We start from the raw sequence: 93,744 nt of genomic DNA, 5'->3' as shown, positions 1-93,744 counted from the left end.
TGTCTACTTCTCAATTCTTATCTAAAAACCCAATCTTCAAGTTCGCTCTTAAAGGTATTGGTAAATCTGGTGATGCTATTGAAATGGTCGCTGTTGATAGAAAAGGTAATACTCTTAAAGGCAAAGGGAAAATTAAATAATCCCTTCTTTATTTAGTACTTTATACCTGTAACACTTCTTACTTTTTCGATGGTTTCTAAAGCAACTTCTCTTGCTTTAGAAGCACCATCTTCTAAAATTTTTCTCACTTCATCTTGATGATTTTCAAAGTACTCACGTTTTTCTCTGTAAGGTTTAAAATATTCCCAGATTACATCATGCAGATAAAGTTTAAAGTGACCATGCCCTTCACCACCTCTTTTATAACGCTCTTGTAATTCTACACATTCATTTTTATTTAAAAAGAGTTTTGCCATATTGTAAACATTGCACTCTTCATACTCTTTTGGTGCTTCTAGTGGTACATTTTCAGTAACTATTTTTTTAATAGTTTTAAGTTGTTGTTTCTCTTCACCAAAGATATTGATCGTATTGCCATAACTCTTAGACATTTTTTGTCCATCAATTCCTGGAACTGTTGCTACATTTTCATCCACTTTATACTCTGGAAGTTTGAAAATATCACCGTATTCATTGTTGAACTTAATCGCAATATCACGAGCGATCTCAACATGTTGAATCTGATCTTTACCAACAGGGATAACATCTGGTGAAAAAAGTAAAATATCAGCTGCCATAAGTACAGGGTATGAAAAAAGCGAATGGTTCGCTGCTATCCCTTTAGCAGTTTTATCTTTATAACTATGAGCACGTTCTAGTAAACCCATAGGGGTAAAAGATGAGAGAGCCCAGTACAGTTCAAGAACTTCTTTAACATCTGATTGAACCCAAAATGTTGAACGCTTTGGATCAATGCCAAGTGCTAAAAAGTCTGTAGCAGCTTGCATTGTCAGTTCTTTTAGACGTTCTCCATCACTGAGTGATGTCATTGCATGATAGTTTGCTATAAAGGCAAATGTATCATTTTGCTCTTGTGCTTCAACCATCTGTTTGATAGAACCAAAGTAATTACCAAGGTGTAAATCTCCAGATGGTTGAATTCCTGTAAAAACTCTCATATATTTTCCTAAATTTTTTCGTATTATACTCGTATAAACTTTATTTTGTTATTATAGTAGTAAATAAAAGGGGCGAAAACCTCTATATAAAGGATAAATTATGAGTTTACAAATTCGTGCAAAAGGTATCACATTAACTGATGGTACAAAAGCTCACATTGAAGGTGCTGTTGAAGCATTTAGAAAATATTCATTAGAGATGACAAATATAGACTGTGTGGTTGCAGCTGAGAAAAAAGGTGTAATGGTTGAATTTAATATCAAAATTGCTCATGCACAACCTGTAGTGATTACACAACATGATGATGATTTAGATACAGCGATTGATTTGGCAATAGATCGTGCTACAAAAGCACTTCGTCGTTTACACGATAAAGTAGTTTCTCATAGAAATGATTCGCTTAAAGAGATAGATGTTGTAGATGCGTAAAATTTTTACCGCATTTATTGTTTTAACTGGTTTATTTTCCAGTTTATTCGCTGTAGAAAATCAATACTCCCTCCGTGCACTTTACGGTTGGTCTACGATCAAAGACCTTGGAGGGATTTTGTTATACGGTGATCTTAATCCCGATCATAAAGAGTTTAAAGTTTATTCTATTGATGCGGGTAAGTTATTGTATAGTAATGTCAACGACTGGCCATTGGATGTTTATGCTAAAGGTGGGTTGTCTTATTATGAAGAGGGTAGTTTTAAAGATGCTTATGGAGCAGATGCGTATATCAAATTGGTTTGGAACTTTGACTTTTTAGATAATCGTGTCCGTTTTGGTTTTGGTGAAGGGATTTCATATACAACAAGAATATTAAAAATTGAAGAACTTGATGCTGAGCAAAAAGATTCTCCAACTGCGAAGTTTTTGAATTATCTCGATATCAGTTTGGATTTTGATGTAGGAAAACTTATTCAATCAAAAGCGTTAGACGAGCTCTATTTTGGTTTTCTCATAAAACATCGTTCTGGTGTGTTTGGGCTTTATGATGGAGTGCATGGTGGGTCAAACTACAATACGATCTATTTAGAGAAAAATTTTTAAAGGATTATATTTTGTACGATTGGGTTTTATGGTTTCATGTACTCTCATTTATCTCTTGGTTCTCCGCAATTTTTTATATGCCAAGGTTACTTGTGTATCATGCAGAAAATATTCAAAATGAAGGGTTTGTTGAAGTTGTAAAGATACAAGAGAAAAAGCTTATGAATGTGATTGGATTTCCAGCAATGTGGGCAACATTTATAAGCGGTTTAACACTTGCTTATTTATATGGCTTTTCTGGGAATGGTTGGATACATGTAAAACTTACATTGGTAATTTTATTAATGGTGTATTTTATCTCTTTAAATAAGTTTAGAAAAGATTTTGAAGCTGGAACGTGTACAAAAAGTGGAAAATTTTTTAGAATGTATAACGAGATACCAACACTCTTGATGTTTGTTATCGTTGCAATGGTGGTGTTTAAACCAATTTAGCGTTCACCCTTTTTCTTGGCTTTAAACAGAAGCGGAGTTCCCTCAAAGTTAAAAGCTTCACGAAATTTATTTGCCAAATATCTTCTATATGTAAAATGCAGACCTTTTGGTCTATTCATAATAAGTGCTATTTTCGGCGGGCGTGTTTCATACTGCGTTGCGTAATAGATACGAATAACTTGTCCGCTAACACTTGGAAGTGTGTGGCGGCGAAGTGCACGTTGAAGTACTTCATTGAGTTGTGAAGTAGGGATTCTTTGTGAATAGTTTTCGTTGATCGAGAGGATCATGTCGTGAAGTTTTTCAACACGTTGACCAGATTTTGCTGAAAGTGTTATGATCGGCGCATATCCTAAAAATTTGAAACGATCACGCACCTCTTTAATTATCTCATCATGTTGTTGTTTATCTGAGATGTCCCATTTATTTAAAACGATTATTGCAGATAAACGGTTAGAATCAATGAGCCCTGCAATCTTCTCATCTAAATCACGAAACGGCTCACTTGCATCTAAAACGATGAGTGCCATATTTGCATTTTCAAGCATTTCTTTTGTACGAAGCAGGGCGTATTTTTCGATCCCTACAATTTTTCCGCGTTTACGAAGACCTGCTGTATCTACAAAAGTGATCTGTTTGTCTTTGTATGTGATCGTCTCATCAATTGGATCGATTGTAGTTCCTGAAACTGAACTCACAACAGAACGCTCTTCATGTAAAAGTGCATTTAAAAGTGAACTTTTCCCAACATTCGTACGTCCTATGATTGCAACTTTTATATGGTTGTCATCTTCTGGATCGTACTCTTTGATGTTGTCATTATTAGCAAAGATCGAGTCATCTTCAAAAACTTCCTCTTCATCTTCCTCATCCCAATAATAATATCCATCATCTTCCTCATCGTTTTCATATTGTGCGAAGAACTCTTCATCACTTAACTCTTCTTCGTCATCTTCCTCTGCAACTACTTCATTTACATCTTCTTCAGAGATTTTATCAGTATCAGGAATTTTGTCATAAAGCCATTCTAGAAGTTCGATGGTATTTCTATTGTGAGCTACTGAGATTCCAAAAATGGCATCAGTCCCAAACTCATAGAACTCCCACAGTTTCTCTTTCATTTTATCGTTGTCGATTTTGTTTACAACAAGGGCTACATCTTTTCCCAAAGTTTGGAGTTCATAAAAAAGTTTTTTATCTTCCTCTTCTGGCAGACCTTTGCCATCAACCATATAAAGGATGATATCCGCAGCATAAGCAGCTTTTAAACTCATCTCTTTGATCTTATCAAAGAGCTCACACCCTTTATCAAGCCCACCAGTATCTAAAAGTTCAGCTTGTTTGTCATTTATAATCGCTACTTTTCTTTTTATATCACGTGTAGTTCCAGCCATATCTGATGTGATAGCATCTCTTTTTTTTACAAGTCTGTTAAACAAAGAGCTTTTTCCAACATTCGGACGACCGATAATAGCGATTTTTTTCATGCAACGAGCCTATTAAATAAAGTATAGTGTTTGTGGAATTATATCGAAATTATGAGAGGTTTCCCCGTAAAGGGGAATTTTAAAAAAGGTTATTCTGTAGGGAACTCTGCATCGAGTTGTTCAAGGGCTTGTTTTGCTTGGAATTGTTGCCAAAGTGCTTCATCATTTTTGAAGCTTGTTTTTACTGCATTTTTAACTTCTTTGTTTACTTCTGATGCTGGTACAGTTACTAGCATATAAAGTGCACCAGAAGGAGCTTGCCACATATTTACTGCTTTTGATCCTTGTAAGTCAACTTTTGCAACTTGTTTTGTTACTGCAGTTGAAACTTTATCTACTGTTTCAGCAGAACCATTTCCAGTTGCACGGGTAAAACCTTCTATTTTATCTTTTACTTGTGTTTGAATTTGTTGTGCTAAATCACTCCTACCGTTCATCATAGCAACTCTTCTCATATGTGCAATTCCAGCAGCAGATTTCTCAGCAACACCAACACCAGCGTAATAACCTGGAACATCAGGGATACAAGTCCAATTTGGCGCTAGAACATTTTCTTGTTTACATTGAAAATCAGCTGAAAGTTGATCTTGAGGTTGTGGCTCCTCTTTTGAACTACATCCAGCTACTAATGCTACTAGTGACAAAGACACAACTACTTTAGAGATATTTTTTATCATGGTGTTACCTTTTTAATTTATGTTATGTTGTAGTATACTAGCAAAATTCTTTAGCAAAAATAATTTTGCATGATTAGATCTCAATCACTAGGAATATTTTGAAACATTATTATACATATGAAGAGTTTAAAACAGATACAAAAGAGCTGATAAAACAGATAAAAAATGAAAAGTTTGATGGCATAATTGCTATCTCACGCGGTGGACTTACACTTGGGCATTGTATAGCTGAAGGATTAGGTTTACGAGATGTGCAAACAATTCGTACTGAGTTGTATGATGACACCACAAAACGTGATGTGATTAAACTTTTTGGTGAGTGTAAATTTGAACAACATAAAAAAGTTTTAGTACTTGATGATATAGCTGATAGTGGTGAAACTTTAAAATTTATTATGAACTATCTTCAAGAAAATTTTGAGTGTATAGAGTTTATTTCAGCGACACTTTTTTATAAAAAAACATCTTGTTATGAACCAATTTTTTGGATTAAAGAAGCTTCAATGTGGATAGATTTTTTCTGGGAAGCAGATTATAGAGAGGAGTAAAAATTACTCCCCTCTAGCTTTTTTGATCATTTCGTAAGCTTGATTGATCTCTTGAGTTTTTCGTGTAGCCTCTTCCAAATACGCCTCTGAATCTGTTTGCGATTTTATGATATCTGGATGATATTGCTTTACTAAATTTCTATACGCTTTTTTTATTGTTTTCATATCATCACTCTCTTGAACACCTAAAACTTCATATGCGTTTTGAGTGCTTTCTTGTGGATGGGCATTATAAACAATCTTTTCAAATTCATCAAATATTTTGTGATAGATTTGAGGATTGATCTGAAGTGCTTCGGCTATGAGTTTTAGAAGATCTTCTTCTGCTTGAGTTACTTGACCATCAGCAAAAGCGAGTTGAATTAAAAAAGCTATAAATTTTTCTTGCTGAACTCTATTTCTTTGTGTAGCGTGACCTAAACGCTGTGCTAACTCTTGGATATTGTCTATTCTGTCTTTTTCTTGTGAAAAAATATCTTTGAGAATTTGACGAGTTTTTTCTGCTTCTGGGAAAACTGATGAAACATCGTTTAACATAAGTCCAACAAGTTCAGCTTCTAAGTTATCAACTTTTCCATCAGCTTTGGCAACTTTTGCAACAAGAGCGACAAACAAACCAAGATCACTGTGTCGTATAGCCTCAGGTGTTACTGAAAAGTTTTTAAATGCCTCTTGTGAGTAGGTTTCATATTGTGCGTAACCTTTAAATATATAATATACAAAAGCTCCAATTAAAATAAAGATTATTATCGATGTCATAAATTACCTCATAAATATAAAAGAATTTTCAAAATTATAATAAAAAAAAGAGCTATATGTAAGTACAATTGCGATTATGAAAAAAATTTTAGATATAAATAAGGGTGTGCTTTATATGCTCATCGCATCGTTTACATTTGCGATTATGGGAGCTTTTGCAAAGTTGGCATCTGAGTCAATGAGTTCACTTGAAGTTGTATTTTTTAGAAATATTGCAGGTGTTATTTTAGTTGGTTTTGCTATATGGAAAAAACCGCTCACAAGCAAAGGTGGCAAACCATTACTCCTTTTCTTTCGTGGTTTTATGGGTTTTGTAGCACTACTAGCTTTTTTTTACAATATTGCACATATTCCACTTGGTGATGCGATGACATATTCAAAAACTTCTCCAATTTTTACAGCCATCTTTGCGTGGATGTTTTTACAAGAGAAGCTAAGCCTTAAAGCTTGGGGTGCGATTGGGCTTGGGTTTGTTGGGATCATTTTTATAACACAGCCCTCAGAGATCGGCTTTACAAAATATGACTTGCTTGGGATTTTTTCAGGTGTAGGTGCCGCACTTGCATACACATCAATTAGAGAGTTAAAAAATTATTACGATACAAGAGCAATTGTGCTTTCATTTATGGGTGTAGGCACTCTTGGACCAATAGTATTATTTTTAGTATCGCCATACTTAAATATACCAGAATTAGATTTTATGTTAGGTTCATTTGTAATGCCGCAAGGTGTAGTATGGGTCTATGTAATAGCGATGGGGATACTTGCTACGATCTCTCAACTACTTATGACAAAAGCGTACGGATACACAAAAGCTGGAATTGTTGGAACGGTAAGTTATAGCAATATTATTTTTTCTATTTGTGTTGGGATGTTACTCGGGGATGCTTTTCCAAGTATGAGCACAACGATTGGCATTTGTTTGATCATTGTTGCTGGGGTTATGGTTGCTCGTTCAAAATAGGGTATAATTATAAAAATTTTTTTACAAAGAAGATAGATGAAACTACTTGCAGGACCTTGTGTTATTGAGAGTGAAGAAAATATCATGAGAATTGCCGAAGGGCTGAAAAAATACCATGAAGATAAGAGTGTAGATTTTTATTTCAAGTCTAGTTTTGACAAAGCAAATCGTACATCACTCAGTTCGTTTCGTGGACTTGGGATCGATGAAGGACTTCGTATTTTGCAAAAGGTAAAAGATGAGTTTGGCTATAAACTTGTAACAGACGTACATGAAACATATCAAGTAGCTCAAGTTGCAGAGGTTGTAGATATGCTTCAAATTCCTGCTTTTTTATGTCGTCAAACAGATTTGCTTGTTGCATGTGCGCAGACAGACAAAGAAGTAAACATTAAAAAAGGGCAGTTTCTCTCAGCTGATGCAATGAAGTACCCGCTTTTAAAAGTTTTAGAGACACGTGGATGTAATGAAGCAACCTATGAAAATTCACAAAAACATGGTGTGTATCTGTGTGAGCGTGGGAACTCATTTGGGTATGGAAATCTTGTAGTAGATATGAGAAATTTAGTGATTATGAGAAATTATGCACCAGTTATTTTTGATGCTACTCACTCTGTTCAGATGCCAACAGCGCAAGATGGAAAAACTGGTGGGGATAGTTCTATGGTTCCGTATTTGGCAAGTGCGGCTGCTGCTGTTGGAGTGGATGGTTTCTTCTTTGAAACGCACTTTGACCCAAGTTGTGCTTTGAGTGACGGGCCAAATATGGTAAAATTAGAGCAATTAAATACGATTCTGGAAAGAATTAGAAAAATTCAAGCGATATAACGTTCTCACAAAACTCTTTTATGACGACAAATCCTCCCTTCGGTCTGAGCGTCATAAAAAAGCTTTGTGAGAACTTCTAAAAGGAAAAATATGCAAATTATTGAAGGAAAACTGAGAGCGGTTGAGGGTAAAAAAATCGCAATCGTAAGTACAAGATGGAACCATTTTGTGGTAGATAGATTGGTTGAGGGTGCAAAAGATGCATTTTTAAGACATGGTGGAGATGATGCAAACTTGACTCATGTTTTAGCGCCTGGTGCGTTTGAACTTCCTATGGTTATTCAAAAACTTTTAGAGAGTGGAAAGTATGATGGTGTGTGTGCATTAGGCGCTGTAATCCGTGGTTCAACTCCACACTTTGACTATGTATCTGCTGAGGCTACAAAAGGGATCGCTTCTATGAGTTTAAAATACCAAAAACCTGTATCTTTTGGTCTTTTAACAACAGATACGATCGAACAAGCGATCGAGCGTTCAGGTACAAAAGCTGGAAACAAAGGTTTTGAAGCGATGACTGTAGTGCTTGAAATGCTTGACCTTTACGAGGTACTTTAATGGCGACTCGTCATCATGCTCGTATGGCGGTTGTAAGTCTTTTATATGCTTATGACTTAGGAAATGGAAATATCGCTGAACACACAGATGAGATCCTAGAAGAGAAAAAGATCCGCAATAAACAAAAAGATTTTGCTCTTACACTGTATGAAGGTGTTATGGGTGAGATAGAAGCATGTGATAAAGCGATCGAAGAGCACTTAAAAGAGTGGGATTTTGAACGTTTAGGTGCGATCGAGAGAGCTACGCTTCGTCTTGCAGCGTACGAGATATTATTTAGTGAGTTAGACAGTGCAGTTGTTATCAATGAAGCTGTTGAGATCACAAAAGCATTTGGAACTGAACAATCTCCAAAATTTATTAACGGTGTATTAGACGCAATTAGTAAAGACAAAAAGTAGTGTCATGAGATTTTTTGCACTCATTATAACTTTTAGCATAGCACTAATGGCTTCTAATGAGTGTAGTTCATGTCACGAACAGCAAACGCAAACTATGACAACCAAATGTACAAGTTGTCATACTGCAACATACAAACATAAAAAAGACCCTAAGAAAAAAACTTCTCCAGTTACTCTCAAAAACTACAAACATTTTTACAATGACGATAAACCAATCATCCGAAGTTATCAAGGTTTAATGCAAAAAGATTATGGCTCTATTGAGGTTTTTCATCTTCAAAGTGATGTCCATTTTCAAAAGGGGATGATCTGTCAAGATTGCCATACTACACATGAACTCCATAATGATGAGTTTTGGAGTTCACAAACTCCAAGTGAGATACAATGTCAAGATTGTCATGGAACGATAGAGTCATATCCGTGGGAGTTGTCATTGAAAGATGAAGATAAACTTCGAGCTACATTTGATGAGAACAATGTAAGTTATCTTGTCAACGATTTAGAAATTCCATTTAGAAACTTGGTTAAACGTGAAGAACTTGTTGTAGTAAAACTTGCATCAAATGAGACCTTAAAATTAAAACCTCTTAAGTTAATGAAAAAAGCAGGTTTGTTGTCAAAAAGCAGTCTTATCGCAATGGAAAATATTTCAGAACATTTAGAAAAACTTGAGTGTTCTAGTTGTCATAGTTTATGGGCACCACAGTTTTATGGCTCGAAAGTTATAAAAGAGAAAAAAGTTGTAAAAAGTGCAGTGTTTTCAAGATGGGAAGAGCCTTTTTTAAGCCAAAACCAAAGTGGAAAAATAGCTCCAGCTATTCCAAAAACTCCTTTAAATGTTGTGCAAGAAAATATTTTACAACCTTATGAGCCACATACAATTCAACAAAAATCAAGAACATGTGAATCGTGTCATAGCTCTTCAAAAGTTTTAGAAGGAAGTGTTGACCAAGGCTCGTTTACAGATGAGAACATAACACACTTTAATCTTTCTAAAACTTTGAGTGATTCTCAAAGAGATAAGCTAGATCGCAGAGGTGTTTGTTTATCATGTCATGACACAATTCCAAATGGAAGTTTATCGATCTCAATGGTTTCACATATCTCAAAAATGACAGATAATGTGGCAAATCCAAAAGAGCATAAAGCAATACTGAGTAAGATACTTTACATGAGTGCATGGTTTGAGATAATTTTAGTTGTGTTTGGTGTTGGAGTATTAATCTATATTCTTTATACTATCGTTATTAAGAAAAAGTCTATAAACCCTATAAATAAAGGTTGGAAATAATGAAGTTTATACCATTGATTATGACAAAAGCTGGACAATGCACAAGAGATTAACAAAACAAGAAGCACTAGAGCTTATCAAAAATGCTGATCTAAAAGAGCTTGGACGACTTGCAACGCAGCGAAAAAAAGAGTTACATCCAGATGGTGTGACATCATTTGTGATTGATCGAAACATCAACTACACAAATATCTGTTGGGTAGACTGTAAGTTCTGTGCATTTTATCGCCATGAAAAAGATGAAGATGCGTATGTACTGACATTTGATGAGATCGATGCAAAGATCGATGAGCTTTTGGAGATCGGTGGAACGCAGATACTTTTTCAAGGTGGAGTTCATCCAAAACTAAAGATCGAGTGGTATGAGGATTTGGTTGAGCATATCCATACAAAATATCCGCAAATTACTATTCATGGATTTAGCTCGATCGAGATTGATTTTATAGCAAAAGTCTCACGAATAAGTGTTGAAGAGGTACTTACTCGTTTAAAAGCAAAAGGTCTAGCTTCGATTCCAGGTGCTGGTGCTGAGATACTCTCAGATAAAGTTCGTGATATCATTGCACCTAAAAAGATAGATAGTGATGTATGGATCGATATACATAGAAAGGCTCATAAACTAGGGATAAAATCAACAGCAACGATGATGTATGGTACAGTTGAGAGTGATGAAGATATAATCGATCATCTCGATATGGTAAGAAAATTGCAAGATGAAACAGGGGGCTTTCGAGCGTTCATTATGTGGAGTTTCCAGGGCAAAAACACGGAGCTTTTACGTTTGATCCCAGATATGCCAAAACCATCATCAAATCGTTATTTAAGACTTTTGGCAGTTGCACGTTTGTATCTTGATAATGTGCCAAATATTCAAAGTTCATGGGTAACACAAGGTCCATACATCGGGCAAATGGCTTTACATTTTGGAGCAAATGATCTAGGAAGTACTATGATGGAAGAAAACGTAGTAAGCTCGGCAGGGGCTAGTTTCAAAATGGCAAAAGATGAACTGATCCATCTCATTGAAGATATTGGTGAAACACCAGCAATCAGAAATACAGCATATGAGATGTTAGAGGTTTTTTAGTGAAATTTTTTTTAGCACTTTTTTTATTAGGACAGATTTTAATGGCAGCAAAAATTGACAATATTGAAGTAGATGGTATAAAAGTACCGATCATTTACGAGGAAGATTCAAGACTTCCAATAGTGACAACACAGTTAGTGTTTACAAACTCAGGGAGTATTCGTGATACAAAGATTGCAGGACTTGCAAAATTTTCCTCAAGAATGTTAAACGAGGGGACAAAAAAATTAGGCTCAGCAGGTTTTGCAGATGAGTTAGAGTCAAAGGCTATATCGATCTCTGCAAACTGTGGAAAAGAAACTTTTGTGATCGAAGTGAGTTCACTCAAAGAAGAGTATACTCAGTCGTTGAAGTACCTAAAAGAGTTACTTGCTGATCCAAACTATAGTGAAGCTGCATTAGAAAAGGTAAAAACTACGATGATTGGTGGGCTCTCACGTAAAGAGAACGATTTTGACTATGTTGCAGCAGTTGAATTGAACAAACTACTTTTTGCTGGAACTGTTTTAGCACAACCAAGTAGTGGCGAGATCGACACACTTAAAACTATCAAACTAAAAGATGTGAAAAACTTTGTAAATGAGCATATCTGTTTATCTCGTGCTATAGTTGTAGTTGGTGGAGATGTTACACTTGATGAGGTGAAAAAACAGATCAAAAAAGTTCTCAAAATACTTCCAAAAGGAACTGCACAAGAGTTACCACACTTTGAAGCAAGTGCACAATCCAATGAAAAAACTTTAGATAAAGAGACACAACAAGCCTATATCTATTTTGGATCACCTTACAACATGGCTGTAGATGATGAAGATAACTATAAAGCTAGAGTAGCTACTTTTATACTCGGAACAGGTGGTTTTGGAAGCCGTTTAATGGAAGAGATTCGTGTGAAACGAGGCTTGGCATATAGTGCATATGCAAAAGTTGATGTGACAAAATCTCGCTCATATCTTAATGGCTATCTACAAACAAAATTAGAATCAAGTGACGAGGCAAAAAAAGTTGTCAAAGAGGTGTTTGAAAACTTTGTAAAAAATGGTGTAAGCGAAGATGAACTCGATCAGACAAAAAAATTCTTGCTTGGGAGTGAGCCTTTAAGAGTTGAGACAATGAGTCAAAAACTCAATCGTACATTTCAAGAGTACTATAAAGGTTTTCCACTAGATCATGCAGCGACAGAACTGAAAAAAATTGAAGAGTTACAACTTGACGAGCTTAACGCTTTTATAAAAACACATACAGAGATCTTACAACTCAGTTTTGCAATTGTGACAAAACATTAAGTAGCGTATGACACAAACTCTCATAGGGCAGATCGATAAAATTCTTTTTGAAGATGAAGGTTTTATAATTGCTGTACTTAAGAGTGGTGAAAAGGTAAGCGGGACATATTTTGAAAGCTCTATAGAGAGTATAAAAGATTCTGCCGTAACACTTAAAGGTATTTGGGAGGAGCATAAAAAATATGGGCGTACTTTTAAATTTGAATCTTTAAAAGTCAACCAAAACGAACTTTTTTTCTTTCTCAATAAAATCATTAAAGGCTTTACTAAAAAACTCTCAGCAGATCTGATCGAGCATTTTGGGCGTGATGAACTTGTAAATATTTTAGATAATGACATAGAGAGACTTTTAGAGTTTAAAGGGATCAAAGAAAAACGTTTAAAAAAGATCCAAGATTCTTGGAAAAAGTTTCGATCTATGCGCGAACTCGGTGAGTTTTTAAGCCCTTTTGATGTTTCACCTGCATTACTAACGACAATTGCTACAGCGATGAAAGATGTGCAGGAGCCTTGTACTAAGATCAAAGAAAATCCCTATATACTGACAAATATTTCAGGAATCGGTTTTAAACGTGCTGATGAGTTGGCTCTGAAAATGGGAGTCAATACTGAAGACGAGAATCGTCTCAGCTCTGCTATGGATTATGTGCTGCTAGAGTATTGTGAAGCTAATGGAAACAGTTGTATTGCCAAAAGTATTTTATTTGGTGCTTTAGATGAACTGTTGGGGTTTTATGAGCGTGATAATCTTTATGAAGCTATTTTAGTTGAGCGTGTGGCAGAGCAGAGTATAGTTTTAATGAAACACGATCGTGTTTCCCCTGCAAGACTCTATGATGCAGAGAAATTTTTGTACGATACTTTCACAAAACGTGCAAAGCTGGATAACGGCGGTTTTGTAAAAGATTTGGATGCTTTTTTGGCAGATCAAGAGTTAAAGTTAGGAGAACAGCAAAGAAAAGCAGTTGAAGCTATCAATCAGGGTGCAAGTATCTTGTTTCTTGTTGGATATGCTGGAACTGGTAAATCAACAACTTCTAAAACAATTCTCAATCTTTTAAATACCCGCTTTGACAAAAAAGAGATTATCACATGTGCACTTAGTGGAATCGCATCACAACGTATAAGTGATACAACAGGGTATGAGAGTGCTACGATCCAGTCTTTGCTTGTAAAACATGAGGAATCTGATAAGTTTCCATACTCAGTTGTGCTAATCGATGAAGCAAGTATGATTAACTCTTCACTTTTTGCACGACTTATGGGGAAAGTCTCCAACGGTGCGATCGTTATTATCGTTGGTGATGATGCACAACTTCCACCAATTGGAGCTGGAAATGTTTTGAGTGATGTGTTAGAGTTAGAACTTGCCCCTATTGTAAAACTAACACAGATTTACCGTCAAAGTGAAGATCAGGCGATAACACTTATAGCTAATGATATTCGTCAAGCACAGGTGCCAAACTACAGAGAAAAGTATGAAGATTTTGAGTTTATTGATGTGAGCATAGCTAATTATTATGCTGCCAAAAATCAACTCTCACAAAATGAGTTAAAAGATTTGCGTGAACAGAACTCGCAAAATATTATTGCAGAGATTTTGCATAGGGTAGTTGAGTCGATCGAAAAAGCTCGTTATAGGTTGAACAACAAACAGGTAAAAGAGTATCTTAACTATTTTCAAGTGATTACTCCGATGAAAGGTGGTTCACTTGGCACTGAAAATCTTAATAAAATTCTCCAAGAGTATTTTAATCCCAATCCAAAAAAGTGTTTTAAAAAAGGAAATACAGAGTTTCGTTTGATGGATAAAGTGGTACACACAAAAAATGAAAATATGACTTCATGGAGCAGTGATGGTTTTAAAATGGGAGAGGATTCAGCTCAGAGACGTGTATTTAACGGGATGAGCGGACTACTTTTTAAGATCGAAGAGGAAGATGAACAGTTGTTCGTATTTTATCCAAATGAAGATATCGTAGTGCAGTATGAGTATGAAGAAGCAAAGAGTTATTTGATGCTTTCATACGCTCTTACTATCCATAAAGTGCAAGGGATGGAGTACGACATTGTGGTTATTCCTATGAGTTTTTCTCACTATATAATGCATAATACTAAGCTGATTTATACAGCAATTACAAGAGCAAAACATAGGTGTGTAATCATTGGTGAGAGCGGAGCATTTGAAAATGCATGTCGTCGTGTTGAGAGTACAAAAAGAGATACGGTACTTTTAGAGCTACATTAAATATTGAAAGGGTAAATGAAGTATAATGACACAAAGGTGGGTAGATATGAAAAACGATAAAAGAGTAAAGTTTCCATGGCAAGATCCAAAATCTTCAAAAGAGGATCCAAATGCATTAGAGCTTATAAACAAACTGATTCAAAGTCCAACATATAAACTTGCTTTTAAAGATGATGACTTTTTAAGTTCAGAAGATACACGTGGTATACGTTTAGAGCTCGATTATTTAAAGGCAGAATTACAGATAGAAAAGTTAGGAATTGAGCATACTATTGTTGTATTTGGAAGTGCTAGGATTGTGGAGCAACAAACTGCTATTGCAAGGTTTAATGAATTAGAAGCCCAATTAGAAAAAAATCCAGAAGATAGAGCGTTATTACGTGAACTATATGTAGCTGAGAGAATGATAGGCAAAAGTATTTATTATGAAGATGCTCGTCGTTTTGGTCGTCTTGTTGGAGAGAGTGGAAAAAATCCAGATGATTGTAAAGTAACCATTATGACTGGCGGTGGTCCAGGGATTATGGAAGCAGCAAATAGAGGCTCTTATGATGTTGGTGCAAAAACTATAGGGCTTAATATTTTACTTCCACATGAGCAGTTTCCAAACCCTTACATTACACCTGAACTTTGTTTTCAGTTTCACTATTTTGCTGTTAGAAAGATGCACTTTTTAAATCGTGCAAAAGCCTTGGTAGTTTACCCAGGTGGATTTGGTACTTTTGATGAGTTGTTTGAAACATTAACATTGATTCAAACACAAAAAACAGAGCCTTTACCAGTAGTACTTGTTGGAAAAAGTTTTTGGGATCGTGCAATAAACTTTAACTTTTTGCAAGAAGAGGGTGTTATCTCTAATGATGATCTTGAAATTTTCCAGTTTGTAGATAATGCTAATGAAGCGTGGGATTATATAGTAGATTGGTATAAAGAAAAAGGGAAACCTTTATTTTAATGGAGAAAATGATGGTTAAAGTTGCGGCTATTCAGATGCAAATGAGTGAAGATAAAAAAGCAAATGTTTTTAAGGCAAAAGAGATGGTAAAAGAGTCTGCAAAAAATGGAGCAAATATCATCCTTTTACCAGAACTTTTTGAGGGATACTATTTTTGTAAAGATATAGATGAGAAATATTTTTCATGGGCAAAACCTTTGCAAAATAATCCTGTGATTGCAGAGTTTATCCCACTTGCACGTGAGTATCATGTAGTGATTTTAGTGAGTTATTTTGAAAAAGCAGAAGATACTTATTATAACTCATTGGTTGCAATCAATACCGATGGAAGTGTGATGGATAACTACCGTAAAACACATATCCCAGATGGTCCTGGATATGAGGAGAAGTTTTACTTTGCACCAGGTGATACAGGTTTTAAAGTGTATAAAACTGAGTTTGGAAATGTTGGCATTGGGATCTGTTGGGATCAATGGTTTTGTGAAACAGCACGCGCACTTACACTCATGGGCGCTGATATCATCTTTTACCCAACTGCGATCGGAAGTGAGCCTGAAATTCACTTAGACTCAAAAGATCACTGGCAACGTGTACAGATGGGTCATGCAGCAACAAATACAATTCCAGTAGTAGCGGCAAATAGAATAGGGCTTGAAAAAGGGGAATCATGTGAGCTTACATTTTATGGTTCTTCATTTATAACAGACTACACAGGGCAAAAGATAGCCGAAGCTTCTCGAGATAAAGAGGAGATCATCTACGGAGATTTTGATTTTGAGGAAAATGCAAAACAAAGAGAATACTGGGGACTTATCCGTGATCGTAGACCTTCTATGTATGCAAAACTTTGTGAAGAATAATCCCCTCTAAATCTTCTAGTTTCGCACTCGTTATATTTTCAAACTGAGTGCGGTTAAATGTTTGCTGTCTTTTTGCAAGTTGGGCAGTATGTGTGGCAATAAGCTCTATCATTTCATCTTTTGAGATTTTTCCATCTAAATAGTCAAGCACTTCAACTATCCCTATAGCTCCCATAGCGTTTGGCTCACGAGTATATTTTTGTTCTAAAAAAGCGACTTCATCAACAAGCCCCATATCTGCCATTTTTTTGGTACGGACATTTATACGCTCTCGTAAAACTTCACGCTCAACTTCGATGTTGAAAATTTGAAGATTTTCTATAATTGGCTTTGGTGGATTTTTTGCAAACCACTCACTAGGAGTTACGTTGGAAGCTTCATAAATAAGCAGTGCTTTTTCAATGCGGTAGCGATCATTTTTATTGATATTTTGCATATATTTTGGATCAAGATCATATAAGCAGGTGTAACAACTTTGTAAATCTTGTAGCTTTTTATCTACAATATCTTTTGCATTTTGTGTAATATCTGGAAGTGTTGAAAGTCCATCAATCAAAGACTTCAAATAAAATGAAGTTCCACCAACTATGACTAAATTTTTAGAATTTTTTTCACACTCTTTTTTTGCATTTTTGTAGATTTGTATCAATATTTCAACGCTAAAATACTCATCTGCATAAAGCTCATTAATACCAAAATGTTTTATTTGTGAGAGTTCTTCATGTGAGGGTTTTGCTGAAACTATGTCAATCTCTTTATAAATACTAAGCGAATCAATTGAAAGGATATAAGCATCTATTTTTTGCGCGATTTTCAGAGCAAGATCACTTTTTCCTGATGCTGTTGGTCCAATAAGAGCAAGTTCAATCATGGTGGAATTATATCATTTTAAACCAAGTTTGGATAAAATGGTTTAAATTCAAAAGGAGTGTTGTTTGCAAGAGCTAAAACAAAAACTAAAAGACTTTAATGAACTTGTAATGTTTGAACACTCTATTTTTTCATTGCCGTTTATCTTTATAGCTATGGTTGTGGCTGCTGATGGTTGGTTTGGTTTTGGATTGCTTATTTTAGGGGCATTGGCGGCTGTAAGTGCGAGAAATTTTGCTATGGGTGTGAACCGTTACGCTGATCGTGATATCGATGCACACAATCCTCGAACAGCAAACCGTCCAAATGTTGATGGCAGACTTGATGCGACCTCTATACTCATCTTTATAGTTGTCAATGCTCTTGCTTTTATTGTTGTGGCTTATTTTATAAACTCTTTAGCATTTCAACTCTCGCTTCCTATCTTAGCGGTGCTTGGATCATACTCATATTTCAAACGTTTTTCATCAATGGCACATATCATTTTAGGTATCTCTCTTGGACTTGCACCTATCGCTGGAGTAATAGCCGTAAGTGCTACCATTCCTCTTTGGTCTGTTTTACTTTCACTTGGCGTTATTTTCTGGGTTGCTGGATTTGACCTTTTATACTCTTTACAAGATATGGAGTACGATGTTTCAAAAGGGTTGCACTCAATTCCTTCAAAATATGGAGCAGAGTCAACACTGTTTATCTCTGCACTTTTTCATGGACTTGCAGTTGTATTTTGGCTACTTTTTGTTTGGGCGGCTGATCTTGGTTTTCTTGTTTTAGTAGCGGCTGTAGGAAGCGGTTTTGTTTTAGCATATGAGCAAAAACTTGTTCGTCGTGATTTTACACAGATAGATCGTGCTTTTTTTACAGTAAATGGGTATCTTGGAATTGCATTTTTTATTTTTATAGTACTTGATAGGATGTTTGCATGAATGAGTTACCTCGTTTAGTACCAGCACCAATTAGTATAGTTTTTAGTGAAGCTGAGCTGGATTTAGAGAGTTTTGAGCGTGAGTATCAAAGCCTCAGTGAGAGTGATGATGATCCAATAAGTCAATGGTTAAAGTTAGCAAAAGCTAGAGGTGAGACTGCGGAGAGTGATCCTGTACTGCTTAACCTTATGGTAGAGCTACACAGAAAGATAGATGCACTTGAAGCGTTTATAAAAAATGAAACACCAAAACGACTCTCTTTAACAAATGAAGCAGAGATTGAATCGATCGGTTTTGAGCATTTTCAACTAAAAAGTTCACTTTTACAAACTGGTAAAACTTATTATGGGCGTATCGAGATGCCAGTACATCCTAAACGTGATGTGGGTGTGTTTTTTGAAGCGCAAAGTGAGGCATTAGCAAAATTTACTCGTATCCATGAGCGAGATGAAAAAGAGTGGGCTTCGTATATGACCGCTCGTGAACGTGTACAAATTAGAGAAGCAAGAGAGAAAAAAGATTGAATTTAATACAACAAATAGACTTTCAACTAGAATATGTAGTAATCATTATGGCTTTGATCATTTTATATCTTTTATACTATGTGTATACAAAAGATAGTACATATTCGAGAAATATTCGTTCAGTCGCTTCAGTTGTAGAGGACCTTAATCGTGAGCTTTATTATCTCAAAAAAGAACTCTCTCAAACAGAGTCAGAGTTTCAAGCGAATGCACAAAGAATGAGTGATGATGAGATATACCAAGAGATTGAACGAAGTGTGTATGATTTAGTACAACCTCTTTCAGTTACACTTAGACAACTTCAGTCAAATATTGAGTTAATTGAGGGGCAGATAGAACATAGAATCGCTCAGTTAGAAAGTGGTGTGAAACAGATATCTATCCCTACCTCTATCCATGCAAATGATGATGAGAAAATTATTTCGTTGTATAAACAAGGTGTGACAATTGAGACGATTGCCAAAGAGTTACATCTCTCAAAACCTGAAGTTGAATTTGTCCTAAAAATCAATAAAATCAAGTAGAACAATGGCAGATAGAAAGCTTTTTACTTTAGTTTCTATATTGATTGCATTTAGTATAGTTGTTTCTTACTCTTTAACTGAATATACAGTACTGCTTTTTAATACAAATGAGTTTCATTTTGCAATAAGACAGAGTGCTTTTGGAATTTTATCTATAGTAATTATCTATGTGCTCTCTTTAGGAGACCCTGATAAACATCTAAAACTGCTTGGATTTACTCTTTTTTTTGGCTCACTTATTTTAATGATTGCGATGCCTTTTTTGCCTGAGAGTATAGTTTCAGAAGTTGGCGGTGCAAAACGATGGATGAAAATAGCAGGATTTTCACTCGCTCCTGTAGAGTTTTTTAAAGTGGGGTTTGTATACTTTTTAGCATGGAGTTTCTCTCGTAAACTTGGGCATCATAACGATATGGGACTTAAAAGTGAGTTTCGCAGATTTATGCCTTATGCAGTTGTTTTTGTCGCTGCAATGTTTATAATTGCATTTTTACAAAAAGATATAGGTCAAGTTGTAGTACTTGGGGGGACACTTTTATTTATGCTTATTTTTGCAGGAAGTAGTTTCCGATTTTTCTTAACTATTTTAGGTGGAATTTTTGTAGCAATTTTACTGTTTATTTTAACAGCTGAGCATCGTATAGCACGTATAAAATCTTGGTGGGCATTGGCACAAAACTCTGTCTTAGAGCTTCTTCCAGCATTTGTAGCAGATAAACTGCGTGTGCCTGTTGAGGTTGAACCATATCAGATAGGACATTCACTCAATGCTATCCATAATGGTGGTATTTTTGGTGTGGGTCTTGGAAATGGAACTTTTAAACTTGGATTTTTATCTGAGGTGCATACAGACTTTGTTTTAGCTGGAATTGCGGAAGAGTTTGGATTTGTTGGTATCTTTTTTGTTGTCTTTATCTTTATGTGGATATTGCAACGCATCTTTAAAGTAGCTAATCGTGCTACAGATACAAGCATCTATCTTTTTAGCATTGGTATTGGGTTAGTGTTAGCTTTTGAGTTTTTAGTAAATGCGTATGGGATTAGTGGGATTACTCCTATTAAAGGTATTTCAGTTCCATTTCTCTCTTATGGTGGTTCAGCTATGCTTGGCTCAGCAGTGGCAGTTGGGATGATACTGATGGCTTCAAAAAAAGCAAATATGGATTAGAGGTCTAGTATGAAACTTTGTATAACTGGTGGTGGAACTGGCGGACATTTGATGATAGCGGAGGCTTTGGTAGAAGCTGCTGTAAATGATGGACATGAGGTTATTTTTATAGGTTCAACTAAAGGACAAGACCAAAAATATTTTGGTGAGCATAGTGAATTTTCTCATGTCTATTTTTTAGAAACTACAGGTGTTGTCAATCAAAGAGGTCTTGGAAAAATCAAAGCTCTTTACAAAGTTTTTAAAGCTTTTTTACAAGCACGAAAAATTTTAAAATCCCACCATATTCAAGCAACATATAGTGTAGGTGGGTTCTCAGCAGCTCCTGCTTCTTTTGCAACACTTTCACTCTTTTTACCACTTTTTATCCATGAGCAAAATGCAAGAGTTGGAAGATTGAATGCTTTACTTCGACCATTTGCAAAAAACTTTATATCTGCATATGAGAGTCATTCCTCTATACAAGGTTACCCAGTCAAAGAGATATACACAAAAACTGCACGTGTGCGAACAGAGTTACAAACAGTTGTATTTTTGGGTGGAAGTCAAGGAGCACGTGCTATTAATGACTTGGCACTAGATGTAGCATGGAAACTTAAAAAGCAAGGTATAAAGATTATTCATCAAGCAGGTGAGTCAGATTTTGAGCGTGTGAAAGAGGAGTATGAAAAGTTAGGTATTGATGATGTAGAGTTGTATGGATTTACAAAAGAGTTACCTGAGCTTATTCAAAAAGCTGATCTTGCCATTAGCCGTGCTGGAGCATCAACACTTTGGGAACTCAGCTCAAATGGATGTCCCGCTTTTTATATCCCTTATCCATATGCAGCAGGGGACCATCAATATTATAATGCAAAGTTTATAGTAGATAATGATTTAGGGTGGTGTGAGCGAGAAAGTAAAGAGCTCAAATCACAACTGTTACACATCTTAAAAGGTATAGACTTACAAACAAAAAGTGAAAAATTACTTCAATACAATAAAAAAGATGTCGCTGCCTCAATGATACAAGAGCTAGAAAAGAGTCTCAATGCTTAAAGAATTAGCACAGTTTTTAGTTGAGCAGATATTTCAGTTCGGTTATCCTGGGATTTTTGCGCTCATGGCGATTGAGTCTAGTTTTATCCCATTTCCTAGTGAAGTAGTTTTAGTTCCAGCTGGGTATTTAGCTTCACAAGAAAAAATGAGTTTGGGGATGATATTTTTGAGTGCTATAAGTGGATCGATGCTAGGAGCATTTATAAACTACTATCTTGCGTACTTTGTTGGAAGAAAATTTTTACAAAAATTTGGAAAGTATTTTTTTATCTCAAATAGTACATTAGATAAAATGGAGACTTTTTTTCAAAAACATGGAGCGATTTCAACATTTACTGGAAGATTGCTTCCTGGAATTAGACAACTGATCTCTATCCCAGCTGGACTTGCACGTATGAATGTTTTTACATTCGCAATTTTTACAGCACTTGGTGCTGGAATATGGTCACTGATTTTGATATTGCTTGGATATTTCATCGGTGAGAATCAAGAACTTATAAATCAGTACTTAAAACAAATAACTTTCTTGATTCTTATTTTAGTTATAATGTTTTTATTTATATACTACAAAATCAAAACAAAAAAGGTTTAGCCATGGATTATATGTTTTCAAGTGGTTTCTTAGGTACAAGAGCTCCACTTTTTATGGATGTTGTTACATTGATTGTAGCGTTTTTACCATTATTGATATACACGGGAATAATGTTTGCAAAGAAAGGTGCATATAAACTGCATGCTTTTGCTCAAAATTTGATCTATGTTGTTTCAGTAATTGTAGTCCTATATTTTGAATACGGTGTGAGAGTTGGTGGTGGGTTTGATACGTTTGTATCTGATGCAGAAGTGAGTTATACATATGCTCTTTTTGTCCTTGTATTTCATATAGCTATTGCACTTTCTACATTTGTTTACTGGACTTTGACACTTTTTAAAGCAAATATATGGTTTAAACATGATGCAATACCAGGAAAAATGTCAGATAATCATAAATTGATGGCAATTAAAAGTTTTGTAGGGATTATCTTTACGTCTGCAACAGGTATTTGGGTTTATATATCACTATTTATGTAAAAAATTAAAGGAGAAAAAATGGTTGAAGTTGGAACAAAAGCTCCAGAGTTTTGTTTACCAAATCAAGATGATGTTGAGATTTGTTTACGTGATCTCAAAGGGAAATGGATAGTACTTTATTTTTATCCAAAAGATAGCACTCCAGGGTGTACGACAGAAGCATGTGAATTTACAGAAGCGATGCCAGAATTTGGCAATATGGATGCAATCATCTTAGGTGTAAGTGCAGATAGTACAAAACGTCATCGCAATTTTATAGAAAAACAAAATCTTTCAATCACATTACTCAGTGATGAATCTACACAAATGATGCAAGAGTATGGTGTGTGGCAGTTAAAGAAAAACTATGGAAAAGAGTATATGGGCATTGTTCGCTCAACTTTCATTATTGATCCAAAAGGTGGTGTTGTAGCATCTTGGGATAAAGTTCGTGTAAAGGGTCATGTTGAAGCAGTAAAAGAGAAACTTACTGCATTACAAGCAAACTAGTTTTAAAGAGGGAAGATTGAAACGATCTCTATTATTGTGCAGTCTACTTGTATTTGTTGGTTGTGGAGGAGGGAGTTCTAGTTCAAATGAGCAGAATGTTACTTCATGGTACAAACCTGATCTTAATACCTCAGGACAAATACAATTACAAGGAGAGATCACTACATATTCTGGCGTTGAATTGTACGATATAGACTTGTTTGATACAAATATAACTTTCATTCAATCGTTACACAGTGATGGGAAAAAAGTGATCTGTTATTTTAGTGCGGGTAGCTATGAAAATTGGCGAAGTGATAAGGATGATTTTCCCTCTGAAGTCTTAGGAAATAACTTAGATGGTTGGCCAGGAGAAAAATGGCTTGATATCTCAAATGATGCTCTAGAACCTATTATACAAGCAAGGCTTGATTTAGCAGTTGCTAAAGGTTGTGATGGAGTCGATCCTGATAATGTAGATGGATATACAAACAATACAGGGTTTGCTCTAAGTGCACAAGATCAACTCAACTACAATATGTTTTTAGCTACTGAGGCACATAAAAGAGGTTTAAGCATTGGGCTAAAAAATGACTTAAACCAAATAGAAAATCTTGAAGAGTATTTCGATTTTAGTGTGAATGAACAATGTCATGAATATGATGAGTGTGCTATGTTAAGTCCATTTATAGATGCGAATAAACCTGTTTTCAATATAGAGTATGATGATAAGTATGTAAACAATACTAATAGTGCTAGAGATACTTTATGTACAGATGCTCAAAGTTTAGGACTGCAAACATTGATATTACCATTAGATTTAGATGGGAGTTTTAGATATAGTTGTGATGAGTAGAAGAGTATAACTGGCACGTAAGCCAGTTATTAGTTTTAGTATCTATATCTGATATAGAAACGGATGTCTTGAGCTTTGTCTACAATAGCTGCAGCATAAGCTTGTGCCATTGCATCTCCCGCATTTGCAGCAGCTTGAATATCTGAAATTTTCATAGAGTTTCCAGTTACACTTCCAAAGAAACCATTACTTCCAGAATAAGCATAATCGATATATGTATAGCGAAGTTGTATAGATAAAATATCTTCTACTAAGTATTCTGTAAAATAAGCTTCATACGCATCACCACGAGCAGCAACTTTTGAACCTATATTTGTATCTTCAGCATATGTAATACTTCTCCAGTATTTTGTACCGTGATTGTACTCAATACCCCATTTTCCATCACTAGTAAAGAGTGAAGGCATTTGTACACCAGTCCAAATAGAGTAACCTTTTCTAGAGCTATCACGCCCTAACATACTTTTGCCATTGTCAGGGTCTGTGATACTCATTGCACCACTGATAAAGAAAGTAGTATCATCTAGATAATCACCTAAGCCCTCGCCAATACCATTACTCATAAAACTTGCAGTAACACTTTGTAAATTTCCAACAGTTTCAAAAACAGGATTTGTTGTTCCATTGATGTCAATTAAATTATTTGCAAAGTAGTATTGTGTATCTATAGTATATTGACCATTACTATATGCTCTCAAAATAAAACCTGCTAAGTCAATATTAGCTAATCTCGTTTCACCATCTGCGTATGGTGCACCACCAAAGTCCATTTTTGCTGAAGCGTTACTCATACCACGACCAGCACAAAACTTGATGTACATACCATTAATACCAATAAGATTTTCTAGTCCAAATTTTGCACTTAATCCATCAAACTCAACATTAATAGAGTGACCTTGAGGTGATGCCGCATGGTCATCATCTCTTAAGTTAATGAGATGTCCATTGGTTGATGGGCGACGACCAATACTAAATGTCCAAGGGATATCAGCACCAGCTAATTTATCATCTACATATAAAAAGTAAGCGTTTTTGATACGTAGTTTATCATCATAAGCATTTTCATTTGTAATCCAATCAAATGATTCAAAAGGGTATTCTGATGGAGTGTTTCCAGCTCTTTCTCCAAATGCTTTATTGTATGCTATTTGACCATGAAAACTTAGGTTTTTAGTAGCAGCCCAGTCCATATTTAGCCAAAATCTATTTGTCATAAAAGCATCATTTGTATGCTCATCATCGTTTGCCATTTTATAATTTAGGTTTTCAAGAGCAAATCTATAATCTACTCCAAATTTTAAATGACTTCCATTTGTAGCTTTGTTGAGTTCAGTTAGATTTTCTTGAATCTCATCAAGTTGATCTTGTACACTATCCTCTTCATCATCTTCCTCTTCTGAATCTCCATCCCCAGAGTCTTTTTTTGCTACAACTTTTTCTTCAACTTCTTCGTCATCTGAAGTTGCATCTTTGTCTTCTGCTTCTTCATCTGAGACAGATTGTTTTGCTTTGAGTTCCGCTAATTCTTTTTGTATCTTTTGCATTTTAGCTTCCATGGTTTCAAAACGATCATACATAGTGTCTGCTGATAAACTAGTTCCAATTAAAATACTTGAAGTAACTAGTGATAATAATAAAGACTTATTCATCTCTTCCCTTTTTGTATTACATTTTTTAATACTATGTGCATTAATTCTGACACTATACAAGAAAGTATATAAAATAAGTTTTAAACTATGTGATAAAAATATAATATTTAGAAAACATTGATAAGAAAGCTAGTCTTAAACTTAATTTTAGTATAATTCGCGGATTTTTCTTCCCTAATTAGGCTAGAAAATATTAACAGGTTTTGTCAAAAAACTAGTGCGATCCCTTCATTTATAAGGGTAATCGTCCGACATTTTCCGAAGAAAACTAGTAAAATTCTGGCTCATTATGAAGCCCTTAAAGGACCTAATTCATGGTAACTATGAAAGACCTATTAGAATGTGGTGTACACTTCGGTCACCAAACTCGTCGTTGGAATCCAAAAATGAAAAAATTCATTTTCGGTGTTCGTAAAAATATCTATATCCTAGATTTACAAAAAACACTTCGTTACTTCCGTAACACTTACCAAATCGTAGTAGATGCTGCTGCTGAAGGTAAAGTTGTACTTTTCGTTGGTACAAAAAAACAAGCTCGTGCTACTGTAAAAGAAGCTGCAATCGCTTGTGGTATGCCATATGTTGACACAAGATGGTTAGGTGGTATGCTTACTAACTTCCCAACTATTCAAAAATCTATCCGTAAACTTGACGTAATCTCTGAGATGCAAGAAAACGGTCAAATTGAACTTTTAACTAAAAAAGAAGCTTTAATGCTCTCACGTACAAAAGAGAAACTTGAAATGTATTTTGGTGGTATCCGTGATATGAAAAAACTTCCAGATATGCTTTTCATTATCGATGCTGCTAAAGAGCACACTGCAGTATTGGAAGCAAAAAGACTTGGAATTCCAGTTGTAGCACCACTAGATACTAACTGTGATCCAGACCTTATCACTTATCCAATCCCTGGAAATGATGATGCTATTCGTTCTATTCAACTTTTCTGTCGCGAAATGACAGCAGCTATCAATGAAGGGAAAGCTCTTAGAGATGGTGGAGCTGACAATTCTGTTGAAGAAGAGATGGGTCAAGAGGAAGTAGCAACTGATGAAGTTGTAGCTGAAGAAGAAACAGTAGAAACTACAGAGGAAGCATAATCATGGCAGAAATTACAGCAGCAATGGTTAAGGAGCTTCGTCAAGCGACAGATGCTCCAATGATGGATTGTAAAAAAGTTTTAGTTGAAGCTGATGGTGATATCGAAAAAGCAAAAGAGCTTTTAAAAGAAAGAGGTATCGCTAAAGCTGCGAAAAAAGCAGATAGAGTTGCAGCAGAAGGTCTAGTTGGTCTTAAAATTGCTGATGATTTCTCTAAAGCTACAGTTGTTGAGATTAACTCTGAAACTGACTTCGTTGCACAAAATGACGGTTTTAAAGATTTAGTTCTTAAAACTACTGAAGAAGTATTCAATACTAATCCAAGTGACGTAGCAGGTGTAATGGGAACTGAGTTCGGTTCTTACTTTACTGAAACAGTTGCAAAAATTGGTGAGAAAATTGAACTTCGTCGTTTTGGAACTCTTGAAGCTGAAGATGATACTGTTGCAATGAACGCTTACGTTCACTCTAACAACAGAATTGCTGTTATTATTAAAGCTAAATGTGATTCTGCAAAAACTGCTGAAGGTATGAAAGACGTGTTGAAGCAAGTTGCAATGCACGCTTCAGCTATGAAACCACAAGTTTTAAGCTACAAAGATTTCTCTAGCGAGTTTGTTGAGTCTGAAACTAAAGGTCGTATTGAAGCTATTAAAAAAGAGAACGAAGAGTTAGCACGTTTAGGAAAAACTCTTAAAAACGTTCCTTCTTTCGTATCTATGGTTCAATTAACTGACGAGATCATGAAAAAAGCTGAAGAGGATATCAAAGCTGATCTTGCAGCTCAAGGTAAACCTGAAAAAATCTGGGACAAAATTATCCCTGGTTCACTAGCACGTTTTGTTGATGATAACACTACTTTAGATAAAGAACAAGCTTTACTTGATCAAACTTACGTACTTGACGATAAAAAAACAGTAGCAGAGGCTGTTGAAGCGGCTGCTAAAGGTCTTGGTGGAACGGCTGAGATCGTTGACTTCATTCGTCTTGAAGTTGGTGAAGGTATCGAGAAAGCTGCAGATGACTTCGCAGCTGAAGTTGCTGCACAAATGGCTTAAGCCCCTAGCTTAAGCGTATGCCTCTATCTTCAACGTAGGGAGCAAATTTCTTGGAAATATGCTCACCGAAGTTGAGAAAAAGATAGAGGTACTCACTTCACGGGAGCTTAAAGTAGAGCTAGGGGTTCTTTTACCTCAAGCTCAAATAAGCTCAAAAGTAGGCTCAAGGGTTCTCCCTGAGTCTAGCCAACTCTTAACACTCTTATATATAAACCCTCAAATACACTTTTTCAAAAAAATATAATATAATCTTCTTTATGGAAACTTCTCAAAAAAATAAAATTATCATTATCGGTGGTGGATACGGTGGTCTAAAAGCACTAGAAGCTTTAGCAAAAGATCCAAATAATGAGATCACATTGATCGATAAAAACGCATACCATTTTATGCAAACAGATGTGTATGATCTGATCGCTAATGAGTGTGATTTTTCAGAGATGACACTTGATCTTTTTACATACTGTATGGGATTTGAGGATAATGTTACTTTTTTAAAACAAGAGGTAAAAAACATTGACTTTAAAAATAAAAAGATCATAAGTGATGTGCAAAGAATCTCTTATGACTATCTTATCATTGCAGTGGGTGCAAGAACAAAATTTGTTGACTCTATCCCAGGACTCAAAGAGTATGCACATGGTATAAAAACACTTCATCGAGCAATGTATTTTAAACAAAAATTTGAGATGAGTTTATTTAAAAAGATAGAGAGTGAAGGGAAAAGTTGTACACCTCTTAGCATTGTGGTTGCTGGAGCAGGACTCAGTGGTGTTGAGATAGCTGCACAGATGGCTTCTTTTGCCAAAGAGTTTTACGAAAAGCACCATTTTTTATGTAGAAAACTTAATATTGTACTGGTAAATTCAGCAGAATATATACTCAAAGGTCTTGATAAACCTCTAATGCAAGCTTCTCAAAAACGTTTAGAAGTTTTAGATGTAACTATCAAAAACAATGTAAAAGTTGTCAGTCTAACGCAAAATAGTACAACACTAAGTAATGGTGAAGTTTTAGAGATGGACTTTATGATTTTTGCTGGGGGAATTGAGCCAAATGGTTTAATTTATGAGCTTGAACTTCAAAAAAATGAGTTTGGCTTTTTAAAAGTGAATGAATATTTACAAAGCTTAGATTATAAAAATGTTTTTGTTGTTGGTGATTGTGCAACAACATATGATAAAAATAACAAACGTTTAGCACCCACAGCAGATATAGCTGAGCAAATGGGTATACATGCTGCTAAAAATATAATGAATTTAATCAATGACAAAGAGTTGCAAAAACATAGTCTTGCTTCACGAGGTATATTGATAGCACTTGGTAGAAGATATGCAAGTGCAAAAGTTTCCAAGATTTATTTTCATGGTTTTTTTGCGTATGTTATGAAAAAACTTATCGAAAAAAGCTACTATTACCTTTTAGATAGACAGTCAGTAAAAGGGTGTCAAAAAATATTTTGTACCTCACAAGATTAATTTAGTAACACTTTAGTATAATCTTTTTTATGGAAATTTTAGAAGCAAACAACCTTTCACATTCATTTGATTATAAACTTTTTGATGCAGTTACTTTTTCACTGAACAAAAAAGAATCTATGGCTATTATAGGTATAAGTGGCAGTGGAAAATCTACACTTTTACATATAATATCTTCACTCTTAAAACCTCAAAGTGGTGATGTGAAACTTTTTGGTAAAAGTCTTTATGATTTAAATAAAAGTGAACTTTCAACAATTAAAAGAGATAAAATTGGACTTGTATTTCAGTCACATTATCTTTTTCGCGGATTTTCTGCTTATGAAAATTTGGAAGTTTCTCAAATTCTATCTCAACAACCAATTGATGATACATTGCTTCAAAGATTAGATATACAACATTGTATAGGGCAAAAAGTTACAGAGCTTTCAGGTGGTCAACAACAGCGTGTATCAATTGCAAGGGTACTTACAAAAAAACCAGAGATTATTTTTGCAGATGAACCAACAGGTAATTTAGACTCTCAAACTGCAGATGAAGTGATGGAGCTTTTTTTTGAATATTGTGAAAAAAATGATGCAGGGATGGTTTTAGTAACACACGATACAAGGTTAGCACATATGTGCGATAAAGTGTATAGACTTGAAGATAAAGAGTTAAAAAGGGAAAAATAGTTATGCAATATGCAGCGATTTTTAATGAGTATAATGTAGTTGGATTTTTATTACTCTTTTTTCGATTTGCAGCGTTATTTATAGCAGTTCCAATATTTTCACATCAAAATATTCCTATCACAATTAAAGCTGCAATAGCATTTATATTTACAGTTGTTTTTTACTCCTCTATGCCACCACTAGCAATCTCTATAGATGCACCAACAATTATATTGGCAATTTTGAGTGAATTTATCTTTGGTTTAGCGATTGGAGTGGTGCTTCTTTTAGCATATCATGTTATCACATTTGCAGGTGGACAAATATCATTTATGATGGGTTTTTCACTTGCAAGTGCGATCGATCCTCAAAGTGGTGTATCAATGCCAATTATTTCGCAGTTTTTATCTTTGATAGCATTGATGGTACTTTTTGCTTTAAATCTACACCATTGGGTTTTGTTATTTGTAGATCATTCACTTCAAACCATTCCTCTTGGTGGATTTTTAATGAGTGAAGATTTTTTTAACTATACTATTCATGCTGTATCAAATATGTTTTTAGTTGGTTTTATGATTGCTTTTCCAATAATTGCGTTATCTTGGTTGGCTGATATTATTTTTGGAATGTTGATGAAAACAATGCCACAGTTTAACTTACTTGTTATTGGTTTTCCTATAAAAATTGCAGTTGCATTTGCTGTCATTATAGCTACTATTACTGCTACGATGCTTATTGTTAAAGGGCAGGTGCAAGAGGCGTTTAATACCTTAGAGATGTTTTTTTAGTTTTTTTTGATACAATACATAATCATAGATATTCGTCAAAGGAAAAACAAGTGAAAATCTTACTTTTAAACGATAATCCAGTTGTTACAAAATTAGTTACATTAAGTGCACAGAAAACTTCAGATGATTTAGATGTAGTTGGAAGTGTAGATGAGATTGAAGCATCTGGAAGTTACGATTTACTTGTTGTTGATGATACAAAATATAGCGATACACTTTTCGATGAGATTGGTGCTAAAATCAGTTTTACAAAATCACTTTATATAGTTTCAAGAGATGCACAGAGTGTTGAAGCATTCAATACAACACTCAAAAAGCCATTTTTACCTACGGATTTAGTCGAGTTATTTGCTGTACTTGGAAGAGAGCTAGATGGTCCTATAGAAGAAGATGTTGAGGAACCTACTGTAGATGAGCTAGAAAAAGAACTAGATTTAAATAGTGAAGTATCAGAGTTAGATGATGAAGTAGTTTTAGATGGTGAATTGGATGGACTAGATGACGAGGTAGTGTTAGATGAAGAACTATCTGACTTAGACGATGAGATTAGCTTAGATGATGAACTTGAAGGTTTAGATGATACAACTGAGTTAGATAATGAGTTATTGATTAGTGAAGATGATGAAATCCAAGGTGAGAGTGTTTTAGATTCTGAAGAGGCACAAAAAGTAAAAGATCTTTTAGATGAAGCAGAGGCTGATGAAGACTTGGGATTAGAAGACGAGATAGCAGAAGATGAAAGTGATGAAAATGTTGTAGATTTAGATGCAGATTTTGATGAAAAAGTAGATGAAGTTGTTTTGGATGATGAAATCCAAGAAACTATAGAGAAGAGTGCAGAATTACCAGACAATTTAGATGAGCTTACAGATGATCTTGAAGATTTTGAATTTCCAGAGGGGCATGAAGAAGAGAAAGAAGACTCTTTAGAAGAAGTTGTGGAAGAAGAGGCTGTTGTAGAGGAAGAAGAATCTTTAGAAGAGCTACCAACTGAAGAAGACCAACAAGAAGAAGTTCCTGATGATGGAACAGAGTTTGATTTGGATGAGCTTGTAGAAGGTTTTGATGAAGATAATGTATCTACTGAAGATGAAGTTACAGAAGAAACTGTAGAAGAGCTGGAAGAGTTAACTGATAATGAGGAACAAAAAGAAGTCCTTGATGAGGGTACAGAGTTTGATTTAGATGCACTTGTAGATGGTTTTAAAGAGGAAAATCAAGAAGAGGAAGTTGTAGAAGATAAAGCCTCAGAAGAAACACCACAAGAGGAATTAGAAGATTTATCAGACGAGTTACCACTGGAAGAAACAGAAGAACAAGAAGAGACTCTTGAAGATGAAGCTGATTTTGATTTAGATGCTTTAGTGGAAGATTTTGAAGGGGAGGATACTCCATCAGAAGATGAACTTTTAGAAGAAGAGTCTTTAGAAGAGCTACCAGCTGAAGAAGATAAACTTGAAGATATCGCAGATTTGACAGAAGAGATAAAAGAAGAACTTCCTGAGGAACTTGAGGAGATAGATGAAGAATCTGCTGACGAGGAAGTTGAAGAAGATATTTCAGCACAAATAGAAAATGCCGTAAGTCAATTAACACAAGAAGATTTAGATAGTGAGATAGATTTTGATATTGATGCACTTTCAAGTAATGAACTGAAACTTGCTCTTGGCGAAGAGGTTAGTGAAGATGAGCTTATAGAAGATGAATCTGTAGAAGTTGTACAAGAAGAACCTGAACAAGAACCTAGTGAAGATGAAGCCCAGATGGAAGAAGTGTTAGAGGATGTTGAGGAGGATTCTATTCAAGAAGAGATTCAAGATGAAGAAGTAGAAGAAGAGATCGTTCAAGAAGATTCCAATGATGGGGTGGAAACACTTAAAAAACTGCTTGAAGCATTAAGCGATAAAGATATAGCAGCATCATTAAAAGGACAAAAAATTAGTATTAATATTACGATAGGTAACGATAAATGAGTTATATAAATGGTGCAGTAATAGTGCTTTCAGGACCAAGTGGTGCTGGGAAAAGCTCTTTAATCAATGAGATATTTGATGAGCTTGGGAACTGTTATTTTTCAATTTCAACTACGACTCGTGCTATAAGACAAGGTGAAGAAAATGGTGTTCATTACCATTTTGTCAGTGAAGAAGAGTTCAAAAAAGATATTGAAGAGGATAATTTTTTAGAGTATGCTACTGTACATGGGAATTATTATGGAACTTCGCTTAAACCTGTAAAAAAAGCACTTTCAGAGGGAAAACTTGTTATCTTTGATATTGATGTTCAAGGTAATACTGCTGTGCAAAATAGACTTGGTGATATTACAACTTCTGTATTTATCACTCCACCAACATTAAGTGAGTTGGAAAAAAGATTGCGTAAGCGTTCAACTGATGATGAAGAGGTGATAGAACGTCGTATAAAGATGGCAAAAAAAGAGATTCAGCGTGTCAGTGAATATGAGTATCTTCTTATAAATGATGATTTAAAAACTGTGGCACAAAAGCTTCTTTTGATCGCAAAAACTGCACGATTTAAAATGGCAAATGAAGAGATAAATAACTTTGTGCAACAGTGGGAAGATATTTAGCCAATATTATTATTAATTTAAATAATAGAAAAATTTGCTATAATCTCACACTTAAAATAGATAAAGGAAATTATTATGGGTTTACCAGGTGGATACGAATGGTTAATTATACTTGCTGTAGTTGTAATATTATTTGGTGGTAAAAAAATTCCTGAACTAGCAAAAGGTTTAGGAAAAGGGATCAAAAACTTTAAAGATGAGATGAAAGATGCAAAAGAAGAGGTTGCATCTGATGAGCCTAAAAAAGTTGAAGCAGATACAGAAGCATCTGAAACTGAGGCTCCAAAAACTACTACACAAGCGTAACAACATTGAAACAACGTGTATCACAGATACTTCGCGACAAACTTGGTCGTGAGGTTGTTTTAGAAAAACCGCGTGATCGCTCTTTTGGTCACTTTGCTACACCTATAGCTTTTTCACTTGCAAAAGAACTTAAAAAATCACCAATGGTGATTGCAGAAGAATTGGCGAACTCTTTTGATGAGAGTGATGAGTTTACATCAGTTGAATCTGTAAAAGGGTATTTAAACTTCCGTTTGAGTGAAAACTTTTTGGCAGAATATGCATCTTGGGCACTCAATAATCCAAGCGAATTTGGTAAGCAAGAAAAAAATCAAAAAGTACTTTTAGAGTTTGTTTCAGCAAATCCAACAGGACCACTACATATTGGTCATGCTCGTGGTGCTGTTTATGGAGATACTCTTTATAGACTGGCAAAACATTTGGGTTATAACATTACTGCTGAGTATTATGTAAACGATGCTGGGAATCAGATCGACTTACTAGGTCTTTCTATCCAGCTATATGCAAGAGAAAACATTTTAAAAGAGGATGTTGAGTATCCTGAAGCATATTACCGTGGAGATTATTTAGAAGATTTATCAAGCGGTGCTGAGGCAAAATTTGGTCGTGAAATATTTAGCGATGAGTCACGTCAAAAAGAACTTGCTATGTGGGCTAAAGATGAAGTGATGAAGATCATTGTAAAAGACCTTGGTGATACGAATATCTTCTTTGATACTTTTGTTTACGAGTCAACACTTTATGACGATTGGGATCGTGTAATGGCTAAGATGGGGGAGGGTGTTTATGTCAAAGAAGACAAAACATGGATCGCTTCAGAAGCCAAAGGCGATGAGAAAGATAGAGTTGTAGTACGTGAAGATGGACGCCCAACATATCTTGCTGGTGACATTGTGTATCATAACCAAAAGTTTGAGCGAGGATATGAGCACTACATCAACATCTGGGGTGCTGACCACCACGGATATATTTCGCGTGTGAAAGCTGCTATTGAGTATCTTGGATATAGCAGTGAAAAGCTTGAAGTTTTACTCTCTCAAATGGTAAGTCTATTAAAAGATGGCGAACCATATAAAATGAGTAAACGTGCTGGAAATGTAATTTTAATGAGTGATATTGTGGAAGAGATAGGCTCAGATGCACTTCGTTATATCTTTGCAAGTAAAAAAAGTGATACTGCACTAGAGTTTGATCTTAGCGAATTTAAAAAACAAGATAGTTCAAACCCTATTTTTTACATCCAATACGCTCATGCTAGAATTAAAACACTTTTAGAAAAAGCGGAAGTCTCAAGTGAGGATATTGCCAATGCAAGTTTGAAAAATCTTGATGAAAATGCAGATACTTTACTTTTTGATGCTTTATTACTCCCAGAAGTGATAGAAGATGCGTTTAGTTCTCGTCAGATTCAAAAGCTTCCAGATTACCTAAAAGCACTTGCAGCTTCACTTCATAAGTTCTACTACGATGTTCGCATCATTGGAACTGAAGATGAAGCAAAACTTCTTAAACTTCTATGCGTTGTTGCACTTAGCATCAAAACTGGGCTTGGGCTAATGGGAATTGAAGCAAAAGATAAAATGAGTAAAGAAGACGAATAGTCTAATTCTTCTTTAACTCAGGATAGAGTTTATACACCTCTGGCAGATAGATTTTCGGTACTTGAATAAGTATCGGATTTTTCTCTTTATCTAACCACTTTAAAATTTTCAGTAAATCTTTTTCTTTCATAGAGGTACATCCAACCGTTGGATGATTTTTTTCCTTTTCGATATGTAAAAATATACATGAACCTCTTTTTTTCTCTTGTTGCTGATTATGTACAACAACAAGTCCATATTTGTATTGTTGATCTTTACGTTTCATATGTTCAAAGCTTTTTATACCACTATCAAAATTAACAAATCGATTATAAAACCTTGAATTTATATCATCAACGCACAATAGATTATCATTAGCATGGATGTATGGGATGTTTAGATCAAGTTTATCTTGGTAGCCAAAAGCAAAACCGATATCAAAAATACCAGCTGGTGCTTTTTTATCTCCTTCCATTTTTAGGGGTTCATTGGTATTATGTGTTATTTTTTTGACACCAAGACCCCACCCAAGACCATTTTTCCCAATGTTGACATCTATATCTTTAAGTACCTGTTTATCCCCATCATAAGCAGATAACGTAGCTTTTGAAGTGTCAAAATTATCTGCAACAACAAGTACTATTTGCTGGGCACTTAAAAGACAATAGGAAAAACTTATAAGGATTAAGAAAACTTTTATCATAAAGTATGTTACTATTAGAAAGATTTGATTTAAATAAAAGTTGGAAAGTATAATGAGTGTGACAATTAAACAAGCTGTTGCTACAGATGCACCTTTTCTTGCTCAGATGATTTTAAAAAGTTCTCGTGCTGGTAAAAAGGCAGGATTATTTGATTTTTTATTTGATATGGGATCAGAAGATGATATATTAAAAAAACTAGAACAACTCACACAAACAGAGTCTAAAAGTCATTGTCATTATAAAAACTTTCTAATTGCCCAAATAGATGGGCAAAATGTTGGAACATTATGTAGTTATGAACCGAGAATTTCTAATCAAGAAACTTTCGAAAAAGCACTCAAAGAGATAGGATGCTGTGAAGATTCAGAGGGTATCTTAGAAGCGTTTTATGATTGTACATTTAATATCCGAAAAAGTATACTTATGTTTGACTTTATGGAAGAGCTAGATAATTTTGTAGATGTAGGTGTTTTAAAATCTCTTATGCAAAAATCATTACTCACTGCTAGACTTCGTGGTTATAGGAAAGCACAATCTATTATAGAGATAGGCTCACTTGAAACTGAGATGTTTTACAAAAAACTAGGGTTTACATTTGTTGAACAAAAAGAGTGCGTAGATTATAAAGAAACTTTTGGAAGAAGTGGAATTATGCTCTTTGAGATAGAATTTTAAGGCGTTATACATAGAACCAACCATCTTATCTATCATCCCTCCTATACTTGCTATATTTTTAGCACTTTATACGCGTAATGTTTTACTTTCACTTTTTGGTGCTATTTTTTTAGGGGTTCTAATACTACAGGATTTCTCTTTTTTTAGTGCAGTTAATGGTACCTTTTCCCTTTTTATAACGTTACTCTCTAAAGGGTGGATACTTAAAACTTTAGGGTTTGCTATTCTTGTTGGAAGTATCATGGAAGTGTTAGAGAGTTCAGGTGCTATCAACTCTTTTGTAGCATATATGACACAAAAACGCTCCATCGTAAACTCAGCTCGCTCAGCACTTATGATTAGTTATATTATAGGAGTTGTGATCTTTATAGAGTCCTCGATTACTTCGCTCATCGCTGGAGCAGTTGGGAAGCCTTTATGTGATCGAGAAGGGGTAAATCGCGCGAAACTTGCGTATGTATGTGATTCAACCTCTGCACCTATAAGTTCTCTTATCCTTTTTAATGGTTGGGGAGCATTACTTTTAGGTTTGATTGTTACACAAATCGATTCTGGGATTATTCAGGGAGATAGTGTCTCTTTACTTATAAATGCAGTGGTGTTTAATTTTTACTCTATAAGTGCGTTAATAGTAACTTTTGCAGTTATTTGGTTTGGACTATATACTCCAAGTATGCAAAACGCAACACTTTACCCATCTAAAGCGATCAATCTTAGCAGAAAAGAGAGCTCTTTAATGCAGATGTTTTTACCAATCCTTTTTTTGGTAATTTCAGTATTTGTATTTTTGGCTATCACTGGAGATGGAAATATACTAAAAGGGAGTGGTTCAAGCTCAATTTTTTATACAACACTTACAACGATGTTATTTATGTATGTTTTGTATGTACTAGGTAAAAAGATGAGTGCAAAAAACTACTTTAAAGCTTCTGTTGCTGGTGGAAAAAAACTCTTTCCAATCGCTATGATACTTCTGTTTGCTTTTGCAATAGGGGAAGTTACAAGTGAGTTAAAAACAGGATTATATCTTGCTTCATTTGCAAGTGAAAATATTAACATCCATCTCTTAGCAGCGGTGATCTTTGTTTTAAGTGGGATTATCGCATTCTCAACAGGGACTAGTTGGGGGACTTTTTCTATTATGATTCCTATAGCAGTACCAATGGCAGTAGCACTTGATGGAGATGTCGCTTTAGTTATAGGGGCTGTAATTAGTGGTGGCGTTTTTGGCGATCACTGTTCTCCGATTTCAGACACTACGATTATCTCATCACTAGCTTCGGGATGTGAAGTAGTTGAGCATGTAAAAACACAACTCCCTTATGCACTTATAAGTGCTTTAATAGCACTTGTATTGTTTTTAGTGTTTTCTTTATAAGTATTTACTTTTATACTCTTGATCTATCAATTTTTGGAGATTTTTAGCTTCTGTTGTATTTGGATATAGACGTATAAATTCTCTATAAAAATTGATATTTTTTGAGCGTTTAGCTTCGTCATATTCTTCCATTTTTTTGACTCTATTTGTTTTTAATGTGAGATATTTATAGTGAAGTTCTCCATTTTTCATCTCTATTCTTACCACTGGAACTACTCTGTTGTCTAGTATCTTTTCTTTAAGTTCTGCATAGTTCTTTGGCTCTGTTTTTACAGAAAATTTTGTATGAAAATTATTTGTTGTAGAGTAAAGTATCCCACGTAATCTTTTTGCTTTTTTGTCGTAGTAAATTTTAGAGAGTTTTGGATCGCCTAAGAGAGTTTTTATTGTTTTTTGAGATGAGTGAAAAATCTCTTGAAGAGCATAAAACTTTTCACTTATATTAAGCTCTTCATCATAGACAATCGCATCAATCTCAGAATTTTTTTCTTTTACGGGTGTGACAACTGCTACATTGTTTGAATAGTTAAGATTTTGGATATAGCTACTTTTAGCTCCATTATAGAGATTGTTCTTTTTTTTATAACCTAAAGCGGAAGTGTAAGTTTTAGAACTTTTTGATTTATAAGTATAGATAACAGGGACATTCATCTTTACAAGATTTCCTTTATTCCAAATCAGTTGAAAGTACTGCTGGTATGGTTGAAATGGGTTGTTTGTATAGATGTCTTTTTTATTAGGAAGCCTCCAATTATCTTGGGTACCGTTAATTTTTAGTTTATTTAAAGAAGCAAAATACTTTTTATACGAGTCTCTTTTTGACCGATAATAACAACTTAGATTTTCATTGCCTATATAGATGATTGTATTGAGTTTTGTTCTAGATATCTGTGGAAATTTTTTTGATGAAGCACCTATAGTTTTAGGAAGAAACTCTTTAGGTGTATACTGTTTGACATAGTCAACATACTCACTTGGCAATGCCCAAATAAGCTCAGTTTTTGGATCATAGAGTGTATAAAACTGCTCGTTGGTAGAGTTCCATACAAAAGTCGGTATATCGATCAGTTTTTTAAGTGTGACATTGTAAATAGTGGGTTTATTGACTTCGATCCATGTTGTGTAAGTTTGATACCCATGTTTGCTTATTTCTACTTGGTAGTTGTCAGCTTCTAATTCTATACCAGCATAATACTTTGGTTTTATATTTAATATTTTGATTGTAGCACCATCAGGTGCATTTATAGTGAGTGAGGGTGGGAGTGGTTTTGTAATATTTTGCTCTATTGGTTTTTGTACAATTTCTGGTTCAGGAGGCGTTGATCCACATCCATGAAAAAAAAGTGTTATAAACCCAAGTGAGAGTAAAAAGTTACGTAACAATTTTTAGTTCCCTAAGTAGTAGTTGATAGAGTACTTCATATCTTCATCGAGATTTTCCATACCTGTGAGCATCCAACGAAGATATGCTCCGTCTTGACTTGCTACCTCTTGAAGTGTTTTTCCTCTATATTTTCCAAAACGAAAAGTTTTGACTAAGATTGGTTCTTTTGTCAGTGCGACCATTTTTTCAACTGGGTTTTCTTTTGGAAATTTTTCCTGTACAGCTTTACGTAGTTCTGTTAAAAAGAGTTTTAAAACCAGTACATCTCCTATAGCATCATGCGCTTTTACTTCAATGCCGAGAGTTTGGGCTTCTTGTTTTTCTTGTTTATACAGTCCCATTTTATAGCGGAAGTATTGTAGACGGTGTGCTTCTTCATTGTCAAAGATATGTTTTGCAACACGTAAAGTATCGATCAGTTGCATTTGTAAGTTAAAGCCCTCTTTTTGAAGCATCCCTATATCAAAAGGAGCATTGTGAATAATCATATAGTTGTCTTGTGTATTTAACTCCTGAAGTCTTTTGTAAGAGGACATCTCTATACATGCAGGTTTACCCTCAATCATCTCAGGAGTGATGCCATGAACTTCCATTGCAGGGTATTTGATGGTAACATCGCTTGAACAAAATTCATTGTGTACCTCTGGCTCTTTTGCACCTAAAACCATGTAACCGAGTTGTATGATTCTATCTTGCTCATCTGTTCCTGTTGTTTCTGTATCAAGTATTATATATTTTGCCATATAGTTAGTGTCTATCTCTTTCTTTCAAATTCCACTGAAAATTGTTTTGTAGTGTTAGGTTTTAATTCTATAACAAAAGTAACTAAATTTCCCTTAGTGTAAGTATATTTTTCTTTAGAATGGAGTTTTGAGTTGTTTGATTTAGTAAAAGGGATACGTAGAGTAACAGTTTTTTCCTCTTTTGATTTGTTTTTTACTGTATAGAGAATTTTGCTATTTATAGAATGTTTTTGCTCATCTCTTTGAACAATTGTTTGTATCACTTTGAGATCAAACTCTTTACCGATATTGAGATCAACTTTTGTATCGCGTGGTGTGTGTGAGATTGCACTTTCACCTAGAAGTATAGTTTCATCACCTAGTTTTCCATACACTCTTACAGTTCCTTGTAAAAGAGGTTGTTCGAGTGAACTAAACGAGATTTGCTGCATCACACCACTTGTTTGTTCCGTGTAGAGATACAGAGGGTTTTGTAAGTCAGCTATATATGAACGCTCGATTTTCATATCTTGTAAAGATAAAAATTTTATCTGTGTTTTTTCATTGTTAGCAATATCTACTTTAAAAGGGATTTTGTAGTAATGATACCCTTCAAAAGATTGCTCCTGTACCATCGTGTCACTTTTTGCAAATGCAGCTACTGCTTCATATTTTTTAGCAATTGGCTTGTTTGCAAAGTTTACATCTCCAGCAAGAAGTGCTAAAGAGGTATTTTCAAAAGCTTTTCCAGAGTGATTGTTTACACTCAACCAACCTGTTAAATCAGCAGAGTTTTTTTCGATGTTTAAGATATAGTCACTTTGAAAAGAGATGTTTGAGATGAGGTAGTCAAGCTGCATCAAATCATCTTTAGTTTTGTTTACATCTATATTCCAAACAAGTGAAGGTTTTGTGATCAAACTTGAAGGAATATCTTTAAATATGATATTTCCTGCTGTTGTAGAGATAATCTTATCTTTTTTAGTTTTGACTAAAACATTAAAACCATCAGCAGATAAGAGTGTAGCTTTAATCTGTTTGTGTTCAGAGATTTTTACTAAAACTTTTTTGTTTATATGTGCTTCGAGTAGTTTTTGTAAAGTGAGTTTATCGTAGCGGTATTGTTGTGAGTAAAGTGTCACTCCAGTTGGAAGTTTGACATTTACCGAGTCTGTATCTATAGTGTTTGCCACATTGTCATAAACGATGAATGTATCATCTTTTTTAAGATGCAAATCTCTTGTTTCATGCACAAGGGCATGATTACCGTTATAAACTATCAAAGAAGAATCTGTTGGTTGGGATAAACTTGCACCAAAACAAAGGCTAGAGAGAACTAAAAGAGATGTAACTGTTTTCATAAGAGTACCTTTTGAAATAGATAGTGTTAATGATACTCTTTTATGATGAATGGGTTGAAAATCATTTCAAAAGTTGTAAAAACTTTTCTCTTCGTTCTTCTAACCTCTTAGCCTGTTCCCATCGTCCCCGATGGGAATGCATATAAAATTGCTATTTTAATATTCTGTTGCATAAATTTTGTATGAAGTGTGTTGAATAGTTTTATTATTATCAGAGTTTTTGCAACAAACTTTAAAATTTGTTTGTTTACCACTATGAAGAGTTGACATGAACTCTGTACACTGTTCAATAAAAGTCTCATTGGCATCAAATAAATCAACTTTTAATTTGTACATTCTTACCATTTCATTTGAATTATTTTTGATATTTCCTAAGATGACAGTTCTACCATTTCGTTCTACTTCACGATCTTCTGAAATGGTTAGTTTTTCTATCGTTTCAGCACTTACCCAAAAAGATTGGGACATTTTCATTGAAACAAAAGCAAAAATAAAACCTGCTGTAATACCAGCTATTAAGCCTATAAATAAACCATTTCCAAATTTTTGTAAAAAGATTTTTATAAAGTTCATTTAATTTGTCTCCAATTATTTTATTTTTTGAAAAGTCTTATAAATACTATATATACTTAAGTATTGGGTACTTTACTATAAAATTATTTTACAAATAAGTGTTTCTTTGTTCCCATCGTCCCGATGGGAATGCATATAACTAAAATCATAAAGAAAACTCCGTAAAGTAGATATATATACTCCAACGCAGAGCATTGGAGCAAGACTTTCTATGCTTATTTTAACACAAAAACCACTATACTTATAAAAAAGTAGGGCAAAAAGTGATCGCAAATCCTCTTATTTATCTGTTTGTTTTAGCACTTATTGCAAGTGGGTTTTACATCATCGAGCAACGCTCAAAACTCAAACTTTTTGCTTTTGTTCCTCCTGTTGTGATGATCTACGCTTTTGCTATGTTTTTGGCAAGTATGGGGGTATTTGCACAAAACGATGAGGTGCATTCGATTTACAAACTTGCAAAAACAAACCTGCTCCCTGCTATGCTTTTTCTCATCCTTTTACAAGTTGATCTGCGCGATTTTTTCAAGCTTGGAAAAAAACTTCTGATCGCGTATGTTTTAGCGGTGTTCTCGATCGGACTAGCGTTTATAGTTGTCGTACAGCTCTTTGGTTTTAACAAAGAGATTGCAAGTGCATTTGGCGCACTTGTAGGGAGCTGGATGGGTGGCACTGCAAATATGGTAGCAGTAGGTTCAGCACTTGGTGTAAGTGAAGAGAGCTTTGCGTATGCACTCGTTGTAGATAGTGTAAACTACACGATCTGGGTTGCATTTTTACTCTTTTTAACTCCCTTTGCACACATCTTTAACCGTTTTACAAAAAGCGATGATCTTGGATCTAAAATAGAGACGATCGGGTGTGCGTGTACGATCGGGGCAAAACGCTACTGGCTACTTATACTTTTGGCGATCGTGGTTTCATTTATCACACAGTTTCTAGCACTTAAAATAAACCTTTTAAACTCCACAACTACCATAGTGATTTTCGCTTCACTCTTTGGCATTTTAGGCTCTTTTACAAAACTGCGTGAGGTTGGCGGCTCAAACGAGATCGCAACTACGATGCTCTACGTTCTTATAGCGCTCATCGGCTCACAAGCTGTGATCGAGAGCTTTTGGGATCTGTGGGTGTATGTGTTGGCGGGTTTTATGATACTCCTGATCCATTTTATAGTTATGGTGTTTGGTGCGAAACTTTTTAGGCTTGATCTATTCTCGATCTCGGTTGCATCACTCTCTAACATCGGCGGTGTAGCATCTGCTCCGATCCTTGCAGCAACTTACAACAAAAAACTTATAGGTGTGGGTGTTTTAATGGCGATTATGGGTTACATCATTGGGACATTTGGCGGGTTGTTTGTTGGAAATATTTTAGTGGGGATGGCACAATGAAGATAAAAAGTGTCACCATAACAGAGGAGAAGATCCCTCTAAAAACCCCTTTTATAACTGCGCTTCGATCGGTTGAAAATGTAGAGTTTATACGTGTGAAGATCAAGTTTGATGATGGGAGCATTTTTTACGGGGAAGCTCCAGCGACCAAAGCGGTTACGGGGGAAGATTTAGAAAGTATTTCGCAAAATATCCAAGAATTAACTCCGCAACTTTTAGGTTTGCAAAAAGATGAAGCGCTAGAACTCATTCATAAAAGCTCTATGGGTTCATCTGCAAAAGCGGCTTTAGATATAGCTTTGGTTGTTCAAGAGAAGATCGAAGATAGTGAGCCGATAAAAACCGACATTACGATCTCACTTGGCTCAAAAGAGAAGATGCTCTCAGATGCAAAAAGTGCTTATGAGGATGGAATTAAACTCTTAAAAGTAAAACTGGGAAGCGACATAACTCATGCGATTGAGGTGACAAACGAACTCGATCAAAACTTTAGCGATGTTAAGCTACTCATCGATGCAAACCAAGCATGGAGTGTGCAGCTATGTTTGGAGTATATAAACGGAGTGCGAAACTGCAAACATATCAAACTTATAGAGCAACCCGTAAAAGCACAAGACAAAAAAGCTCTTCAAATGGTTACGCAAAACTCTCCGTTTCCAATACTAGCAGATGAAGCTGTTTTTACTTTAGAAGATGTCAAGTATGTGTATGAAAATCAGATCGCAGATATGATCAACATAAAACTTATGAAATGTGGCGGTGTGAGTAAAGCCATAGAGATTTTAGAGTATGCAAGGGAGCATCAGATCACTTGTATGTTAGGTTCAATGTTAGAAGGACCCATCTCTATAAACGCAGCATTGCAACTTGCATTTAACAACCGAGATGTAATCAAGTATGTTGATCTTGACAGCCCTTTGCTTTACAAAGAGCCATCAAACCTACTTAATTTTCACTTTGATCAGGGATCGTTTTATACGCAATAGTTGAGAGCCAGTAGTAGCCAAAAACACCGCTAAAAAGTGAAGCTACGAGTATGCCTATTTTTGCTTGAAAAATTAGCGCCTCATCTCCTAAAAATGCAAGATCACTTACAAATATACTCATGGTAAAACCGATCCCTGCAAGTGCTGAAACTCCAAAGATTTGCGAGAGTGTAGTTTTTTGTGGAAGATGGGCGATGCCTAATTTTATGGATAGAAATGACACACCAAAAATCCCTACTATTTTTCCAATAATAAGCCCAAAAATAATTCCCAGCGAAACGTCACTGAATAAACTCTCCCCAACAGATGAAAAGTCAATAGCGATCGCTGCATTTGCCAGTGCAAAAATAGGGATGATCACAAGCCCGACAGGAAGATGAAGGGAATGCTCTAAAATAGCAGCAGGGGATGATACAGAGTCTATTTTGTCTTTTACATTTTGTAAGATCGCTTTTTGTTTTTCGTGCATCACATGATCGGTAGTGACTGGGTAGCAGTCAAACTCATCGAGCAGATTACGCGTGTGGTTTGTAAACATTACAGGGGGTGTTTTTGGTCGCAAAGGGATGGTTAAAGCAGCAAGAACACCAGCTATAGTTGCGTGTACACCAGATTCAAGCATAAAAAACCATAAAAATATTCCCACTAGAAAATAGGGTAAGATTGAGCGAATACCAAGCAAATTAAAAAGTATCAAGACACCAAATGAAAGTGCTGCTAAGGCTAAGGCTATCATTTGAATCTCTTGTGTGTAAAACAAAGCGATCACGATAACTGCTCCCAAGTCATCTACGATCGCTAAAGCTGTTAAAAATGTTACAAGCGGTTTTGAGACTTTTTTACCAAGCAGTACGAGTGCTGTGATCGCAAAAGCGATATCGGTAGCCATAGGGATACCCCAGCCATTTTCCCCAACAGAGCCAGAGTTTAGCGCTAAGAATATAAGAGCTGGAACAACCATTCCGCCAATAGCTGCGATGATCGGTAAAATTGCCGCTTTTACGCTTGAAAGTTCCCCTATTAAAATTTCCCGTTTGATCTCTAAACCAACAAGAAAGAAAAACACAGCCATAAGTCCGTCGTTGATCCAATGATGCAGTGAGTGTGAGAGTTTCCAAGTCCCTACGTTAAAGTCGATCTTTGTGTGGATAAGATGGAGATAACTATCGTAAAGTGAGGTGTTGGCAATGATGAGTGCCAAGATAGTCATAAACACTAAAACCAAACCACTTGTAGCCTGTCCATGGATGAAGTGCTCAAACGGTGTAGCGATTTTTTCAAACGCTTTTTGTAGTGGCGAATAATCTTTCATAACTTAATTATAGCAACTATTTTTGACATTAAATAATTTGAGAAAAAAAGTGCAGTATAATCGCTTTATGAATTTAGAGAGTTTCAAAAATCAAAAAATTTTACTGCTTGGAAAAACACGTGCATTCAGCGATGAAGAGTTTAGATCGCAACTAAAAACCTATATGATCGAGATCACAAAAGAGCCAAGTGATCCGTTTTTGTATGTACTAGAGGGTCGGATGCAAACTCCGTATGAGCAAAATCTTTTAGATGAGCTTTACGAGATGAAAAAGTACGAATTTCTTTCGATCGATGAGTTTGAAAAACTTGTAGCACAAGGGATCGATAGTGATGTGCTACTAATGAGTTTAAAGCTCTCTAACGACAAAGAGCGCCTTAAAGCTTTTTTGCAAAATGAGTGCATAACAGATGAGCTGTTTTTTAAACTGCTAAAAAATTACAAATGGAGTGGCGAAGATTTTTTTGACAATGATGATAACCGCGATGTAACTGCCGCATTGATCGAGCGTTTTTATGAAAATATAGAGCGAAATCACAATGTGCAGTTTGCAACAACGGGACTTATTCACTTGATCTCGCAAACAGATAATACTGATCTTTTAGAGGTAATTAGTGAGCTAGAACCCGTAAAGTTTCACCCGAAGATAAAAGTGCTTTTAGCAACACACCCTAAAACGCCGAAAAAAGTTTTGAAGCGGTTTTTAAAAGAGGGTGAAGCAGAGGTTTTAGAAGCTATATATACCAATGAAAGTTTAGACCATACTCTGGCAAAAACTCTGATCGATGATGAGAATGTAGCACGAAAACTAGCTGAAAATATCACTCTGAATCAAGAGATGTTTTCGCTTTTGTCAAAGTATGTAATCCACTTAGCGAGAAACACAACTTTAGATGCTACAATGCAAAGATATCTCTTAGCGTTAGATGATGAAAAAGTAGATGAAAACTTGGCACAAAATAGTTCACTAACTTCTGAGAATTTAGAAGTTTTATATAAAAAATCTTCAAACTTGCACCCATACATTTTACAAAACAAAGCTACGCCAAAGGCTCTTTTAAAGAGCGCATTTGCAGATGAAAACAACCATGTTTTTTTAGCGAAAAATGAAGCAACTCCACAAGAGATACTTACAAAACTTTATGAACTATCAAAAAGTGATATACTGCTAGAATTGGCACGAAATGAAAACACACCCGTCGATCTGCTTTACCAGATGCAGCTTGATAGTAGGTTTGAGAGAGCGGTGCGAACAAACGCAGCATTTGGAAAATATATTCAAACACAAAATATAGGATGGTTATGAAAGCAACGAATTTAGTAAAATCTTTACACTCTTTGATAGAACAAAAAGTACCTACCTTTCTTTGGGGTGCTCCAGGGATCGGAAAGTCATCAATCGTGCGTGAGATCGCAAAAGAGAAAAATGTTGGTTTTATAGATCTTCGTTTAGCACTCATGGATCCAACTGATCTCAAGGGGATCCCTTTTTACGATAAAGAGAGCCACACCGCACTTTGGGCACCTCCAGCATTTCTGCCAAAAGAGGGTGAGGGGATTTTGTTTTTAGATGAGTTAAACTCTGCTGCTCCTGCTGTACAGTCTTCTGCGTATCAGCTGATACTCGATCGTCGCATCGGGGAGTATGAGCTTCCTGATGGGTGGGCGATCGTGGCTGCTGGAAACCGTGAGGGTGATCGCGGTGTGACGTACAAGATGCCCTCACCTTTGGCAAATAGATTTGTTCACTTTGAGTTGGAAGTAGATGTGGATGACTGGCGTGAGTGGGCGTATAAAAATGAGATCGATCCAAAAATCATCGCTTATATCTCTTACAAAAATGAGCACCTTTTTACCTTTGATCCTCGTAGTGATACAAAAAGTTTTGCAACGCCAAGAAGTTGGGAATATGTTAATAAGATTTTAAATGCCAAACTAAGTAGTGATGTGATCTTAGATAGTCTTAGTGGGGCTGTCGGAAAAGATGTAGCGGTTGGCTTTTTGAGTTTTATAAAAGTGATGGATAAACTGCCAGATATTGATGCGATTTTAAATGGAAAAGGGAGCAAATATCCTGAGGAGATCGATGTGTTGTATTCACTTAGTTCTGCACTTGTAAGCGGGGTACTAAAAGATGAGAGTAAACTAGATAATCTTTTAAACTATACGCTTGAACTAAAGGGTGAATTTGCTGTGATGATTGTCCAAGACTTGCAAAGAAATGGGCTGACTATGGAACATTCTCCAGCGTTTAAAGAGTGGGTGCAAAAGTTTTCTTACTTGCTAACATAATATGAAAAACGAAGAAAAAATCTCACAAGCAAAAGCAAAACTTTTAGTAGAGTACCCATACTTTGGAACTTTGGCTTCTAAGATTGCACTCGAGATCAACGATGACATAGAGAGTTTTAAATCTGATGGAAAAAAGATCGAGTATCGTGAAGAATATCTGGCTGACCTAGAACTCTCAGAGATTGAGTTTATCTTGGCAAATGGAGCGATGCATAAAGCACTTGCTCACGAAAACCGTAAGGGTAATCGCAGTGGTTGGCTGTGGCAAATGGCAACCGATATAGCGATCAACGATATGCTGATCGAAAATGGTTTAGAGATGCCATACGGTGCAGAGTATAGAAAACGTTTTGCGGGAATGTATGCCGAGGAGATTTATGCTGAGCTTAAAGATGACATCTTGCGTGATGATGAAGAGCTTGAATATGAAGCAGACGACGCAGAAGATGTAGAGCAAAATCAAAAGGAAAAAACAAAAGAGCAGTTACAAGAGGAGATTTTGCAAGAACAACTCCAAGGGGAAGAAGCGATAGCACTCTTAGAGCAAAAGTTTCAATCTGGAGAAATCCCAGAGTCGATAGAGCGTTTTTTTGATATCTCACATTTTGGCAAAATAGACTGGCGAAATGAACTTCGTGATACAATCGATAGATATTATCGAGATGACTATACGCTTATTCCCCCTTCAAAAAAACTGCTTTATCAAGGGATTTATCTGCCTTCAAATATCTCAAATACTTTTAAACTCGTTATCGCGATCGATAGTTCTGGTTCGATCGACGAGGAGTTATTAAACGAGTTTTTAAATGAAGTAAATTTTTTGATGGAGCATTTGCAAAACTATCAAATTGATTTACTTATATGTGATGATAAAATCCATTCTCACAAAACATTTTACAGCGGTGAGATTTTAGATGTGCAGATCATCGGTAATGGTGGTACAGATTTTCGACCTGTTTTTGAGTTTGTTGAGCAAAATATAGATGAGGTAAAACTTCTTTTGTATTTTACAGATTTGGATGGGATTTTTCCAAAAAATACACCAACATACGAGGTAAAATGGATCACAACTAGAGAAAAAACTCCCTCATTTGGTCAAATAATCTTACTTAACTAACACTTTGCTAACGCAAAAACTCTATACTCTTTCAAAAGTAAATAAATTAGGAAGAGATAATGAGACTAGATGGCAATAATATGATAGAACTTTTGAGCCTATCAAAACATGATAAAAGAATTGTAGAGATGCTTGAAGAGTTAGGGAAATATAGTGCTATAAATGAATCACAAGAAAGTACAATATTTGTACCCCTTGAAAATTATGGTGCAGAGATTATGTTTGACTCGAAAAACTGCGTGACAAAACAGCCAACAAAGCTTCATTTAAATCAAATAAAATTAACTTCACAAACTTCCATAAAACTACCATTTGATCTAAATATTGGTGATGATTATCAAACAGTTGTTAAAAAAATTGGGCAGGAGGAAAGCTATAAAAATAAATTCATGAACAATAGACTTCACTGGGATATGAACGATGGACTTAAAAAATACAAGATGAACATCAACTTCAAATCAACTGACCTTCAAGAGTTAGAAAAGATTACTTTAGTTCTTGCGAGTTAATTTAGCTGTTCTACTTTTACAACTCGTGCAATAATTAAAATAATTAACCACGATAAAACCATTGTTATAAAGGTATGACTGAAAAAATGATCTCCTATAATCATCTTATAACTTCCCATAGCCCAGCCGATAAACAAAGCTACACTAAGAGCAATATATTTATTTTTTCTTTTTCTGAAAAAAAAGAAAAAACTCATTAAAGCAAATCCACCACTTGCATGTCCTGCAGGCCAACACTTAAGTTTGTGACCTAGTTCAAGTACTTCTTGAGGATAAAGTTCCCAAACTTTTGTTTTTGGATATAAACCACCGTACATGGTTACATCTCTTGGGCATGGCATATCTGTGTTTGATTTTAGTCCACCTACAAGAGCAGGGACAAAAATAGCTGATAAGACTATAACTATAATCTTTTTTTTATAAGTGTTGATAGTTTGACTTTTTTTATAAAAAGCCAAAGAAAACAAGAATAAGATACCAATAATAATGAGTAACTTTTTTATACCATCATAAAAAATAAATTTATATGGTTCTAAATTTGGAGATAAAATCCATTGTTGTGTTTCAAAATTAAAACAGAAATTTTGTATATATTCATCAGTATTACTCAAACCAAAAAACACAATGATAACAATTAAGATAGCAAAAGTAATAAAGATATTTTTATTACTACTTGCCATTGAACATATCCAATTCTTGATCATATGCAGTTGTTTGTACTTTGAAAATTCCTAGTAATGAGTGAAAAAAATTGTCTTGTGAAAACTCTTGATCTTTTTGTGCTTTGAGTACATCAACATTCAACTTTTGTTTCATTTTATCACCAAACCACATAAGCGAACCTATATGTTTTTGAGCATCTGGAGCCATGAAATATGGTAGACCATGTAAATAAACACCACCTTCACCAAGAGACTCTCCATGATCACTCATATAGATCATGGCAGTTTGATATGTATCGTCATATTGTTTTAAAAACTCTATCGTTTTTGCAAGGAACATATCTGTATATAAAATGGAATTGTCATAACCATTTTTGATCTCATCTTGCGTACATTCTTCAAGTTGATTTGTTTCACATACTGGTGTGTATTGTTCAAAATCTTTTGTATAACGTTTGTAATATGCTGGACCGTGGTTCCCCATTTGGTGAAGTATGATAAGAATATTTTTGTTTTTATTGTCCTCTATAAATTTTCCAAGACCAACTAACATACCTATATCACGGCATTCACCTTCGGTACAGATGGTGTTGTTAACAGGTTTTTTATAGTTTTCATAATTTACTCTAAGGGCTACACCTTTAGAATCTGAATTGTTATCACGCCACAAAATAGCTACTTTTCCTGTATGCTTAATTACATCTAAAACATTTTCGTTCGTAATCCCTTTTTTGTAAGAGTAATCTCCTCTATCAAATTGTGAGAACATGCATGGTACTGATTCTGCAGTTGAAGTTCCGCACGAATACATCTGTGAGAAGTTTATAATATCTTCTTGTTTTAAAAGAGGATTTGTGTCTCGTTCATATCCATTGAGTGAGAAATGATCGGCTCTGACAGCTTCGCCAACAACCATAATAACAAGTTTTTTTGTAGTGTTTTCATCTTCGTTTATCTTCGCATCCTCTCCTAAAGGTTTCACAATGATAGGACCTGAGTTAAATGTTTTACTAATGTATTTTACTGTTGAATATATCCAATATGTTGGATTTGTTGAATAACGTAAAGGTTTGTGCTCACGGAAAAATGATGTATAGTGTTTTGAGAAGATAAAGACACTTAACAGTACAAGTGCCAAAGAGGCAAAAACAGTGATAATTTTTGCGAAAACCTCTTTTTTAAATGCTCTATATTCAATTTTTACTTTATAGATTAAGTATGCTGGTAATAGACCTAAAAAGATAAAATAGAGTACTTGTTTAATGCTAAGAAGATCAAGAGATTCGTGTATATCTGTTTGCATCATATTTCTAATCATCGAATCGTCAATAACGACTTTGTAAGAGTTCATGAAATAGTTTGTCATTGATGAAACAATTACAACGGCAATTAAAATAGTTTTAGTTGTATATTTTGAACTGACAAGTGTAAAAACGAGAGTGATGACAGATACTAAAACAAGCCCAAGTGAAAATAAAAATCCTGAATTTGAAAAGTTAAATGGATAAATTTCTAAAACATTATGAAAAAACGAGTAGTTGTCAAATAGGACTAAAAAAATTGCTGTAAAAATTATGAGTTTTATTTGTGTGAGTGTTTTAATAATGTTTCCTTTTTGTAATTTATGAAATATTAGCAAATTTAAATGAAGATTTGTTAGCATTTCTTTTATGAAAGAAAAATTATTCAATAAACTTGAGTCAGGAAATAATATTTTTTTAACTGGTGGTGCTGGTGTTGGAAAAACCACTACCACTTTAAGTGTAATCAAACATTTTGAAGATCAAGCTAAAAAAGTTGCAAAGTTAGCCTCAACTGCAATGGCAGCTACACTTGTAAATGGGCAGACACTTCATAGCTTTTTTGATTTTGGTTTATCTTCCTCATTAGAAGAGTTAGAAAAAAATGGAAAACTAGAACCCAAAAAAAAGATAAAAAAACTTGTACAATCGATGCAACTTATAGTTATAGATGAGATATCAATGGTAAGTGAGACACTTTTTGAGATGATCGCATTTCGATTAAAGCAGTGTGAATTTAAAGGTTCTATCTTAGCAGTGGGGGATTTTTTACAGTTGCCACCAGTTGCAAAAGGGTATGGTCGTATTGGTTTTGCATTTGAATCACAATCATGGAAAAAACTTGCATTTGAAGTTATAGAACTTACACATATTTATAGAACTGATGATAAAAATTTTATAGAACTTTTACAACATATTCGTCATGGTTTTGTTGATGAGGCTATCCATAATGAGCTAAATAGTTTTATAAAACCATTGCCAAATCAACTTGAAAATTTTACGTATCTTTTTGGAAAAAACATCTCAGCTTCACAGCACAATAAAAAGCAGCTTGAAACCCTTGAAGGGGAGTTGTATACAAAAGAGGCACAAATAGTCAAACATCAAGAGGTAAACGATAATGTGATTGAGCGTTTTTTTGATGATGCAAGAATTGAAAAAGAGTTAGAGTTAAAAATTAACGCTCCAGTACTTTTTACACGTAATGCTTGGAACTATTATAATGGTGAGCGAGGCATTATTGTCAATATAGATACACAATATCTGTATGTTAAAAAATCAGATGGGAAAGTTGTGAAACTAGAAACTGTCGCACAAAGTAAATCAAAATGGATTGAAAAAACTATAAGTGGTAAAAAAGAGATGGTAGAGGAAAACACCTTTTCGATCTATCAGTATCCTGTAAAACTTGCTTATGCAATTACCATTCATAAATCACAAGGGATGAGTATAGAAAATCTTATCATCGATACAAGAGAGATTTTTGCACCCTCACAATTTTATGTAGCATTTTCTCGAAGTTCTAATCCTAAAAATTTAATTCTGATCGCTCCAAATACACAATGGTATAACTTAGCTTTTGTTGATAGTGTAGCTTTAGAGTTTGTAAAAAAAGGTTCACAATGTTAAAAGAGCGAGATAATGGGATTTATTATATGTTACTCTCAGCACTTATATCAGCATTAAATGGTTCATTAGTAAAAATTCTCTCAGATGATTTAAGTGCTTTAGAGATAGTATTTTTTAGAAATATGATAGGCGTATTTTTAATTCTTTATGCACTTCGACACACACCACCAAAACTAAGTGGCGGAAAGTTTCATCTACTACTCACTAGAGGTTTTCTTGGATTTATGGCAATGATTTTGTTTTTTTACACAATTACAACTATACCATTGGGAGAAGCAATTACACTCAATAAAACCTCTCCTTTATTTGTAACACTTTTAGCATTTTATCTTTTGGGAGAGAGGTTACAATTTACAACTATTTTAGCACTTTTTATAGGGTTTATCGGTGTTATTTTAGTTGTAAAACCTTTTGGTATGAGTTTTTCGTATGAGCATATTATTGGAGTATTTGGAGGTTTTTTTGCCGCAGCTGCATACACGACCATTAAAAAGATCAAAGATGTTTATGACTCACGTGTGATAGTGCTCTCTTTTGTTGGAGTTGGAACTTTTCTTCCAGCACTCCTCTTTCTAATAGCACCTTATATAAATTCTCCCGAATCACTTAAGTTTTTATTTCCAGAGTTTATTGTTCCAAGTAGTGTAAAGATTTGGTTTTTTATAGCCTTTATGGCACTAATCTCTACACTTTCACAGTGGTTACTGACAAAAGCATACAGTGCAAAACAACTCAGCATCGTCGGAGTGATTAGTTACACAAATATCCCATTCGCTATTGGTTTTGGATTTTTATTAGGCGATAATTTTCCAGATAACTTAACGTTTATAGGAATATTTTTAATTATCTTTGGTGGAATTTTAGTTAGTAGAAAAAAATGATACAATAGTTGCAATAAACTTTTAAGAAGGAGGCAAAAATGAAATATATTTTTTTAAGCTTAGTAATAGTTTTTAGTATAAGTGGTTGTTGTGGACAAAAAAGTTGTGGAGTTTCAGATAAGGAGTATCAGCGTTCAAATAACGCTAGTGAAAAATCATTACAGCAATTAGATGCTGAATAAGTGAGTTTGAGCTATTAAAGCTCAGACTCGTGTTTTGCTAAGTATTCTGCAACACCTTCAGTAGATGCTTTCATACCTTCGTCACCTTTGTTCCAACCAGCTGGACAAACTTCACCATACTCATTAGTAAATAGCATAGTATCAACCATACGGATCATCTCATCGATGTTACGTCCAAGTGGTAAGTCGTTGATAACAGCATGACGGATAGTACCATCAGCATCAATTAAGAATGATCCACGAAGTGCTACAGACTCACCAAAAAGTACATCGTAATCTTTTGAAATTTGTTTTGAAAGGTCAGCTACTAGTGGGTATTTGATTCTTCCGATTCCACCTTTTTCAACTGGAGTTTCTCTCCATGCAAAGTGTGAGAATTGGCTATCTACTGATACACCGATAACATTTACACCACGGCTTGTAAACTCTTCAATTCTGTGAGAGAAAGCAATGATCTCAGATGGACATACGAAAGTGAAGTCTAGTGGATAGAAAAAAAGTACTGCACCTTTTTCCCCTAAGTTTTCCATTAAATTGAAGTTGTCTACGATTGAACCATCAGCTAAAACTGCTGTTGCTGTAAAATCTGGAGCTTTTGTTGTTACTAACATTTTTATATCCTTTTGAAAATTTAAACTGTCAAAATTCTATCAAAATTTTATTAACTAAATTCATACTGCTTTATCTAAATAATTATTTTAAGCTAAGGATAATTTTTATCGTTTAGATACTTAGTGAGAATTAATTATTATAGTGTATAATTTCAGCGATTTATGAAGCATGACTTTATATTTCAATAAACAATCGATGACGGGAGATAAAGATGTCACAAAAAGAGTACATATTTACTTCAGAGTCTGTAACAGAAGGGCATCCTGACAAGATGGCTGATCAGATCAGTGATGCAATTCTGGATTATATTATTGAAAATGATAAAAATGCCAGAGTAGCTTGTGAAACTTTGGTATCTAATGGTTTTTGTGTAATAGCAGGCGAACTGAAGACAACGGCATATGCGCCAATGCAAGAGATTGCAAGAAAAGTGGTTCAAGAGATAGGCTATACTGATGCTACATACGGTTTTGATTACCGTTCTGCTGCGGTTTTAAATGGAATCGGTGAACAATCACCTGATATTAATCAAGGTGTTGATCAAGCAAGTGGTGAGATTGGTGCGGGTGACCAAGGTTTGATGTTCGGATATGCATGTCGTGAAACTGATGTGTTGATGCCATTACCGATTTACCTTTCTCATAGACTAACACAAAGACTAGCACAGGTGCGAAAAGATGGAATTATTCCATATCTTCGTCCTGATGGTAAGGCACAAATTAGTGTAAAATATATTGATGATAAACCAGTTTCAGTTGAAACTGTAGTCGTGTCAACACAACATGCTCCAGAAGTTTCTCAAGAGCAAATTCATGAAGATGTTATCAATGAAGTTATCAAAGCAGTTATTCCAGCTGAGATGATGAGTGAAAATACAGTATTTCATATCAATCCAACTGGTAAGTTCGTTATTGGTGGTCCACAAGGTGATGCTGGTCTAACTGGTCGTAAAATTATTGTAGACACTTATGGTGGAAGTTGCCCTCACGGTGGAGGAGCATTTAGCGGGAAAGATCCGACCAAGGTTGACAGAAGTGCAGCATATGCTGCTCGTTGGGTAGCTAAAAACTTAGTAGCTGCTGATGTTTGTGATAAAGCTACTATCCAAGTAGCATATGCTATTGGTGTTGTACAACCAGTTTCTATTATGGTAGATACTCATGGTACTGGAAAAGTGGATGAGGAGAAACTTGAAGCATGTGTAAAAGCTGTATTTGATCTCTCTCCTGCAGGAATTATAAGAGATTTGGACCTTCTTCGCCCAATTTATCGTAAAACAGCAGCATATGGACATTTTGGTCGTGAAGAAGATACTTTTAGTTGGGAAAAGACAAATAAAGTAGAGGCGATAAAAAGCTTCTTAAATTCGTGAGTGTAACGAATAATAACACTTTAAAAACTATACGATAAGTTTTAGCTACATTTAAAACTCTTCATTGTATAGTTACTTTCACAATAATTTAAGGAGAAAAATTATGGCAGTATTTATTAATGATACTTGTATTAACTGTGGTGCTTGTATTGACGAGTGTCCAGTTGAAGCTATCGTAGACGAAGATGATAATCCAACTGGTGAGGAAACTTACTATGTTTATGGTGATAAATGTGTAGAGTGTGTTGGACACCATGATGAACCAGCTTGTGCTACTGCATGTCCTACTGAGGGATGTATCACTTGGGATGCTGTTGGAGATTCTCCATCACATCGTGATGATGTCACTGATGAGCAACGTTCAAACAAAGAACCAGTAGTAGAATAATTCTGGTTTTGTGAGGCTTTATGCCTCACTCTCTCTTTCAAAAAAAACTTAAAACCTTCCAAAAAATAAATAAAAATCAAATTTTAAACTAAAATATACTTTTTTTTAGATATAATCGCACCCTAATTTTATATTTTCAGAGGAGATTTGATGGAACGTACACTATCAATCATAAAACCAGATGCAGTTGCAAAGGGTGTTATAGGTAAAATTTTAGATCGTTTTGAGAGCAATGGTCTTAAAATAGCAGCTACTAAAAAACTTCAATTAAGCAGAGCAGATGCTGAAGCATTTTACGCAGTTCATGCTGAGAGACCTTTTTTCAACGATTTAGTTGATTTTATGATTAGCGGACCTGTTGTAGTTTCAGTTTTAGAAGGTGAAAATGCAATGACTAAAAACCGTGATCTTATGGGTGCAACTAATCCTAAAGAAGCAGAAGCTGGTACGATCCGTGCAGATTTCGCTGAAAATATAGATGCTAATGCAGTTCATGGAAGTGACTCATTAGAAAATGCAGCTGTTGAAATTGCATTCTTTTTCTCAGAAAGAGAAATTTCTTAATATAAGTAGTATTTTTTGAAAATACTACTTAGAAAAGTAACAAATACTCCGTTAGAGTTTGAATTAAACAAAGAAAACATAACTTTTAAAGGTTATTTGGAGTATCATAATTCAAAATTAATTTTGCTCAAAGCAAATTTAAATGGAACCGTTGCTAAGCCTTGTGATATGTGCGCAGAGGATATGCAAGTTTTGGTTGATGAAGATATAGAGTTCTTTATCTCTGATGGGATTTATGAAAAGGGTAATGACATCGAATTAGATGTTGTTGAATCTTTTGATGCCCATGCAGATTTAGATGAGCTTTTAGATTCAGAGATTGAAATGATAAAAAGTGATTATCATTTTTGTGATAATTGCCAAGAAGACTAAAATTTAACAAAGGAATAAAAAGATGGCAGTACCTAAGAGAAGAGTATCACACTCTCGTTCAGCTAAACGTAGAACACACTACAAAATTTCTTTAGCTCGTCCAGTTAAAGATAAAGATGGAACTTACAGATTACCACACCATATCAATCCTACTACTGGTGAGTATAAATAATTAATGGTAACAATTGCAATTGATGCAATGGGAGGGGACTTCGGTCCCGAACCAATTGTAAAAGGTTGTGTACAAGCACTCAAACGTAAAAAATTCACTCCTATATTGGTAGGTAAAAAAGATGAAATTTTATCTCTATTACCAAAAAGTTATAGAGATAAGATTTCAATAGTTGATACTCATGATGTGATCTCAATGAGCGATGCTGCTACTGATGCAGTGAAACGCAAAGAGAGTACTATCTATAAAGCAGTTGAACTTGTAAAAAATGGTGAAGCACAAGGAGTTGTTTCAGCAGGTCATAGTGGAGCTACTATGACTTTAGCAACCCTTAGACTCGGACGTCTTGAAGGTGTAGCTCGTCCAGCACTCGTTACATTAATGCCTACACGTGTAGGTCGTCGCTCAGTTGTGCTCGACGTTGGAGCAAATGTTGATTCTAAACCAGAACATTTAGCACAATTTGCTGTTATGGGTGGATGTTATGCTGAAGATGTTTTAGGGATTAAAGAACCATCTATTGGTTTACTTGCAAATGGCGAAGAAGATTCTAAAGGAAATGAACTTACAAAAGCAACATTTAAACTTCTACAAGGCTATAGAGGTTTTAAAGGTAATGTTGAAGGAAGTGATATTTTCAATGGAAGTTGTGATGTTATCACTTGTGATGGTTTTGTTGGAAATTTAGTGCTTAAAGCGAGTGAAGGTGTAGCTTCAACAGTTTCTGCACTTATTAAAGATTACATTAGAAAATCTCCTATTGCAATTACAGGTGCACTTTTAATGAGAAGGGTTTTTAAACTTCTGAAAAAAGAGATCGATTATGCTGAAGTTGGTGGTGCACCACTTATTGGTATAAAAGGGTGTGCAATTGTTAGTCATGGTAAAAGTAATGCAAAAGCAGTAGAAAATGCTATCTATCAAGCGATCCGTTATGTTGACACAGGTGTAAATAAACATATTGAGGCTAGAATCGCTGAATTAAAACAAAAGGAAGCTTAATGGCATATGCTGCATTTCGATCTATTGGTGCTTATGTTCCGCAAAAAATCTTAACAAATGAAGATTTAACTAAAATGGTTGATACTTCAGATGATTGGATTACAAAAAGAACTGGTATCAAAGAGCGTCATATTGCAGCAAGTGATGAGTTTACAAGTGACCTTGGTGTAAAAGCTGCACAAAAAGCACTAGATCGTAGTGGTATCGCAAAAGAAGACATCGATATGATTGTATGTGCAACAATTTCACCAGATTATTTTTGTATGCCCTCAACTGCCACTATCATTGCCACAAAACTAGGTATTAAGAACGCAACGGCATTTGATATAAGTGCGGCGTGTACAGGTTTTGTATATGTGCTTTCTATCGCAAAAGCATTTATCGAATCTGGAATGAAAAAAATGTACTCATCATTGGTGCGGAAAAACTCTCAGCTATCACAGATTATACAGATCGTGGGACGTGTATATTATTTGGTGATGGTGCTGGAGCTGCTGTTATCTCTGCAACAGAGAACAAAGAGGAAGCTATCATCGATGTGCATACTGGAGCAGACGGTGAGTATGCTGATCTTCTTATGACACCAAATGGTGGAAGTGGTTCAGCGCATGACTCACTCGATCAAGAGGTTGCCACTTGTTATATGCAAATGAAAGGAAATGAAACTTTCAAAGTTGCAGTACGTACACTTACACAAGATGTTAAAGAGATTTTAGAAACAAACAACATTGCAAGTGAAGATGTAGTTCACTTTGTACCACATCAAGCGAACTATCGTATCATTAAAGCGGTAGGTGATGCACTAAAACTCAAAGATGAACAAGTGGTTCTCACTGTCGCAAAATATGGAAACACTTCGGGTGCATCTATTCCGATGGCTATTAATGATATTTATGAAGAGGGTAAACTAAAAGCAGGAGAACTTATGCTTCTCGATGCTTTTGGTGGGGGACTCACTTGGGGTTCTGCATTAGTCCCATTTTCACCATTAAAATAACACTTTTGTCCAACTTCAGCATTGGACTTTGATTTTTTCTCGTCACACCCCAAGGGTACTTGTTCCCTTCGGTCAGTGCGCGTACTTCATGTACGCTTCTTAAAAAAAATAAAACTCCGCCTTGAATTAGAACAAAATTGAGAATTTTAATGGCGAAAATAATTTTCTGTTTTCTCTAGCTTCAATGATTTACGCAAATTTTTGTAAAGCTGCAAACACTCTTTTAAAAAACTTCTCTTCATCAGGAAGAGTAAGTTGATGCTCTCTTTGTTTTTCTCCCCACATAGGGTTAGGATAGTAGTTGTCATCTTGAAATCGTGCCATGACATGGATGTGCACACGTGGGAGCATATTCGCAAAAGAGGCAATGTTTATCTTTGTAGGTTGATAGTACTCTATCATCTCTTTTTCTATGATATTTACTATCTCCCATAATTGTTGACGAAGTTCATCGTTTAAATCACTCAACTCTTTATACGGTTCTTGAGTGAAAACTTTTAGCCAAGGTATTTGGCTTTTTTCTGTTTCTATGTAAAAGTTATGGTTTTCAAAAATGATGTGCATTGGTAGATCCGTTTTTGCTAATTTTAGCATAAAACGGATATTGTGTGTGAAAATTTAGTGAGATCTACTTCTTCTAGAATCTCCACCATGAGAGCGATTAGAGCTATTTGAACGACTTCTTGAGTTTCTAGACCCACCACGTCTATTGCTACGACCTCTAGAATTTCTATCGTTCCCTCTTTTATTTGCACGGTCTAAAATAGCTGCCAGTTTTTCAGCAGGGATACCGATGTTACTTGGTCCTTTGATGTCTTGTTTGTTAAGAATCATAGAGATTAGTTTGTACATAATAGTCTCTTCATCGATATCTTCTTTTAGTTGATCAAGGATAAGGTGTGCTTCATCATAAATCTTTTGATTTTCAATACTTTTTACAATATTATCGATGTTAGTTTGACGAAGATCATTTTTGCTTGGTATGAAAGCATGTTCCATAGAAGTACCAACAATTTTTTTAATCTTTTGTAACTCTTTAAACTCTAGTGGAGTTAAAAGTGTAATCGCTTTTCCTTTTGTTCCTGCACGTCCTGTACGACCGATTCTGTGTACATAACTTTCAGGATCAAATGGGATGTGGTAGTTAAATACATGAGAGATATTGTTAACATGAATACCACGCGCAGCAACGTCAGTTGCAACAAGTACTTTTACAGAATTTGATTTAAAACCTTTGATTACTGTTTCACGTTGACGTTGTTCCATATCACCATGTAAACCATTTGCTAAATACCCTGCATTACTTAAAACGTTCGAGAGACGATCTACTTCAGATTTTGTACGACAAAATACAACCGATTTTTGAGTATTCTCACTATCCATTAAACGGATAATCGCATCATCACGCTCATGTTCATCGATCACATAATAGAGTTGTTCGATGTCGGCATTTGTAGTTTCACCTTTCGTGATAGAAACAAATTCTGGATTTTCTAAGATTTTATGTGCCAAGTTTTTAATTGGTTGTGGCATAGTCGCTGAGAACAGCAATGTTTGACGGCTTGTAGGTAGATACGAAAATATCTCATTGATATCGTCTAAAAATCCCATATCTAACATCTCATCAGCTTCATCAAGTACAACCATACTTGGAGCAAAGTTTTTAAGCATATCTCTTTTTAAAATATCGAGCATTCTTCCTGGAGTTGCTACTACAACATTTGCTCCACGACCAATGAGATCGAGTTGACGTTTATATGAACTTCCACCATATACTGTAACTGTTTTAACACCTAAGTTTTTACCATACTTGAAAATTTCATCACTTACTTGAGTAGCGAGTTCACGAGTTGGTGTGATTACAAGTAGTTCAACTGAACCATCAAGTTTCATATTGTTTAAAGCGGGAAGAGAAAACGCAGCAGTTTTACCCGTACCTGTGTGCGCTTGACCAACCATGTCACGACCAGATAAAACTACAGGAATTGCTTGTGCTTGAATTGGAGAAGGGCTTGTAAACCCTGCAAACTTGATACTTTTAAGTATCTCTTTTTTTAAGCCTAACTCATCAAATGTTAGTACTTTTTCTTCTTGTTGTGCATTGTCTTGCATCATGTTCCTTATGTATCAAGGAGATGATACAGACTACTTAAACTCTTTATAGCACCTTCTCCTTAAATTATTTTGCGAATTATACCCAAATTAAGCATAGAAGATATTAAAAAATTTAATTTTACGAATAGTCTAAGTTTATATATTTCAAATTGTCATATTTTTTGAATAGATTAAAAAAAAGGGTGTATAATTTTGGAAAGTCTTAAGGGAGAGTTTTTGCAATTTGATACACAAATATTGATCATTATAGTCTTACTTATAACACTTTTTGTAACTTTATTTATTTTAATGAAAGAGAAAGTTTTTTCAAAAAATATTTTAGATGAAAAAAATGATATAGAAAAAAATCTTGTAGCCCTACAAAGTAGATATGAGGTAGAGATAAAGGCTTCAAATGAAAAACTCCAGCTTTTAAAAAATGCAAAAGATGAACTCTCAAATGAGTTTAAAAACTTGGCAAATAAAATCTTTGAAGATAAATCAAAACAGTTTAGTTCGTCCAATAAAGAACAACTCGAACTTTTGCTCAAGCCATTTCGTGAACAAGTAACAAATTTTTCTAAACAAGCACGTGAACAATTTGAAGTTGAGATTAAAGATAGACATTTACTCAAAGATGAACTCTCACGCCTTAAAGAGATGAATGCTCAACTTGCATCTGAAGCATTAAACCTTACAAAAGCACTTAAAGGTGAAAATAAGACACAAGGAAACTGGGGTGAGCTTGTTTTAGAGAAGATTTTAGAACAATCAGGATTGCGTAGGGGTGTTGAGTATGAACTTCAAGCAACACTAAAAAATGATGAGAACAAAATATATAGACCAGATGTAATCATTCATATGCCAGATAATCGTGATATCGTTATCGATTCAAAAGTTTCACTCACTGCGTATGAGCGTTTTATGAATAGTGAAGATGAAAGTGAGAGAAAACTAGCTTTAAAAGAACATATCATTAGTATTTCAAGTCATATTAAAGAGTTAAGTCAAAAAAGTTATGAAAAACTTGAAGGTGTAAACTCTTTAGATTTTGTACTTTTGTTTATGCCTATCGAGGGAGCATTTTTACTAGCACTAGAGAGTGATGGAGAGTTTTTTAAACGAGCATACGATCAAAATATTTTGGTAGTTTCTCCATCTACACTTTTGGTAACGCTTCGAACAATAGAGCATATTTGGCGAACACAGCAACAAGAGGAACATGCGCTTAAAATTGCACAAGAAGCAGAAGCGATGTATGATAAGTTAGTGCTCTTTTTAGATGAGATGAAAAATATAGGTTCACAGATACAGCGTACGCACGACTCATATGAAAAAGCGATGAATAGACTGAGCTCTGGGCGCGGCAATGTGATAAAACGTGCTCAAAATATTGTAGAACTAGGTGTAAAAACAAAAAAAGAGTTACCTATAAAGAGTAGTGATGAAGATTGAAACAAAATACAGTTATGAAAAAACATGGGCACAAACAAAAGAGGAAGATTTGCTTAAAATTATTGCCGAGGAAGTTGGTGATGCAGACCCACACGGGACACTGCTTTATATAAAAGAGGTGCTTAAAAAAGGTAAAGAGATAAGTGTTGGTTCTTGTAAATTTAGAGGTGTTTGACTTTGATTTTTGAGTTCAAACTCCAAGCAATTAAAATCATAAACACTATAACACCTAAAGCTGGTAATGCAAGATAGTTATATGCTAAATAGGTTACAAATAATAAAATAGCACCCATTGGCGTTGGAACTCCTACAAAATATTTTTCAACTTCGCCAACATCTGAATTTATATTGAACTCAATTAAACGTCTTAATCCTGAAATAACATAATATACACTTACAATTCCTGCAAGAATAAGTCCTAAACCACTTAAACTTTGTGAATAAATAGCTTGAAATATAAAAAATACTGGAACAAGTACAAAACTTAAAAAGTCTGCAAAACTATCAAGTTGAATACCAAACTCATTTGAGAGATTGTACTTTCTTGCTATTTTTCCATCAAAGATATCAAAAGCTCCTGCAATCCATGCAAAAATTATAGCAACCACATAGTTATTTTGTATAGTAAAAAAGGTTGCTAAGAGTCCAGAAGTTATGTTTACAAAAGTGAACATATTTGCAAGATTAAAGTGTGATGATGGCGTAAAGAGAAATTTCATGATAGAATAGAGCCTTGTATTTTTTGAAATTATAGCAAATAAAATAAAAAAATTTGCCTTATTATTAATATTGATAATAGATATCATAATTAAGTGTATTTTCAGGTTGTTTTTTGTACTATTTTTACAAGACTTGAATTGATAATGAATATTATATTTATATTCAGGTTGATTTTTTTAAATAGATGAAAAGTATCAAAGTTTTAATTGATGTCGTCTTTTTACCTTTGATCTTTTTTTGGTAAATAATTCATTTAAAGATATGAATTAGTGTCGATTAACGAGTCAAATTAAGTTTTAATTATTATAATAAGTCCATCTAAAATGCAAAAAAGTGTAGGGGCTTATTATGAGAAGTATTTTGTTATATCTATTTGTAATTGTTTATTCTAAAGCGTTGTTTGCGGAAGTGGAAACAAGAAAAGACTCAATTAGAGAAGCAGTATATAGTGTTGGAAAACTTGAAGAAAAAGAGGTCTCTTTAAGCAATAGTTTTGAAAATATGTTCATTCAAGGTACCGTAAGTGGGCAAGTAAGAGTAGCGTATGCAAATTATAATTTCAAAAATACTGACCCAGATGTATATGCAACCGCTGCTGGTGGGATATTGAAATATGAGTTAGCACAGTTTAAAGGGTTTAATGCTGGTGTAGCATTTTATGCATCTAAAGATATCGCTTGGTTAAGTGGAAAAGGTGATCGTAGAAATACTGAACTTTCATCATCTGATGGTGAACATACAGATATGGGTGAAGTGTATGTGAACTATCAATATGAAAATTTGAATCTAAGAGCTGGTCGTCAAATACTGGATACTCCACTAGCTGATAGTGATGATATTCGCATGATTCAAAATACATTTGAAGCGTACATAGCTACATACAATTTACAAGGGTTTAACTTTACAGCTGGAAATATTCAAGCTTGGCATGGAACAGATGCAGGTTTGGATGATGGTTGGCAAGATATAGGTGACAAAGGAGTTAATGTAGTTGGTGTTACTTACGCAGAAGGTTTAGAGTTTCAAGCATGGTACTACAATATGAGTGATCTAGCTAATGCATTTTATATTGATGGTGGCGGAGAGTTCGCTATAAACGACGATATATCGATCCATGCAATGGTGCAGTACCTTGATGAAAATGAACTTTCTCATAGTGGATATGGGGCTACAATTTATGGTGCTTTGTGTGAAGTGGTTATTCAAGATTTAGGATTAAACGTAGCATATAACCACCTCGATAGTGATACAGCAAAAGAGAGTTTTTCTGGAACTGGTGGTGGTGCACTTTTTACAAATATGGATATGATGATTATGGATAACATCTCAGTAGATAGAGATGTGGATGCGATTGTCGCAGGTTTTGTATATAATCACGAAAATTTTTCTTTTCTTTACGCTTATGGTGATTTTTCAGGGGAAAAAGACTCTTTAGGTGATAAAGCACATGTCGTTGAACAAGATATAAGCTTGGAATACAATGTGAATGATGAGTTTTTAATTGCACTGATATATGTGCTTAGTGAAGATAAACAAAGTACGACAAAAACAGAATATGATTATGATAGAGCACAATTAATGGTAAATTACAATTTTTAAAGAGGTTTCATGCGATTAAATGAGTGTCAAAAAGGACAAAAATTAAAAATTTTAAAACTGCATGCAAATGAAGAGTTAAAACATAGACTTATCTCTTTTGGTGTTATGAAACACACAATTATAGAGTTTATAGGTGAGGCACCTAGAAAGAAAACGATAGAGATTAAAGTAGGAAATATGCAAGTAGCTTTACGTGCACAAGAAGCACAAATGGTAGAGGTAGAAGTGATATGAGTGAACAAGTTTTAGCTTGTCCAGTTACTGCACAACACATAAAAGTAGCACTTGTCGGACAACCAAATGTTGGTAAAAGTATGCTTATCAATTCGGTAAGTAATGCGCATCTACATGTTGGAAATTTCTCAGGGGTTACAGTTGATAAAGCTGAGGTTTTATTTGATTATAAAGGATATAACTTTACTGTTGTTGATCTCCCTGGTACATATGCTTTTACAGATTATACGATCGAAGAGCGTGTAACACATGATTATCTGTGTGCTGAAGAGTATGACATAATTATTAATGTAGTTGATTCAACAAATTTACTAAAAAACTTACAACTTACTTCTGAGCTTTTAACTATGAGTAAAAAAGTGGTAGTTGCTTTAAATATGAGTGATGAGGCACAAAAAGAGGGTATTGTAGTAGATGCTGAGTATATGAGTGAGTTGATGGGACTGCCTTGTATAAAAGTTTCAGCTGCTACAAAAATGGGGATAGAAAAGCTTATAGAAGCTGTTGTACAAGAGTTTATCAATGAGAAAAAAGAACCAAAATTAGTCTTTTCTGTAAGTGTTGAAGATGAGATTAGTAATATTGTTTCTTATTTTAAAAAGCATAAGTTTCAGGCGGTAAATACTTATCGAAATATTGCGATTAATTTATTGAAAAACAATAAAAGGACCTATGGAAAACTCCATGACAATCCAATCTGGACAGAACTGCAGCCTATTTTGATTGAAGCATCAAAACATATAGAATTGCATCACGATACAGATGATATAAAAGAGGCGTTTGCAGAGGAATATGGAGCATTTAATAGAGGGATTGTAGCTGAGGTAGTTACAAAGAAAAAACAACAACAGCAAAAAACTCTTACTGAAAAGATAGACTCTGTGCTCATTCATCCAATTGCTGGAATTCCAATGTTCTTATTTTTTATGTGGGGATTATTTCAACTCACATTTGAGATTGGTGCAATTCCAATGGATTATATAGATGGATTTTTTGGCTGGTTTGGTGATATTGTAGGTGCAACTATTTCCAATGAGAGTGTCCGCTCTTTAGTTGTGGATGGGATTATAGCTGGTGTTGGTGCTGTAGTGTTATTTATACCAAATATTGTGATTTTATTCATAGGGATTGCACTTTTAGAGAGTACTGGATATATGTCACGTGTAGCATTTTTACTTGATGGATTTTTTCACAAATTTGGGCTTCATGGACAAAGTTTTATCCCTCTTGTTACTGGTTTTGGATGTTCAATTCCTGCGTATATGAGTGCAAGAGTTTTAAAAAATGATAGAGACAGACTTTTAACTCTGTTTATTATAGGGTTTATGTCTTGTGGTGCAAGACTCCCTGTATACGTACTTTTTGCAGGAGCATTTTTCCCAGAAGATATGGCTGGAAATGTTTTATTTGCAATCTACATAAGTGGGGCTATTTTAGGTCTCATTGCTGCAAAAATTTTAAAACTTACTGCTTTTAAAGGTGTAGATGAGCCATTTGTTATGGAGATGCCAAAATATAGGTTGCCGAGCGTCAAACTAATCTGGCATACGGTACTTACAAAAACTATGATGTATCTTAAAAAAGCGGGGACATTTATTGCTGGTGCTTCTATCTTGATTTGGTTTTTATCAACATATCCACATAACACTAAACTTGAAGAGTTATATAATGCAAAAATTGAAAAAGCACAAAGTGAACAAGAGATTGTAAACTTGGAAAATGAATTGGCTATGGCACATTTAGAGCAAAGTTATTTGGGTGTTATTGGAAAATTTACTGAGCCTATTTTTAGTCCACTGGGATTTGATTGGAAAATGAATATAGCCTTGCAAACTGGTTTAGCTGCAAAAGAGGTTGTGGTATCAACTTTAGGGGTATTATACTCTTTAGGTGGAGATGTAGATGAGACAAGTAGTTCTTTATCAACGATGATACAAAAAAATATCCCATTTGCTTCAGCTGTTTCATTTATAGTTGTTGTGATGGTTTATTTACCGTGTTTAGCAGCTTCAATTGTATTTACTAGAGAAGCTGGAAATGTGAAATACTTTTTTTATTTATTAGCTTTTACATCAGTGGTGGCGTATTTTATGGCATTTTTTGCATACAGAGTCACTTTACTTTTTACAGGTGTTAGCTAATTGTTATATTGATAAAGTTATAATTTTACAAAAAAAAGGGTTATTATGGCTAAGCATAAAATATTGATGATTGAAGATGATCTAGAACTCGCTGAAATTCTTATGGAATATTTAGAACAGTTTGATTTTGAAATCGCAGTAGAAGATGACCCTTTTAAAGCGGTAAGTATTTTAAAGCTGGAGCCATTTGATCTTGTAATTTTAGATTTAACATTACCTGGAATGGATGGTCTTGAAGTTTGTGAAGCGATTCGTGAGCGTCAAGATATCCCTATCATTATTTCTTCAGCTCGTAGTGATGTGACAGATAAAGTAAAAGCGCTTGAACTTGGAGCTGACGATTATATGCCAAAACCATATGACCCACGTGAACTTGAAGCAAGAATCCAGTCAGTTCTTCGTCGTTATGCTGCAAAATCAGAAGCAAAAGCTGAAAATAAGAGTGACTTTAAATGTGATAGAGAGACAATGACAATCACTTATAAAGGGCGTACAATTGATCTTACAAATGCAGAGTTTGGAATCCTTGCGTATATGATCCAAAAACATGGTTTAGTAGTTTCTCGTGAAGACCTTATTCACAACGTAAATGCAATTAACGAAGACAGTTCAAATAAATCAATCGATGTAATGGTTGGACGTATTAGAAGTAAGCTTGGTGATAAATCTTTAATCGAATCTGTTCGTGGTGTTGGGTATAAACTGCTTAAATGATTAAAAAAAATGCCGTACTCATCACTGTGCTCGTTGCACTGAGTGTGTCACTTATAAGTGTGAGTGCAGTTTTTTGGGAATTTTACAAACTCAATAAACAACAATATATAGACCACATTTTTACAAAATACTCAGTTATCACACAAATCTATCGTGAGCATATGCAAAGAAGCTCTTCTGATATTATGCTTGAAGCAAATTTAGCAGTTTATGATCTTTTTATTGTCAAAGACAAAGCAGAAACAAAAAAGATTTTAAGTGAGTCAAAACTTCTAAAAAAAGAGGGGTTTAAAAGTTTTGATACCTCTTTGATGATAAATAAAAATGGACTTTTTACAAAAAAAACAGTTACAAATCTTCAAGCAACAATGTTGGAATATAAAAAACAGATATATTTTCATATTTCTGGTCAAAATGCAGATATATTTATAAAAGATGAAGATTTAAAACCTTACAGTTATATCAATATCTTATATGCTTACAGTACAGTTTTTTTAATCATATCTATCTCATTTGTACTTGTTTTTCAAAAGTTGCGTCCACTTATTAGATTACGAAGAAAAATTGCCTTGTATGGTAGTGGTGAGATGCATGTTTCCTTTAAAACAAAAAATACAGATGAGATAGGTTCTATTGCCAATGAACTTGAAAAAGCAAAACTCAAAATCAATACTATTTTAGAATCGCGCACACTCTTTTTAAGAAATTTGATGCATGAGTTAAAAACTCCTATAGCAAAAGGAACCATTGCTACACAGATGCTCTCGGAGGAGAAGCAACGTAACCGTTTTGTATCGATTTTTCATCGACTTGAAACTTTAGTTGAAGAGTTCGCTCTTATAGAAGAGGTGACAAGTTTAGAAGATACGACAGAGTTTAAAGAGTACCGTTTGGTTGATGTGATCGATGGTGCTATTGATATGGCAATGGTTGATAGAGAAAAAGTAAGTATAGAGATAGCAGGTGATGTAAAAGTAAATGTGAATTATAGACTTTACACTACAGCTATTAAAAACATGATTGATAATGGATTGAAATATTCCGATGATTGCCATGTGAAAATCGTAATTAATGATAAAAATGAGCTTTGCTTTGAAAGTAAAGGGGAGTGCTTGAAGCATCCGCTCCAATTTTATATAGAGCCTTTTACAAAAGAAAATCCATCAAAAAATAGCTTTGGTTTAGGTTTATATCTAGTAGATTCAATTTTAAAGGCACACTCAAAAGTATTAGCGCATGAGTATGATGACGGTATAAATCGTTTTATATTCGCATAAGCTAAAATATGTAAACTAGTGCAATGAATAAATTTCCCTACTTAGGTATGTATATCTTCCTTGCACTCTCTTTTTTTGTTTTTGGATGGCTTAGTCACTCAGCGTATGAGCCAGGGAACAGAATAGCAAAAAAAACTGTCCTAGATAAGATCAAAGAGAGAAAAACTTTAAATGTAGTACTTCTCAATGCACCCTCTACATATTTTATAGGTCCAGATGGTCCAAGTGGTTTTGAGTATGATCTTTTAAATGCATATGCCATGAGTCTTGGTGTAGAGTTGAAAATTACACCTGCACATACTGTTAAAGAAGCTTTGGAATATATAGGAAAAGAGGATATTGATATCGTTTCAGCATCTTTAACAAAAACACCACGTAGAAAAGAGTTATATAATTTTGGACCATCATACTTTGAAGTTCAAGAGCAAGTAGTTTGTTATAGAGGGATGCTTGGCACTTCAAAGTTTCCAAGGGATGTAGAAGATTTAGAAGGATTAGAGATAGTTGTTGGTGAAAATACAAGCTATTTTGAAACAGTTGAATCTCTTGTCAATGATGGTTTTGATATAAATGTAAGTGTTACCTCTGAGTACTCAACTGAGGAGTTATTAGAGATGGTATCAAACCACCAAATTGATTGTACAATAGCCGATTCAAATATTTACTCAATTAACTTAAAATATTTTCCAGATATAGCAATGGCATTTTCAATTAGTGGACGAGAACAACTTGCATGGATACTGCCAAAAAACTCTGAAAAATTAGAAGCTAATATGTATAGTTGGTTAAATAATTTTGTACAAACAGGAAAAATGACAAGGGTCAAAGATCATTACTATTCGTATGTACTCTTTTTTGATTATTACAATACAAAGATGTTTTATAAGCGTATAGAATCACGTTTACCTAAATATGAAAAATATTTTAAAAATGCAGCGACTCGTTTTGGAGTTCCTTGGACGCTTTTAGCAGCTGTTTCTTATCAAGAATCACACTGGAATCCTAAAGCTAAAAGTTTTACAGGAGTCCGAGGTATGATGATGTTGACATTACATACCGCTAAACTTCTAGGTGTAAAAAATAGACTTGACCCCGAACAAAGTATTACAGGCGGGACAAGACATCTTAAGCAGATGATTAAAAATGTTCCTGATGGTGTTGAAGGGGAAGATCGTTTAAAATATGCATTAGCTGCATATAATGTTGGTGGTGGACATATTCAAGATGCTATGACATTAGCAAAAAAACTGGGTTTAAATCAGTATGTTTGGAGTGATTTAAAGATAGTTTTACCACTACTTTCACAAAAAAGATATTATAAAACACTGAAATTTGGTTACGCTAGAGGAAGTGAACCTGTGAAATATGTTGAAGCAATTTATAACTATAAAAGTATATTAGAAAAAATTGTTGAGGGGCAAGAAAAAGAGACTCAAGAGCCAGATGAGAATAATACTACTCACTAGCTTTTGAAAGTTCAGTTAAAAAGCTTTCCATATCATACTTAACGCGATATTCCGGTGTCATTATGTGGATCAATATATCTCCTAAATCAATAACAACCCAATCCCCACTCTCATCAATATTATTAAAGTGTTCTTCGGGTTTTAATTCACGTTTTAGATGATCTAATAATGCTGTTGTATGTTTTTGTCCAAGTGATGAAGCAATGATTGCATAATCTACAAAATAATCTCTATCTCTTAAATCAAAAACCTCTATCGCTTCTGCTTTGTTTTTATCTAAAACTGAAGTGATCTTCTCTACTCTATTTACCATTATGTTCCTTGTAATAATTTTTTATTTTTTTTGCAATTTTTGAAGGTAAAAACTTTGGATCAATACTTGTGCGTAAAGTTGTTGACGATATTGGAATATTTACTTCCAATCGTTGGTACTTTTTAGGAATATCAATACCATCTCTTGAAACAACTATAAAAGTTACTAAAGTTTTTAACTCATCATATTTATACCACTTTTTTAAAGATGCCAAATTATCAGCCCCAATTACAAGATATATAGTGTCATACTCTTGTTTGAGATGATGCACAGTTTGTATAGTGGGTACTTTTGTTTTTTGTTCAATTTCAAAAGAGCTCACTTCTACATTTTGATAATCTTGAAATATATCTTTTAACCACTTTAGTCTCGTATCTGCTTGGGCTACAAAGTTCGACTTAAATGGATTGAGGTAGGTTGGCATAATTATGATTTTATCTATAAAATCCAAACTCTTTAATGCTTCCACAATCTTAACATGACCTAAATGTGGAGGATCAAATGAGCCACCAAAAAGTGCTATATTTTTCATTTAATTAGAATTATAACTAAAATTGGATAAAATAACCGAATTTAATTTTTATAGGATATAAAATGGCACTAAAAATAGCAATTAATGGATTTGGTAGAATCGGTCGTTGTGTTGCTAGAATTGCAGCTACAAGAGATGATGTAGAGGTTGTTGCAATCAATGATATGGCAAGTATGGATATGATGTTATATCTATTAAAAAACGATTCTGTGCATGGTACATTTAAAAGTGAAATTGAGCAAATTGATGAGCATAATATCAGTATAGATGGACATAAAATTAGAGTATTTTCTGATAGAGATCCAAAAAATCTAAAATTTGCTGATTGTGGTGCAGACATGGTTTTAGAGTGTACAGGTGTGTTTTTAACACAAGAGAGTGCGCAAGTGCATATTGACAACGGTGTAGAAAAAGTTCTTTTTTCTGCTCCTGCAAAAGATAAAAATACTCCAACGTTTGTTATGGGTGTAAATGAAGAGACATATGCTGGGCAAAAAATCGTTTCAAATGCATCTTGTACAACAAACTGTTTAGGTCCTGTTGCACGTGTACTTGACGATGCTTTTGGAATTGAAAAAGGTCTGATGACCACTATCCATTCATACACAAATGATCAAAATATCTTAGATGTGAAACACTCAAAAGATAAACGTCGTGCTCGTGCTGGAGCTATCAATATGATCCCAACAACAACAGGTGCAGCAAAAGCTATCAGTTTAGTTTTACCACAGTTAGAGGGAAAACTTCATGGACAATCTGTGCGTGTGCCAACACCGGATGTTTCTATGGTTGACTTAAATGTAGTTGTAAAAAAAGAGACTATAAAAGAGGAAGTAAATAAAGCATTCCGTGATGCAGCAGCTGGAAGATTGAAGGGTCTTTTACTTGTTGATGATGAGATGAGAGTATCTCAAGACTTCGTTGGATGTGAGTATAGCTCAATTGTAGCAGAGGATTTAACACAAGTTATCGGTGGCAATATGGTAAAAGTTATGGCTTGGTACGATAATGAGTGGGGTTACTCTATGAGATTAATCGATATGGCGATATATATTAGTAAATAGTTTTAAACTGTAAGGAAGTAAATGGAATTATTACATTTAAAAGATTTAGATTTAAAAGATAAAAAAGTATTTATCAGATGTGACTTTAATGTTCCAATGGATGAGTTTGGAAATATCACTGATGATAGACGTATTCGTTCAGCAGTTGCAACGATTAACCATTGTTTAGATGAGGATTGTGCAGTAATTCTTGCTTCACATTTAGGGCGTCCAAAAGGTGAAGTAGAACCTAAATACTCATTGGCTCCAGTAGCTCGAAGATTGCAACAACTTTTAAAACGTCATGTTGAACTCGCTCCTAGTGTAGTGAGTGAAGATACACTTAAAATGGCAGCGGAGTTACCTCGTCATGAGGTATTGCTTTTAGAAAATCTTCGTTTTGAAGCTGGTGAAACAGAAAATGATGAAGAGTTCTCAAAAAAATTAGCATCTATGGCAGAGTTTTATATCAATGATGCATTTGGTGTGTCACATCGTGCTCATGCGTCTGTTCATGGTATTACAAAATATTTTGACAATAAACATAAAGCAGCAGGTTTTTTACTTGAAAAAGAGATCAATTTTTTTAGTAAACTTATAGATAATCCGATTCGCCCTTTTGCAGCAATCGTTGGTGGTTCAAAAGTATCGGGAAAACTTGAAGCACTAGTAAATTTATTGCCTAAAGTAGATAAAATTTTTATTGGTGGTGGGATGGCTTTTACATTCTTAAAACAACTAGGGTATGACATAGGTGCATCACTAGTTGAAGATGATCTTTTGGACGAGGCACAAAAGATTATGGATAAAGCCAAAGAGCTTGGTGTAAAGTTTTACCTTCCAGTTGATGTTATTGCGGCAGAAAAGTTTGAAGCAGATGCTGTTAGTAAAATAGTAACAGCTCAAGAGATACCTCATGAGTGGATGGGACTTGATATCGGTCCTGCAACTGTAAGACTGTATCGTGAAGGTCTTAACGATGTGCAAACTGTTTTATGGAATGGTCCAATGGGTGTTTATGAGATGGATAGATTTGCACGTGGAAGCTCAAAAATAGCAAACTTTGTAGCAGACAGTTACGCAACTACAGTTGTTGGTGGTGGTGATACAGCTGATCTTGTACAACGTGTAAATGTTGACAGTGAGATCACTTTTATATCAACAGGTGGTGGCGCTTCGTTAGAGCTTTTAGAGGGTAAAGTTTTACCAGGTGTTGAAGCGCTTGTTATTTCATAAGGAAACAGACAAATGATAGTAGCAGCAAATTTAAAAACAAACTTGACGAGAAAAGAGACAAGAGAGTATGTTAATGCAGTAGAAAACTTTGCACTGACAAACTCTTTAACACAAGATATTTTTGTTTTTCCTGCTACCTCTTCACTTGATACTTTTGAAACAAAAGTTACAGTAGGTGCCCAAAATGCATACGCTGTACAAAATGGTGCATTTACAGGTGAAATTGGTTTGGATCATTTAGATGAATTTGGGATTAAAACGATTTTAATTGGGCATAGTGAACGCCGCCATATTCTTGGTGAAACTCAGGAATTGATAGCTCAAAAATTCAACTATTTTAAAGAGCTTGGGTTTACAATCATTTATTGTGTTGGTGAACCTTTGGAAAAACGTGAAGCTGGTACTGAAAGAATGATGGAATATATCGATGCTCAATATGAAGGAATTGATACAAATTATGAAAAACTAATCATCGCGTATGAGCCAGTTTGGGCGATAGGAACAGGGCTTACACCAACGAATGAAGATATCGTAGCTATTCATACTGAGTTGAAGAAAAAATCACTTTCCCCATTACTTTATGGTGGGAGTGTAAAAGTAAATAATGCTCAAGAGATTATGGCATTAGAAAATGTAGATGGTGTACTTGTAGGAAGTGCTGCACTAAAAGTGGAAGATTTTTGTCAAATGGTAACTTTTGCTGAGGAATTAGATAAACTAGTATAAAAAGAGTGCAAAGCACGAGAGCTTCCCGCTGAGGGAAACATAGTGCACACGACGGAGTACCCTTGGGGTATGAGCGTAAGAAAAGGAATTACTTCCTTTTCTGTACAGAATAGATGGAGGTTTTCCTTCATTTTATAAAATAAAATTAAGGAGAAGTTTTTTATGATTATGAAAGGTAAAAAAGGTCTTATTGTAGGTCTTGCAAATAATAAATCGATTGCATATGGAATCGCTGAAGCATGTAAAGCACAAGGTGCAGAGCTAGCATTTACATATTTAAACGATGCACTTAAAAAAAGAGTTGAACCAATTGCACATAGTTTTGGCAGTGGCGATTATGTATATGAGTTAGATGTATCTAATGAAGAGCATATGGCAGGTATTGCAGAGAAAATTGCAAAAGATTTTGGTAAGATTGATTTTTTAGTACACTCTGTTGCTTTTGCTCCAAAAGAAGCGCTTTCAGAGCCATTTATAAAAACAACTAAAGAAGCATTTAGAATTGCTATGGATGTTTCAGTATACTCATTGATTGATCTTACAAATCGACTAGAGAGTGTTTTAGCTGAAGATGCTTCAATACTTACACTTTCATATCTTGGTGGACCAAAATATGTAGCCAACTACAATGTTATGGGTGTTGCAAAAGCTGCACTTGAATCAACTGTTAGATATATGGCAGTCGATCTTGGTCGTAAAGGACAACGTGTAAATGCAATCTCAGCAGGACCTATTAAAACTCTTGCTGCTGCGGGAATTGGCGATTTTTCTCAGATTTTAAAATGGAATGAAGTAAATGCACCATTAAAGCGTAATGTTACAATTGAGCAAGTTGGGAACTCTGCGATGTATCTTTTAAGTGATTTAGCAAGTGGTGTAACTGGTGAAGTTCATTATGTTGATAGCGGTTATAACGTTATGGGAATGGCTGGTGTTGCATCAAATGATGAAGGTAAAACAGTTCTTGCTTGGGATGTGAAATAATTCACTTCCCAATAGCAGGTAAACTCTCCATCTGTTTCACATGTGAAGCATTTTCATCACTGGGATTTGCTTTTTGATAGGCTCTTGCTTTATCTACATACTCTTGTAGTGTAAAAGGTCTATTTTTATTCTCAATATACTCTGTTTTTTCAGTTGTATTATTTTCTGTTTTTACAACCTCTTTTTTCATATATTTTTCTTGAATCTCTTCATTTTTTTCAATAGATGGAGTCCAATCATCCTTAAGCCAACCATCTAAAATATTTTGTGTGACACCAGCTTTTTTGTTAGTTCCTGTTGGACTGAGATTATTTAACTCTTCATTCTTAGATGGGGTGCTTTCAGGCTTTGTAGTACACCCATAGAGTGCAAATAATGTGATAAATGTGAGAAGTGTGATATTTGATTTTTGTTTCATATAGGCATTTTAACTAAATGTTGGTAAATATATGGCTGTTTTAATCATAGTTTAAGAATAGGGTATGGTATACTGCATACGAAATTTGTAAAGAAACAAGGAGAATATATGAAATTTACAAAATTGAGTTTAGTAGCTGCGTTACTAGCTGGATCAAGTGTTTTCGCTATCGATAACATCAAAGTAAGTGGAGACGCTAACGTTTTCTATAGTACTACAGATGCTAAAGCTGGATTTGCTGCTGTAACTGATAAAGATGATTTATTTGGTAAAGATAATTCAGCTGCTGATATTGGTTTAAACTTTAACATTTCTGCTGATTTAGCAAAAAATGATATTGTAACATTAAGTGCAGGTGCTGGTTATACTATCCTTACTACTTTAGGTTTAGAGAATAACTTTGTATCTAACGTATGGGGTTCTGCGCATACTGCTACAGTTAATAGTGGCTCAAACTATGCTAGTGCAATAGGTGGAGCTAAAGTTGAAAATGCAAGCTGGATGAACGAGTTATGGGTGGCTGCTACTGTAGGTAACACTACTGCAAAACTTGGACGTATGGCTCTTGATACTCCAATCGCATTTACTGAAACTTGGACAATTGAGAAAAATACTTTCGAAGCTGCTGTTTTAATAAATCAAGATATTCCAAACACTACGTTAGTTGGTGCTTATGTTGGTAATAGTAATGGAACAAATGCAGGATCAATTAACTTTAGTGAAACAACTATATTAGGTGATAGTGCAGGTTTAGCTGTTGGGGGTGTTGTAAATGCTAATGGTGAATTCGCAACTCTTGGTAAAAGTGGTGCATATGCTATCGCTGCTATCAATAACTCTTTTAAACCTTTAACTGCTCAAGCTTGGTACTATAATCTTCCAAACTATGCAAAAGCTTACTGGTTACAAGCTGATTTAGCATGTGAAAAAGTTCCAGGTTTAATGCTTGGTGCACAATATACATCTGGTAAAGTAGGTGAAGGTGATAACAGTGGCACATATGCTGTTATGGCTGGTTATGAGATGAAAGATGTAGCTACTGTAAAAGTTGCTTATTCTCAAACATCTGATAAAGGTGCTTTACATGGTCAAAATATTGTTGGAAGTGGGCAATCTAAACTTTATACTGAAGCATGGTGGAACTATGGATATGTAACTGCAACAGATACTACAGCTTACAACGTAACTGTTGAAGGTGCTGCTGCTGGTGCTGATCTTGGTCTTTACTATACATATGCTGATCAAGATAAAGGTGCAGGTCCTAGCGATATGACAGAGGTTACTTTAACTGCTGGTAAGTCTTTTGGTCCACTTGATGCTACTTTAGCATATGTTTACACTGACCTTGGTAAAACTGGTGGTGTAGATGCTGACGCAACTAACACAGTTCAAGCTTACTTAACAGTAAACTTCTAAGAAGTTTTTCTTCTTTAGTCAATCCCTTTTGGGATTGGCACTTTTTTCTTTCTTTTTAAAACAATCTGCTTAATCTTAGTATTTATGTTCAAAATTTTCGAAAATCAAAAGAAATTTCACGAAATGAACTTTTTTTCTAATTATAATTTGAATCAATTCAAATAAAAGGTTAATAAATGAAAAAAATATTCTTAATAAGTTTCATTGTAATCCCAACACAGTTTAGAAGCATTACACTTACTGCTAAATTGACAAAATGTATAATAAAATAGTAAGATACAATATGATTAGTCGGACTGAAATTATTTCCACTTTAGAACAATGTGACTCTGTTGTATTTGCATACCTTTTTGGCTCGTATGCAAAAGGTAATGTTACATACAAAAGTGATGTGGATATTGCTGTATATATGAAAGATGAATTTAACAACTTTGACTCAAAATTACAATTGCATCATCAACTTCAAAAAAAATTTGGTTGCGAGGTAGATTTGATAATTTTAAATAAAGTGAAAAACTTTGATCTTTTAGAAGATATATTTAGAGAAGGATTTGTTATAAAAGATTCGGACAATGACCAAAGGGTGATGTTTGAACTTTATAAAGAACATGAGATCCTTGACTATAAAGTTTTTAAAAAGAGTATAGATGCTGCATAGAATAGAGAATAAGATTAAGACTATTGAAGAAATTTTGACTTTGCTTGATCAGTTAAAATCGGATTGTAAAAACAAGTTTCTCATCGATAAAATTTACCAGGGAGCATTGTTGCATTATTTGTATATGGCAGCAGATAGTTCTATCGCTTTAGCAGAAATGGTAATTAAATATAAAAATCTAACTCGTTCCCAAAGTTATTATGAGAGTATAGACTTGTTAGGTGAACATGGGATTATTCCTGCCGATTTTGCATATGATTTTGCAAAAATAGCTTCGTTTAGAAATTTTCTTGCCCATCATTATGAGAGAATTGATTATCTGGAGATATGTGAAAATACACTGGAAAAACTCGAAGATATTAGAAAATACTTAGCTTATGTAAAAAATGCTCTAGCTTTGTAGGTTTAGAATTTTTTAGAGGTGCCCTTAATATTTTTAGCACAAACATAAGCACTAGAAAATGCCCATTGAAAGTTATATCCACCAAGTTCACCTGTAACATCAACTACTTCACCTATAAAATAGAGACCTTTTACTTTTTTTGATTCTAATGTTTTAAAGTCCAGTTCATTTGCTACAACACCTCCACGAGAAACTTCAGCTTTTGTAAAACCATAGTTTCCAGCAGGTGCAAATTTATAGTTTGTTATGCTTTTATCTTTAAGTGCATGTTGGAGTCGTTTAGGAAGCTCTTGAGCATCATCTGGAGTGAAATTAATACGTATATCGCCTTTATGCCAATAAAGTGATGCAGAGAGGATAGCTGGTCCACTAAGACCTTTATGAGTAAAGAGTAGTTCCTCTTCAATTATCTTGTCTTTGACTTTGATATTTACATAAGTACTTAGACCACTTAACCCTTTCATCCAGTTTTCACTAGGCTGCACAGTAAGTCCTACTAATGCAGGTGAAAACTCTTGTACTTGTAAGTCAAAACTTTTTGCAATATCCAAACCTATATCTGATGCACCAAGATTAGCAAAACTCTTTCCACCAGTAGCTACTACTATATTTTTTGCTTTAAGTATTTGTTTATCGGTTGTAAGTGTAAAAAGTTCATCCTCTTTGGTAAGTGAGAGAATTTTATGATTATAATAAAAATGGTGTTCCTTATTTTGCTCAAGTAAAAGATCAATTATATCTTGTGCAGAGTGTTTACAAAAATAGTAACGCTTTTTACGTATCTCTAACTCTATACTATTACGATCTAAAAAACGCAGTAATTTTTCTTTATTAAACTTTTTAAAAACAGTTTTTATAAGTTCTTTATCTCCATCAAAATTATTTGGTTTTACAGATACATTTGTAATGTTACACTTTCCACCACCTGATATTTTTAGTTTTTGTGCAGCTTTATCATTTCCTTCAACAATAGCGACAGAGAGGTTTTTAGTTAGATTGGCTCCGCACATCAGTCCAGCCGCACCTGCTCCTAAAATAATCACATCATAGTTTTTCATAAATGCAATTATAAGATATAATTTCATAAATAAAAAACAAAGTTGGATAATGGCAAACAAACTACATATAGTCTCATTAGGATGTACAAAAAATCTTGTAGATACAGAAGTGATGATGGGACGACTGAAAAATTTTGAACTTACAGATGAAAATGAAGATGCTGATGTAATTATTGTCAATACATGTGGTTTTATAGATGCTGCTAAAGAGGAGTCAATTAATACTGTGCTTTCGTTACATGAAGCACGTAAAGAGGACTCTGTTTTAGTTATGGCAGGATGTTTAAGTGAGCGTTATCAACAAGAATTGCAAGAGCAGATTCCTGAAGTAGATATCTTTACTGGTGTTGGGGATTATGATAAGATTGATGAGCTATTGTTAGAGAAAAAAAGCAGGTTTTCTGATGAAGTATACTTGATTGATGGGGCAGAGCGAGTTGTAACTGGCTCAACGTACCATGCCTATATAAAACTCTCTGAAGGGTGTAATCAACAATGCTCATTTTGTGCTATTCCTAGCTTTAAAGGCAAACTTAACTCACGTGAATTGGACTCAATTGCTAAAGAGGTTGAATCTTTAGTGGCTAGAGGGTATTGGGATTTTTCATTTGTATCACAAGATTCTAGTTCTTATTTAAGAGATAAAAATATCAAAGACGGACTTTCACTTTTGATTGAGAGAATGGAGTTGATCGAGGGTGTAAAAAGTGCAAGAATTCTTTACCTTTATCCGTCAACTACATCAATGAACCTACTTAAACGTATTGAAAAAAGTGGAGTGTTTCATAATTACTTTGATATGCCTATTCAACATATAAACGATGATATGCTGAAAATTATGAAACGTGGTTTTGGAAAAGAAAAAACACTCGAACTATTAAATTATATGCGTTCTATGCCAAACGCATTTGTGCGAACGAGTTTTATAGTTGGACATCCAGGTGAAACAGAGGAAATGTTTGAAGAGATGTGTGAGTTTACAAAATCTTTTGGCTTTGATCGTGTAAATGTTTTTGCATATAGTGATGAAGAGACAACTACTGCTCATGATATGAAAGATAAGATTGATGAAGCGACTATAGCACATCGTGCAGAGATTTTAGGAGCTATTGTAAGAGATGTAACAAACGAGTCTTTAGAAAATGAAGTTAGTAAAGAGGTAGATATTGTCATTGACGGGCAAAGTGATGAGCATGAGTACTTACTAAGTGCTAGAGAATTGTTATGGGCTCAGGAAATTGATGGTGAAATCTATGTTAATGATAGAGTTGATGAGGATACAGTAATTGAATTTGCAAAGCCATATAGAGCAAAAATTACAGGTCTTGCAGGAAATATTTTGATGGCAACAGTGGATAATGCTTCAACTTCAAACTAAAGAGCTTTTAGCCCACTCTAAAAATCTTCTAGCTTTTTCAGCTGGAGGTGACTCAACTGCACTTTTACATCTTCTTTTAGGAAATAATATACCATTTGATATAGCTATAGTTGATTATGGTGTGCGTGAACAAAGTAAAGAGGAAGTAGTTTTCGCTCAGGAACTAGCAAAGGTACATGGATTTACTTGTTTTGTAAAAACTGCTCCAAAAATAGAAAAAAACTTTGAATCAAATGCAAGAAATATTCGTTATGATTTTTTTGAAGAACTTATTGAGCAATATAACTATGATAACCTTGTAACCGCACACCATTTAGGTGATAGATTTGAGTGGTTTTTGATGCAGTTTTGCAAAGGTGCTGGATGTGTAGAACTCTCAGGGATGAAAAGCATTGAAAAAAGAGATAAATACACTCTTATTCGACCATTATTACACGTAGATAAGCAAGATATACTAAAGTATTTAGATGAAAAAAATATCCATTATTTTGAAGATGAGACAAATAAAGATGAACAGTATAAACGAAACTATTTTCGCCATAATTTTTCTAAACCTCTGTTAAAAGAGTTTAAAGAGGGGATACAAAAGAGTTTTTCATATATAGATAAAGATGTTGATGCACTTATAGAAGAGGTAGATATCAAAACTATCAATCAACTGGCATATTTTAACTCATATGATAAAAGAACTAATGTTGTGTATATAGATAGATATTTAAAATCTATCGGACATATGATAAGTGCAAATGAGAAACAAGAGTTATCTCAAAATAGTAGTGTTGTAGTTGGACGAAAGTATATAGTTGAGCAAGATGAAGCATATGTATTTATCACACCATACGTTGAAGCAAAAAATATAGATAAAGAGTTAAAAGAGAGAATGAGACTTTTAAGAGTCCCTGTAAAATTACGAGGCTATTTAGCCTCCGATGTAGAGGCACTCGAGTTTGTATCTTTATTGTTAGAGTAAACTTTCATAGTAAAAGAGGAGTTAATCATCTCCCCTTCTCTTTTAAAAGTGATAGGGAAGTTTACACTTATAATCCAATCACTTTTGTTTATAGCATCTAAAAAGTCATAAAAGTTTGTTGGAGAGTTGATTTTTGATGATGTATCTACTTGATACGTTGCAAATCCCTCATCATCTTTATCACGAGCTAATTTTGTTACTTTGAGGGTAGAGAAGTATGTTTTGAGTTCTTTTTCAAATCTTGATGGATTAAATGGTTTGTCAAAAGCTTGAATAATATGTCTATTTTTACTTTGCAAATCTTTTAAAACTGAGAGTGTTTCATCATAAAAATCTTGATATTTTCTATACTCTTTGAGTTCTTTTTGTAACTCGATTCTTTGTACTCTATATTCTTTTCCTTTAGGGATAAGTACTTTAAATGAAAATACTACAACAAAGATGAATAGAACTACTGATAGCAGAGCTAAATAAAGATAGTGACGAGGGATATTAATTTTCATTTGATAACTCCTCATCAGCTTCATCAATATAATTTGTTGAAACAAATCGCAACCAACCATTCCCGGCAGGATAAAAACTACTGTATGTTTTATGAAAAATTGATCGAAGTGGTGCTTGGAGCATAAAGTTGTAGATATCTTTATTTGGCGTAATTCCATAAAGAACAAGACCATTTTTAAGTAGTTTCGCTTCTGAGAGTGTGATACGCTCTGGGACTAGATCAAAAAGGTTTGCGATAGAGTCTTTTAAAACACTATTTTTTGTAAATATTCGCTCAGATAAATCTTTTTGTTTCTCAATATATGCGATTTGATTTTTCATATTTTCGATATCAGCTTGGAGAGCTGTTCGGGCTTGAATAGTTTCAATTTTATCTTGCTCAAAATTATAGTCCTTAAAAACAAGAAATAAAAAAGTTGAAAATATCATTATAAGTGTCATTGAAAAAAATGTGATGAGTAGTTTTAACTCTTGTGTAAAAGGTGTTTTTGATCTTGGTTTTATATAGCTGTATTTCATAAACCAAGCTCCTCTTTAGCAAGTTCACAAACTTCTGCACCAAGATCGATAGTTCTAATATATACGTTTAAAAACATCTCCTCTTCAAGATAACGTTTTAGATCAGATGTCACTTGTGTATTGTCAGCGATATAGATGTTTTCTATAAATTTTCCCTCATATTTTGAATCTTTATAAAAATGGTTCATAGCACTTTGAATGAGAGAAAATCTTTGATAATCCTCTGTAAAATGGGAGTCTTCATTCTCTTGGTCTACATTCTCTTTTGGAATAGATTCTTGTTGATTGTTTTCAAAAAGTTCCTCTTCTAAGTCTTTACTTTCTGAAAACTCATCGATATCTTCTAGAGAATCAAGGTCTTCTATATCTGAAAAATCATCTAAGTCATCTTCCACATCTATCTCATCTAAAATAATGCCCTCATCATCAAGCCCAAGATCGATATCTTTGTCATCATCTAAATCTTCTAAAACTATTTTTTCTGAATCTAAGTCTATTTCCATATCTAAATGTTCTGCATAAAGAAGTTGCCCCTCTTCAAATACACAAACAGAGAGTGAACTATCTTCTAAAAGTGCAAACATTGCTAAGTGTTGATCTTTTTTGTCTTTGAAAAACTTTGTTAATACATTAAATGGTGAAAAAACAAAATCGATGCCAATATCTTCATACTTTTTCTCTAACGCATAGAGGTCTGTTTTTGATGTAAAAATGGTCCAGTTTTTGTCAACACATTTATATTCGGAAGTTGAGAGGTCTTTATAAAAAGGGATTTTTGTTTTATCGCATGTTGGAAGTGCACCTTGATCGTTTGAAGTATCCAAAAAACAGATGTAGTGATATGGTGATTCTTGTGTGTAGTGATGGATATATTCAAACATCTCTTCTGTGAGATTTGTAGATTGAAAAACATTTTCATAGTGATGTGTCTCTTTACTTTTTGAGAACACTTCTACGTGGACTGTAGTGCTAGATCGCTCAACAATAATACCAATGAACACTTTCATATATAAAGATTCTAGTATTTTGCCTAACACTCAGTTTCCACCCCACATAAAGGATGTGCTTTATCGTAATTTTGTTTTTTCAATGCACTACCTAACTTTGTATAAATTTGTGTCGTTGCCATCGATGAATGACCCAAAAGTTCACTCACATCTACTATAGGTGCACCGCCGTTTAAAAGAGAAGTTGCATACGAATGGCGCAGTTGATGAGGTGTTACTTTTAATGATATTCTAGCAAAAACTTTATTTATGATATATCTTAGACTATTTTCGCTTAATTTTTCTTCATTTTTCTCAAAAAGAAACTTTTTTGGATGAAAATCTTTTAAATACTCATCTAAAAGTTTTTGTGTAGTTTCAAGCAAAGGAATATCTCTTTGTTTTTTCCCTTTTCCTATAACACGAATCCACTGATCGTTGATATCTTCAAGTTGCAAGTTTGAGAGTTCTGAGATACGAAGTCCCATCGTATATAAAATTGTGATTATAAGTTTTTCTTGTAAATCAGCTTTCTGAAGCGCTTCGATAATATGTTGATGGGTAACTGGTTTTGGAAGTGTTTTGGCAACTTTAACACTTTCATCTGCTTTGAGATTTACTTTCAGCCCAATTTCGTTTAGGTATTCGCTAAAACTTCTTATGGCACTGAGCTTTTTGCTAATGGTTTTACTTTGTAGTGAAGATATATGAATACGATAAGGCATAAGATTAAAAAGGATGTGTGTTTTTTCATCCACTATTTCAATATACTCAAAAGCTTCATCTAAAGCCTCTTTGTATGTCTTGATAGTGAGATCAGAATATCCTTTATACCCTTTGAGGTTTTCTAAGAACTTCTCTTTTCTCTCAATGATCAACTTTTTCAAGAATCTTCTCGAATTGTTCATGATATTTTGCAGCTTCATCTACAAGGTTTTTGTCTGTTATAACACTTGGAGCTAATTTGACATAACTATCGACCATAATCTCACTCATCAGTTTGATTTTTGATCTCCCAGCATCATCTACAGTATCTTGGGCAATAATTTCATTGATTTCATTGAGATATTGTTTTGCGTCTTTGATATATTTTTCATATTTCATAGAGGTTTTTGATTGTGCCATGATAGTTGAGGCCATTCTATTATAAACATCAAGTGCAAATGCTTCATTTGCCAACTTGTAAGCCTCTGTATAGTCACCCATCTCATAATGGTACTTTGCTTCTAAAGATTTTTCATATGATGGATTGGTTAGAAAAAACAAAATCATAAAAGATAGAAGAAAAACAGCTATAAAAATAAGGAGATTTTTAATGCTCATGTTTAAGTAACCCCTCTTTAATTAAAGCTCTTGCAGCTTCGAGTTCCAGCTCACTAATATCGATCTCTTTAGTAGAGTAGTAATGTATTGTACCAAAAGGTTTAGGAACAGTAAAGCGATCCCAAGAATTAAACTGCCAAAATTTTGTTGGTTTGATTTCCACAAGAACAATTTTAGCCTTTGCTTTTTGTGCCATTACAACGATCCCATCAGCAACTTCATGGCGGGGTCCTTTTGGTCCATCGGGGGTGATTCCTATATCGTATCCCTCTTTTAAAGTTTTAATTGCTTGAATCAATACTTTTGCAGGTGATTTGTCACTTGAACCTGCGAGTGTACCTAAACCAAAGTACTCTATTGTTTTTGAAATCAGTTTTCCGTCAAAGTGGGGTGAGATTAAAACTTTTGCATGAGGTTTTTTTCTATAGTATGAATAAAGATAAGGAAGCATTAAAAGCTCTCCGTGCCAACAGGCAAAGATTATAGGCTCTTCTGAAATAGACTCAGTGGAGTGGTAAACCTTTTTGTTTGTGTAATAGAGAAAACGGATAAGCAATGAGCCAATAAGTGGAATAAAGATGAGTGCTAATACACGAGATAGTTTTTTAAGCAACTATCTCCCCTGTGCAGATGGTTCGTCCAATTTGTGTCACTTTAACTTTGGCGAATGTTCCTAGAAGCTCCTCGGAACCTTTGACTTTTATAACAAGATTTGTATTTGTTCGCCCTGATACATAGTTATCACGATTGAGGTCTTCAAAATAAACCTCATACACTTGATCTAGATATCTCTGAGCATTTTCATCTAAGATTTCAGCTTGGAGGGATTGGAGTTGTGTAAGACGTGCTGAGCCGATCTCTTCATCGACTGTATTTGTAAAATGCTCAGCTTCAGTATGTGGACGTGCTGAGTATTTAAAACTAAAGATTTGATCAAATTTTACTTTTTTCATTACATCTAAAGTATCTTCAAAATCTGCTTCATTCTCACCTGGAAAAGCCACAATGATATCAGTTGAGATGCTAACTTCAGGACACTCAGCTCGTAATTTTTCAACACGGTTTAAAAACCACTCTTTGGTGTATCCACGTTTCATATCTTTAAGCACTTTTGTTGAACCTGATTGTAGCGGCATGTGCATAGATTTACATATCTTAGGATTTGAGGCAAACTCTTCGATAAACTCATCATCCATGTGAAATGGGTGTGGAGAAGTAAAACGGATACGCTCTAGTCCTTCAATCGCAGAGAGTCTTCGTAATAGTTCTGTAAAGTTCATTTTTTCATAATCTTTATCTGAAAAACGTCTACCGTAATTATTTACGTTTTGACCAAGTAAAAATATCTCTTTAGCCCCTGTAGCGACTGCTTTTTTCGCTTCGTTTACAATCAGCTCATCAGGAATTGAGATCTCTTCTCCACGCGTTTTTGGAACTATACAAAATGTACATTTTTTATCACACCCAATTGAGATGTTAATGTAAGCTTTGTAAGGTGATGTGCGAAAGTCATCAAAAGCAAATTCACTCTCATCGTAGTTGATGTCGATCTCTACAGCTTTATCTTTGTGCAACACTTCAGAGATTTTTGAAACGTTTCTAGCACCGAGCACAAAACTAACAAAGGGTGCACGTTTAATGATCTCATCACCGAGGTGTGAAGCTGTACAGCCACATACACCTATTTTTGCTCCCTCTTTTTTCTTTTTGTTAAAAACACCGAGTTCAGAAAAAAGTTTAGCAACAGGTTTTTCTCTAACGGAACATGTATTTATTAAAATTAGGTCTGCATCTTTGAGCTCAGTTGTTGTTTCATACCCTTCACGCTCTTTAAGTTGTGCAATCATGTGCTCAGAATCACGTGTATTCATGGCACAGCCTAATGTTTCAATAAATAATTTTTTTGACATTTACGCTCTTTGTTTTATGCCATAATATGTACTTGGTACATGTAGTCATTATCGCTAAGTGCGTATTTAACTTCGTTCATATAAAAGCTTTTTCCTTGCGCTTCAAAATGATCTTGAAGTTCAAGAAGGTCTTTGTGAGAATTTTCTCTATCGAAGTATAAAATAACACTCCCGTCTTTCTCAACTAAAGATTCGATTTTTTCTAAGTCAATTTTTTTTGGCTTAGCATCTAGCTCTGTTCTTACTAGCTTTAAATCCATTTTTTTTCCTTATGTAGTCTTTTAAAAAGTTGTGAATTATACTTTAATTGTAATAAAACTCCGATTAAAGATGTTTTTATAACAACTTGGGTAAAATTTTATACTTTCAATAAGAAATCTCCCAATATTATTTGTCATTGTTCGATTTCTTAAATATTAGAGGATATTAGTGTGGAAAAAATATTAGATATTGCAGAAGCTATTGCAAATGAAAAAGGTTTGCAGCCAGATAAAGTTTTAGAAGCGTTAAAAACAGCTTTTGTACAAACAGCAAAAAGAGTTATTAACCCAAATTTTGCTTATGAAGCACAAATTGATGATACAACAAAAAGTATAAAAATTATTCAAACAATTACAGTTGTGGAAGATAATGATCCAAAATTACAAGACCCAGAATTAGCACCTGCATATATGGCTATTTCTGAAGCACGTTCATATGATGATCAAGTGGAACTTGGCGATCAACTTCAAGAGGAACATGACCTTGAAGATTATGGAAGAACTGGTGCTTCACAGCTCCATCGTGAGATCGAATACCATATTCAAAGAATGGTTGAAGATGAGGTATTTAGTAAATACAAATCAAAAATCGCTACAATTGTAAATGGTCGTGTTACACGTGTTGATGCAAACAATGCAACATACATAGAAGTAGATGAGATTCGTGCAGTACTTCCTATGAAAAGCCGTATCAAAGGGGAAATTTTTAAAGTTGGCGATGTGCTAAAAGCTGTTGTACGTCGTGTTAATATGGATAAAGAAACAGGTATCTATATAGAACTCTCACGTACATCTCCAAAGTTTTTAGAAGCACTTTTAGAGCTTGAAGTACCAGAGATTGAAGATGGGAGTGTAGTGATTGAAAAATCAGCTCGTATCCCAGGTGAGAGAGCAAAAATTGCCATCTTCTCTACGCATCCACAAGTTGATGCTGTTGGTGCTACTGTTGGTGTAAAAGGTGTGCGTATCAATGCTGTAAGTGAAGAGCTCATTGGTGAAAATATTGACTGTATCGAGTATACAAACATCCCTGAGCTTTTTGTATCTCGTGCGATGAGTCCTGCTATTATCTCTCATGTTGAGATTGTAACAAATGATGAGGGTGAAGTTGAAAAAGCCGTAGTAACTCTACCAAGTGATCAAAAATCTAAAGCGATTGGAAAAAGTGGTATCAATATCCGTTTAGCTTCTATGCTTGTTGGAATGGATATAGAGCTTATAGAAAATGACTCTGTGACAACTGATAGTTCAGGTGAACAAGAGGAACAAAAAGATGGTGTTGATGCACTAGAGGCACTTTTTAACTAACAATATCTTAAGTTTTATGCATATACGGATTTAATTTTAAAAGAATTAAATCCGCTATAACATTTCCTAAAAGTGTCAAAAAAGCACTTATAATTAAAATCCCCATAATCGTTGGATAATCACGAGACAAAGCACTAAAATAAAACAGCTGTCCCATCCCTGGAATGGCAAAAATCTGCTCTAAAATAACACTTCCCCCTATAAGACCAGGCAATGAAAGACCAAGTAAACTAACGATCGGTGGTAGAAGATTTGGCACAATATAGTAACGTAAAAGTTGTTTTTGACTCAGACCGCGTGTACGTGCAAAATAGTAGTAATCACTTTTTAAAATCTCTAAAGTGAGTGATCTAACATAGATAATCATACTCCCTAAACCACCAAAGATCATAATACTTAGTGGTAAAACTAAATGCCAAGACATATCACTATAATAACCCCAACCATCTTCTACAACATCGATAGAGTGTAGACCAGCTATAGGGAATAGTTTCAAGTTTACAGAAAAAATAATGATGAGTAAAAGTGCCAAATAAAAAGAGGGCATTGAGAATGAAAGGAGTGAAAGCTGTTTTATTAAACTATCTGCACTTTTTTCATAACGAAGTGCTGCTTTTATCCCAAGATACAAAGAAAGAACAAAAACAACAATAAGTGAGGTAATATTTATAGTTAAAGTGATAGGAAGACGTTTTAAAATCTCTTGTGAAACATCACCACCATTTACAAATGAGATACCAAAATTGAGTTGTAACATGTTTGTTACCCAGTCAAAATACTGCACAATGAGGGGTTTATCAAGTCCATAAATAGCTTTTAGTTTTTCAATAGCCTCTTTTGTCATATTTGGATTAAGCTCACCTGCACCAAAAAAACTATTTGGTGCAGCATGGATTGCTAAAAACGAGATAATAGAGATAAGTAATAACATCCCAAAAATATAAGTAATTTTTTTTATAAAAACTTTCATACGACATTGTAGATAAAAATAGCTTAACAAGTAAATAGTTGCTTATAATTTTTTGAATGTGAAAAAGGAGAGATGTTTTTTGGTGGTTTGCACATTTTTATTTCTCCTTTATTTAGTTTATATTGAGACCAAGTAAGACTTTTATTTTAGTTGTCTTACTTTTTCACTCAGTTGCGGAAGTTCAAGTTTTGTTAAATCCCAAACTATTTGAGGATCAACACCAAAATATTCATGCACTATAAAGTTTCTAAAATCTTTAACCATTTTCCAAGGATAATCAGGATGCTTTGCCTCTAAAATGTCCAATATTTTTCCTATCGCTTCACCTAGTACAGTATACTCTCTAAGTGTTGCACTATATGTTTTTCTATCATTTATAAACTCTTCAAAATTCATCGAGTCTATAAAGCTTTCTATGGCACTAGAAGCATCTAAAATATCAGCTATATAAAGTTTAGTATCTCTTGTCTTAGACATATATAATCTCATTTTTTATATATTCACGCACTATAGGTTTGATATTGTGCTCAATTCCAAGATCAACTGTTTTTCCAAAACTCTCTTCAAGATAAGACTTAAGCCCAAAAAAACTACGAAAACTATTTTTACTTTTGATCTCAACAGCTAGATCGATATCACTTTCATCTTTTTGTTGATCCCTAGAATAACTTCCAAATAAACCTATGGACTCTACACCAAAACGTTCGTGTAGCTCACTTTTATGTAGTTTCAAAAAGTTTATAATATGCATTTTATCCATAGTATTTTCCCCATTAGTTTTTTGCAAAATCAATATTTCAATAAGAAAGTATATCGTAAGTTAAAATTATAAACCAATTTTTTGTTTTCTCCTTTTTATTTAGTTTCTATGCATTCCCAACGAGGACATTGGGGACGAGGGAAAAAAATAATCTTTATTTTTCTTCTAAACAAATATTATTTACTATATCTAGTCCTTTTAACATAGATTCATGACTAGCATTAAAATCTTTGAGTTGTGTAATTTCTAAGTATGTGTCTTTATATTGTTTTTTCGTTTGTTTAGTCCAAAAATTACAAATTGTACTATTGTGTTCAATAGGTTTATAAATAGCATAATCTTTATTGCCCAATGCTTCAAGATAAATACTTGAATCTGCATATAAAATTAATTTTAAATTTTCTAGTTTATCAAAAAGTAAAATTAAATTTTCTAAACTTGTTAAAGCCCTCATTTGAAACATACTTTTCACCCCATTGGATACATTTTTATATTTTTTAGCATAACAAGAAACCTCTTTTTGTGCTTGTTCATACAAAACAATTGTATAAATATTAAGACCTATAAGTAATAAAATACTTATTAATAAAATTTTAGTTTTCAATATTTTCCTTTTGAGCACTGTTGAAATTTCAACAGTGCTTTTTGATGACATATATAAGCATTGTATCCATTATTTATAAGCGTACATTTGGCCTTTGCTGCTTGTAGTTCATTATAACAGTCCATAAAAGTTTTTTTATCATTTGTTGTATTTGCATCACAAGTTTTTCCACTCGAATCGTTATCACCCCATGGCCAAATACTTAATCCCTCAGGATCAACCAAATTAACCGGACCCCCCAACACATACCCATAAAGATTACTATCTCCACCATTAAAGTCGATCGGGTCTTTAGTAGTCCATTTACCAGTATATGTGTCTAGTTCTATGTAACCAAAGTGTACTAGTTGTGTATCTTGGTCTTGTAATCCACCTCCAAATCCAAATGGTATTTTGAAACTTGGATTTGAGTCCTCTAGTATATTACCATAAGTGTCGTATGTGAAGAGCGTTAAGCAAACGCAAATTTCTTTGCGTTTGTAGTGATGGAACCACAGCCCTTGTCTGAAAGACGGGCGAGGACTGAGTGGTTTATGATTTTTTGAATGTGAAAAAGGAGAAATGTTTTTTGGTGGTTTGCACATTTTTTATTTCTCCTTTTTTTATTTAGTTTCTATGCATCCCTAACGGGGACGTTGGGGACGAGTGAAGTATAGTGCAAGTTACAAAATGTGGATTTGTTGGTTCATATATTTTATATCTTGTTCTTCCCATTTAATATTATAATCTACCTTAACTTATTTATGCATTCCACCTCGGGAGAGGTGGAACGAGTGAGAAATGTTTTTTGGTAGTTGACACATTTTTATTTAATAAAAATCTTCAATACAATTTTTTGTTTTGATAAACTAGCCTGATATAGTTGAAATTTTTTTTTCAATTCTTCTATCTTTTTATTTTCAGGGTCTAAAATAAAAGCAGAAATATAATTTTTTAGTGCACTATTCCATTTAGCTTGTTCTAAATAACTATTTGCATTTGCAATATACGTATCAAACTTTTTAATTTTTGGATTTTGTATGGAATGAAGAAATTTTTTTAAATTTTCTAATTTAAAATCTGTTTCAATACTTCCAATAAATTTTTTATTTTGAAAAATAGCACAATTATAAACTTTTGCATTTTTTGATTGAAAAATCATTATGAAAAAATCATTTATTTGCATCTCTTCTATTAAATGGTTATATGTATTTTGATATACGTTTTGACAATTACCTTTCCCAGCATCAAAATTTTTACTCTTGATTTCTTCTAAAGTGAAAATGTTGTTACATAATGGATGTGATAACAAATCATTTTTTAATACTACAAATCTATCATCACTATCTTTTAGTGATAGTGAAACTGAACTTATCTTTTTCATCCTCAAATTATACAAAGCAGGAGTTTGCAAGAATAAGCCTTTATCATTTAAAGAATATTTCAAAGGAAATATACTTTCTTGTGCTATAGCCTGAAAAGTAAATAATAAAATTATTAGATATTTCATCGTATGACCTTATTTCAATTGAAGTTTTTTTAAATCTCGTAAATCTGGTGTACAAGCTTCTTTTAGTTTTTGATAAAAATCATTTCCTAAACAACCTATTGCACATCCAGTTGGTTGAAAGTTTCCACACATTTTAAGATAATCATCATTTTTCATATTCAAGTAATCATTATAGGCATCCATCACCAAATCATTACAATTATCAATAGATTTAAGAGAACTTCCTGCTGCAACTGCTACACAAATATTTGGATTTGAAAAAGTTTTCAAACCTTTAGGATCCACAAGATTAACAGGATCCTGCAACACATACCCATAAAGATTACTATCCCCACCACTAAAGTCTATAGGGTCTTTAGTAGTCCATTTACCTGTATATGTGTCTAGTTCTCTATAACCGAAGTGAACTAGTTGTGTATCTTGGTCTTGTAATCCACCTGCAAATCCAAATGGTATTTGAAAGTTTGGATTTGTATCGTTTTGTATATTACCATAAGTGTCGTATGTTATCTCTTTTACTATGTTGTGGTTTGTGTCACTTATTGCTTTTAGTGTTCCT

General features: G+C 34.4%; 106 protein-coding genes and 1 pseudogene. 70 read left to right on the top strand and 37 right to left on the bottom strand.

Annotation, left to right across the window (positions count from 1 at the left end; genetic code table 11):
- Positions 1–140: thiosulfate oxidation carrier complex protein SoxZ (locus ACQY56_RS05765; RefSeq protein ID WP_428743735.1), on the top strand; the 140-nt coding region annotated here is incomplete at its 5' end.
- 12 nt (positions 141–152) lie between these two features.
- On the opposite strand, the gene trpS is transcribed toward ACQY56_RS05765, so the two are convergent.
- Positions 153–1,118 carry a tryptophan--tRNA ligase gene (gene trpS / locus ACQY56_RS05760; protein WP_428737525.1) on the bottom strand — a complete coding sequence of 322 codons (966 nt, stop codon included), beginning with the start codon at positions 1,116–1,118 and terminating at the stop codon, positions 153–155.
- A gap of 100 nt (positions 1,119–1,218) precedes the next feature.
- Here trpS and hpf point away from each other — a divergent pair, with 100 nt between their 5' ends.
- The 3 genes from hpf to hemJ are packed head-to-tail and all read left to right on the top strand — an operon-like array spanning position 1,219 to position 2,589.
- On the top strand, positions 1,219–1,548 hold the full coding sequence (gene hpf, locus ACQY56_RS05755; protein WP_428737526.1) for a ribosome hibernation-promoting factor, HPF/YfiA family: 330 nt from the start codon (positions 1,219–1,221) through the stop codon (positions 1,546–1,548).
- On the top strand, positions 1,541–2,155 hold the full coding sequence (locus ACQY56_RS05750; RefSeq protein WP_428737527.1) for a hypothetical protein: 615 nt from the start codon (positions 1,541–1,543) through the stop codon (positions 2,153–2,155). The genes hpf and ACQY56_RS05750 overlap by 8 nt, the downstream gene beginning before the upstream one ends.
- A gap of 11 nt (positions 2,156–2,166) precedes the next feature.
- On the top strand, positions 2,167–2,589 hold the full coding sequence (gene hemJ / locus ACQY56_RS05745; protein ID WP_428737529.1) for a protoporphyrinogen oxidase HemJ: 423 nt from the start codon (positions 2,167–2,169) through the stop codon (positions 2,587–2,589).
- Here hemJ and der read toward each other — a convergent pair.
- Both der and ACQY56_RS05735 read right to left on the bottom strand, forming a co-directional pair.
- Positions 2,586–4,076 carry a ribosome biogenesis GTPase Der gene (gene der, locus ACQY56_RS05740; protein WP_428737530.1) on the bottom strand — a complete coding sequence of 497 codons (1,491 nt, stop codon included), beginning with the start codon at positions 4,074–4,076 and terminating at the stop codon, positions 2,586–2,588. The genes hemJ and der overlap by 4 nt on opposite strands.
- Positions 4,077–4,165: 89 nt before the next feature.
- Complete coding sequence (locus ACQY56_RS05735; RefSeq protein WP_428737531.1) at positions 4,166–4,753, bottom strand: LPP20 family lipoprotein; 588 nt, start codon at positions 4,751–4,753, stop codon at positions 4,166–4,168.
- Between the two features lie 98 nt (positions 4,754–4,851).
- Here ACQY56_RS05735 and ACQY56_RS05730 point away from each other — a divergent pair, with 98 nt between their 5' ends.
- The gene (locus ACQY56_RS05730) at positions 4,852–5,301 is read left to right on the top strand and encodes a phosphoribosyltransferase (protein ID WP_428737532.1); all 450 of its coding nucleotides are present in this window, start codon (positions 4,852–4,854) and stop codon (positions 5,299–5,301) included.
- 3 nt (positions 5,302–5,304) lie between these two features.
- Here the strand turns inward: ACQY56_RS05730 and ACQY56_RS05725 are convergent, their stop codons facing one another.
- A complete protein-coding gene (locus ACQY56_RS05725) occupies positions 5,305–6,060 on the bottom strand; it encodes a DnaJ domain-containing protein (RefSeq protein WP_428737533.1) in 756 nt (251 codons plus the stop codon).
- Between the two features lie 76 nt (positions 6,061–6,136).
- On the opposite strand from ACQY56_RS05725, the gene ACQY56_RS05720 reads away from it, so the two are divergent.
- The 10 genes from ACQY56_RS05720 (at position 6,137) to aguB (ending at position 16,532) form a co-directional block, all read left to right on the top strand.
- Entirely contained in the window at positions 6,137–7,024 is an 888-nt protein-coding gene (locus tag ACQY56_RS05720; protein WP_428737534.1) for a DMT family transporter, read from the top strand.
- A gap of 36 nt (positions 7,025–7,060) precedes the next feature.
- On the top strand, positions 7,061–7,852 hold the full coding sequence (gene kdsA / locus ACQY56_RS05715; RefSeq protein WP_428737535.1) for a 3-deoxy-8-phosphooctulonate synthase: 792 nt from the start codon (positions 7,061–7,063) through the stop codon (positions 7,850–7,852).
- A 90-nt stretch (positions 7,853–7,942) separates the two neighbouring features.
- Positions 7,943–8,407, top strand: a complete 465-nt coding sequence (gene ribH, locus ACQY56_RS05710; protein ID WP_428737536.1) for a 6,7-dimethyl-8-ribityllumazine synthase — start codon at positions 7,943–7,945, stop codon at positions 8,405–8,407.
- Positions 8,407–8,808, top strand: coding sequence for a transcription antitermination factor NusB (nusB, locus tag ACQY56_RS05705; protein WP_428737537.1), 402 nt, complete (start codon positions 8,407–8,409; stop codon positions 8,806–8,808). Before ribH ends, nusB begins: the two co-directional genes overlap by 1 nt.
- Before the next feature lie 4 nt (positions 8,809–8,812).
- The gene (locus ACQY56_RS05700) at positions 8,813–10,099 is read left to right on the top strand and encodes a hypothetical protein (RefSeq protein ID WP_428737538.1); all 1,287 of its coding nucleotides are present in this window, start codon (positions 8,813–8,815) and stop codon (positions 10,097–10,099) included.
- Between the two features lie 37 nt (positions 10,100–10,136).
- Complete coding sequence (locus ACQY56_RS05695) at positions 10,137–11,186, top strand: dehypoxanthine futalosine cyclase (protein ID WP_428737539.1); 1,050 nt, start codon at positions 10,137–10,139, stop codon at positions 11,184–11,186.
- Positions 11,186–12,469 (top strand): M16 family metallopeptidase, encoded by a 1,284-nt coding sequence (locus ACQY56_RS05690; protein ID WP_428737540.1) that lies wholly within the window; start codon positions 11,186–11,188, stop codon positions 12,467–12,469. The genes ACQY56_RS05695 and ACQY56_RS05690 overlap by 1 nt, the downstream gene beginning before the upstream one ends.
- Before the next feature lie 7 nt (positions 12,470–12,476).
- Positions 12,477–14,717, top strand: coding sequence for an AAA family ATPase (locus ACQY56_RS05685; RefSeq protein WP_428737541.1), 2,241 nt, complete (start codon positions 12,477–12,479; stop codon positions 14,715–14,717).
- A gap of 46 nt (positions 14,718–14,763) precedes the next feature.
- Positions 14,764–15,672: a TIGR00730 family Rossman fold protein gene (locus ACQY56_RS05680; protein ID WP_428737542.1), complete on the top strand. Its 909-nt coding sequence runs from the start codon at positions 14,764–14,766 to the stop codon at positions 15,670–15,672.
- A gap of 11 nt (positions 15,673–15,683) precedes the next feature.
- The gene (gene aguB, locus ACQY56_RS05675; RefSeq protein WP_428737543.1) at positions 15,684–16,532 is read left to right on the top strand and encodes an N-carbamoylputrescine amidase; all 849 of its coding nucleotides are present in this window, start codon (positions 15,684–15,686) and stop codon (positions 16,530–16,532) included.
- Here the strand turns inward: aguB and miaA are convergent.
- Positions 16,504–17,403: a tRNA (adenosine(37)-N6)-dimethylallyltransferase MiaA gene (miaA, locus tag ACQY56_RS05670; protein ID WP_428737544.1), complete on the bottom strand. Its 900-nt coding sequence runs from the start codon at positions 17,401–17,403 to the stop codon at positions 16,504–16,506. The two genes, aguB and miaA, sit on opposite strands and share 29 nt — an antisense overlap.
- 64 nt (positions 17,404–17,467) lie before the next feature.
- Here miaA and mqnP point away from each other — a divergent pair, with 64 nt between their 5' ends.
- The 9 genes from mqnP to ACQY56_RS05625 are packed head-to-tail and all read left to right on the top strand — an operon-like array spanning position 17,468 to position 23,977.
- Positions 17,468–18,328 (top strand): menaquinone biosynthesis prenyltransferase MqnP, encoded by an 861-nt coding sequence (mqnP, locus tag ACQY56_RS05665; RefSeq protein ID WP_428737545.1) that lies wholly within the window; start codon positions 17,468–17,470, stop codon positions 18,326–18,328.
- A complete protein-coding gene (locus tag ACQY56_RS05660; protein WP_428737546.1) occupies positions 18,325–18,852 on the top strand; it encodes a hypothetical protein in 528 nt (175 codons plus the stop codon). The genes mqnP and ACQY56_RS05660 overlap by 4 nt, the downstream gene beginning before the upstream one ends.
- Positions 18,849–19,376 (top strand): DUF6115 domain-containing protein, encoded by a 528-nt coding sequence (locus ACQY56_RS05655; RefSeq protein ID WP_428737547.1) that lies wholly within the window; start codon positions 18,849–18,851, stop codon positions 19,374–19,376. Before ACQY56_RS05660 ends, ACQY56_RS05655 begins: the two co-directional genes overlap by 4 nt.
- Positions 19,377–19,380: 4 nt before the next feature.
- Positions 19,381–20,544 (top strand): FtsW/RodA/SpoVE family cell cycle protein, encoded by a 1,164-nt coding sequence (locus ACQY56_RS05650; protein ID WP_428737548.1) that lies wholly within the window; start codon positions 19,381–19,383, stop codon positions 20,542–20,544.
- Between the two features lie 9 nt (positions 20,545–20,553).
- The gene (gene murG / locus ACQY56_RS05645; protein ID WP_428737549.1) at positions 20,554–21,582 is read left to right on the top strand and encodes an undecaprenyldiphospho-muramoylpentapeptide beta-N-acetylglucosaminyltransferase; all 1,029 of its coding nucleotides are present in this window, start codon (positions 20,554–20,556) and stop codon (positions 21,580–21,582) included.
- Positions 21,575–22,174, top strand: coding sequence for a DedA family protein (locus ACQY56_RS05640; RefSeq protein WP_428737550.1), 600 nt, complete (start codon positions 21,575–21,577; stop codon positions 22,172–22,174). The genes murG and ACQY56_RS05640 overlap by 8 nt, the downstream gene beginning before the upstream one ends.
- Before the next feature lie 2 nt (positions 22,175–22,176).
- Entirely contained in the window at positions 22,177–22,653 is a 477-nt protein-coding gene (locus ACQY56_RS05635) for a DUF420 domain-containing protein (RefSeq protein WP_428737551.1), read from the top strand.
- 18 nt (positions 22,654–22,671) lie between these two features.
- A complete protein-coding gene (gene bcp / locus ACQY56_RS05630; RefSeq protein ID WP_428737552.1) occupies positions 22,672–23,142 on the top strand; it encodes a thioredoxin-dependent thiol peroxidase in 471 nt (156 codons plus the stop codon).
- Positions 23,143–23,158: 16 nt separating this feature from the next.
- Positions 23,159–23,977, top strand: coding sequence for an endo alpha-1,4 polygalactosaminidase (locus tag ACQY56_RS05625; protein ID WP_428737553.1), 819 nt, complete (start codon positions 23,159–23,161; stop codon positions 23,975–23,977).
- Between the two features lie 35 nt (positions 23,978–24,012).
- Here the strand turns inward: ACQY56_RS05625 and ACQY56_RS05620 are convergent, their stop codons facing one another.
- Positions 24,013–25,626: a DUF3373 family protein gene (locus ACQY56_RS05620; protein ID WP_428737554.1), complete on the bottom strand. Its 1,614-nt coding sequence runs from the start codon at positions 25,624–25,626 to the stop codon at positions 24,013–24,015.
- Positions 25,627–25,940: 314 nt separating this feature from the next.
- Between ACQY56_RS05620 and rpsB the strand changes: the two genes are divergently transcribed.
- The 9 genes from rpsB to argS all read left to right on the top strand — a co-directional run bounded on the left by rpsB (position 25,941) and on the right by argS (position 35,197).
- A complete protein-coding gene (gene rpsB / locus ACQY56_RS05615) occupies positions 25,941–26,726 on the top strand; it encodes a 30S ribosomal protein S2 (RefSeq protein ID WP_428737555.1) in 786 nt (261 codons plus the stop codon).
- 2 nt (positions 26,727–26,728) lie between these two features.
- Positions 26,729–27,784 (top strand): translation elongation factor Ts, encoded by a 1,056-nt coding sequence (gene tsf / locus ACQY56_RS05610; protein ID WP_428737556.1) that lies wholly within the window; start codon positions 26,729–26,731, stop codon positions 27,782–27,784.
- 257 nt (positions 27,785–28,041) lie between these two features.
- Positions 28,042–29,259, top strand: a complete 1,218-nt coding sequence (locus ACQY56_RS05605) for an NAD(P)/FAD-dependent oxidoreductase (RefSeq protein ID WP_428737557.1) — start codon at positions 28,042–28,044, stop codon at positions 29,257–29,259.
- Between the two features lie 29 nt (positions 29,260–29,288).
- On the top strand, positions 29,289–29,933 hold the full coding sequence (locus ACQY56_RS05600; protein WP_428737558.1) for an ABC transporter ATP-binding protein: 645 nt from the start codon (positions 29,289–29,291) through the stop codon (positions 29,931–29,933).
- 2 nt (positions 29,934–29,935) lie between these two features.
- Positions 29,936–30,700: a flagellar biosynthetic protein FliR gene (fliR, locus tag ACQY56_RS05595; protein ID WP_428737559.1), complete on the top strand. Its 765-nt coding sequence runs from the start codon at positions 29,936–29,938 to the stop codon at positions 30,698–30,700.
- Positions 30,701–30,750: 50 nt separating this feature from the next.
- Entirely contained in the window at positions 30,751–32,673 is a 1,923-nt protein-coding gene (locus tag ACQY56_RS05590) for a hypothetical protein (protein WP_428737560.1), read from the top strand.
- Positions 32,670–33,290, top strand: a complete 621-nt coding sequence (gene gmk / locus ACQY56_RS05585) for a guanylate kinase (protein WP_428737561.1) — start codon at positions 32,670–32,672, stop codon at positions 33,288–33,290. The genes ACQY56_RS05590 and gmk overlap by 4 nt, the downstream gene beginning before the upstream one ends.
- Before the next feature lie 75 nt (positions 33,291–33,365).
- Positions 33,366–33,596: a Sec-independent protein translocase subunit TatA/TatB gene (locus ACQY56_RS05580; protein WP_428737562.1), complete on the top strand. Its 231-nt coding sequence runs from the start codon at positions 33,366–33,368 to the stop codon at positions 33,594–33,596.
- A gap of 5 nt (positions 33,597–33,601) precedes the next feature.
- The gene (argS, locus tag ACQY56_RS05575; RefSeq protein WP_428737563.1) at positions 33,602–35,197 is read left to right on the top strand and encodes an arginine--tRNA ligase; all 1,596 of its coding nucleotides are present in this window, start codon (positions 33,602–33,604) and stop codon (positions 35,195–35,197) included.
- A gap of 1 nt (position 35,198) precedes the next feature.
- On the opposite strand, the gene ACQY56_RS05570 is transcribed toward argS, so the two are convergent.
- Positions 35,199–35,879 carry a L,D-transpeptidase family protein gene (locus ACQY56_RS05570; protein WP_428737564.1) on the bottom strand — a complete coding sequence of 227 codons (681 nt, stop codon included), beginning with the start codon at positions 35,877–35,879 and terminating at the stop codon, positions 35,199–35,201.
- A gap of 52 nt (positions 35,880–35,931) precedes the next feature.
- Here ACQY56_RS05570 and ACQY56_RS05565 point away from each other — a divergent pair, with 52 nt between their 5' ends.
- Positions 35,932–36,555 carry an acyl-CoA acyltransferase gene (locus ACQY56_RS05565; RefSeq protein ID WP_428737565.1) on the top strand — a complete coding sequence of 208 codons (624 nt, stop codon included), beginning with the start codon at positions 35,932–35,934 and terminating at the stop codon, positions 36,553–36,555.
- A gap of 241 nt (positions 36,556–36,796) precedes the next feature.
- Positions 36,797–37,933: a Na+/H+ antiporter NhaC family protein gene (locus ACQY56_RS05560; protein ID WP_428737567.1), complete on the top strand. Its 1,137-nt coding sequence runs from the start codon at positions 36,797–36,799 to the stop codon at positions 37,931–37,933.
- Here ACQY56_RS05560 and ACQY56_RS05555 read toward each other — a convergent pair.
- From ACQY56_RS05555 to ACQY56_RS05540, 4 genes are all read right to left on the bottom strand, one after another.
- On the bottom strand, positions 37,928–39,316 hold the full coding sequence (locus ACQY56_RS05555; RefSeq protein ID WP_428737568.1) for a hypothetical protein: 1,389 nt from the start codon (positions 39,314–39,316) through the stop codon (positions 37,928–37,930). The two genes, ACQY56_RS05560 and ACQY56_RS05555, sit on opposite strands and share 6 nt — an antisense overlap.
- 3 nt (positions 39,317–39,319) lie before the next feature.
- Positions 39,320–40,060, bottom strand: coding sequence for an exonuclease domain-containing protein (locus ACQY56_RS05550; RefSeq protein ID WP_428737569.1), 741 nt, complete (start codon positions 40,058–40,060; stop codon positions 39,320–39,322).
- Between the two features lie 11 nt (positions 40,061–40,071).
- Positions 40,072–41,400: a DUF4139 domain-containing protein gene (locus ACQY56_RS05545; protein WP_428737570.1), complete on the bottom strand. Its 1,329-nt coding sequence runs from the start codon at positions 41,398–41,400 to the stop codon at positions 40,072–40,074.
- Positions 41,401–41,556: 156 nt separating this feature from the next.
- Positions 41,557–41,973 (bottom strand): FxLYD domain-containing protein, encoded by a 417-nt coding sequence (locus tag ACQY56_RS05540; protein ID WP_428737571.1) that lies wholly within the window; start codon positions 41,971–41,973, stop codon positions 41,557–41,559.
- A 263-nt stretch (positions 41,974–42,236) separates the two neighbouring features.
- On the opposite strand from ACQY56_RS05540, the gene ACQY56_RS05535 reads away from it, so the two are divergent.
- Complete coding sequence (locus ACQY56_RS05535) at positions 42,237–43,367, top strand: DUF819 domain-containing protein (RefSeq protein WP_428737572.1); 1,131 nt, start codon at positions 42,237–42,239, stop codon at positions 43,365–43,367.
- Positions 43,364–44,353, top strand: coding sequence for a dipeptide epimerase (locus ACQY56_RS05530; protein WP_428737573.1), 990 nt, complete (start codon positions 43,364–43,366; stop codon positions 44,351–44,353). The genes ACQY56_RS05535 and ACQY56_RS05530 overlap by 4 nt, the downstream gene beginning before the upstream one ends.
- Here the strand turns inward: ACQY56_RS05530 and nhaA are convergent.
- Positions 44,313–45,665, bottom strand: coding sequence for a Na+/H+ antiporter NhaA (gene nhaA / locus ACQY56_RS05525; protein WP_428737574.1), 1,353 nt, complete (start codon positions 45,663–45,665; stop codon positions 44,313–44,315). The two genes, ACQY56_RS05530 and nhaA, sit on opposite strands and share 41 nt — an antisense overlap.
- A 67-nt stretch (positions 45,666–45,732) precedes the next feature.
- On the opposite strand from nhaA, the gene ACQY56_RS05520 reads away from it, so the two are divergent.
- The 4 genes from ACQY56_RS05520 to ACQY56_RS05505 are packed head-to-tail and all read left to right on the top strand — an operon-like array spanning position 45,733 to position 49,583.
- Positions 45,733–46,971 (top strand): hypothetical protein, encoded by a 1,239-nt coding sequence (locus tag ACQY56_RS05520; RefSeq protein WP_428737575.1) that lies wholly within the window; start codon positions 45,733–45,735, stop codon positions 46,969–46,971.
- On the top strand, positions 46,968–47,957 hold the full coding sequence (locus ACQY56_RS05515; RefSeq protein ID WP_428737576.1) for an AAA family ATPase: 990 nt from the start codon (positions 46,968–46,970) through the stop codon (positions 47,955–47,957). The genes ACQY56_RS05520 and ACQY56_RS05515 overlap by 4 nt, the downstream gene beginning before the upstream one ends.
- Before the next feature lies 1 nt (position 47,958).
- Positions 47,959–49,074 carry a vWA domain-containing protein gene (locus ACQY56_RS05510; RefSeq protein ID WP_428737577.1) on the top strand — a complete coding sequence of 372 codons (1,116 nt, stop codon included), beginning with the start codon at positions 47,959–47,961 and terminating at the stop codon, positions 49,072–49,074.
- Positions 49,075–49,133: 59 nt separating this feature from the next.
- Complete coding sequence (locus tag ACQY56_RS05505; RefSeq protein ID WP_428737578.1) at positions 49,134–49,583, top strand: hypothetical protein; 450 nt, start codon at positions 49,134–49,136, stop codon at positions 49,581–49,583.
- On the opposite strand, the gene ACQY56_RS05500 is transcribed toward ACQY56_RS05505, so the two are convergent.
- Positions 49,580–50,263, bottom strand: a complete 684-nt coding sequence (locus ACQY56_RS05500; RefSeq protein ID WP_428737579.1) for a phosphatase PAP2 family protein — start codon at positions 50,261–50,263, stop codon at positions 49,580–49,582. The genes ACQY56_RS05505 and ACQY56_RS05500 overlap by 4 nt on opposite strands.
- A complete protein-coding gene (locus ACQY56_RS05495; RefSeq protein ID WP_428737580.1) occupies positions 50,253–51,908 on the bottom strand; it encodes a phosphoethanolamine transferase in 1,656 nt (551 codons plus the stop codon). The genes ACQY56_RS05500 and ACQY56_RS05495 overlap by 11 nt, the downstream gene beginning before the upstream one ends.
- A gap of 7 nt (positions 51,909–51,915) precedes the next feature.
- On the opposite strand from ACQY56_RS05495, the gene ACQY56_RS05490 reads away from it, so the two are divergent.
- From ACQY56_RS05490 to ACQY56_RS05480, 3 genes are read left to right on the top strand one after another with little or no spacing between them, the layout of a single operon-like run.
- Positions 51,916–53,175, top strand: a complete 1,260-nt coding sequence (locus tag ACQY56_RS05490; RefSeq protein ID WP_428737581.1) for an ATP-dependent DNA helicase — start codon at positions 51,916–51,918, stop codon at positions 53,173–53,175.
- On the top strand, positions 53,169–54,056 hold the full coding sequence (locus ACQY56_RS05485; protein WP_428737582.1) for a DMT family transporter: 888 nt from the start codon (positions 53,169–53,171) through the stop codon (positions 54,054–54,056). Before ACQY56_RS05490 ends, ACQY56_RS05485 begins: the two co-directional genes overlap by 7 nt.
- Before the next feature lie 38 nt (positions 54,057–54,094).
- On the top strand, positions 54,095–54,238 hold the full coding sequence (locus ACQY56_RS05480; protein WP_428737583.1) for a hypothetical protein: 144 nt from the start codon (positions 54,095–54,097) through the stop codon (positions 54,236–54,238).
- Between the two features lie 14 nt (positions 54,239–54,252).
- On the opposite strand, the gene ACQY56_RS05475 is transcribed toward ACQY56_RS05480, so the two are convergent.
- Complete coding sequence (locus ACQY56_RS05475) at positions 54,253–54,849, bottom strand: peroxiredoxin (protein ID WP_428737584.1); 597 nt, start codon at positions 54,847–54,849, stop codon at positions 54,253–54,255.
- Between the two features lie 212 nt (positions 54,850–55,061).
- Here ACQY56_RS05475 and metK point away from each other — a divergent pair, with 212 nt between their 5' ends.
- The 8 genes and pseudogenes from metK to ACQY56_RS05435 all read left to right on the top strand — a co-directional run bounded on the left by metK (position 55,062) and on the right by ACQY56_RS05435 (position 59,717).
- Positions 55,062–56,222 carry a methionine adenosyltransferase gene (metK, locus tag ACQY56_RS05470; RefSeq protein ID WP_428737585.1) on the top strand — a complete coding sequence of 387 codons (1,161 nt, stop codon included), beginning with the start codon at positions 55,062–55,064 and terminating at the stop codon, positions 56,220–56,222.
- A 103-nt stretch (positions 56,223–56,325) separates the two neighbouring features.
- On the top strand, positions 56,326–56,610 hold the full coding sequence (locus ACQY56_RS05465; RefSeq protein ID WP_428737586.1) for a 4Fe-4S dicluster domain-containing protein: 285 nt from the start codon (positions 56,326–56,328) through the stop codon (positions 56,608–56,610).
- A 150-nt stretch (positions 56,611–56,760) separates the two neighbouring features.
- A complete protein-coding gene (gene ndk / locus ACQY56_RS05460; RefSeq protein ID WP_428737587.1) occupies positions 56,761–57,174 on the top strand; it encodes a nucleoside-diphosphate kinase in 414 nt (137 codons plus the stop codon).
- A 15-nt stretch (positions 57,175–57,189) separates the two neighbouring features.
- Positions 57,190–57,546, top strand: a complete 357-nt coding sequence (locus tag ACQY56_RS05455; RefSeq protein WP_428737588.1) for a hypothetical protein — start codon at positions 57,190–57,192, stop codon at positions 57,544–57,546.
- Positions 57,547–57,568: 22 nt separating this feature from the next.
- A complete protein-coding gene (rpmF, locus tag ACQY56_RS05450; RefSeq protein WP_013326319.1) occupies positions 57,569–57,718 on the top strand; it encodes a 50S ribosomal protein L32 in 150 nt (49 codons plus the stop codon).
- Positions 57,719–57,721: 3 nt separating this feature from the next.
- Entirely contained in the window at positions 57,722–58,720 is a 999-nt protein-coding gene (gene plsX, locus ACQY56_RS05445; protein WP_428737589.1) for a phosphate acyltransferase PlsX, read from the top strand.
- Positions 58,720–59,219, top strand: a pseudogene (locus ACQY56_RS05440) (3-oxoacyl-ACP synthase); the annotation flags it as partial. The gene plsX and the pseudogene ACQY56_RS05440, both read left to right, overlap by 1 nt.
- 39 nt (positions 59,220–59,258) lie before the next feature.
- Positions 59,259–59,717 (top strand): 3-oxoacyl-[acyl-carrier-protein] synthase III C-terminal domain-containing protein, encoded by a 459-nt coding sequence (locus ACQY56_RS05435; protein ID WP_428743739.1) that lies wholly within the window; start codon positions 59,259–59,261, stop codon positions 59,715–59,717.
- Positions 59,718–59,906: 189 nt separating this feature from the next.
- Here ACQY56_RS05435 and ACQY56_RS05430 read toward each other — a convergent pair whose 3' ends face one another.
- Positions 59,907–60,311, bottom strand: a complete 405-nt coding sequence (locus ACQY56_RS05430; RefSeq protein WP_428737591.1) for an HIT family protein — start codon at positions 60,309–60,311, stop codon at positions 59,907–59,909.
- Positions 60,312–60,335: 24 nt separating this feature from the next.
- Positions 60,336–61,829, bottom strand: a complete 1,494-nt coding sequence (locus ACQY56_RS05425) for a DEAD/DEAH box helicase (RefSeq protein WP_428737592.1) — start codon at positions 61,827–61,829, stop codon at positions 60,336–60,338.
- A 219-nt stretch (positions 61,830–62,048) separates the two neighbouring features.
- Between ACQY56_RS05425 and ACQY56_RS05420 the strand changes: the two genes are divergently transcribed.
- Together ACQY56_RS05420 and ACQY56_RS05415 are read left to right on the top strand one after the other, a co-directional pair.
- On the top strand, positions 62,049–63,266 hold the full coding sequence (locus ACQY56_RS05420; protein ID WP_428737593.1) for a DNA recombination protein RmuC: 1,218 nt from the start codon (positions 62,049–62,051) through the stop codon (positions 63,264–63,266).
- A complete protein-coding gene (locus tag ACQY56_RS05415) occupies positions 63,256–63,441 on the top strand; it encodes a hypothetical protein (protein WP_428737594.1) in 186 nt (61 codons plus the stop codon). The genes ACQY56_RS05420 and ACQY56_RS05415 overlap by 11 nt, the downstream gene beginning before the upstream one ends.
- On the opposite strand, the gene ACQY56_RS05410 is transcribed toward ACQY56_RS05415, so the two are convergent.
- On the bottom strand, positions 63,428–63,985 hold the full coding sequence (locus tag ACQY56_RS05410) for a CDP-alcohol phosphatidyltransferase family protein (RefSeq protein ID WP_428737595.1): 558 nt from the start codon (positions 63,983–63,985) through the stop codon (positions 63,428–63,430). The two genes, ACQY56_RS05415 and ACQY56_RS05410, sit on opposite strands and share 14 nt — an antisense overlap.
- Positions 63,986–64,334: 349 nt before the next feature.
- On the opposite strand from ACQY56_RS05410, the gene ACQY56_RS05405 reads away from it, so the two are divergent.
- The 6 genes from ACQY56_RS05405 to mltF are packed head-to-tail and all read left to right on the top strand — an operon-like array spanning position 64,335 to position 71,417.
- The gene (locus tag ACQY56_RS05405; protein ID WP_428737596.1) at positions 64,335–65,585 is read left to right on the top strand and encodes an OprD family outer membrane porin; all 1,251 of its coding nucleotides are present in this window, start codon (positions 64,335–64,337) and stop codon (positions 65,583–65,585) included.
- Positions 65,586–65,594: 9 nt separating this feature from the next.
- Positions 65,595–65,819 (top strand): FeoA family protein, encoded by a 225-nt coding sequence (locus ACQY56_RS05400; protein ID WP_428737597.1) that lies wholly within the window; start codon positions 65,595–65,597, stop codon positions 65,817–65,819.
- Complete coding sequence (feoB, locus tag ACQY56_RS05395; RefSeq protein WP_428739869.1) at positions 65,816–67,960, top strand: ferrous iron transport protein B; 2,145 nt, start codon at positions 65,816–65,818, stop codon at positions 67,958–67,960. The genes ACQY56_RS05400 and feoB overlap by 4 nt, the downstream gene beginning before the upstream one ends.
- A gap of 45 nt (positions 67,961–68,005) precedes the next feature.
- A complete protein-coding gene (locus tag ACQY56_RS05390; RefSeq protein WP_428739516.1) occupies positions 68,006–68,674 on the top strand; it encodes a response regulator transcription factor in 669 nt (222 codons plus the stop codon).
- A complete protein-coding gene (locus ACQY56_RS05385; RefSeq protein ID WP_428739517.1) occupies positions 68,671–69,951 on the top strand; it encodes an ArsS family sensor histidine kinase in 1,281 nt (426 codons plus the stop codon). Before ACQY56_RS05390 ends, ACQY56_RS05385 begins: the two co-directional genes overlap by 4 nt.
- A gap of 23 nt (positions 69,952–69,974) precedes the next feature.
- On the top strand, positions 69,975–71,417 hold the full coding sequence (gene mltF / locus ACQY56_RS05380) for a membrane-bound lytic murein transglycosylase MltF (protein WP_428739518.1): 1,443 nt from the start codon (positions 69,975–69,977) through the stop codon (positions 71,415–71,417).
- Here the strand turns inward: mltF and rsfS are convergent.
- Entirely contained in the window at positions 71,407–71,730 is a 324-nt protein-coding gene (rsfS, locus tag ACQY56_RS05375; RefSeq protein ID WP_428739519.1) for a ribosome silencing factor, read from the bottom strand. The two genes, mltF and rsfS, sit on opposite strands and share 11 nt — an antisense overlap.
- A complete protein-coding gene (nadD, locus tag ACQY56_RS05370; protein WP_428739520.1) occupies positions 71,720–72,262 on the bottom strand; it encodes a nicotinate (nicotinamide) nucleotide adenylyltransferase in 543 nt (180 codons plus the stop codon). The genes rsfS and nadD overlap by 11 nt, the downstream gene beginning before the upstream one ends.
- 62 nt (positions 72,263–72,324) lie before the next feature.
- Here nadD and gap point away from each other — a divergent pair, with 62 nt between their 5' ends.
- The 4 genes from gap (at position 72,325) to fabI (ending at position 76,251) form a co-directional block, all read left to right on the top strand.
- Positions 72,325–73,326 carry a type I glyceraldehyde-3-phosphate dehydrogenase gene (gene gap / locus ACQY56_RS05365; protein WP_428739521.1) on the top strand — a complete coding sequence of 334 codons (1,002 nt, stop codon included), beginning with the start codon at positions 72,325–72,327 and terminating at the stop codon, positions 73,324–73,326.
- A gap of 21 nt (positions 73,327–73,347) precedes the next feature.
- Complete coding sequence (locus ACQY56_RS05360; protein ID WP_428739522.1) at positions 73,348–74,541, top strand: phosphoglycerate kinase; 1,194 nt, start codon at positions 73,348–73,350, stop codon at positions 74,539–74,541.
- Positions 74,542–74,553: 12 nt separating this feature from the next.
- Positions 74,554–75,267, top strand: a complete 714-nt coding sequence (locus ACQY56_RS05355) for a triose-phosphate isomerase (protein ID WP_428739523.1) — start codon at positions 74,554–74,556, stop codon at positions 75,265–75,267.
- Positions 75,268–75,429: 162 nt separating this feature from the next.
- Positions 75,430–76,251 (top strand): enoyl-ACP reductase FabI, encoded by an 822-nt coding sequence (gene fabI / locus ACQY56_RS05350; RefSeq protein ID WP_428739524.1) that lies wholly within the window; start codon positions 75,430–75,432, stop codon positions 76,249–76,251.
- Between the two features lies 1 nt (position 76,252).
- On the opposite strand, the gene ACQY56_RS05345 is transcribed toward fabI, so the two are convergent.
- Positions 76,253–76,669, bottom strand: coding sequence for a hypothetical protein (locus ACQY56_RS05345; RefSeq protein ID WP_428739525.1), 417 nt, complete (start codon positions 76,667–76,669; stop codon positions 76,253–76,255).
- 108 nt (positions 76,670–76,777) lie between these two features.
- On the opposite strand from ACQY56_RS05345, the gene ACQY56_RS05340 reads away from it, so the two are divergent.
- The 3 genes from ACQY56_RS05340 (at position 76,778) to hepT (ending at position 79,146) form a co-directional block, all read left to right on the top strand.
- Positions 76,778–78,085, top strand: coding sequence for a hypothetical protein (locus ACQY56_RS05340; RefSeq protein ID WP_428739526.1), 1,308 nt, complete (start codon positions 76,778–76,780; stop codon positions 78,083–78,085).
- 256 nt (positions 78,086–78,341) lie between these two features.
- Positions 78,342–78,743: a type VII toxin-antitoxin system MntA family adenylyltransferase antitoxin gene (mntA, locus tag ACQY56_RS05335; RefSeq protein WP_428739868.1), complete on the top strand. Its 402-nt coding sequence runs from the start codon at positions 78,342–78,344 to the stop codon at positions 78,741–78,743.
- Positions 78,733–79,146: a type VII toxin-antitoxin system HepT family RNase toxin gene (gene hepT / locus ACQY56_RS05330; RefSeq protein ID WP_428739408.1), complete on the top strand. Its 414-nt coding sequence runs from the start codon at positions 78,733–78,735 to the stop codon at positions 79,144–79,146. Before mntA ends, hepT begins: the two co-directional genes overlap by 11 nt.
- Before the next feature lie 2 nt (positions 79,147–79,148).
- On the opposite strand, the gene ACQY56_RS05325 is transcribed toward hepT, so the two are convergent.
- Entirely contained in the window at positions 79,149–80,204 is a 1,056-nt protein-coding gene (locus ACQY56_RS05325; RefSeq protein ID WP_428739409.1) for an NAD(P)/FAD-dependent oxidoreductase, read from the bottom strand.
- A gap of 49 nt (positions 80,205–80,253) precedes the next feature.
- Here ACQY56_RS05325 and rimO point away from each other — a divergent pair, with 49 nt between their 5' ends.
- Positions 80,254–81,582, top strand: a complete 1,329-nt coding sequence (rimO, locus tag ACQY56_RS05320; RefSeq protein WP_428739410.1) for a 30S ribosomal protein S12 methylthiotransferase RimO — start codon at positions 80,254–80,256, stop codon at positions 81,580–81,582.
- A complete protein-coding gene (gene tilS / locus ACQY56_RS05315; RefSeq protein WP_428739411.1) occupies positions 81,563–82,552 on the top strand; it encodes a tRNA lysidine(34) synthetase TilS in 990 nt (329 codons plus the stop codon). The genes rimO and tilS overlap by 20 nt, the downstream gene beginning before the upstream one ends.
- Here tilS and ACQY56_RS05310 read toward each other — a convergent pair.
- Genes ACQY56_RS05310 through ACQY56_RS05275 form a run of 8 tightly spaced genes read right to left on the bottom strand, consistent with a single transcriptional unit; the run spans position 82,498 to position 88,054 of the window.
- Entirely contained in the window at positions 82,498–83,055 is a 558-nt protein-coding gene (locus ACQY56_RS05310) for a hypothetical protein (RefSeq protein WP_428739412.1), read from the bottom strand. The two genes, tilS and ACQY56_RS05310, sit on opposite strands and share 55 nt — an antisense overlap.
- The gene (locus tag ACQY56_RS05305) at positions 83,045–83,575 is read right to left on the bottom strand and encodes a hypothetical protein (protein ID WP_428739413.1); all 531 of its coding nucleotides are present in this window, start codon (positions 83,573–83,575) and stop codon (positions 83,045–83,047) included. Before ACQY56_RS05305 ends, ACQY56_RS05310 begins: the two co-directional genes overlap by 11 nt.
- Entirely contained in the window at positions 83,572–84,612 is a 1,041-nt protein-coding gene (locus tag ACQY56_RS05300; protein WP_428739865.1) for a hypothetical protein, read from the bottom strand. The genes ACQY56_RS05305 and ACQY56_RS05300 overlap by 4 nt, the downstream gene beginning before the upstream one ends.
- Entirely contained in the window at positions 84,606–85,448 is an 843-nt protein-coding gene (locus tag ACQY56_RS05295; RefSeq protein WP_428739415.1) for a tyrosine-type recombinase/integrase, read from the bottom strand. The genes ACQY56_RS05300 and ACQY56_RS05295 overlap by 7 nt, the downstream gene beginning before the upstream one ends.
- Complete coding sequence (locus ACQY56_RS05290) at positions 85,429–85,833, bottom strand: hypothetical protein (protein WP_428739416.1); 405 nt, start codon at positions 85,831–85,833, stop codon at positions 85,429–85,431. Before ACQY56_RS05290 ends, ACQY56_RS05295 begins: the two co-directional genes overlap by 20 nt.
- 40 nt (positions 85,834–85,873) lie before the next feature.
- Positions 85,874–86,497 carry a lysophospholipid acyltransferase family protein gene (locus tag ACQY56_RS05285; protein ID WP_428739417.1) on the bottom strand — a complete coding sequence of 208 codons (624 nt, stop codon included), beginning with the start codon at positions 86,495–86,497 and terminating at the stop codon, positions 85,874–85,876.
- Positions 86,490–87,794 (bottom strand): tRNA (N6-isopentenyl adenosine(37)-C2)-methylthiotransferase MiaB, encoded by a 1,305-nt coding sequence (gene miaB / locus ACQY56_RS05280; RefSeq protein ID WP_428739418.1) that lies wholly within the window; start codon positions 87,792–87,794, stop codon positions 86,490–86,492. Before miaB ends, ACQY56_RS05285 begins: the two co-directional genes overlap by 8 nt.
- Before the next feature lie 14 nt (positions 87,795–87,808).
- A complete protein-coding gene (locus tag ACQY56_RS05275; protein WP_428739419.1) occupies positions 87,809–88,054 on the bottom strand; it encodes an HP0268 family nuclease in 246 nt (81 codons plus the stop codon).
- 171 nt (positions 88,055–88,225) lie between these two features.
- Here ACQY56_RS05275 and nusA point away from each other — a divergent pair, with 171 nt between their 5' ends.
- Positions 88,226–89,362: a transcription termination factor NusA gene (nusA, locus tag ACQY56_RS05270; protein WP_428739420.1), complete on the top strand. Its 1,137-nt coding sequence runs from the start codon at positions 88,226–88,228 to the stop codon at positions 89,360–89,362.
- A gap of 7 nt (positions 89,363–89,369) precedes the next feature.
- Here nusA and ACQY56_RS05265 read toward each other — a convergent pair whose 3' ends face one another.
- The 7 genes from ACQY56_RS05265 to ACQY56_RS05235 form a co-directional block, all read right to left on the bottom strand.
- Positions 89,370–90,332 (bottom strand): ABC transporter permease, encoded by a 963-nt coding sequence (locus ACQY56_RS05265; RefSeq protein ID WP_428739421.1) that lies wholly within the window; start codon positions 90,330–90,332, stop codon positions 89,370–89,372.
- Between the two features lie 141 nt (positions 90,333–90,473).
- A complete protein-coding gene (locus ACQY56_RS05260) occupies positions 90,474–90,809 on the bottom strand; it encodes a HepT-like ribonuclease domain-containing protein (protein ID WP_428739422.1) in 336 nt (111 codons plus the stop codon).
- Positions 90,802–91,092, bottom strand: a complete 291-nt coding sequence (locus ACQY56_RS05255; protein WP_428739423.1) for a nucleotidyltransferase family protein — start codon at positions 91,090–91,092, stop codon at positions 90,802–90,804. The genes ACQY56_RS05260 and ACQY56_RS05255 overlap by 8 nt, the downstream gene beginning before the upstream one ends.
- A gap of 154 nt (positions 91,093–91,246) precedes the next feature.
- Positions 91,247–91,696 (bottom strand): hypothetical protein, encoded by a 450-nt coding sequence (locus ACQY56_RS05250; RefSeq protein WP_428739424.1) that lies wholly within the window; start codon positions 91,694–91,696, stop codon positions 91,247–91,249.
- A complete protein-coding gene (locus ACQY56_RS05245; RefSeq protein WP_428739425.1) occupies positions 91,693–92,280 on the bottom strand; it encodes an RHS repeat domain-containing protein in 588 nt (195 codons plus the stop codon). The genes ACQY56_RS05250 and ACQY56_RS05245 overlap by 4 nt, the downstream gene beginning before the upstream one ends.
- Before the next feature lie 221 nt (positions 92,281–92,501).
- On the bottom strand, positions 92,502–93,185 hold the full coding sequence (locus ACQY56_RS05240; protein ID WP_428739426.1) for a hypothetical protein: 684 nt from the start codon (positions 93,183–93,185) through the stop codon (positions 92,502–92,504).
- A gap of 9 nt (positions 93,186–93,194) precedes the next feature.
- A partial coding sequence (locus ACQY56_RS05235) for an RHS repeat domain-containing protein (protein WP_428743738.1) occupies positions 93,195–93,744 on the bottom strand: 550 nt, incomplete at its 5' end.

Source organism: Sulfurimonas sp. (assembly GCF_050296975.1).
Classification (GTDB): domain Bacteria; phylum Campylobacterota; class Campylobacteria; order Campylobacterales; family Sulfurimonadaceae; genus Sulfurimonas.
Note: the sequence above shows the minus strand (reverse complement) of the source record. Positions and strands in the feature narration are given on the sequence as shown.

What these genes read in the sequence shown, in the direction of transcription:
- trpS (WP_428737525.1), bottom strand. Translation starts at nt 1,118, where the DNA reads ATGAGAGTTTTTACAGGAATTCAACCATCTGGAGATTTACACCTTGGT.
- hpf (WP_428737526.1), top strand. Translation starts at nt 1,219, where the DNA reads ATGAGTTTACAAATTCGTGCAAAAGGTATCACATTAACTGATGGTACA.
- ACQY56_RS05750 (WP_428737527.1), top strand. Translation starts at nt 1,541, where the DNA reads ATGCGTAAAATTTTTACCGCATTTATTGTTTTAACTGGTTTATTTTCC.
- der (WP_428737530.1), bottom strand. Translation starts at nt 4,076, where the DNA reads ATGAAAAAAATCGCTATTATCGGTCGTCCGAATGTTGGAAAAAGCTCT.
- ACQY56_RS05735 (WP_428737531.1), bottom strand. Translation starts at nt 4,753, where the DNA reads ATGATAAAAAATATCTCTAAAGTAGTTGTGTCTTTGTCACTAGTAGCA.
- ACQY56_RS05725 (WP_428737533.1), bottom strand. Translation starts at nt 6,060, where the DNA reads ATGACATCGATAATAATCTTTATTTTAATTGGAGCTTTTGTATATTAT.
- ACQY56_RS05720 (WP_428737534.1), top strand. Translation starts at nt 6,137, where the DNA reads ATGAAAAAAATTTTAGATATAAATAAGGGTGTGCTTTATATGCTCATC.
- kdsA (WP_428737535.1), top strand. Translation starts at nt 7,061, where the DNA reads ATGAAACTACTTGCAGGACCTTGTGTTATTGAGAGTGAAGAAAATATC.
- ribH (WP_428737536.1), top strand. Translation starts at nt 7,943, where the DNA reads ATGCAAATTATTGAAGGAAAACTGAGAGCGGTTGAGGGTAAAAAAATC.
- nusB (WP_428737537.1), top strand. Translation starts at nt 8,407, where the DNA reads ATGGCGACTCGTCATCATGCTCGTATGGCGGTTGTAAGTCTTTTATAT.
- ACQY56_RS05700 (WP_428737538.1), top strand. Translation starts at nt 8,813, where the DNA reads ATGAGATTTTTTGCACTCATTATAACTTTTAGCATAGCACTAATGGCT.
- ACQY56_RS05695 (WP_428737539.1), top strand. Translation starts at nt 10,137, where the DNA reads ATGCACAAGAGATTAACAAAACAAGAAGCACTAGAGCTTATCAAAAAT.
- ACQY56_RS05685 (WP_428737541.1), top strand. Translation starts at nt 12,477, where the DNA reads ATGACACAAACTCTCATAGGGCAGATCGATAAAATTCTTTTTGAAGAT.
- ACQY56_RS05680 (WP_428737542.1), top strand. Translation starts at nt 14,764, where the DNA reads ATGAAAAACGATAAAAGAGTAAAGTTTCCATGGCAAGATCCAAAATCT.
- aguB (WP_428737543.1), top strand. Translation starts at nt 15,684, where the DNA reads ATGGTTAAAGTTGCGGCTATTCAGATGCAAATGAGTGAAGATAAAAAA.
- miaA (WP_428737544.1), bottom strand. Translation starts at nt 17,403, where the DNA reads ATGATTGAACTTGCTCTTATTGGACCAACAGCATCAGGAAAAAGTGAT.
- ACQY56_RS05660 (WP_428737546.1), top strand. Translation starts at nt 18,325, where the DNA reads ATGAATGAGTTACCTCGTTTAGTACCAGCACCAATTAGTATAGTTTTT.
- ACQY56_RS05650 (WP_428737548.1), top strand. Translation starts at nt 19,381, where the DNA reads ATGGCAGATAGAAAGCTTTTTACTTTAGTTTCTATATTGATTGCATTT.
- murG (WP_428737549.1), top strand. Translation starts at nt 20,554, where the DNA reads ATGAAACTTTGTATAACTGGTGGTGGAACTGGCGGACATTTGATGATA.
- ACQY56_RS05640 (WP_428737550.1), top strand. Translation starts at nt 21,575, where the DNA reads ATGCTTAAAGAATTAGCACAGTTTTTAGTTGAGCAGATATTTCAGTTC.
- ACQY56_RS05635 (WP_428737551.1), top strand. Translation starts at nt 22,177, where the DNA reads ATGGATTATATGTTTTCAAGTGGTTTCTTAGGTACAAGAGCTCCACTT.
- bcp (WP_428737552.1), top strand. Translation starts at nt 22,672, where the DNA reads ATGGTTGAAGTTGGAACAAAAGCTCCAGAGTTTTGTTTACCAAATCAA.
- ACQY56_RS05620 (WP_428737554.1), bottom strand. Translation starts at nt 25,626, where the DNA reads ATGAATAAGTCTTTATTATTATCACTAGTTACTTCAAGTATTTTAATT.
- rpsB (WP_428737555.1), top strand. Translation starts at nt 25,941, where the DNA reads ATGGTAACTATGAAAGACCTATTAGAATGTGGTGTACACTTCGGTCAC.
- tsf (WP_428737556.1), top strand. Translation starts at nt 26,729, where the DNA reads ATGGCAGAAATTACAGCAGCAATGGTTAAGGAGCTTCGTCAAGCGACA.
- ACQY56_RS05605 (WP_428737557.1), top strand. Translation starts at nt 28,042, where the DNA reads ATGGAAACTTCTCAAAAAAATAAAATTATCATTATCGGTGGTGGATAC.
- ACQY56_RS05600 (WP_428737558.1), top strand. Translation starts at nt 29,289, where the DNA reads ATGGAAATTTTAGAAGCAAACAACCTTTCACATTCATTTGATTATAAA.
- fliR (WP_428737559.1), top strand. Translation starts at nt 29,936, where the DNA reads ATGCAATATGCAGCGATTTTTAATGAGTATAATGTAGTTGGATTTTTA.
- gmk (WP_428737561.1), top strand. Translation starts at nt 32,670, where the DNA reads ATGAGTTATATAAATGGTGCAGTAATAGTGCTTTCAGGACCAAGTGGT.
- ACQY56_RS05580 (WP_428737562.1), top strand. Translation starts at nt 33,366, where the DNA reads ATGGGTTTACCAGGTGGATACGAATGGTTAATTATACTTGCTGTAGTT.
- ACQY56_RS05570 (WP_428737564.1), bottom strand. Translation starts at nt 35,879, where the DNA reads ATGATAAAAGTTTTCTTAATCCTTATAAGTTTTTCCTATTGTCTTTTA.
- ACQY56_RS05565 (WP_428737565.1), top strand. Translation starts at nt 35,932, where the DNA reads ATGAGTGTGACAATTAAACAAGCTGTTGCTACAGATGCACCTTTTCTT.
- ACQY56_RS05560 (WP_428737567.1), top strand. Translation starts at nt 36,797, where the DNA reads ATGGAAGTGTTAGAGAGTTCAGGTGCTATCAACTCTTTTGTAGCATAT.
- ACQY56_RS05550 (WP_428737569.1), bottom strand. Translation starts at nt 40,060, where the DNA reads ATGGCAAAATATATAATACTTGATACAGAAACAACAGGAACAGATGAG.
- ACQY56_RS05545 (WP_428737570.1), bottom strand. Translation starts at nt 41,400, where the DNA reads ATGAAAACAGTTACATCTCTTTTAGTTCTCTCTAGCCTTTGTTTTGGT.
- ACQY56_RS05540 (WP_428737571.1), bottom strand. Translation starts at nt 41,973, where the DNA reads ATGAACTTTATAAAAATCTTTTTACAAAAATTTGGAAATGGTTTATTT.
- ACQY56_RS05530 (WP_428737573.1), top strand. Translation starts at nt 43,364, where the DNA reads ATGAAGATAAAAAGTGTCACCATAACAGAGGAGAAGATCCCTCTAAAA.
- nhaA (WP_428737574.1), bottom strand. Translation starts at nt 45,665, where the DNA reads ATGAAAGATTATTCGCCACTACAAAAAGCGTTTGAAAAAATCGCTACA.
- ACQY56_RS05520 (WP_428737575.1), top strand. Translation starts at nt 45,733, where the DNA reads ATGAATTTAGAGAGTTTCAAAAATCAAAAAATTTTACTGCTTGGAAAA.
- ACQY56_RS05515 (WP_428737576.1), top strand. Translation starts at nt 46,968, where the DNA reads ATGAAAGCAACGAATTTAGTAAAATCTTTACACTCTTTGATAGAACAA.
- ACQY56_RS05510 (WP_428737577.1), top strand. Translation starts at nt 47,959, where the DNA reads ATGAAAAACGAAGAAAAAATCTCACAAGCAAAAGCAAAACTTTTAGTA.
- ACQY56_RS05505 (WP_428737578.1), top strand. Translation starts at nt 49,134, where the DNA reads ATGAGACTAGATGGCAATAATATGATAGAACTTTTGAGCCTATCAAAA.
- ACQY56_RS05500 (WP_428737579.1), bottom strand. Translation starts at nt 50,263, where the DNA reads ATGGCAAGTAGTAATAAAAATATCTTTATTACTTTTGCTATCTTAATT.
- ACQY56_RS05495 (WP_428737580.1), bottom strand. Translation starts at nt 51,908, where the DNA reads ATGCTAACAAATCTTCATTTAAATTTGCTAATATTTCATAAATTACAA.
- ACQY56_RS05490 (WP_428737581.1), top strand. Translation starts at nt 51,916, where the DNA reads ATGAAAGAAAAATTATTCAATAAACTTGAGTCAGGAAATAATATTTTT.
- ACQY56_RS05485 (WP_428737582.1), top strand. Translation starts at nt 53,169, where the DNA reads ATGTTAAAAGAGCGAGATAATGGGATTTATTATATGTTACTCTCAGCA.
- ACQY56_RS05480 (WP_428737583.1), top strand. Translation starts at nt 54,095, where the DNA reads ATGAAATATATTTTTTTAAGCTTAGTAATAGTTTTTAGTATAAGTGGT.
- ACQY56_RS05475 (WP_428737584.1), bottom strand. Translation starts at nt 54,849, where the DNA reads ATGTTAGTAACAACAAAAGCTCCAGATTTTACAGCAACAGCAGTTTTA.
- metK (WP_428737585.1), top strand. Translation starts at nt 55,062, where the DNA reads ATGTCACAAAAAGAGTACATATTTACTTCAGAGTCTGTAACAGAAGGG.
- ACQY56_RS05465 (WP_428737586.1), top strand. Translation starts at nt 56,326, where the DNA reads ATGGCAGTATTTATTAATGATACTTGTATTAACTGTGGTGCTTGTATT.
- ndk (WP_428737587.1), top strand. Translation starts at nt 56,761, where the DNA reads ATGGAACGTACACTATCAATCATAAAACCAGATGCAGTTGCAAAGGGT.
- rpmF (WP_013326319.1), top strand. Translation starts at nt 57,569, where the DNA reads ATGGCAGTACCTAAGAGAAGAGTATCACACTCTCGTTCAGCTAAACGT.
- plsX (WP_428737589.1), top strand. Translation starts at nt 57,722, where the DNA reads ATGGTAACAATTGCAATTGATGCAATGGGAGGGGACTTCGGTCCCGAA.
- ACQY56_RS05430 (WP_428737591.1), bottom strand. Translation starts at nt 60,311, where the DNA reads ATGCTAAAATTAGCAAAAACGGATCTACCAATGCACATCATTTTTGAA.
- ACQY56_RS05425 (WP_428737592.1), bottom strand. Translation starts at nt 61,829, where the DNA reads ATGCAAGACAATGCACAACAAGAAGAAAAAGTACTAACATTTGATGAG.
- ACQY56_RS05415 (WP_428737594.1), top strand. Translation starts at nt 63,256, where the DNA reads ATGAAGATTGAAACAAAATACAGTTATGAAAAAACATGGGCACAAACA.
- ACQY56_RS05410 (WP_428737595.1), bottom strand. Translation starts at nt 63,985, where the DNA reads ATGAAATTTCTCTTTACGCCATCATCACACTTTAATCTTGCAAATATG.
- ACQY56_RS05405 (WP_428737596.1), top strand. Translation starts at nt 64,335, where the DNA reads ATGAGAAGTATTTTGTTATATCTATTTGTAATTGTTTATTCTAAAGCG.
- ACQY56_RS05400 (WP_428737597.1), top strand. Translation starts at nt 65,595, where the DNA reads ATGCGATTAAATGAGTGTCAAAAAGGACAAAAATTAAAAATTTTAAAA.
- feoB (WP_428739869.1), top strand. Translation starts at nt 65,816, where the DNA reads ATGAGTGAACAAGTTTTAGCTTGTCCAGTTACTGCACAACACATAAAA.
- ACQY56_RS05390 (WP_428739516.1), top strand. Translation starts at nt 68,006, where the DNA reads ATGGCTAAGCATAAAATATTGATGATTGAAGATGATCTAGAACTCGCT.
- ACQY56_RS05385 (WP_428739517.1), top strand. Translation starts at nt 68,671, where the DNA reads ATGATTAAAAAAAATGCCGTACTCATCACTGTGCTCGTTGCACTGAGT.
- mltF (WP_428739518.1), top strand. Translation starts at nt 69,975, where the DNA reads ATGAATAAATTTCCCTACTTAGGTATGTATATCTTCCTTGCACTCTCT.
- rsfS (WP_428739519.1), bottom strand. Translation starts at nt 71,730, where the DNA reads ATGGTAAATAGAGTAGAGAAGATCACTTCAGTTTTAGATAAAAACAAA.
- nadD (WP_428739520.1), bottom strand. Translation starts at nt 72,262, where the DNA reads ATGAAAAATATAGCACTTTTTGGTGGCTCATTTGATCCTCCACATTTA.
- gap (WP_428739521.1), top strand. Translation starts at nt 72,325, where the DNA reads ATGGCACTAAAAATAGCAATTAATGGATTTGGTAGAATCGGTCGTTGT.
- ACQY56_RS05360 (WP_428739522.1), top strand. Translation starts at nt 73,348, where the DNA reads ATGGAATTATTACATTTAAAAGATTTAGATTTAAAAGATAAAAAAGTA.
- ACQY56_RS05355 (WP_428739523.1), top strand. Translation starts at nt 74,554, where the DNA reads ATGATAGTAGCAGCAAATTTAAAAACAAACTTGACGAGAAAAGAGACA.
- fabI (WP_428739524.1), top strand. Translation starts at nt 75,430, where the DNA reads ATGATTATGAAAGGTAAAAAAGGTCTTATTGTAGGTCTTGCAAATAAT.
- ACQY56_RS05345 (WP_428739525.1), bottom strand. Translation starts at nt 76,669, where the DNA reads ATGAAACAAAAATCAAATATCACACTTCTCACATTTATCACATTATTT.
- ACQY56_RS05340 (WP_428739526.1), top strand. Translation starts at nt 76,778, where the DNA reads ATGAAATTTACAAAATTGAGTTTAGTAGCTGCGTTACTAGCTGGATCA.
- mntA (WP_428739868.1), top strand. Translation starts at nt 78,342, where the DNA reads ATGTATAATAAAATAGTAAGATACAATATGATTAGTCGGACTGAAATT.
- hepT (WP_428739408.1), top strand. Translation starts at nt 78,733, where the DNA reads ATGCTGCATAGAATAGAGAATAAGATTAAGACTATTGAAGAAATTTTG.
- ACQY56_RS05325 (WP_428739409.1), bottom strand. Translation starts at nt 80,204, where the DNA reads ATGAAAAACTATGATGTGATTATTTTAGGAGCAGGTGCGGCTGGACTG.
- rimO (WP_428739410.1), top strand. Translation starts at nt 80,254, where the DNA reads ATGGCAAACAAACTACATATAGTCTCATTAGGATGTACAAAAAATCTT.
- tilS (WP_428739411.1), top strand. Translation starts at nt 81,563, where the DNA reads ATGCTTCAACTTCAAACTAAAGAGCTTTTAGCCCACTCTAAAAATCTT.
- ACQY56_RS05310 (WP_428739412.1), bottom strand. Translation starts at nt 83,055, where the DNA reads ATGAAAATTAATATCCCTCGTCACTATCTTTATTTAGCTCTGCTATCA.
- ACQY56_RS05305 (WP_428739413.1), bottom strand. Translation starts at nt 83,575, where the DNA reads ATGAAATACAGCTATATAAAACCAAGATCAAAAACACCTTTTACACAA.
- ACQY56_RS05290 (WP_428739416.1), bottom strand. Translation starts at nt 85,833, where the DNA reads ATGATTTTGTTTTTTCTAACCAATCCATCATATGAAAAATCTTTAGAA.
- miaB (WP_428739418.1), bottom strand. Translation starts at nt 87,794, where the DNA reads ATGTCAAAAAAATTATTTATTGAAACATTAGGCTGTGCCATGAATACA.
- ACQY56_RS05275 (WP_428739419.1), bottom strand. Translation starts at nt 88,054, where the DNA reads ATGGATTTAAAGCTAGTAAGAACAGAGCTAGATGCTAAGCCAAAAAAA.
- ACQY56_RS05265 (WP_428739421.1), bottom strand. Translation starts at nt 90,332, where the DNA reads ATGAAAGTTTTTATAAAAAAAATTACTTATATTTTTGGGATGTTATTA.
- ACQY56_RS05260 (WP_428739422.1), bottom strand. Translation starts at nt 90,809, where the DNA reads ATGTCTAAGACAAGAGATACTAAACTTTATATAGCTGATATTTTAGAT.
- ACQY56_RS05255 (WP_428739423.1), bottom strand. Translation starts at nt 91,092, where the DNA reads ATGGATAAAATGCATATTATAAACTTTTTGAAACTACATAAAAGTGAG.
- ACQY56_RS05245 (WP_428739425.1), bottom strand. Translation starts at nt 92,280, where the DNA reads ATGTGCAAACCACCAAAAAACATTTCTCCTTTTTCACATTCAAAAAAT.
- ACQY56_RS05240 (WP_428739426.1), bottom strand. Translation starts at nt 93,185, where the DNA reads ATGAAATATCTAATAATTTTATTATTTACTTTTCAGGCTATAGCACAA.